This window comes from Allorhizobium pseudoryzae (assembly GCF_011046245.1).
In the GTDB taxonomy this organism is placed as follows: Bacteria; Pseudomonadota; Alphaproteobacteria; order Rhizobiales; family Rhizobiaceae; genus Neorhizobium; species Neorhizobium pseudoryzae.
The window spans coordinates 3439321-3550921 of sequence record NZ_CP049241.1; the positions used below are offsets into that span (position 1 = coordinate 3439321).

At 63.0% G+C, this 111601-nt stretch carries 114 protein-coding genes and 1 other annotated feature (2 of these 115 running past the window's edge); of the genes, 66 read left to right on the forward strand and 48 right to left on the reverse strand.

Annotated features, from left to right (window positions below; genetic code table 11):
- From G6N78_RS16770 to G6N78_RS16790, 5 genes are all read right to left on the reverse strand, one after another.
- Nucleotides 1-141, reverse strand: the 5' end (the start) of a protein-coding gene (locus G6N78_RS16770; RefSeq protein ID WP_165220531.1) for a DUF3772 domain-containing protein. 2283 nt of this gene lie to the left of the window's left edge; only the first 141 of its 2424 coding nucleotides appear in the window; the start codon lies at nt 139-141; the stop codon falls past the left edge of the window.
- A 298-nt stretch (nt 142-439) separates the two neighbouring features.
- Nucleotides 440-1003: an NUDIX hydrolase gene (locus G6N78_RS16775; RefSeq protein WP_165220534.1), complete on the reverse strand. Its 564-nt coding sequence runs from the start codon at nt 1001-1003 to the stop codon at nt 440-442.
- Between the two features lie 121 nt (nt 1004-1124).
- Nucleotides 1125-2459, reverse strand: a complete 1335-nt coding sequence (locus G6N78_RS16780) for a L,D-transpeptidase family protein (protein ID WP_165220537.1) — start codon at nt 2457-2459, stop codon at nt 1125-1127.
- A 355-nt stretch (nt 2460-2814) separates the two neighbouring features.
- Entirely contained in the window at nt 2815-3324 is a 510-nt protein-coding gene (gene ldtR / locus G6N78_RS16785; protein ID WP_206531657.1) for a transcriptional regulator LdtR, read from the reverse strand.
- A gap of 232 nt (nt 3325-3556) precedes the next feature.
- Nucleotides 3557-3997, reverse strand: coding sequence for a DUF6163 family protein (locus tag G6N78_RS16790; protein WP_165220542.1), 441 nt, complete (start codon nt 3995-3997; stop codon nt 3557-3559).
- A gap of 114 nt (nt 3998-4111) precedes the next feature.
- On the opposite strand from G6N78_RS16790, the gene hemB reads away from it, so the two are divergent.
- From hemB to G6N78_RS16815, 5 genes are all read left to right on the forward strand, one after another.
- Complete coding sequence (gene hemB, locus G6N78_RS16795; protein ID WP_165220545.1) at nt 4112-5125, forward strand: porphobilinogen synthase; 1014 nt, start codon at nt 4112-4114, stop codon at nt 5123-5125.
- A 116-nt stretch (nt 5126-5241) separates the two neighbouring features.
- Nucleotides 5242-5700, forward strand: a complete 459-nt coding sequence (locus tag G6N78_RS16800; protein ID WP_165220548.1) for an RDD family protein — start codon at nt 5242-5244, stop codon at nt 5698-5700.
- Nucleotides 5701-5829: 129 nt separating this feature from the next.
- The gene (locus tag G6N78_RS16805; protein ID WP_165220551.1) at nt 5830-6594 is read left to right on the forward strand and encodes an arginyltransferase; all 765 of its coding nucleotides are present in this window, start codon (nt 5830-5832) and stop codon (nt 6592-6594) included.
- Between the two features lie 58 nt (nt 6595-6652).
- On the forward strand, nt 6653-6874 hold the full coding sequence (locus G6N78_RS16810) for an AbrB/MazE/SpoVT family DNA-binding domain-containing protein (protein ID WP_165220554.1): 222 nt from the start codon (nt 6653-6655) through the stop codon (nt 6872-6874).
- A complete protein-coding gene (locus tag G6N78_RS16815) occupies nt 6871-7269 on the forward strand; it encodes a type II toxin-antitoxin system death-on-curing family toxin (protein WP_165220557.1) in 399 nt (132 codons plus the stop codon). Before G6N78_RS16810 ends, G6N78_RS16815 begins: the two co-directional genes overlap by 4 nt.
- A 22-nt stretch (nt 7270-7291) precedes the next feature.
- On the opposite strand, the gene parC is transcribed toward G6N78_RS16815, so the two are convergent.
- Nucleotides 7292-9550 carry a DNA topoisomerase IV subunit A gene (parC, locus tag G6N78_RS16820; RefSeq protein ID WP_165220560.1) on the reverse strand — a complete coding sequence of 753 codons (2259 nt, stop codon included), beginning with the start codon at nt 9548-9550 and terminating at the stop codon, nt 7292-7294.
- A gap of 188 nt (nt 9551-9738) precedes the next feature.
- Here parC and G6N78_RS16825 point away from each other — a divergent pair, with 188 nt between their 5' ends.
- Nucleotides 9739-10929 (forward strand): aq_1923 C-terminal domain, encoded by a 1191-nt coding sequence (locus G6N78_RS16825; RefSeq protein ID WP_165220563.1) that lies wholly within the window; start codon nt 9739-9741, stop codon nt 10927-10929.
- Between the two features lie 83 nt (nt 10930-11012).
- On the opposite strand, the gene G6N78_RS16830 is transcribed toward G6N78_RS16825, so the two are convergent.
- On the reverse strand, nt 11013-12491 hold the full coding sequence (locus tag G6N78_RS16830) for a SulP family inorganic anion transporter (RefSeq protein WP_165220566.1): 1479 nt from the start codon (nt 12489-12491) through the stop codon (nt 11013-11015).
- 71 nt (nt 12492-12562) lie between these two features.
- Nucleotides 12563-12620: a sequence feature (sul1 is cis-regulatory element that is thought to sense ions involved in sulfur or methionine metabolism; They are found in Alphaproteobacteria), on the reverse strand.
- A 126-nt stretch (nt 12621-12746) separates the two neighbouring features.
- Here G6N78_RS16830 and G6N78_RS16835 point away from each other — a divergent pair.
- Both G6N78_RS16835 and G6N78_RS16840 read left to right on the forward strand, forming a co-directional pair.
- Complete coding sequence (locus tag G6N78_RS16835; RefSeq protein WP_165220568.1) at nt 12747-14177, forward strand: cytochrome P450; 1431 nt, start codon at nt 12747-12749, stop codon at nt 14175-14177.
- Nucleotides 14174-15169, forward strand: coding sequence for a lysophospholipid acyltransferase family protein (locus G6N78_RS16840; protein ID WP_165220571.1), 996 nt, complete (start codon nt 14174-14176; stop codon nt 15167-15169). The genes G6N78_RS16835 and G6N78_RS16840 overlap by 4 nt, the downstream gene beginning before the upstream one ends.
- A 93-nt stretch (nt 15170-15262) precedes the next feature.
- On the opposite strand, the gene G6N78_RS16845 is transcribed toward G6N78_RS16840, so the two are convergent.
- The 4 genes from G6N78_RS16845 to G6N78_RS16860 all read right to left on the reverse strand — a co-directional run bounded on the left by G6N78_RS16845 (nt 15263) and on the right by G6N78_RS16860 (nt 19073).
- Complete coding sequence (locus tag G6N78_RS16845) at nt 15263-15592, reverse strand: DUF1236 domain-containing protein (protein WP_165221914.1); 330 nt, start codon at nt 15590-15592, stop codon at nt 15263-15265.
- 132 nt (nt 15593-15724) lie between these two features.
- Nucleotides 15725-16384: a hypothetical protein gene (locus G6N78_RS16850; protein ID WP_165220574.1), complete on the reverse strand. Its 660-nt coding sequence runs from the start codon at nt 16382-16384 to the stop codon at nt 15725-15727.
- A 221-nt stretch (nt 16385-16605) separates the two neighbouring features.
- Complete coding sequence (gene aspS, locus G6N78_RS16855; protein WP_165220587.1) at nt 16606-18396, reverse strand: aspartate--tRNA ligase; 1791 nt, start codon at nt 18394-18396, stop codon at nt 16606-16608.
- A 152-nt stretch (nt 18397-18548) separates the two neighbouring features.
- Entirely contained in the window at nt 18549-19073 is a 525-nt protein-coding gene (locus G6N78_RS16860; RefSeq protein WP_165220589.1) for an isoprenylcysteine carboxyl methyltransferase family protein, read from the reverse strand.
- A gap of 321 nt (nt 19074-19394) precedes the next feature.
- On the opposite strand from G6N78_RS16860, the gene G6N78_RS16865 reads away from it, so the two are divergent.
- The 6 genes from G6N78_RS16865 (at nt 19395) to G6N78_RS16890 (ending at nt 26531) form a co-directional block, all read left to right on the forward strand.
- A complete protein-coding gene (locus G6N78_RS16865) occupies nt 19395-20669 on the forward strand; it encodes an MFS transporter (RefSeq protein ID WP_165220591.1) in 1275 nt (424 codons plus the stop codon).
- A gap of 88 nt (nt 20670-20757) precedes the next feature.
- A complete protein-coding gene (locus tag G6N78_RS16870; RefSeq protein WP_165220593.1) occupies nt 20758-22161 on the forward strand; it encodes a multicopper oxidase family protein in 1404 nt (467 codons plus the stop codon).
- 25 nt (nt 22162-22186) lie between these two features.
- Complete coding sequence (locus tag G6N78_RS16875; protein ID WP_206531579.1) at nt 22187-23125, forward strand: MBL fold metallo-hydrolase; 939 nt, start codon at nt 22187-22189, stop codon at nt 23123-23125.
- An 82-nt stretch (nt 23126-23207) separates the two neighbouring features.
- Nucleotides 23208-24353 (forward strand): ribonuclease D, encoded by a 1146-nt coding sequence (gene rnd, locus G6N78_RS16880; protein ID WP_165221917.1) that lies wholly within the window; start codon nt 23208-23210, stop codon nt 24351-24353.
- Nucleotides 24350-25351 carry a DUF2891 domain-containing protein gene (locus G6N78_RS16885; RefSeq protein ID WP_165220597.1) on the forward strand — a complete coding sequence of 334 codons (1002 nt, stop codon included), beginning with the start codon at nt 24350-24352 and terminating at the stop codon, nt 25349-25351. Before rnd ends, G6N78_RS16885 begins: the two co-directional genes overlap by 4 nt.
- 100 nt (nt 25352-25451) lie before the next feature.
- On the forward strand, nt 25452-26531 hold the full coding sequence (locus G6N78_RS16890; protein WP_165220599.1) for an adenylate/guanylate cyclase domain-containing protein: 1080 nt from the start codon (nt 25452-25454) through the stop codon (nt 26529-26531).
- Nucleotides 26532-26557: 26 nt separating this feature from the next.
- Here G6N78_RS16890 and ppx read toward each other — a convergent pair whose 3' ends face one another.
- From ppx to G6N78_RS16910, 4 genes are all read right to left on the reverse strand, one after another.
- Nucleotides 26558-28078 (reverse strand): exopolyphosphatase, encoded by a 1521-nt coding sequence (gene ppx, locus G6N78_RS16895; protein ID WP_165220601.1) that lies wholly within the window; start codon nt 28076-28078, stop codon nt 26558-26560.
- Between the two features lie 6 nt (nt 28079-28084).
- A complete protein-coding gene (locus tag G6N78_RS16900) occupies nt 28085-30271 on the reverse strand; it encodes an RNA degradosome polyphosphate kinase (RefSeq protein WP_370691528.1) in 2187 nt (728 codons plus the stop codon).
- A 103-nt stretch (nt 30272-30374) separates the two neighbouring features.
- Nucleotides 30375-31085: a DnaA regulatory inactivator HdaA gene (hdaA, locus tag G6N78_RS16905; protein WP_165220603.1), complete on the reverse strand. Its 711-nt coding sequence runs from the start codon at nt 31083-31085 to the stop codon at nt 30375-30377.
- Nucleotides 31086-32237, reverse strand: coding sequence for an AI-2E family transporter (locus G6N78_RS16910; RefSeq protein WP_165220605.1), 1152 nt, complete (start codon nt 32235-32237; stop codon nt 31086-31088).
- A gap of 204 nt (nt 32238-32441) precedes the next feature.
- On the opposite strand from G6N78_RS16910, the gene purM reads away from it, so the two are divergent.
- Nucleotides 32442-33515, forward strand: coding sequence for a phosphoribosylformylglycinamidine cyclo-ligase (gene purM / locus G6N78_RS16915; RefSeq protein WP_165220607.1), 1074 nt, complete (start codon nt 32442-32444; stop codon nt 33513-33515).
- Entirely contained in the window at nt 33512-34168 is a 657-nt protein-coding gene (gene purN, locus G6N78_RS16920) for a phosphoribosylglycinamide formyltransferase (protein WP_165220609.1), read from the forward strand. Before purM ends, purN begins: the two co-directional genes overlap by 4 nt.
- A gap of 11 nt (nt 34169-34179) precedes the next feature.
- Here purN and G6N78_RS16925 read toward each other — a convergent pair whose 3' ends face one another.
- The 5 genes from G6N78_RS16925 to G6N78_RS16945 form a co-directional block, all read right to left on the reverse strand.
- Entirely contained in the window at nt 34180-34608 is a 429-nt protein-coding gene (locus tag G6N78_RS16925; RefSeq protein WP_165220611.1) for a YeeE/YedE family protein, read from the reverse strand.
- Nucleotides 34608-35015, reverse strand: coding sequence for a YeeE/YedE family protein (locus G6N78_RS16930; RefSeq protein WP_165220614.1), 408 nt, complete (start codon nt 35013-35015; stop codon nt 34608-34610). The genes G6N78_RS16925 and G6N78_RS16930 overlap by 1 nt, the downstream gene beginning before the upstream one ends.
- The gene (bigR, locus tag G6N78_RS16935; RefSeq protein WP_165220617.1) at nt 35012-35353 is read right to left on the reverse strand and encodes a sulfite-sensing transcriptional repressor BigR; all 342 of its coding nucleotides are present in this window, start codon (nt 35351-35353) and stop codon (nt 35012-35014) included. The genes G6N78_RS16930 and bigR overlap by 4 nt, the downstream gene beginning before the upstream one ends.
- Nucleotides 35354-35466: 113 nt before the next feature.
- A complete protein-coding gene (locus G6N78_RS16940; protein ID WP_165220619.1) occupies nt 35467-36060 on the reverse strand; it encodes an NUDIX domain-containing protein in 594 nt (197 codons plus the stop codon).
- Complete coding sequence (locus tag G6N78_RS16945) at nt 36057-38192, reverse strand: molybdopterin-containing oxidoreductase family protein (protein ID WP_165220621.1); 2136 nt, start codon at nt 38190-38192, stop codon at nt 36057-36059. The genes G6N78_RS16940 and G6N78_RS16945 overlap by 4 nt, the downstream gene beginning before the upstream one ends.
- Nucleotides 38193-38278: 86 nt before the next feature.
- On the opposite strand from G6N78_RS16945, the gene G6N78_RS16950 reads away from it, so the two are divergent.
- From G6N78_RS16950 to G6N78_RS16970, 5 genes are all read left to right on the forward strand, one after another.
- Entirely contained in the window at nt 38279-39145 is an 867-nt protein-coding gene (locus G6N78_RS16950) for a 23S rRNA (adenine(2030)-N(6))-methyltransferase RlmJ (protein WP_165220623.1), read from the forward strand.
- 100 nt (nt 39146-39245) lie between these two features.
- Nucleotides 39246-39908, forward strand: a complete 663-nt coding sequence (locus G6N78_RS16955; protein WP_206531580.1) for a ribonuclease T2 family protein — start codon at nt 39246-39248, stop codon at nt 39906-39908.
- Between the two features lie 29 nt (nt 39909-39937).
- A complete protein-coding gene (locus tag G6N78_RS16960) occupies nt 39938-40534 on the forward strand; it encodes a glutathione S-transferase (RefSeq protein WP_165220627.1) in 597 nt (198 codons plus the stop codon).
- A gap of 47 nt (nt 40535-40581) precedes the next feature.
- Nucleotides 40582-40899 carry a type II toxin-antitoxin system RelE/ParE family toxin gene (locus G6N78_RS16965; RefSeq protein WP_165220629.1) on the forward strand — a complete coding sequence of 106 codons (318 nt, stop codon included), beginning with the start codon at nt 40582-40584 and terminating at the stop codon, nt 40897-40899.
- Nucleotides 40880-41170 (forward strand): addiction module antidote protein, encoded by a 291-nt coding sequence (locus G6N78_RS16970; protein ID WP_165220631.1) that lies wholly within the window; start codon nt 40880-40882, stop codon nt 41168-41170. Before G6N78_RS16965 ends, G6N78_RS16970 begins: the two co-directional genes overlap by 20 nt.
- Nucleotides 41171-41242: 72 nt before the next feature.
- Here the strand turns inward: G6N78_RS16970 and G6N78_RS16975 are convergent, their stop codons facing one another.
- Nucleotides 41243-41881, reverse strand: a complete 639-nt coding sequence (locus G6N78_RS16975) for an outer membrane protein (RefSeq protein WP_165220633.1) — start codon at nt 41879-41881, stop codon at nt 41243-41245.
- Between the two features lie 2 nt (nt 41882-41883).
- Nucleotides 41884-42201, reverse strand: coding sequence for a hypothetical protein (locus G6N78_RS16980; protein ID WP_165220636.1), 318 nt, complete (start codon nt 42199-42201; stop codon nt 41884-41886).
- Nucleotides 42202-42289: 88 nt separating this feature from the next.
- On the opposite strand from G6N78_RS16980, the gene G6N78_RS16985 reads away from it, so the two are divergent.
- The 5 genes from G6N78_RS16985 (at nt 42290) to G6N78_RS17005 (ending at nt 46455) form a co-directional block, all read left to right on the forward strand.
- Complete coding sequence (locus G6N78_RS16985; protein ID WP_165221922.1) at nt 42290-43006, forward strand: SDR family oxidoreductase; 717 nt, start codon at nt 42290-42292, stop codon at nt 43004-43006.
- Nucleotides 43003-45051, forward strand: a complete 2049-nt coding sequence (gene uvrC, locus G6N78_RS16990; protein WP_165220639.1) for an excinuclease ABC subunit UvrC — start codon at nt 43003-43005, stop codon at nt 45049-45051. Before G6N78_RS16985 ends, uvrC begins: the two co-directional genes overlap by 4 nt.
- 92 nt (nt 45052-45143) lie before the next feature.
- Nucleotides 45144-45731, forward strand: a complete 588-nt coding sequence (gene pgsA, locus G6N78_RS16995) for a CDP-diacylglycerol--glycerol-3-phosphate 3-phosphatidyltransferase (protein WP_165220642.1) — start codon at nt 45144-45146, stop codon at nt 45729-45731.
- Entirely contained in the window at nt 45728-45985 is a 258-nt protein-coding gene (moaD, locus tag G6N78_RS17000; protein WP_165220645.1) for a molybdopterin converting factor subunit 1, read from the forward strand. The genes pgsA and moaD overlap by 4 nt, the downstream gene beginning before the upstream one ends.
- A 2-nt stretch (nt 45986-45987) precedes the next feature.
- Nucleotides 45988-46455 (forward strand): molybdenum cofactor biosynthesis protein MoaE, encoded by a 468-nt coding sequence (locus tag G6N78_RS17005; protein WP_165220648.1) that lies wholly within the window; start codon nt 45988-45990, stop codon nt 46453-46455.
- A gap of 6 nt (nt 46456-46461) precedes the next feature.
- Here G6N78_RS17005 and G6N78_RS17010 read toward each other — a convergent pair whose 3' ends face one another.
- Nucleotides 46462-47352 carry a branched-chain amino acid ABC transporter permease gene (locus G6N78_RS17010; RefSeq protein WP_165220651.1) on the reverse strand — a complete coding sequence of 297 codons (891 nt, stop codon included), beginning with the start codon at nt 47350-47352 and terminating at the stop codon, nt 46462-46464.
- Nucleotides 47353-47410: 58 nt separating this feature from the next.
- Between G6N78_RS17010 and G6N78_RS17015 the strand changes: the two genes are divergently transcribed.
- From G6N78_RS17015 to G6N78_RS17025, 3 genes are all read left to right on the forward strand, one after another.
- Entirely contained in the window at nt 47411-47959 is a 549-nt protein-coding gene (locus G6N78_RS17015; RefSeq protein ID WP_165220654.1) for a CGNR zinc finger domain-containing protein, read from the forward strand.
- Nucleotides 47956-48453: a hypothetical protein gene (locus G6N78_RS17020; RefSeq protein WP_165220657.1), complete on the forward strand. Its 498-nt coding sequence runs from the start codon at nt 47956-47958 to the stop codon at nt 48451-48453. Before G6N78_RS17015 ends, G6N78_RS17020 begins: the two co-directional genes overlap by 4 nt.
- A 66-nt stretch (nt 48454-48519) precedes the next feature.
- A complete protein-coding gene (locus G6N78_RS17025) occupies nt 48520-49404 on the forward strand; it encodes a dihydrodipicolinate synthase family protein (RefSeq protein WP_165220659.1) in 885 nt (294 codons plus the stop codon).
- Between the two features lie 309 nt (nt 49405-49713).
- Here G6N78_RS17025 and G6N78_RS17030 read toward each other — a convergent pair whose 3' ends face one another.
- A complete protein-coding gene (locus G6N78_RS17030) occupies nt 49714-50727 on the reverse strand; it encodes a zinc-binding alcohol dehydrogenase family protein (RefSeq protein ID WP_165220661.1) in 1014 nt (337 codons plus the stop codon).
- Between the two features lie 104 nt (nt 50728-50831).
- Here G6N78_RS17030 and G6N78_RS17035 point away from each other — a divergent pair, with 104 nt between their 5' ends.
- Complete coding sequence (locus G6N78_RS17035) at nt 50832-51212, forward strand: winged helix-turn-helix transcriptional regulator (RefSeq protein WP_165220663.1); 381 nt, start codon at nt 50832-50834, stop codon at nt 51210-51212.
- A gap of 2 nt (nt 51213-51214) precedes the next feature.
- Here G6N78_RS17035 and G6N78_RS17040 read toward each other — a convergent pair whose 3' ends face one another.
- The 3 genes from G6N78_RS17040 to G6N78_RS17050 all read right to left on the reverse strand — a co-directional run bounded on the left by G6N78_RS17040 (nt 51215) and on the right by G6N78_RS17050 (nt 53214).
- Nucleotides 51215-51889: a spermidine synthase gene (locus G6N78_RS17040; protein ID WP_165220665.1), complete on the reverse strand. Its 675-nt coding sequence runs from the start codon at nt 51887-51889 to the stop codon at nt 51215-51217.
- Nucleotides 51890-51989: 100 nt separating this feature from the next.
- Entirely contained in the window at nt 51990-52412 is a 423-nt protein-coding gene (gene ndk, locus G6N78_RS17045) for a nucleoside-diphosphate kinase (protein WP_165220667.1), read from the reverse strand.
- A 118-nt stretch (nt 52413-52530) separates the two neighbouring features.
- Complete coding sequence (locus G6N78_RS17050) at nt 52531-53214, reverse strand: glutathione S-transferase family protein (protein ID WP_165220669.1); 684 nt, start codon at nt 53212-53214, stop codon at nt 52531-52533.
- A gap of 149 nt (nt 53215-53363) precedes the next feature.
- Between G6N78_RS17050 and G6N78_RS17055 the strand changes: the two genes are divergently transcribed.
- From G6N78_RS17055 to G6N78_RS17070, 4 genes are all read left to right on the forward strand, one after another.
- Nucleotides 53364-53873, forward strand: a complete 510-nt coding sequence (locus G6N78_RS17055) for a DinB family protein (protein WP_165220671.1) — start codon at nt 53364-53366, stop codon at nt 53871-53873.
- 59 nt (nt 53874-53932) lie between these two features.
- The gene (gene abc-f / locus G6N78_RS17060) at nt 53933-55819 is read left to right on the forward strand and encodes a ribosomal protection-like ABC-F family protein (RefSeq protein WP_165220673.1); all 1887 of its coding nucleotides are present in this window, start codon (nt 53933-53935) and stop codon (nt 55817-55819) included.
- Nucleotides 55820-55910: 91 nt separating this feature from the next.
- A complete protein-coding gene (locus G6N78_RS17065) occupies nt 55911-57953 on the forward strand; it encodes a prolyl oligopeptidase family serine peptidase (protein WP_165220675.1) in 2043 nt (680 codons plus the stop codon).
- Between the two features lie 111 nt (nt 57954-58064).
- On the forward strand, nt 58065-58910 hold the full coding sequence (locus G6N78_RS17070) for a polysaccharide deacetylase family protein (protein ID WP_165220678.1): 846 nt from the start codon (nt 58065-58067) through the stop codon (nt 58908-58910).
- A 93-nt stretch (nt 58911-59003) separates the two neighbouring features.
- On the opposite strand, the gene G6N78_RS17075 is transcribed toward G6N78_RS17070, so the two are convergent.
- The 3 genes from G6N78_RS17075 to G6N78_RS17085 all read right to left on the reverse strand — a co-directional run bounded on the left by G6N78_RS17075 (nt 59004) and on the right by G6N78_RS17085 (nt 61664).
- Nucleotides 59004-59606: a nitroreductase family protein gene (locus G6N78_RS17075; protein WP_165220681.1), complete on the reverse strand. Its 603-nt coding sequence runs from the start codon at nt 59604-59606 to the stop codon at nt 59004-59006.
- Nucleotides 59607-59715: 109 nt separating this feature from the next.
- Nucleotides 59716-60165, reverse strand: coding sequence for a DNA polymerase III subunit chi (locus G6N78_RS17080; protein WP_165220684.1), 450 nt, complete (start codon nt 60163-60165; stop codon nt 59716-59718).
- Nucleotides 60166-60173: 8 nt separating this feature from the next.
- A complete protein-coding gene (locus G6N78_RS17085) occupies nt 60174-61664 on the reverse strand; it encodes a leucyl aminopeptidase (protein ID WP_165220687.1) in 1491 nt (496 codons plus the stop codon).
- A gap of 221 nt (nt 61665-61885) precedes the next feature.
- On the opposite strand from G6N78_RS17085, the gene G6N78_RS17090 reads away from it, so the two are divergent.
- The 7 genes from G6N78_RS17090 to rsmA all read left to right on the forward strand — a co-directional run bounded on the left by G6N78_RS17090 (nt 61886) and on the right by rsmA (nt 70216).
- Nucleotides 61886-62629: a phosphatase PAP2 family protein gene (locus tag G6N78_RS17090; protein WP_165220689.1), complete on the forward strand. Its 744-nt coding sequence runs from the start codon at nt 61886-61888 to the stop codon at nt 62627-62629.
- 81 nt (nt 62630-62710) lie between these two features.
- Nucleotides 62711-63892: an LPS export ABC transporter permease LptF gene (lptF, locus tag G6N78_RS17095; RefSeq protein ID WP_165220693.1), complete on the forward strand. Its 1182-nt coding sequence runs from the start codon at nt 62711-62713 to the stop codon at nt 63890-63892.
- On the forward strand, nt 63889-64977 hold the full coding sequence (lptG, locus tag G6N78_RS17100; RefSeq protein ID WP_165220696.1) for an LPS export ABC transporter permease LptG: 1089 nt from the start codon (nt 63889-63891) through the stop codon (nt 64975-64977). The genes lptF and lptG overlap by 4 nt, the downstream gene beginning before the upstream one ends.
- Nucleotides 64977-67307, forward strand: coding sequence for an LPS-assembly protein LptD (locus tag G6N78_RS17105; protein ID WP_234905824.1), 2331 nt, complete (start codon nt 64977-64979; stop codon nt 67305-67307). The genes lptG and G6N78_RS17105 overlap by 1 nt, the downstream gene beginning before the upstream one ends.
- A 139-nt stretch (nt 67308-67446) precedes the next feature.
- Nucleotides 67447-68361, forward strand: coding sequence for a SurA N-terminal domain-containing protein (locus G6N78_RS17110; protein WP_370691456.1), 915 nt, complete (start codon nt 67447-67449; stop codon nt 68359-68361).
- Between the two features lie 5 nt (nt 68362-68366).
- Nucleotides 68367-69389: a 4-hydroxythreonine-4-phosphate dehydrogenase PdxA gene (pdxA, locus tag G6N78_RS17115; protein ID WP_165221928.1), complete on the forward strand. Its 1023-nt coding sequence runs from the start codon at nt 68367-68369 to the stop codon at nt 69387-69389.
- A complete protein-coding gene (gene rsmA, locus G6N78_RS17120; RefSeq protein ID WP_165220702.1) occupies nt 69389-70216 on the forward strand; it encodes a 16S rRNA (adenine(1518)-N(6)/adenine(1519)-N(6))-dimethyltransferase RsmA in 828 nt (275 codons plus the stop codon). The genes pdxA and rsmA overlap by 1 nt, the downstream gene beginning before the upstream one ends.
- 21 nt (nt 70217-70237) lie before the next feature.
- Here rsmA and gmk read toward each other — a convergent pair whose 3' ends face one another.
- From gmk to fabD, 7 genes are all read right to left on the reverse strand, one after another.
- Complete coding sequence (gmk, locus tag G6N78_RS17125; protein WP_165220705.1) at nt 70238-70906, reverse strand: guanylate kinase; 669 nt, start codon at nt 70904-70906, stop codon at nt 70238-70240.
- A gap of 5 nt (nt 70907-70911) precedes the next feature.
- Nucleotides 70912-71799, reverse strand: coding sequence for a YicC/YloC family endoribonuclease (locus G6N78_RS17130; RefSeq protein ID WP_165220708.1), 888 nt, complete (start codon nt 71797-71799; stop codon nt 70912-70914).
- A 56-nt stretch (nt 71800-71855) separates the two neighbouring features.
- Complete coding sequence (gene mltG, locus G6N78_RS17135) at nt 71856-73055, reverse strand: endolytic transglycosylase MltG (RefSeq protein ID WP_165220711.1); 1200 nt, start codon at nt 73053-73055, stop codon at nt 71856-71858.
- A 110-nt stretch (nt 73056-73165) separates the two neighbouring features.
- Complete coding sequence (gene fabF / locus G6N78_RS17140) at nt 73166-74428, reverse strand: beta-ketoacyl-ACP synthase II (protein WP_165220714.1); 1263 nt, start codon at nt 74426-74428, stop codon at nt 73166-73168.
- A 114-nt stretch (nt 74429-74542) separates the two neighbouring features.
- Nucleotides 74543-74779, reverse strand: a complete 237-nt coding sequence (locus G6N78_RS17145) for an acyl carrier protein (protein WP_003502080.1) — start codon at nt 74777-74779, stop codon at nt 74543-74545.
- Nucleotides 74780-75070: 291 nt separating this feature from the next.
- Complete coding sequence (gene fabG / locus G6N78_RS17150) at nt 75071-75808, reverse strand: 3-oxoacyl-[acyl-carrier-protein] reductase (protein WP_165220717.1); 738 nt, start codon at nt 75806-75808, stop codon at nt 75071-75073.
- A 19-nt stretch (nt 75809-75827) separates the two neighbouring features.
- A complete protein-coding gene (gene fabD, locus G6N78_RS17155; RefSeq protein WP_165220720.1) occupies nt 75828-76772 on the reverse strand; it encodes an ACP S-malonyltransferase in 945 nt (314 codons plus the stop codon).
- 267 nt (nt 76773-77039) lie between these two features.
- On the opposite strand from fabD, the gene G6N78_RS17160 reads away from it, so the two are divergent.
- From G6N78_RS17160 to rplI, 7 genes are all read left to right on the forward strand, one after another.
- Nucleotides 77040-78083: an aldo/keto reductase gene (locus G6N78_RS17160; protein WP_165220723.1), complete on the forward strand. Its 1044-nt coding sequence runs from the start codon at nt 77040-77042 to the stop codon at nt 78081-78083.
- 187 nt (nt 78084-78270) lie between these two features.
- Nucleotides 78271-79221 (forward strand): calcium/sodium antiporter, encoded by a 951-nt coding sequence (locus G6N78_RS17165; RefSeq protein ID WP_234905825.1) that lies wholly within the window; start codon nt 78271-78273, stop codon nt 79219-79221.
- 169 nt (nt 79222-79390) lie between these two features.
- Nucleotides 79391-80284 (forward strand): calcium-binding protein, encoded by an 894-nt coding sequence (locus G6N78_RS17170; RefSeq protein ID WP_165220726.1) that lies wholly within the window; start codon nt 79391-79393, stop codon nt 80282-80284.
- 291 nt (nt 80285-80575) lie between these two features.
- The gene (rpsF, locus tag G6N78_RS17175) at nt 80576-81049 is read left to right on the forward strand and encodes a 30S ribosomal protein S6 (protein ID WP_165220729.1); all 474 of its coding nucleotides are present in this window, start codon (nt 80576-80578) and stop codon (nt 81047-81049) included.
- A gap of 26 nt (nt 81050-81075) precedes the next feature.
- The gene (rpsR, locus tag G6N78_RS17180) at nt 81076-81324 is read left to right on the forward strand and encodes a 30S ribosomal protein S18 (protein WP_143125589.1); all 249 of its coding nucleotides are present in this window, start codon (nt 81076-81078) and stop codon (nt 81322-81324) included.
- A gap of 156 nt (nt 81325-81480) precedes the next feature.
- A complete protein-coding gene (locus tag G6N78_RS17185) occupies nt 81481-82467 on the forward strand; it encodes a DUF2232 domain-containing protein (RefSeq protein ID WP_165220732.1) in 987 nt (328 codons plus the stop codon).
- 18 nt (nt 82468-82485) lie between these two features.
- Nucleotides 82486-83058 carry a 50S ribosomal protein L9 gene (gene rplI, locus G6N78_RS17190; RefSeq protein ID WP_165220735.1) on the forward strand — a complete coding sequence of 191 codons (573 nt, stop codon included), beginning with the start codon at nt 82486-82488 and terminating at the stop codon, nt 83056-83058.
- Between the two features lie 84 nt (nt 83059-83142).
- Here the strand turns inward: rplI and G6N78_RS17195 are convergent, their stop codons facing one another.
- The 3 genes from G6N78_RS17195 to G6N78_RS17205 are packed head-to-tail and all read right to left on the reverse strand — an operon-like array spanning nt 83143 to nt 86316.
- Nucleotides 83143-84198, reverse strand: a complete 1056-nt coding sequence (locus tag G6N78_RS17195; protein ID WP_165220738.1) for an HlyD family secretion protein — start codon at nt 84196-84198, stop codon at nt 83143-83145.
- 4 nt (nt 84199-84202) lie between these two features.
- Nucleotides 84203-85867 carry an MFS transporter gene (locus G6N78_RS17200; protein WP_165220741.1) on the reverse strand — a complete coding sequence of 555 codons (1665 nt, stop codon included), beginning with the start codon at nt 85865-85867 and terminating at the stop codon, nt 84203-84205.
- Nucleotides 85864-86316: a MarR family winged helix-turn-helix transcriptional regulator gene (locus G6N78_RS17205; RefSeq protein WP_165220744.1), complete on the reverse strand. Its 453-nt coding sequence runs from the start codon at nt 86314-86316 to the stop codon at nt 85864-85866. Before G6N78_RS17205 ends, G6N78_RS17200 begins: the two co-directional genes overlap by 4 nt.
- A gap of 341 nt (nt 86317-86657) precedes the next feature.
- On the opposite strand from G6N78_RS17205, the gene G6N78_RS17210 reads away from it, so the two are divergent.
- Nucleotides 86658-88154: a replicative DNA helicase gene (locus tag G6N78_RS17210; RefSeq protein WP_165220747.1), complete on the forward strand. Its 1497-nt coding sequence runs from the start codon at nt 86658-86660 to the stop codon at nt 88152-88154.
- Between the two features lie 245 nt (nt 88155-88399).
- Here the strand turns inward: G6N78_RS17210 and G6N78_RS17215 are convergent, their stop codons facing one another.
- The 4 genes from G6N78_RS17215 to G6N78_RS17230 form a co-directional block, all read right to left on the reverse strand.
- On the reverse strand, nt 88400-88702 hold the full coding sequence (locus tag G6N78_RS17215) for an AzlD family protein (RefSeq protein ID WP_165220750.1): 303 nt from the start codon (nt 88700-88702) through the stop codon (nt 88400-88402).
- Nucleotides 88699-89400, reverse strand: coding sequence for an AzlC family ABC transporter permease (locus tag G6N78_RS17220; protein WP_165220753.1), 702 nt, complete (start codon nt 89398-89400; stop codon nt 88699-88701). The genes G6N78_RS17215 and G6N78_RS17220 overlap by 4 nt, the downstream gene beginning before the upstream one ends.
- A 63-nt stretch (nt 89401-89463) precedes the next feature.
- Entirely contained in the window at nt 89464-90321 is an 858-nt protein-coding gene (locus G6N78_RS17225; protein WP_165220756.1) for an AraC family transcriptional regulator, read from the reverse strand.
- Between the two features lie 70 nt (nt 90322-90391).
- Nucleotides 90392-91618, reverse strand: coding sequence for an alpha-D-ribose 1-methylphosphonate 5-triphosphate diphosphatase (locus G6N78_RS17230; protein ID WP_165220759.1), 1227 nt, complete (start codon nt 91616-91618; stop codon nt 90392-90394).
- A 257-nt stretch (nt 91619-91875) separates the two neighbouring features.
- Here G6N78_RS17230 and alr point away from each other — a divergent pair, with 257 nt between their 5' ends.
- The 14 genes from alr (at nt 91876) to cimA (ending at nt 106066) form a co-directional block, all read left to right on the forward strand.
- The gene (gene alr / locus G6N78_RS17235; protein WP_165220762.1) at nt 91876-93045 is read left to right on the forward strand and encodes an alanine racemase; all 1170 of its coding nucleotides are present in this window, start codon (nt 91876-91878) and stop codon (nt 93043-93045) included.
- A gap of 66 nt (nt 93046-93111) precedes the next feature.
- Complete coding sequence (locus tag G6N78_RS17240) at nt 93112-93369, forward strand: type II toxin-antitoxin system ParD family antitoxin (RefSeq protein ID WP_165220765.1); 258 nt, start codon at nt 93112-93114, stop codon at nt 93367-93369.
- A 47-nt stretch (nt 93370-93416) separates the two neighbouring features.
- A complete protein-coding gene (locus tag G6N78_RS17245) occupies nt 93417-93668 on the forward strand; it encodes a type II toxin-antitoxin system RelE/ParE family toxin (protein WP_234905972.1) in 252 nt (83 codons plus the stop codon).
- 9 nt (nt 93669-93677) lie between these two features.
- Entirely contained in the window at nt 93678-95081 is a 1404-nt protein-coding gene (gene radA / locus G6N78_RS17250) for a DNA repair protein RadA (RefSeq protein ID WP_165220768.1), read from the forward strand.
- Nucleotides 95082-95208: 127 nt separating this feature from the next.
- A complete protein-coding gene (locus G6N78_RS17255) occupies nt 95209-95799 on the forward strand; it encodes a CvpA family protein (protein ID WP_165220771.1) in 591 nt (196 codons plus the stop codon).
- Between the two features lie 138 nt (nt 95800-95937).
- Nucleotides 95938-97428: an amidophosphoribosyltransferase gene (gene purF / locus G6N78_RS17260; protein WP_165220774.1), complete on the forward strand. Its 1491-nt coding sequence runs from the start codon at nt 95938-95940 to the stop codon at nt 97426-97428.
- A gap of 209 nt (nt 97429-97637) precedes the next feature.
- Entirely contained in the window at nt 97638-98378 is a 741-nt protein-coding gene (locus tag G6N78_RS17265; RefSeq protein WP_165220777.1) for an SDR family NAD(P)-dependent oxidoreductase, read from the forward strand.
- A gap of 28 nt (nt 98379-98406) precedes the next feature.
- Nucleotides 98407-99294 carry a DMT family transporter gene (locus G6N78_RS17270; RefSeq protein WP_165220780.1) on the forward strand — a complete coding sequence of 296 codons (888 nt, stop codon included), beginning with the start codon at nt 98407-98409 and terminating at the stop codon, nt 99292-99294.
- Between the two features lie 257 nt (nt 99295-99551).
- Nucleotides 99552-101129, forward strand: a complete 1578-nt coding sequence (cysS, locus tag G6N78_RS17275) for a cysteine--tRNA ligase (RefSeq protein WP_165220783.1) — start codon at nt 99552-99554, stop codon at nt 101127-101129.
- A gap of 406 nt (nt 101130-101535) precedes the next feature.
- Nucleotides 101536-101901 (forward strand): endonuclease domain-containing protein, encoded by a 366-nt coding sequence (locus G6N78_RS17280; protein WP_165220786.1) that lies wholly within the window; start codon nt 101536-101538, stop codon nt 101899-101901.
- A 340-nt stretch (nt 101902-102241) separates the two neighbouring features.
- On the forward strand, nt 102242-102721 hold the full coding sequence (locus tag G6N78_RS17285) for a GFA family protein (RefSeq protein ID WP_165220789.1): 480 nt from the start codon (nt 102242-102244) through the stop codon (nt 102719-102721).
- A gap of 124 nt (nt 102722-102845) precedes the next feature.
- Nucleotides 102846-103310, forward strand: coding sequence for a GFA family protein (locus tag G6N78_RS17290; RefSeq protein ID WP_165220792.1), 465 nt, complete (start codon nt 102846-102848; stop codon nt 103308-103310).
- Nucleotide 103311: 1 nt separating this feature from the next.
- On the forward strand, nt 103312-104268 hold the full coding sequence (gene pip / locus G6N78_RS17295; protein ID WP_165220795.1) for a prolyl aminopeptidase: 957 nt from the start codon (nt 103312-103314) through the stop codon (nt 104266-104268).
- A gap of 181 nt (nt 104269-104449) precedes the next feature.
- Nucleotides 104450-106066: a citramalate synthase gene (gene cimA / locus G6N78_RS17300; RefSeq protein WP_165220798.1), complete on the forward strand. Its 1617-nt coding sequence runs from the start codon at nt 104450-104452 to the stop codon at nt 106064-106066.
- 15 nt (nt 106067-106081) lie between these two features.
- On the opposite strand, the gene G6N78_RS17305 is transcribed toward cimA, so the two are convergent.
- The 3 genes from G6N78_RS17305 to G6N78_RS17315 form a co-directional block, all read right to left on the reverse strand.
- Complete coding sequence (locus G6N78_RS17305; protein WP_165220801.1) at nt 106082-106960, reverse strand: protein-L-isoaspartate O-methyltransferase family protein; 879 nt, start codon at nt 106958-106960, stop codon at nt 106082-106084.
- A gap of 72 nt (nt 106961-107032) precedes the next feature.
- Nucleotides 107033-107671, reverse strand: coding sequence for a hypothetical protein (locus G6N78_RS17310; RefSeq protein ID WP_165220804.1), 639 nt, complete (start codon nt 107669-107671; stop codon nt 107033-107035).
- On the reverse strand, nt 107671-108012 hold the full coding sequence (locus G6N78_RS17315; protein WP_165220807.1) for a type II toxin-antitoxin system Phd/YefM family antitoxin: 342 nt from the start codon (nt 108010-108012) through the stop codon (nt 107671-107673). Before G6N78_RS17315 ends, G6N78_RS17310 begins: the two co-directional genes overlap by 1 nt.
- Nucleotides 108013-108189: 177 nt before the next feature.
- Between G6N78_RS17315 and rarD the strand changes: the two genes are divergently transcribed.
- A complete protein-coding gene (gene rarD / locus G6N78_RS17320) occupies nt 108190-109101 on the forward strand; it encodes an EamA family transporter RarD (RefSeq protein ID WP_165220810.1) in 912 nt (303 codons plus the stop codon).
- A gap of 27 nt (nt 109102-109128) precedes the next feature.
- Nucleotides 109129-109458 carry a DHCW motif cupin fold protein gene (locus tag G6N78_RS17325; protein WP_165220813.1) on the forward strand — a complete coding sequence of 110 codons (330 nt, stop codon included), beginning with the start codon at nt 109129-109131 and terminating at the stop codon, nt 109456-109458.
- Here G6N78_RS17325 and G6N78_RS17330 read toward each other — a convergent pair.
- Nucleotides 109455-110060 carry an LOG family protein gene (locus G6N78_RS17330; protein WP_165220816.1) on the reverse strand — a complete coding sequence of 202 codons (606 nt, stop codon included), beginning with the start codon at nt 110058-110060 and terminating at the stop codon, nt 109455-109457. The two genes, G6N78_RS17325 and G6N78_RS17330, sit on opposite strands and share 4 nt — an antisense overlap.
- 169 nt (nt 110061-110229) lie before the next feature.
- Between G6N78_RS17330 and G6N78_RS17335 the strand changes: the two genes are divergently transcribed.
- Nucleotides 110230-111601: the 5' portion of a LysM peptidoglycan-binding domain-containing protein gene (locus G6N78_RS17335; RefSeq protein WP_165220819.1), read on the forward strand. Its footprint extends 410 nt past the window's final position; only the first 1372 of its 1782 coding nucleotides appear in the window; its start codon is at nt 110230-110232; the stop codon falls past the right edge of the window.

Consider the following 111601-nt stretch of genomic DNA (forward strand, 5'->3'; position numbering starts at 1 on the left):
CCAGCCGGCGGTCGCATCCAGCCTGTCCGCCTTTTGCGCCTGGGCTGCGGCCGGATGTGCCAGCACACACAGGATGACCGGCAGGATCGCCGCCCACCGAAACAGCCGCCAGACAGGCAGGAAAAGAGAAAAGACGGTCATCATTCATCGGCCAACGTGAAAATGCCTTCGGCCGGCGCTGAGACGGTGGACATCCGCGCCGCCGACAGAAGGTTGCCGCGGCACTCAAGCAAAACCCGCATGAAACCGCAACGGGAATGCAGAAGCGGTCAAAGGATAGCAACAACTTCCGCGGCACGAACAAAATGCTGCAAGAAAAAGTGCCGTCGCAGGCCGGCGCGCGGCAGGCATCGAAAGTCTTGCCCCCAAGTCCTTACTTGTCCGGACCGTCCGGTGCGCGCATTTCGTATGGAATGCCTGCCAAACGACAAGTCTCGTTTCAGGCGCGAAGATAACCGGCCTCAAGCAGCGCCAGCGACAGGCCTGCCACATGCATCGCCTGGCCGATCTCGCCGCGCCGCAGCGCGTCCGCCACCTGGTCCATCGGCATCAGCAGGACGCTCAGGCCCTCCTCGCCGGCCTCCAAAGCGGGCGGACGCTCAAGCGTGACGCCCAGCGCCAGAAAGGTGTGGACGCGGTTGGTGTGGGTTGCAGGATTTGCGTCGAGCGAGGCGATGAGACGCGGCGTTTCGGCGGCGCGGTAGCCGGTTTCCTCGAGAAGTTCGCGTGCCGCCGATTCAGCAAGCGACGGATCACCCGGATCGGCCATGCCGCCCGGAAGTTCGGTCACCCATCCGCCGACGCCGTGGCGATACTGACGCACCAGCACAAGCTCGTCATCGGTGGTGATCGCCACGATGTGTACCCAGTCGGAATAAGACAGCACGTAATAGGGCGCGATCTCCGCACCCGACGGCGTGCGGCAGACATCGGCGCGCAGATCGATCCAGCGATCCTTGAGGATCTGGTCCGAAGCCACCACCGTCCACGTCTTTTCCGTCATGACACCCGTCCCTCGCCTGCCGTCCCTGTTGTCGGTCAAGGCTCTCTCTATCCGTCCACCGCCAACATGAAAATGGCCGCCTTTTGCAAGGCGGCCATAGTCAGCAATACTGTTGCGAAGGTTATTGTGCCGGCAGCATGTCGTCATCGATCGAACCGGCGCTCTGCTCCACGCCGTATTTCGTCTGCAGTGCCAGTTCGGTGGCACCGTCACGCTGGTAGATGTCGTCACGGAACTGCACGACGCCATCCTTGGCCGACCAGGCGGTGATGTAGACGATGTAGACCGGCACTTCCTGCGCCAGCTTGATCGGCGTGTTGACGCGCGAGGCGATGACCCGCTCGATGTCCTGGCGAGACCAGCCGGGCGTGTCGCGCAGCAGCCAGGTCACCAGGTCGCGCACGTTCTGGACGCGCATGCAGCCGGATGATTCGAAGCGCATCAGCTTGTTGAACAGGCCCTGCTGGGGCGTGTCGTGCATGTATTCGTTGTTCGGATTGTGGAAGTTGATCTTGGTGGACGCCATGGCGTTGATCTTGCCCGGGTCCTGACGGAACATCAGGTTGGGTGCCTTCGGCGCAAACCAGTCGACCGTTTCCGGTGCCACCTCGTTGCCCTTGCCGTCGATCAGGCGGATGTTGTTGCGCGTGAGGTACGTCGGGTCCTTGCGCATCAAGGGCACGATATCCTTTTCGATGATCGAGCGCGGCGCGGTCCAGTACGGGTTGAGGATGACCTCGTAGACCTTGGAATTGATCGTGTGCGTCGGACGGTCGATGCGGCCGACGACGGCGGTGTTGCGCAGCGCCACGCGCTCGTTTTCCACAGCCTCGACATAGGCGGCCGGAATGTTGACCATCATGTAGCGCGGGCCGAGATCGCCGGCCATGGACTGCAGGCGGACAAGGTTTGTGTTCAGCTGGTTGAGGCGCACATCGGCCGGAATATTCATCGCCTTCAGCGTGAACTCGCCCAGCACGCCGTCCGTCGGCAGGCCGTGACGCGCCTGGAAACGCTTCACCGCGCCATCGACGTAGGAATCATAGGAGTTCGACATGCCGACCGATTGCGGCATGTCGCCGGAAATCATCAGGCGGCGGCGCAATTGCTGCACGGACGGTTCCGCCGCACCCAGGCGAAGGCCCTGCTGGGCCGGCGTGACATTTGGCCAGCCGCCAGCCGACACGATCTGCTGGTACTGCAGGATCGCCTGCTGGATGTTGGCCGGCCCCATCGGACCGAGCACCGGATTGTTCGACGTGACGCTGGCTGCCGTGCGCGATGCCGCGGTCGCATCGAACTGGTCGTCCCAGGTGCCGCGGCGCGGCGACGAGATGATGTCCTGCAGTGTATCCTGCGCCAGCACGGGTGCGGCAAGGGAGGCAGCTCCCAGGGAAACGGCGGACCGCAGCAGGGTGCGGCGGGAAATCATTTCGGCTTCGCTTTTCTTCGACATCATTCGATCCAGTTTATCCGCAGACACGCAATATACGTGCCTACAGGGATATGGTTAACAAAGGGTCGTTTGCCCGCACACGTGGGCTGCAAAGATCCGGCGCACACGCCCCGTTTACCCCACTCTCGCGCGCTGACTTGGTTGGCTTCTGCGCTCCCATAGCAATATGGCCAATTGTTGTCAGTTGTAACCTTCTCACATCCCTGTGTTGAAGCGTGACCCGTTCGCCGGCGCGCCGCAACACAAAAACCGGATGCGCAGGGGACGCATCCGGTTTTGATCGCGACTGGAGGTTTTGTCTTGTCAGCGGCGATGGGAGACTGGTGGATCAGATCCCGGCCGTCCGAGCTTACGCTCAGAGACGGTACATGATCTGGTCGTTCCAGAAGCGGTCGAGGCGCTGCAGCAGCTTGTTCATCTGGTTGAACTCGCTTTCGCCGATGCCGCCGACCTTTTCGATCGAACCGATGTGGCGCTCGTAGAGCTTGGCGACCACTTCGGCGATTTCCTGGCCGGTCTTGGTCAGGCTGATGCGGACCGAACGGCGGTCGATGCGCGACCGCTGGTGGTTGATGAGACCGAGGTCGACCAGCTTCTTGACGTTGTAGGAGACGTTGGAGCCGAGATAGTAACCGCGGGAGCGCAGTTCACCGGCAGTCAGTTCGGAATTGCCGATGTTGAAGAGAAGGAGTGCCTGGACGGCGTTGACGTCGTCGCGGCCCTGGCGGTCGAATTCGTCCTTGATGACGTCGAGCAGGCGGCGATGGAGACGTTCGACCAGGTGGAGCGACTCCAGGTAGAGGTTATGCAGGGCTTCTTCATGGGCGTCGGCTACAGTTGCCTGCGGCTTGATCTTGGTGTTCAACATGTCTGCCTCACTGTTTTGTTTGGCGGTGTTTGTTTCTTCCCGCCTTGTGAGTGACACTATCGAAAGCGCATAAAATTCGACTTAAAACACACGGCTAACAGCCCCTTAACGGCGGATCGCACCCTGCGCAGCCGGTTTGATCGGGGCGCAGGCGAAAATAATTAACCGTGGACGGTCAATGGCTTAAGCCATGATCTGTGGAAAAAACCAAGCCTTCAAAGCTTGAGAATCAGGGTAAATCAACCCTTACCCGCTCTTCCATCTTGCGGCGTTCTTCGAGGAAAAGCGCCAGCCGGAAGACCAGATAAAGCGCCGCCACCAGCCCGTGGAGCAGCGGCAGGACCAGATTGCGACCAAAAATCTCCGGCCAGACCTGAAACATCAGAACCTGGGTCCCGGCAGCAATCACCCAGAGCACCGCCCCCCAGGAGGCCGACATCCAGAGGCCGAGCGACACCACCGGGTAGGCGACCGCGAGCGCCGAGGCGGCGGCTCGCCAGGGAAGGCTCAAGAGGTCGAACCGCGCCCGGCCATCATAGGTGTAGCCGACGAGCATGGCCCAGTACTGCAGGCCGAACCAGAAACACACGACCGCAATCAGCCGGAGGAAGACCACGAAGAGGATCTCGGTCAGGCTGCGTTTCGGGGTTGCGGGTGAATCAGCGTCCATGCGGGGCAAGATAGCGTCGTTTGGCTCTTCCCGCCAGCATGCGGCAGAGCGGCGCTTCGCAATTGTGTAAAAGGCATGGTAAGCCCCTCATACGTATTGAAGAACGAGGCTGCCATGAACGACAAGACCCACCTTGTGGACGAGATCACCGGTCACCGCCGCATGCGGCGCAATCGCAAGGCCGACTGGACGCGCCGTCTCGTGCAGGAAAACCGCCTGACAGTGGACGACCTGATCTGGCCGATCTTCATCGTGCCGGGCGACAACATCGTCGATCCGATCCGCGCCATGCCGGGCGTCAACCGCATGAGCATCGACAAGGCGGTGGACGCGATCCGCGAGGCCGCCGATCTCGGCATTCCGGCGATTGCCCCCTTCCCGGACGTGGAGATGGAAAAGCGCGATCCGACCGGTTCTCAGATCCTCGAGCGCGACAACCTGATCAACCAGTTCACCCGGGCGGTGAAGAAGGCCGTGCCGAACATCGGCCTCATCACCGACGTGGCGCTCGACCCCTTCACCAGCCATGGCCATGACGGCATTTTGCGCGACGGCGTCATCGTCAACGACGAGACGGTGGACCAGGTGGCACGCGCCGCGGTGATGCAGGCGGAGGCCGGTGCCGATATCATCGCGCCCTCGGAAATGATGGATGGCCGCATCGGCGCGATCCGCCGGGCCCTTGATGCGGCAGGCCACCAGGATGTCGGCATCATGTCCTACGCGACGAAATTCTCCTCCGGCTTCTACGGTCCGTACCGCGAGGCGATCAACACCGGCGGTCTCTTAAAGGGCGACAAGAACAGCTATTACATCAGCCCGGCGAACGGCACCGAAGCGCTGCGCGATGCAGCGATGGATGTGGAGGAAGGCGCCGACATGCTGATGGTGAAACCCGGCATCGCCTATCTCGACATCTGTTGGCGCATGAAGGAAGCCTTCGGCCTGCCGACCTTCGCCTACCAGGTGTCGGGCGAATACACGCAGATCAAGGCCGCCGCGATGAACGGCTGGATCGACGGCGAGCGGATCATGATGGAGACCCTGCTCTGCTTCAAACGCGCCGGCTGCGACGGCATCCTCACCTATTTCGCCATGGATGTGGCGCGCAAGCTGAAGGGCGGCTGAGCTCAGCTTCCGCTGAAACTGCTGCGGGCGGCGCTTTTCGGCACCGCCCGATCGCGCTATTGTGGAGCGATGGGCCGAACCCCATATCCTCTCCAGTCCACAAGGAGACCTGACAGATGTCATTCGAGAACCAGCCCGTCGTTGCCGCACCGGACGATTGGCGCGCCTACAGTGGCGTGTTGTCGCGGCGCATCTTCGCCTTTGTGATCGATTACCTGCTGGTGCTGCTGCTGTGCATACCGGCGGCGGTCGTTGTCTTCTTTCTCGGCGTCATCACGCTCGGCCTTGGCTGGTTTCTCTATCCGGCGCTCTTTGTCATTGTCGCGCTGCTGTATTTTGGCATGACGGTGGGCGGACGGGCGCAGGCAAGCCCCGGCATGCGGGCGGTCGGGATTGCCATGATGCGGCTCGACGGGCGGCGAATCGATTTTCTCACCGCCGTCGTGCACATGGTGCTGTTCTGGATCCTCAATTCGGTGCTGACGCCGCTCATCCTGCTCGCCGGCCTCTTCATCGAGCGGTCGCGGCTCGTGCACGACCTGCTGCTCGGCACCGTGATGGTGCGCACCGACTGATCCTTTAAGAGTTCCCGTCGGCTGTGCCACACCGGCGGTTGACGTTTCCCAAACTTGCGCCATGCTATTCTGATTGACGGTGGCAGACACGCCGCCACCTCGGTCAGCAGCAAGGGTCGATTGGCTCGAATGAATACACAGGCGACGCCCTCACCGCAGTTCTACCTGACGGCTCCGGCAGCGTGCCCCTACCTTTCCGGCGAGATGGAGCGGAAGGTTTTCACCCATCTTGTCGGTCCGCGGGCGGGCGAAATGAACGATCTGCTCACCCAGGGCGGGTTCCGACGGTCGCAGAACATCGCCTACCGCCCGGCCTGCGAGGGCTGTCGTGCCTGCGTGTCGGTCCGTATCCTGGCCGGCGAATTTGCGCTGAGCCGCAACATGCGCCGCGTGTTGTCAGAAAACGATGATCTCGTCGGCACGATGAGTGCTGCCCAGCCGACCACCGAACAATTCGTCCTCTTCCGCAAATATCTCGACGATCGCCATCAGCGCGGCGGCATGTCGGACATGTCGGCGCTCGATTATGCGATCATGGTGGAAGACACGCATGTCAACACGCGGCTCATCGAATACCGCAAGCGGGTGCCGGGTGCCGGCATCGGCGACCAGCCGAAGGGCGAACTGATTGCAGTGGCGCTGACCGACCTGATGAGCGACGGCGTGTCGATGGTCTATTCCTTCTTCAACCCGGCGCTGGAACGCCGCTCGCTCGGCACCTTCATGATCCTCGACCACATCCTGCGCACGCAACAGCTCGGCCTGCCGCATGTCTATCTCGGTTACTGGGTGAAGGGCTCGGCCAAGATGAACTACAAGACACGCTACCAGCCGCAGGAACACCTGACCCCGCGCGGCTGGGAACGGTATGCCGAGGATGGCAGCGAAGGGTGAGCGGATTGCTGCGGGCAGCGCGCCATGTTATAACCACGTTAGAACATGGAGCATCCTTATGAACGTGACCGTGCGCAAGATTGGCAATTCCGAAGGCATCATCATTCCGAAAGAGGTTCTTGATCGCTTGGGTGTACGAGCCGGCGATACGCTTGAGCTGAAGGAAGAGTCGGGTGTCGTGACCATGCGACCGAGCGACGATGATTTTCAGCGTCAACTGGCTGCTGCAGAGTTCCTGATGGAAAAGTACAAGGTCGCTCTGAAAAAGCTCGCAGAATGAGCGCCGTCCGTTTTCTTTCGGCTCCTCTCGTCATCGAACTCCAGAAGCGGCAAATTCTTCGCTTCGGCGGTGCAGACGGTCTACGTGATGTCGGGGCGCTGGAATCGGCCCTGGCGCGAGCAGTCAATCGTCATGCGTATGGCTGCGAAGATCTCATCGAGTTGGCAGCAGCCTATCTGTTCGGCCTGGCAAAAAACCACGCCTTCGTCGATGGCAACAAACGTATCGCCATCGTTGCTGCTGGTGTCTTCCTGATGGAAAATGGTCTGCTGGTGGAAACCAGCGATGGAGCCTTGTTCTCCTTCGTCCTGTCTGTTGCGGCAGGCGAAATCGATGAAGAGGGGGCGGCGCGCTTCCTGCGCGACCACACCGTGCCATATCCCTCAGAGGGCTGAGCAAGGACCGGTCTTCCCACCCTCACCCGCTGAACTTGCCGCTGCGCGGAAAACCCTTCGGGACGGCGCGGCCGGCGGTGGCGCGGTCGCCCATCCATTCCAGAAGTTCGTCCTTGTTCTTGCTGAAGACGCGGCCGGCGGAATCTTCCCAGGTCAGACCGTCGGCCAGCGCAAAACATTTCGCGTCCGAAATGCCGCCATCCTTGTAGCGCTGCAGGCGGACACCCTTGCCGCGGCTCATTTCCGGCACCTGCGACAGCGGGAAAACCACCAGCTTGCGGTTTTCGCCGACGACGGCCAGATGATCGCCCGAGACGGGCACCACGAGCTTTGCCTCGTCCGGCATCGCCACGTTCATCACCTGCTTGCCCTTGCGGGTATTGGCGACGAGTTCCGTCTCCGGCACGATGAAGCCGTTGCCGGCGGTGGACGACATCAGCAGCTTGCGCGACGGATCATGGACAAAGGCGGTCAGCACGTCCTGGTCGTTTTCCATATCGACCATGATGCGGATCGGTTCGCCATGGCCGCGCCCGCCCGGCAGTTTGTCGGCGCCGAGCGTATAGGCCTTGCCGCCAGTGGTCAGCAGCAGAAGCTTGTCGGTGGTCTGCGCCGGGAAAGCGAGCTTCAGCGCATCGCCTTCCTTGAAGGTCAGGCTCGCGGTATCGGCGATGTGGCCCTTCAGCGCGCGGATCCAGCCCTTCTGGGAAATCACGACGGTGATCGGTTCCTTTTCGATCATCGCCTGCTGGATCGCCTCGACATCGGCATCAGGCGCTTCGGCAAACTGCGTCAGGCGGGCAAACGGTTTGCCGCGGCCCTTGGCGAAGTTTTTGCGGACATCCTGGATCTCGTGCTCGATGACCTTCCACTGCTTGTCATCGGAGGCGAGCAGCGCCTCGATATCGGCCTTTTCCTGGCTCAGCTCATCGAATTCCTTGCGGATCTCGAACTCTTCCAGCTTGCGCAGGTTGCGCAGGCGCATGTTGAGGATGGCTTCGACCTGGATGTCAGTCAGATCCCACTTGGCGACCATCACCGGCTTCGGCTCGTCCTCTTCGCGGATGATGCGGATCACCTCATCGAGGTTGAGATAGGCGATCAGCAGGCCACCGAGGATTTCCAGGCGCCGGTCGATCGCCGCCAGCCGGAAGCGCGAACGGCGGATCAGCACCTCCTTGCGGTGCTGCAGCCATTCCAGCAGAACCTCGTTCAGCGCCATCACCTTGGGCACGCGGCCCATGGAGAGCACGTTCATGTTCAGCGGAAAACGGCTTTCCAGCTCCGTCAGGCGGAACAGCGATTCCATCAGGAGCGTCGCATCGACGGTGCGGCTCTTCGGCACCAGCACGACGCGGATGTCTTCGGCCGATTCGTCGCGGACATCTTCCAGCAGCGGCAGCTTGCGGGCGACGAGAAGCTCGGCGATCTTTTCGATCAGCCGCGACTTCTGCACCTGGTAGGGAATTTCGGAGATGACGATCTGGTAACCGCCGCGGCCGAGATCCTCCGTCTCCCACTTGGCGCGCACGCGAAAACCGCCGCGGCCGGTCTTGTAGGCTTCGATGATCTGCTCGCGGCTGTCGATGATGATGCCGCCGGTCGGCATGTCGGGGCCGGGAACGAATTCGACCAGCTTTTCGACGGGCGCATCCGGATGGCGGATCAGGTGCAGCGCGGCATCGCAAAGTTCATGGGCATTGTGCGGCGGGATAGACGTGGCCATGCCGACCGCGATGCCCGACGCGCCGTTGGCGAGCAGGTTCGGGAAGGCGCCCGGCAGAACCGTCGGCTCCTCGTCTTCCTCGTTGTAGGTCGGGCGGAAATCGACCGCATCCTGATCGACGCCTTCGAGCAGCAGCGCCGCCACATCGGTCATGCGCGCTTCGGTGTATCGATAGGCGGCGGCGCTATCGCCATCGATGTTGCCGAAATTCCCCTGACCATCGACGACCGGATAGCGCTGCGAGAAATCCTGGGCGAGACGCACCAGCGCATCATAGACCGACTGGTCGCCATGCGGATGGAACTTACCGATCACGTCACCGACGATACGGGCGCACTTCTTGAATGCGGAATTCGGGCGGATGCCCATCTCGCTCATGGCGTGGATGATGCGCCGATGCACCGGCTTTAACCCGTCGCGCACGTCGGGCAGCGCCCGGTGCATGATGGTCGACAGCGCGTAGGCGAGGTAACGCTCTTCCAGCGCCGCCTTCAGATCGACCGGCAGAATATTGTCGTCGCCGTCACCGGGCGGAGGTGTCACAGTCTGTCCCATGGGGCTTGACTACCGGAAAGCCTGATTCCCGGCAACAAAGCGGGCGAAACGGCCTGTGGATGAGCGGCATTCACGCCATGCTTCGCTCACATTTCTTCCATGGATCTCCCATAGACGTTTTTTAATCCGCGCATATAACATGCAGATCAGTTGATAACAGCGGCCGAGGCGGCTGCAGGAGGACCCCGATGTTCCGTACCCGATCCAGCCGGCTTCTGTGGGCCGGCGTCACCCTTGCTCTCGTTTCGTCGCCCGCCTTTGCGCTCGACGGACAGGATCTCCTGCGCAAGATCACCGCGGCCGCCAATCTGCAGCCCGGCAACCTGGAGGCAGCCAGTGTCGATGTGACCGGCGCAAATGTTGTGCTGAAGGGCGTGTCGCTCGGCGATGCCAAGGGCGGAGAACGCGTCACCGTCGGCGACATCCTGCTGGAGGACGTTCAGGAGGAAAGTGACGGCGGGTATTCGATCACCCGCGTGACCTTCCCGAACGTCAATTTCAGCGAGAAGGAAACGACGATCACCGCGAGCGACATGAAGCTGACGAATGTCCTCGTGCCGGGCGATGCCACCAAGGGCACAATCGATTCGCTGCTGTTTTATGAAGAGGCGAGCACCGGTCCGGTTTCGGTGACCGTCGCCGGCAAGCAGGTGGCCGGCATCAGCCGCACCACATTTACCATGGAACGGGCGGACGACAATTCCGGCATCGGTTTCGACGGCGCCGTGGAAGGCATTTCGGCGGACCTGAGCTCGATCGACGATCCGAAATCCCGCGAGGCCATCGACAGCCTCGGCCTCACCAAGCTCGACGGCAAGATGACCATGCAGGGCAGCTGGGACCTGGAGCCCGGCACCATCAATGTCGATGAATACGCCTTCGATTTCACCAATGTCGGCCGCCTGAACCTGTCGTTCAGCCTCTCCGGCTACACGATGTCCTTCATCAAGTCGCTGCAGGAAACCGCCAAGGCGGCGGAGGCCAATCCGAACAAGGAAGCGGCCCAGCAGGCGGCGGGGCTTGCCATGCTCGGCCTTCTGCAGCAGCTGACCTTCAACAGCGCCGAAATCAGCTTCGAGGACTCCGGCCTCACCAATCGCGGCCTTTCCTATGCGGGCAAGACGCAAGGGGTCTCCGGCGACCAGATGGCGATGATGGTGAAGGGCATGGCGCCGCTGATGCTGGCGCAACTCAACATTCCCTCCCTGCAGAACAGCCTGTCGGCGGCGATCAACACCTTCATCGACAATCCGAAGAATTTCACCATCTCCGCCGAACCGGCAAACCCGATCCCGCTGCCGATGATCATCGGCACGGCGCAGGCGGCCCCCAACACGCTGCCGGAGATGCTCGGCGTGACGGTCACGGCCAACCAGTAATCCAAATACCTCTTCGAACAGAAAGGCCGGAGCATTGCGAGTGCTCCGGCCTTTTGTTTGTTTCTCTGATGATGCCTGCCGGTTCAATGCGCCGATGCGGAAAGCGCGGCATGCTCCTTGTCGTGCAGGGCATAACGGTCGATCATGCGGCTGCTCGCTTCGTTCAGCCCCTTCACATGCACCTCCACCCCGTGACGGCGGAATTTCAAGACCACCTGGTCGAGCGCGCCGACGGCGGAAATGTCCCAGAGATGGGCTTCCGACACATCGATGGTGACGGCCTCGAGGCTTTCGGCAAAATCGAAGGCGGCAACCAAACCTTCCGTCGAGGCAAAGAAGATCTCGCCATCCACGCGGTACGTGCGGTGACGGCCATCGAGGGTCGAGCGAACATGGAAGAGGTTCGCCACCTTGCCGGCAAAAAATATGCCGGAGAGCAGCACGCCGGCAAGAACACCGAGCGAGAGGTCATGGGTCGCAACCACCGTGACCACCGTGGCCAGCATCACGATGGACGAGGAGAGCGGATTGCTCTTCAGTTCCGGGATCGAGCGCCAGGAGAAGGTGCCGATCGACACCATGATCATGATCGCAACGAGGGCCGCCATCGGGATGATCTTCACGATGTCATCCAGCACCAGGATCAGGAACAGCAGGAAGGCGCCGGCGACGAAGGTCGAGAGCCGCCCCCTGCCGCCCGACGAGATGTTGATGACGGACTGACCGATCATCGCGCAACCGCCCATGCCGCCGATCAGGCCAGACGCAATGTTGCTGGCACCCTGGCCGATGCATTCCTGGCTCTTGGAACTCGTCGTATCCGTCATGTCATCGACGATGCGGGCCGTCAGCAGCGATTCGAGCAGGCCGACGGCGGCAAGCGCTGCCGAATAGGGAAAGATGATCTGAAGCGTTTCCCAGGTGAACGGCAGCTGCGGCAGGGCAAAAATCGGCAGGCTGGAGGGCAGTTCGCCGAGATCGCCGACGGTGCGCAGATCAAGCCCGCCATAGAGCGAGACGAGCGTCAGCACGACGATCGCAACGAGAGGCGACGGGATCACCTTCGTGACATAGGGAAACAGGTAGATGATCGCGAGGCCGGCGGCGATCATCACATAGGTCACGACGGGAACGCCGATCAGTTCCGGCAACTGCGCCATGAAGATCAGGATCGCCAGCGCGTTGACGAAGCCGGTCATCACCGATTTCGACACGAAGCGCATGACGCGGCCGAGCTTGGCAAGGCCCGCCAGGATCTGCAGAAGCCCCATCAGAAGCGTGGCGGCAAACAGATATTGCAGGCCGTGTTCCTTGACGAGGGTCACCATCAGGACGGCGGTGGCGGCAGTGGCCGCCGAGATCATGCCGGGACGCCCGCCGGTAAAGGCGGAGACGCAGGCAATCGCAAAGGAGGCGAACAGGCCCACCTTGGGATCGACACCGGCAATGACCGAAAAGCCGATCGCTTCCGGAATGAGCGCCAGCGCAACGACGATACCGGACAGGACATCGCCCCGAATGTTGGAAAACCATTCGCGGCGGTAGGTAGAAAAAGACATCATAGGAGTTCAATTCGCAAAAGAAATGCATCGGCCGGGAGGACAAATCCAGGTCAGATGGGGCAGATGCTTTGCGTTATCCGGCGGATCGGCGGCCGGAAGAGCCACCCGGGGATCGCACCCGGGTCCAGGTGATGTCTTGCTCTTAGCCAAAAAATTGCTGCAGCGCAATTGACGTGCGGACTATTGACCGGGCAAGCGCATAAGTTAAACCTCGGCTCACTTGCAGGCTCCACTACACAGAGGACAATGGACGCGATGCTCCAATGGCTTTCCAGGCCCGTTTCCTACACGGAGCATCTTGGCGATCATCATTTCGAACCGGCCCATGCGGATTTCTATTCAGGTCCGCCCGGCAAGCCGATCCGTCAATTGCTGCAGGCGCGCTCCGATTTCCTGTCGATCTGGCGACAAGGCGATTTTTCCGAGCATATCAGCACGGTGAAGATCCTCGGACGGCAGGTCGTCGTCGTCAACTCGCCGGAATGGATCCGCTATGTCGTGGCCAAACGGCATGACAATTACGAGCGCAAGTCGCCGCAGATGCGCCGTGCGCTCGAATATCTACTGGGTGACGGCCTCTTCATTTCCGACAAGGAGACCTGGAAACAGCGCCGCCCGCTGGTGTCCGACATCGTCCACAAGAACCGGGTGCCGGCCTTCGGGCCGATCATGACGGGAACCACCGGCGAACTCGTGCAGCGCTGGACGAGCCTGGGAGACGGCGCCGAGGTCAATGTGCTCTTCGAAATGGCGGGGCTGACGGCGGAGATCATTTCGCGCAGCGTGTTCGGCAACGATCTCGGCCACGAGAGCGCGCAGGCGGTGACCGACGGGTTCAGCAGCTACCAGTCGCTGATCGATTCAGTGAATATCGGCTATTTTCTCGGCGCCGACGACGGGCTTCCCGTGCTGCGCACCCCCTCGCTGCGCCGGTCGGTCAAAAAGATCCACCGGATCATCGACAAGGTGATCGAGGACCATCTCGCTGGCCACGGCGACAACAATTCGATGGTGGACCTCTTGATCCGCCGGCAGCAGAAGAGCCCGGAACTCGGCCTGGATGTCGTGGCATTGCGTAACGAAGCCGCAACGATCTTCATGGCTGGCCACGAAACCACCGCAGCGACGCTGACCTGGGCCTGGTATCTCCTGTCGTCAGCGCGCTGGGTGGAGGACGCGGTGCATCAGGAAATCCAAACCGTCTGCGGCACGCGCGCGCCGACGGTCGAGGACGTGCCGAACCTCAACTGGTGCCGCGCTGTCATCGAAGAGACGCTGCGGCTTTATCCGCCGGTGCCGATCCTGGCACGCCAGGCGACGGCGGCCGATCAGGTGGGGCATGTGGCGGTGGAACGGGCAGCCCTGATCATGATCGTGCCCTGGCTTTTGCACCGCACCGAAAGCCTGTTTGCCGACCCGCATCTCTTCAAGCCGGAACGCTTCCTCGGCAGCGAACGGCCGACGCCTTACAGCTACATTCCCTTCGCCGCCGGTCCGCGTGTCTGCCCCGGCCTACAGTTCGGCCTGTCGGAGGCGATCCTGTGCCTTGCGACACTGGCGCAGCATTTTCGCGTGCGGGTCAAACCGGGTCATACGGTAGAGCCGCAGTGCCGCCTGACGCTGAGGCCGCGCGGGGGACTGCCGGTCATCCTGCACCGCCGCACCACCGGAGCCTCTGGCCCATGACGAAGGCCGATCCGCCCCCTGTTCTGCCGAAACGAAAGGCGTGGCGGTTCGTCTCTCCGTCCGCCCCTCGCCTCTCGGCACTTTTGGGCGATGCTCCGGAACGCAAAGCCTTCCTCCGCTACTGGCTCACCGACAACATCTGGAACGGCCTGCATCTTTCAACCTTCTATGCGCTGCGGCTGATGCCGATGGATCTGGTGTCGCGCTTCGGGGCCGCTCTCGGTCGCTTTGCCATTCCGAGATTCCACAAGGTGGCCGCCGGTCGGGCGCGGGACACGATGGAAGCCTTGCGCCCAGCCCGGGATGCCGCCGAGCGGGAAGCACGCTTCGATGCCTATTGCGCGGCACAGGGACGGCTGATGACCGAATTTGCTGTCGTCACCCGCATCGCCCGGCACCCGGACCGGCTGATCGTCAACAATGTCGAACGGGTCGTGGATGCAGCCAAACGTGGACCGCTGATCATGGTCGGCATGCATCTCGGAAACTGGGAGATCGGTCCGATCGTGATGCGCCGGATCGGGCTGCAGCCCTATGCGATGTATGTACCACCCGCCGGGCGGGCCAAGGCCTGGATTGCGGAGCGGGTCCGGCAGAAGGCGGGTCTGCGTTTCATCCCGCCTGGCATGCAGGGCGTTCGCCCCGCGCTCAGCATTTTGAAGAGCGGCGGCGTCGTTTCGATCTTCTGCGACGAAGCTTTTGGCGGGCGTATTCGAGGCCCGTTCTTCGGTCGTCCGCCGCATCTGGAGGGTAACCTGGCGCTTGCGGTGCGGCTGGCGCGGATGACCGGAGCAACGCTGTGTCCATGGTACACGCGGCGGGGTGAGGATTTCCGCTTCACGCTGCAATTCCTCGATCCCGTCTGCCTGCCGAAGGAACCGCCCGGACCGGATGACCTGATGCGGGATGTGACACGGCTGAGCGCGGTGTTGGAACCGGTGATTGCCGAAAACGCTGTCCAGTGGTTTTTCGTGGACAGCATGCTTCAATGATCTGGCGACCGCGTATCAAACGCGGCCCGGACGCGATGCTTGAACCTATGCGGGAGAAGGCAGGTTTGCCCCTCCCGCAAAGAGACTATAGGATCAATCCAGAACCTGGATCACTTCGCGGGTCTGCGGATCGACGACGACGCGGCGTTCGTTGACGATGGTGTAGGCGTAGTTGCCGTAACCGTCGATGACGTGGGTTTCGACGTTCTGCGGCAGGACGCGGCCGACGAGGACATCGCCCTCATAGCTGACGGAGGGGACCTGCTGCTTCATCACATAGGTGCGCACTTCGGCGGGGGCTTCGCGCACGACGACGGCGCCCGGTGGTGGCGGGGCGGGTTCGGTGACGATCACGGTGGATTGGGCAAAGGCGGCGGTCGAGATGAAAAGGGCCGCCGATGCGGCCGCGACGCGCTTGAACATGAGGGTCTTCAGCATTGTGCTCTCCTCGGGCGTTGATGCTGGCGTGACAATGCCCTGCCCTGGAGATGGTTCCGCGGAACGCGCGCTGACGCTCCGCGGAGAGGTGTGGTTTAGGAGCCTCGACAGAGGGCCTCAGAAGCTCCGCAGCATGCGGGCCTGAGCGGACGAGGAGATATCGGCAGCGTGCGCACTGGCCTCAATGATATCGCCATTGCGACCGTTCGTCGGCACGGGCGCCGGCGCGGCGGGGACAGCGGGCGTAACCGGCGCAAGGCGGACGGTCCGCGGTGCGGCCTGCGGCGCGAGCGTCTCACAACTGCCGGACGAGGCCTGTTGCAGTGTCGGCGTGCCATGGCCGTCGCTCATGTAGCGGATCGCCTGGCTGCAGGTCTTGCCGCCGGAGGTGACCGAATAGACGGAATAGCCCTGAACGCCGGGCGGCAGCCGGCCGATGTCGACATTCAACATGCCTGGCGCGGCAACCGGCGGGCCGATCCGGTCGAACACCTGCATCATCTCCGCCGCCTGGCGGTCCATGGCGGCCGAGATGCGTTCGAGGTCTGCGAAGGGACCGGCGCTGAAGAGATCATCGGCCACCGGCAGCCGCACGCGCTGTGCCGGATTGTCGAGGCGGATGGTGGGCGGCGTGTCGCCGACATAACGGATCTGTTCGACGGAACCGTCCGGCAGGCGGACCGTCATGTCGTGCATCATCTCACGGGCAAAAGCGGATCCGGCGGTCACAGTCACGATACCGGCGCCGATCATCAGGAGGGTACGAAGGCTACGCATGGCATTTCTCCATTGTTGTCATGAAGAACGTCGTTTCTCCGCGCTCCCGGATCGCGGGGAAGCGGCGCCCTGCATCGCCCATGATCGCCCCCTGCCCGGCCATTTTGTGGCGATGCAATGCGTATTTCGAACGTGCACGCGAATGTGAAAAAGCCGCCGGCGAAAGTCTCACCGACGGCTTTTGATCAGTCAGGTTGAAGCGACGCGCCGGGCGCCTTCGCTCAGTCCTTCTTCTGCGGCGGGATCACCCGCAGCGACAGTTCCATCAGTTGCTTCGGCATGGCCGGCGCCGGAGCGTTCATCAAAAGATCCTGCGCCTGCTGGTTCATCGGGAACAGCGTGATTTCGCGCAGGTTCTTCGCACCGACCAGCAGCATCACGATACGGTCGATGCCGAAGGCGCAGCCGCCATGCGGAGGCGCGCCGTATTGGAACGCGCGGTACATGCCGCCGAACCGCTCTTCGACATCCGCCTTGGAGAGGCCGACCAGTTCGAAGGCCTTCACCATCAGTTCCGGCGACTGGTTACGGATTGAGCCCGAGGCGATCTCGAAACCGTTGCAGACGGCGTCATACTGGAACGCCTTGATGGTGAGCGGGTCCTGGCTCTCCAGCGCTTCCAGACCACCCTGCGGCATCGAGAAGGGGTTGTGGGCGAAATCGACCTTCTTGTCTTCCTCGTTCCATTCGAAGAAGGGGAAATCGACGATCCAGCAGAACTCGAAGCGGTCGCGATCGACGAGGTTCAGGTCCTCGCCGACGCGGGTGCGGGCTTCGCCGGCAAACTTGTAGAATTTCGCGGGTTCGCCAGCCACGAAGAAGCAGGCGTCGCCCGCCTCGAGGCCAAGCTGGGTGCGCACGGCTTCGGTGCGTTCCTCACCGATGTTCTTGGCGAGCGGGCCGGAGCCGCCGATCTTGCCGTCTTCTTCCTTCCAGAAGATGTAGCCGAGGCCGGGCTGACCCTGAGCCTGAGCCCAGGCGTTCATGCGGTCGCAGAAGGCACGCGAGCCGCCGGTCTTCGCCGGGATCGCCCAGACCTGAACCTTCGGGTTGGACGCGATCATGTTCGCAAAAACCTTGAAGCCGGAGCCGTCGAAATGCTCGGTGACGTTCTGCATCTCGATCGGGTTGCGCAGGTCGGGCTTATCGGAGCCGTACTTGCGGATCGCCTCATCGTACGGGATGCGCGGCCACTCTTTGGTCACCGGCTTGCCTTCGGCGAACTGCTCGAAGACTCGTGTCATCATCGGCTCCATCGTGCCCCAGACATCTTCCTGGGTAACGAAGCTCATTTCGACGTCGAGCTGATAGAATTCGCCCGGCAGGCGGTCGGCGCGCGGGTCTTCGTCACGGAAGCAGGGCGCGATCTGGAAGTAGCGGTCGAAACCGGCAACCATCAGCAGCTGCTTGTACTGCTGCGGCGCCTGCGGCAGGGCGAAGAACTGGCCGGGATGAATGCGGCTCGGCACGAGAAAGTCGCGCGCGCCTTCCGGCGAAGAGGCCGTCAGGATCGGCGTCGAATATTCGGCGAAACCGGCACCGTTCATGCCGGCGCGCATGGAGGCGATGATCTGCGTGCGGCGCACGATGTTCTTGTGCAGGGTCTCGCGCCGCAGGTCGAGGAAGCGGTACTTCAGGCGCACGTCTTCCGGATAGTCCGGCTCGCCGAAGACCGGCAGCGGCAGTTCCTTGGCCGCCGACAGAACCTCGATCTCCTTGGCATAGAGCTCGATCTCGCCGGTCGCCATCTGCTTGTTGACGGTTTCCTCGGCGCGGGCCTTCACCACGCCGTCGATCCGGATCACCCATTCGCCCCGCACGGTCTCGGCCATCTTGAAGGCCGGGCTGTCCGGGTCGGCCACGACCTGGGTCAGGCCGTAATGGTCACGAAGGTCGATGAAGAGAACGCCGCCATGGTCGCGGACGCGGTGAACCCAGCCGGACAGGCGAACGGTTTCGCCGACGTCGGACTTTCTGAGGGCTGCACAGGTGTGGCTGCGGTAACGATGCATTGCGAGATCCTGGAATCACTTGTGCCGGCACACTGCAACAAGGCCGGGCCGGCAGGGGAAAATCGGGCGGAAAAGCGCATGGGACGCCCGGTTTGTCAAGCAAGAAGCGGTCAGCAACGGCAACGACAACCCGCGAGATTGCGTATGCCGGCTCAAGTTTCGGCGGAAAACAGGTGCTGCATGGCCGCCTCTTCCTGGCGGATGCGGATCACCAGAAAGACCAGATAGATCGGCAGGCCCACGACCAGCGTCAGATAGGCATGGAACAACAGGGCGAAACCAACGAGTTCGGGCAGGATGTTGAGAAAGTAGTTCGGATGCCTGACCTTGCGGAACAGCCAGTGCCGGTTGAGCACGTGCTTGCGGGCAATCATGAGCTTGACCGTCCAGAGCGGCCCGAGCAGCTGCACGATCCACACCAGCATGCCGATCGCTCCCGCATAGATGACAAGGCCCGCCAGCGACACCTTATCGAACTGGGCATGCCGCGCGATCCCCTCCCCCAGACAGGCGAGATAGAAGAGGCCATGCGCCAAAGCGAGAAGCTTGGTGTTCAGCGCGCCGTGTTCCACGGCGCCACCGCGCCGCAGCACGGCCTCATGCCGCCTGGAGATGAGAACGCTCGACAGCCGTATGGCAAGACCGATGACGAAAAACAGGACCAGTACAAATTCCATGGCACCTTGCCGCCCCCCGCGGCATGTTCTTGATATCGCGGGCACCGATTCTTGCAGCGCCTCTGCGTCCGGCTTCTCCATCACCGTCCTCCGACGTGGTAGAATTGCGCCGGTAAAGATTCAAGCCAATCCTCAGGCAAAACCGCCGGATCAGGGCGGACGGTCCCCGATTGCGAGGAGAAGACCGTCGCGATTGATCGATTTGCGTGATCGATCAATTCATCCTGTGAACTATCTTCACCCCGGAGGCAGGGGTAGAAGACTAGCAGACGGTACGGCAGACTGTACCGCGCAGCGCCCCTCCTTTCTCGTCCGGTCCCGATGTCAACCATACGCCCGCTTGTTCCCCTTCTCGTCACGGCGGGCATTCTGATCGGCGGCAACGGACTACAGGGGACCTACATTGCCCTTCGCGGTTCGGCGGAGGGCTTCTCGCCCTCGACCATCGGCCTGATCGGCGCCGGCTACAGCATCGGCTTTGCCGTCGGCTGCCTTTACGTGACGCGTATCCTGCGCTCCATCGGCCATATCCGCACCTTTGCGGCGATGGCGGCGATTGCCGCCTGCTGCTGCATCCTGATGCCGCTGATCATTTCGCCGGCCTTCTGGGCGCTGATGCGTTTCGTGATCGGCCTGTCGGTCGCCAGCCTGTTTGCCGTCGTCGAAAGCTGGATCAACGCCAAGGTCACGAATGCCAACCGGGCGCGGACGCTGTCCGTCTACCGTCTCGTCGATCTCTCCTCGGTCACCGTGGCGCAATATCTGATCCCGACCTTCGGCGTCGAAGGCCCCATCGTCTTCTCGCTGATCGCGATTGCCATGGCCCTGTCGCTGGTGCCGATCTCGGTCGCCGACCGTTCGAGCCCGACACCGCCCGAGGCGATCAATTACGATATCCGCGCGGTCTGGCGAATCTCGCCCCTCTCCGTCGTCGGCGCCATCGCGGTCGGGCTCAGCATGGCGGCCTTTCGCAATATCGGGCCGATCTACGCGCAGGACATCGGCATGAACGTGACCGAGATCGCCACCTTCATGAGTGCCGGCATCATCGGCGGCGTGGTGCTGCAATATCCTCTCGGCATCTTTTCCGACCGGCTGGACCGACGGCAGGTGATCATCTGGGCGACGATCGGCACGATCCTGACCGGCGGCTACCTGTCCTTCTTCGCCGGCACCGATGAGACGGCCAATATCATCGGCATCTTCATCTACGGCGCCTTTGCCATGCCGCTCTATTCGTTGTGTTCGGCGCATGGCAATGATTTTGCCAAGCCCGGCGAACATGCGCTGGTCTCCGCCGGACTTCTGTTCTTCTGGTCGATCGGCGCCACCATCGGCCCGCTGCTCGCCTCGCTTCTCCTGCAGTTCATCGGGCCGCAGGTGTTTTTCATCTACACCTCGTTCATCTTCACCGGCTTTCTCTTTTACACGCTGGTGCGGATGCGCACGCGGGCCGCCATCCCGCCGGAAGAGCGTCCCGGCCGGTTCCGGGCGCTGCTGCGCACATCCGCCTATTTCAACAGGCTGGCCGGTGCGCCGAGCGACGACCGGCGCGACCATCGCCCGGGCGACCGGACAAAAGGCCCGCGCCGGTAGCAGCCTGCGGCATCATCGCACCCTCCGGCATATTGCTGATACCCGCTCTCAGGTTTAAGCAGGCCTGCAAGAAGCTGGAGGTTCCGCCATGCCCGCCCTGTCCCGCCGCACATTCCTCACCGGTAGCGCCGCGCTTGGCGCCTACGGGCTTGGCCTCGGTGGCGCAAGTCTCTATGCAACGGCATCCGCCGCAACGCCGATCACGCTGGAAGCAAAGACGGCGAATGCGCTGCTTGACGGTCAGCATCTGACGAAGGGCGTGATGACCTACGGGCTCGAGAGCGCATCCGCTGACCCCATGCCGCCGACGCTTCGGGTGAAGCGGGGCGAACCGTTTGCGGCGAAACTCGTCAACCGGCTGGACGAACCGACGACGATCCACTGGCACGGGCTGCGCATCGACAACCGCATGGACGGCGTGCCCTTCCTCACCCAGCCTTACGTCTATACCGGCGACAGCTTCGACTATGCCTTCACGCCCCCCGATGCCGGCACCTACTGGTACCACCCGCACTGCAACACGCTGACCCAGATGGGCCGCGGCATGACCGGGCTCTTCATCGTCGAGAACCCGGACGATCCGGTTTTCGACGCCGAGATCGACATCAACCTGCGCGACTGGCGGCTTGGCAGCGACGGGCAGTTCATCGAACAGTTCAAGCCGCGTGATGCGGCGAAGAATGGCACCTTCGGCACCGTGCGTGGCGCGAACTGGCAGGTGCAGCCGGCCTTTGACGCGCCGGCGGGCGGGCTGGTGCGCGTGCGGCTGGCCGCAACCGACGTCACCCGCATCTACATCCTGAAGCTGGACGGGGCCGAGGCGAAGATCGTTGCCCTCGACGGCCAGCCGCTTGCTGCCCCGCTTGCCCTCGACCAGGTGACGATCGGCCCCGGCCAACGGCTCGACCTCGTGATCCGCATGCCGGAGAGTGAGGACCAGACGGTGTCGCTATCCGACATCCGGCCTTCCACGGCCAAGGTCGTTGCGACGTTCCGTGCGACGGGAGCCTCGCTGAAGCGGGATCTCGGCGAGGTGCGGCCTCTGCCTGCCAATCCCTGGATGCCGCCGGACCTGAAAAATGCCGAAACCATCCCGCTTATCCTGAGTGCGACGGCGGAGAATGCGGCAAAGGAAAGCTTCTGCGGTTCGCTTGGGTATTCCTTCTGGGCGATCAACAAGGTGCCGTGGCCAGGCGACACGTCGGACCCGATGGCGCCGCTTGCCGAACTGAAGCGCGGACGAAGCTACATCCTCAACCTGGAAAACCCGACGCCGCACCTGCATCCGATCCACCTGCACGGCATGAATTTCCAGGTGATCGCCTCGAATGCGAGGGCGGTGGCGCCCCTGATTTCCGACACCTATCTTGTCCTTCCGGACGAAAAGGTTCAGCTTGCTCTGGTTGCCGACAATCCGGGAGACTGGGTGCTGCATTGCCATATCATCGAACACCAGAAAACGGGCATGACCTCCTACATCCGGGTCACCTGAAGGCACGGTGCCACGCGAGGTGCCTGTGACTTCGACCACGCTGACGGACACACTTCGCATCCTGGAGCCGGCACCCGGGATCTTTGCCTATTATGACGGCCGCATTCCGGGCAAACGCCTGCATTCGCCGGAGCGGAACTGGCTGGACGACGGCGCCTATTCGCTCGGCATTGCGAGCTACGCGATCGTCTGCGGGCGCCAGGCGCTGGTCTACGATACGCATATCAGCCTCGACCACGCGCGCTTCATCCGCGCCCATCTCGCCGCGATCGGGGTCAGCGACATCGAGGTGGTGCTCAGCCACTGGCATACCGACCACATCGCCGGCAATGCGGTGTTTTCCGATTGCATGATCATCGCCAATCCGCAGACGGCGCTCGTCATGGTGGAGAATGACCGGCTGCTTGCGCAGAAGAGCCCGCCGATCCATCCGCTCGTGCTGCCCAACCGGCTGTTTGACGGGCGGCTATCGATTGCCTACGGCACCCGGCGTATCGAGCTTTTGCAGTTCAACATCCACAGCGCCGACGGGACGGTCGTCTGGCTGCCCGGCGAAGGCCTGCTTCTGGCGGGCGATACGCTGGAGGACACGATCACCTACGTCTCGGAGCCGGAGAATATCGGGGTCCACATCCAGGAACTCGGGCGGCTGTCCGAACTGCCGATCCGGCGCATCCTGCCCAATCATGGTGCCGACGATCGCATTGCCGGCGGCGGCTACGATGTTGGCCTCATCGAAGCGAACCGTCGCTATCTGCACCGGCTCTCGCGGCAGATTGATGAGCCCGACCTGCCGGAGCGGCCGCTCTCCGCTTTCCTGTGGGAGGAACTTTCGGAAGGCTGGATCTCCTATTTCGAACCCTATGAGCGGGTCCACCGGGACAACATCGCCGCCCTTCGTGGAGCGCGCACGAGACAGGGTGCGGACAACAATAAATCGGAGAATATCCCGCCGAACGCGTAATCGGTGCCGCGTTTGTGTTGACATCCGCAGGTGAAAGGGAAAGGAAGGTTGAACGATCTTTTTTGCCGAACGACCGATGCTGATCATTCAAACGACTGCCGCTCTCGCGGATGCCTGTGCCAAACTCGCCCAATCCGACTTCGTGACCGTCGATACCGAATTTCTTCGGGAAACGACCTTCTGGCCGGAACTCTGCCTCATCCAGATGGCAAGCCCGGACCTTGAAGTCATTGTCGACCCCATGGCCAAGGGCCTGGATCTCCAGCCTTTCTTTGCGCTGATGGCGGATAGCTCCGTCCTCAAGGTGTTCCACGCCGCGCGCCAGGATCTGGAAATCATCTACCATCTCGGCAAGCTGATCCCGCACCCGATCTTCGACACGCAGGTGGCTGCGATGGTCTGCGGCTTCGGCGATTCGATCTCCTATGACCAGCTCGTCCAGCGCACGAAGAACGTGCAGATCGACAAGTCCTCGCGCTTCACCGACTGGAGCCGCCGTCCCTTGTCGGACAAGCAGCTGGATTATGCGATGGCCGACGTCACGCATCTGCGCGACGTCTATCTCAGCCTCAAGGAGAAGCTGGAAAGCGAAGGTCGGACGACCTGGGTTGCTGAGGAAATGGCGATCCTGGAAAGCCCGGAAACCTATGACATGCATCCGGACGATGCCTGGCTGAGGTTGAAATCGCGCCTGCGCAAGCCGCAGGAACTTGCGGTGCTGAAATTCCTCGCCGCCTGGCGCGAGCGGGAAGCCCGCAGCCGCAACGTGCCGCGTTCGCGTGTGCTGAAGGACGATGCGATCTTCGAAATCGCCCAGCAGCAGCCGAAGGATTCCGAAGCGCTCGGCCGCCTGCGCACCATTCCGAAGGGCTGGGAGCGCTCCTCGTCGGCTTCGGCGATCCTTGACACCGTGAACGCCGCGCTCGCTCTGCCGAAGGCCGAGATGCCGCATGCGCCGAAACACGTGCATACGCCCGAAGGCGCTCAGTCCGCCGTCGAACTCCTCAAGGTGCTGCTGCGGCTGATTTCCGAAAAACATGGGGTTGCCGCCAAGGTGATCGCCAACAGCGACGACCTCGACAAGATCGCCGTCGATGGAGAGGCAGCCGAAGTGCCGGCGCTTTCCGGCTGGCGACGTGAATTGTTCGGCGAACCGGCCCTGAAGCTGATTTCCGGCACGGTGGCGCTGCGCTTCATCGACAAGAAGGTGGAGACGGTGGAGCTGTGAGCCTCGGCCCCGCGCTTGCCGACCAGTTTGCCGCCATCGCGCTTGGCCACGTTACCCGCGAATATCCCAATCACCTCGCGCACGGCTTTGCCGGTCCCGGGGATCGCGGCACGCCGCGTGAGCTGCATCCGATCTTCTACGGCAGCTTCGACTGGCATTCCTGCGTGCATGGCTATTGGCTTCTGGCGCGTATCCTGAGGCGGTATCCGGACGGTCAGCACGCGGCAGAGATTCGCGCTCTGTTCGACGCTCAACTGACCGCCGAGGCCGTGGCCGGCGAATGTGCCTATTTCGCCCGCCCTCTCGCCCGCGGCTATGAGCGCCCCTATGGCTGGGGGTGGCTGCTGAAGCTTGCCGCCGAACTGCACGGGCTGGAGGATGGCCGGTTTGCGACGGTGCTGCAGCCACTGACAGACGTGATTGCCGACCGCTTCAGCCAGTTCCTGCCGATTGCCACCTATCCGGTCCGGGTCGGCACGCATTTCAACACCGCCTTTGCGCTGCGGCTGGCGGCCGATTATGCCGAGACGACGGGCGATGCGGCCCTGATGGCACTGCTGCGGGACACCGCGCTGCGCTGGTATGGCGACGACATGGATTGCCCGGCCTGGGGCGAGCCGTCCGGCGATGAGTTTCTCTCTTCGGCGCTGATCGAGGCGGAATGCATGCGTCGCCTGCTGAAGGCTGACGATTTCGCCCCCTGGTTCCGGTGCTTCCTACCCCGCCTGGCAGATGCGCAGCCGGCAACTCTCTTTTCCCCCGCCACCGTCTCCGACCGGTCGGACGGCAAGATCGCCCATCTGGACGGCCTGAACCTCAGCCGGGCCTGGTGCTTCCGGGCGCTTGCGGCATCGCTTTCGCCGGACGATCCGCTGCGTGCGGCTCTCGAGGCGGCAGCGGCCACGCATCTTCAGTCCGCCCTGCCCCACGTCGCCGGTGATTACATGGGCGAACACTGGCTGGCGAGCTTTGCAGCGCTCGCGCTCGATGACGCCTGATCGCTACCGGCTCCTCTTGCACGGCGCCTGAGAGATCGTATGGTTGCAATACGCTGCGAATGCCGATGATCCTCAACGCGGGGAGCCTTAACGGAAGATCATGGCCCTGACCCAGAGGATCGCCCTCAGAAGCCGACCTGTCTATTCCGGTTTGCGCTGGACGTTGCTGTGCGGCTTCATCGCCTTTACCGGCGTGCTCTACATGCTTGTCTTCGAGGCGGAAGGCGCCTTCTACATCGGCTCCATCTATGCGCTCGCCTGCAGTCTGCCGCTGATCCTGTTCGAAAGCGGCAAGTTGATGCCCGATCTTCTGGAACGGGTCCGGCGGTTTTCGACGCCCGCCTATTTCCTGACCAGCCTTGCCATCTATTTCGTTCTCTCCGGTCTCGGTTTTGCCGCGGCAGGGGTGTTCATCAAGCTCACCGGGCTCGTCGATGCCGGATGGAAGCAGTTGCTCGTGCTGCGGCCGCCGGCCTTTCTCTATACGCTCGTTTTCTTCCTGGCCGGCATCACCATCATCCGCGTTCGTCAGCTTCTGGGGCGGCGCGCCTTCCTCAGCCTGGTGACCGGACGTTACCGCCGTCCGATCGAGGAGGAACGGGTTTTCCTGTTCATGGACGTGGTGGGCTCCACCGCCTTCGCCCGCCGATACGGCGACCTGCGCGCCCAGGAATTCCTTGGGGAAGTCTTTGCCAGCCTTGCGCCGCATGTGCGCAAGCATCATGGCGAGATCGATGATTATGTCGGCGACTGCGTCATCGTCACCTGGCCGATGAAGGAAGGGATCGACCGGGGGCGCTGCATCCGCTGCCTCTACGATGTCCTGGACGACATCGAACGGGACCGCGACTGGTGGCAGAAACAGTTCGGCATCGTGCCACAGCTTTCGGCGGCGCTGCATGGCGGACCGATCGTGACTGCCGAGATCGGCGTCTTCCATCACAAAATCACCTATTTCGGCGATGTGGTGAACACCACCGCCCGCATCGAGACCCTGTGCAAGAGCCTCAAGCAGCCGCATCTGATTTCGCAGGACCTGTTTGCCCGTCTGACATTGCCGGAGGGAGTCGAGGCCGAACCGCAGGGTGCGCATGCGGTGAAGGGACGCGACGAACCGCTGAGCGTGCTGTCGCTGCGGCGAACGGCATCGGAGAAACCGTCGCTGCCTCTGGCGTCGTGACGCTCTGCCACGACGCGCGCTTCCCATTATTCGAACACGAAAGCGAGCCGCTTGCCGGTCAGTTTCGAAAGCTGCTGCAGGCGCCCGTCCAGCCGCTCGCCCGAAAAATTCGCATATTCATGCGGCACGACGAGATCGAGATCCAGATCCGGATTGTTCGAGCGCCGGAAGTAGAGGTGGTTCACGACACCCGGCATCGAGGCCGAGAACAGGTAGACGACGCGCAGCAGCCCGCCGAGCAGCTTGGCGAGCGACAGGAGGCGCGGCGTGGCAATCTGCGACAGCGGTCCCGTCGCGCCATCGTCATGCAGCCCCTCGAAGCGGTAGTAATTGGCAAGCGCCAGATAGGCGCGGCCCGGATGGGTGATGCCGACGAGCGACGAGTGGGCGATCAGGTTCAGCGCCTGCAGCCCGCGGTAATCCGGATGGGCGCGCCAGCTGATATCGGCCAGCAGGCAGGCGGCGCGCCGATAGCGGCCCTCTTCGTCGGTCTCGTCGATACCGAACATCGGCACCATGCGACCGGTCCATTCCGCCAGTTCGCGCGCATGTTCCGGCGAGCGGGCGCGGAGGATCGCCAGCTGGTCTGCGGCGAGAAGCAGCGGGTCCTTCTGCTGTTCCTCCGGCGGAAGCTGCGAGTAGAGATAGCCTTCCCGCACGCCCTGGGCAGAAAACACCACGCGCGCCGGCTTCATGACCGACAGCACTTCCTGCATGGCCACGGCGCCGAAGGGCAGCAGCGCGCGGCGGTTCTTGGAGACCGACTGCCAGGCCGGGTCCTTGGAATCCTTCGAGAGAACCACCTGTTCGAGGAAGTTCAGCATCTCGTTGAGCTGCAGTTCGTACCCTTGCATCATGTGCAGCGGATACTGGGTGATTTCCATGTGCAGCTTGGCAATGTTGCGCCAGGTGCCGCCGACCGCATAAAAGACGCGCCCCTCCCCCTTTTCGAGGAAACCGACATTCTTCACCTGCGCACGGGCGAAACTGCGCGCCTTCTGCAGCGAATTGCCGGAAATTTCTGAGAGCCGCAGACCGCCGAGCGGCAGCGTGATGCCCTTGCCGAAATCCTCGTCGCGGATATCGATGAGTTCCAGCGATCCGCCACCCAGGTCACCAGCAATGCCGTTCACGCCATTGAAGCCGCTGATCACGCCGAGCGCAGAATAATAGGCTTCCTGTTCGCCGGACAGAACCTGCACCGGCTGGCCGAGGATCTCTTCAGCGGCCTCAATGAAGGCCGGACCGTTCGAGGCTTCGCGGGCCGCCGCCGTGGCGAGCACGAAGATGCGGGTGGCGCGCGCCTGGTCGGAGAGCGCGCGGAAGCGGCGCAGTGCGCTCAAGGCACGGTTGACCGCCTCTTCGTCCATCCGTCCGCTGGAGCCCAGGCCCTTGCCCAGACCGCACAGGACCTTCTCGTTGAACAGAATTGTCGGCGAGCGGGAGAGATCCTCGTAGATCACCACGCGAACGGAGTTCGAACCGATGTCCACTACGGAAACAGGAGCGCTTCCGGGGAGACGCCCCTGAGCTTCAGATCGTACCATACGTCACTATTTCTTGCGTGCGGAGATCAGACCCGCAATCAGTTTCGGCGCACTCGACTTCAACGCTTCCCCGCGACCGGACAGGCTGGGGTTTGTCATGAAATACTGCTGCGCATTGAAAGGTTCCTCACCGGGGCGAACTTCCAAGCGGCGCGACGTTCCATCGGGCAATATCTCGTAGCTCTGCTGGTTGTCAATCAGGTTGCCCAGCATGATCTGCGACAGCACCTGTTCATGCACCGTCGGGTTCAGGAGCGGCACCAGCGTTTCGACACGCCGGTCGAGATTGCGCGGCATCATGTCGGCGGAACCGATATAGACCAGCGCCTTTTCCGAGGGCAGGCCCTGGCCGTTGCCGAAGCAGAAGATGCGGCTGTGTTCGAGGAAGCGGCCGACGATCGACTTGACGCGGATATTGTCGGAAAGACCCGGAACCTGCGGGCGCAGGCAGCAGATGCCACGCACCACGAGATCGATCTCCACCCCTGCCCGGCTGGCGCGGTAGAGCGCATCGATGATCTCCGGATCGACCAGCGAGTTCATCTTCATCCAGATGGCCGCCAGCCGCCCGGCCTTGGCGTGTCCGAGCTCTTCCTCGATGTGGCGCAGGATGCGTGAGCGCAGCGTATAGGGAGACACCGCAAGCTTCATGCTGGCTTCCGGCTCGCCATAACCGGTGATGAAGTTGAAGACATTCGCCATGTCGTGGGCGATGGTCGGGTTGCAGGTGAAGAAGGAGAGATCGGTATAGATCTTCGCCGTCACCGGGTGGTAGTTGCCGGTGCCGAGGTGGCAGTAGGTGCGAAGCTTGCCATCCTCGCGGCGCACCACCATCGACATCTTGGCGTGGGTCTTGAGCTCGATGAAGCCGAAGACGACCTGCACGCCGGCGCGTTCCAGGTCGCGGGCCCAGCGGATGTTCGCCTCTTCATCGAAGCGGGCCTTGAGTTCGACGAGGGCCGTCACCGACTTGCCCATCTCCGCCGCATCGATCAGCGCCCGGACGATCGGGCTGTCGTTCGAGGTGCGGTAGAGCGTCTGCTTGATCGCCAGAACATCCGGATCGCGTGCCGCCTGGAGCAGGAACTGCACCACCACGTCAAAGCTCTCATAGGGGTGATGAACCACCATGTCCTTTTCGCGGATCGCGGCAAGACAATCGCCGGCGTGTTCGCGGACGCGCTCCGGAAATCGGGCGTTGTAGGGTTCGAAACGCAGGTCGTCGCGCGGCGCCTTGGCGATTTCGGACAGCGTGTTGAGGGCCAGAAGACCCGGCAGAACCGCGACGCGATTGTCCGGCACGCCGAGTTCCTGCACGACGAACTGGCGCAGCGACGCCGGCATTTCGGAGTCGGTCTCGATGCGGATGACCTTGCCGCGGCGGCGGCGCTTCAGCGCCGTCTCGAAGAAGCGCACCAGATCTTCGGCCTCTTCCTCGACTTCGATATCGCTGTCGCGGATGATGCGGAAGGTGCCCGCCCCCTTCACCTCGTAACCGGGAAACAGGCGGTCGATGAACATCGACACCACGTCTTCCAGCGTGATGTAGCGGATGATCGCACCTTCATCCGGCAGGCGGATGAAGCGGTCGAGCGTCGGCGGCAGGCGCAGAAGCCCGGTCATCGGCTCGCGGCCGCTCTTGCTGTCGAGCTGCAGGCCCATCGAAAAGCCGAGGTTCGGAATGAACGGGAACGGATGGGCCGGATCGATGGAGAGCGGCGTCAGGATCGGGAACAGGTTGTCCTCGAAGTCGCTCGCCAGCCAGTTGCGGTCCTCGTCCGACAAAGCCGACGGGCGCACGATCAGGATATCCTCGCGTGCGAGATACTGCTGCAGCACGGCAAGCGAGGCCTGCTGTTCCATCTGCAGGTTGTCGATCTCCTTGAGGATCTCGTCCAATTGTTCGGCCGGCGTCTTGCCGTCCGGGCTGCGCACGACGATGCCCTGGCGGACCTGGCCTTCGAGCCCCGCGACGCGCACCATGAAGAATTCGTCGAGATTGGCCGCCGAGATGGACAGGAAGCGCACGCGCTCCAGAAGCGGATGATCCGTGTTCAGCGTTTCTTCCAGAACGCGGCGATTGAACTGCAACCAGGAAAATTCACGATTGATGAAACGATCCGGGCTCTCCAGAAGGTCGATGGCATCCTGATGGGCGGCAGCCTCCACCGGCCTATCCTGCGCTTCCGACATCTGATCCATCGTCATCCCCCATTGTTCGACGGGAACCGGCAATCGAAGCGACGCCGGCCATCCCGTTGGCCCGTAACCTTTTTCAACGACGCAACTGTGACAGTCAATCGCCGCCCGCCTCGCCGGCAAAGCTTTGCAGCACCTCGGCGGCGAGCGCGCGCGTGATGCGCGTGCCCCGCGCCAGCGCCAGCCGGTCGAGCTGCTCGACCACGCCCTGCGCCGCTTCCATCGATCGCTCCATACGGGCGACGATATAGGCAACAATACGGTCATCGATATGAAGCTGGCGATCGGCAAACAGCTTGATGATCACCTGGCCGAGCAGATCCTCGTCCGGTTCGCCGATTTCGATGACGGTCGCCGCCTTCAGGCGCGAACGCAGATCGGGCAGCGTGACCGGCCAGGACATCGGCCAGAGCCTCGCCGTCATCAGGAAGGTATGCCCGTTTTCGCGCACGCTGTTGATGACGTGGAAAAGCGCGTTTTCGTCAAAGCCGGCGCGATCGGCATCCTCGAACAGCACGGGACCCGCAGCGGCAGCGGTGGCAGCCGCCGCGCCTGCCAGGGGATGGATCGGGGTGGCGCCGGCCTTGTCCTGCCAGATATGGGCGAGATGCGATTTTCCACAGCCCGCCGGCCCGGTCAGGATCACCACGGGCGCCCGCCAGGCCGGCCAGGCATCGATCATGGCAACGGCCGCGCTCAGTTGCGGCGCGACGAGCAGGTCGTCGCGGCCGGTCGCGGCATCATGAGTCAGCGCGAGCGGCAATTGCTCGGCACGCTGACGCTTCTGTCTGTCTAGCGTCTCAGTCATTCAATCTTGCGTCGGAGGTTGATTGAGAGCCTTCGCCTCGACATCCGCCCTGTCATCCCAAGGCAGCGCGGCGGAATGGCCGTAATAAATATCGCTCTGAAGATACCGCGAGATGGCGAAACGGACAAGCACGCCGACGACGGCTGCCGCCGGAACGGCGATCAGCAGCCCGACGAAACCGAACATCGCGCCAAACGCCAGCAGCGCAAACATCAGCCAGACCGGGTGCAGGCCGACGCTGGAGCCGACGAGCTTCGGCTGCAGGATGTTGCCCTCGATGAACTGGCCAGAAAAGAACACGCACATCACCGCAATGATCCAGGGATATTCCGGCCAGAACTGCATCAAGGCGACACCGACGGCGAGCACCAGCCCGACCAGCGATCCGATATAGGGAATGAAGCTGATCATGCCGGCGACGAAACCGATCAACAGGCCAAAATTCAGCCCCACAATGGACAGGCCCACCGCGTAATAAATGCCGAGGATCAGGCAGAGCGAGCCCTGGCCGCGGATGAAGCCGGAGACCGCATCGTCCATCTCCCGCGCCAGCTGGCGGATCGTCGTGACCTGGTCGCGTGGGATCCAGCTGTCGACCTTGGCGACCATACGGTCCCAGTCGAGCAGGATATAAAAGGCGACGACCGGGGTAATGATGAGGAGCGAGATGACATCGACGATGGTTTTTCCCGAATTCCACAGCTGGTTCAGCAGCCCGCCGAGGAAGCCGGCGCCCTCGCTCATCAGGCTTGAGAAATTCTCCTTGGCCGTCTGGATCTGAGTGACGATCCAGTGCGGCAGGAAGGAGTTTTCCGGGCTTGCGATCAGTTGCTGCAACTGCGTGATATATTGCGGCAGGATCTGCGCAAAATCGGCGAACTGGCTGATGATCAGCGGGATGACGATCATCAGCGCGATCGCAAACATCAGCACGAAGCCGACCAGGATGACGACGGTCGCCATGAGCCGCGACAGGCCGCGCCGCTCCAGCCAGTCGGCCACCGGATCCAGGAAATAGGCGAGCGCCATGCCGGCCACAAAGGGCAGAAGAATGGTGCGGAAGGCGAGCAGAAACGCGATGAACAAAGCGAGCGCGCCGAGCCAGAAGAGCACGTAGCGCCTGAGCCGTGCACCGCTGATGTGATAGGCCATCCCGCTTCCCCGTTCTCTGTGGCAGTGCAAACAGGGATGGCGTAGCTTCACGACAAGGTCAAGGCAGAGCCGCATTTTGCCGAAATTCACCGGATGACCTTGGAAAACCGGGGCTCGTGACGCTCGACCCTTGCATCCGGCGACACTCCGTGCAATGGCGACGCTTCTTCCAGGACATGCTTCCAGCACATGCGGAGACGGGCAATGAGCGATACGGGCAAGAACGGTCTCACCTACAGCGATGCGGGCGTCGATATCGACGCCGGGAACCTGATGGTGGAAAAGATCAAGCCCGCCGTGCGCTCCACCCGCCGCCCCGGCGCCGATGGCGAGATCGGCGGCTTCGGCGGCCTGTTCGACCTGAAGGCGGCCGGTTTCACCGATCCGGTGCTGGTGGCGGCCAATGACGGCGTCGGCACCAAGCTCAAGATCGCCATCGACGCCAACCGGCACGACACCGTCGGCATCGACCTCGTCGCCATGTGCGTCAACGACCTCGTGGTGCAGGGCGCCGAGCCCTTGTTCTTCCTCGACTATTTCGCCACCGGCAAGCTCGATCCGGAACAGGGTGCGGCGATCGTTCTCGGCATTGCCGATGGCTGCCGCCAGGCCGGCTGCGCGCTGATCGGCGGCGAGACCGCCGAAATGCCCGGCATGTATTCCGATGGCGACTACGACCTCGCGGGCTTTGCCGTGGGTGCCGCCGAACGCGGCCAATTGCTGCCGACCGGCGACCTGATGGATGGCGACGTCATCCTCGGCCTCACCTCCTCCGGCGTGCATTCCAACGGCTTTTCGCTGGTGCGCAAGATCGTAACACTCTCCGGGCTCGACTGGGACGCCCCTGCCCCGTTCGCCGAGGGCAAGACGCTCGGCGAAGCCCTGCTCACCCCGACCCGCATCTATGTGAAGCCGCTGCTGAAGGCGATCCGCGCCACCGGCGGCATCAAGGCGCTCGCCCACATCACCGGCGGCGGCTTCCCGGACAACATTCCGCGCGTGCTGCCGGACAATCTGGCCGCCGAAATCGATCTCGACAGCATTCCCGTCCCGCCCGTCTTCTCCTGGCTTGCCAAGACCGGCGGCGTCGCAGCCCATGAAATGCTGCGCACCTTCAACTGCGGTGTCGGCATGATCGCCGTCGTCTCCGCTGCCAATGTTGCTGCAGTGACCGAGATTCTCTCGGCGGAAGGCGAAGTCGTGGTGCCGCTCGGCCGGATCGTTACCCGTGCCGAAGGCGCGGCCGGCACCGTCTACAAGGGCACGCTGGCTCTATGATCACGGCCCGGAAGCGCGTCGTCGTTCTGATTTCCGGCAGCGGCTCCAATATGGTGGCGCTGGCGGATGCCTGCGCCTCCCCGGAATTTCCGGCCGAGATCGTCGGCGTGCTCTCCGACAAGGCGACCGCCGGCGGCCTTGCGAAGGCTGCGGCGCGCGGCATTCCGACCGTCGCCCTGGAGCGCAAGGCGTTTGCCAGCAAAGCCGAGCATGAGGCGGCGGTTCTTTCCGCCCTTGCCGAGTGGAAGCCGGATCTCGTCTGCCTTGCCGGCTACATGCGGCTCCTGTCGGCAGAGTTCATCCGGCCCTACGAGGGGCGCATCCTCAACATCCATCCGTCGCTGCTGCCGCTGTTTCCCGGCCTGCACACGCATCAGCGGGCGCTCGATGCCGGCGTGCGGGTGGCCGGCTGCACCGTGCATTTCGTCACCGAAGGCATGGATGAAGGCCCCTCGATCGCCCAGTCCGTCGTTCCGGTCCTGCCCGGCGATACCGCAGACAGCCTTGCCGCGCGGGTACTGACGGTGGAGCACAAGAGCTATCCGCTGGCCCTCAAGCTGGTGGCCGAAGGCCGCGTGCGCATGGGCGCCGATGGCAAGGTCGAGCGGGACGCAGCCGTGGTCGGCGCCGACGAGATGCTCATCAGCGCCTGACCCTTTTCCCGTCAGATCCGACCGGCCAGCACGCGGTCATGGAAGACCATGCCGGCGACCATGGCGATGACGAAGACCAAAGGCGTCAGATACCCCATGGAGAGCGCCGACAGCGCCGGACCGGGGCAGAAACCGCCGAGCCCCCAGCCGATGCCGAAGACCGCCGAGCCCAGCACCAGCGGCAGATCGATGCGGCGGTTCGTCGGGATGTGGAAGACCTCACCGAAGACCGGTTGTCTCATTCGCTTCACCAGCAGCATGCCGGCCATGGCGACCATGACGGCACCGCCGAGGACGAAGATCAGGCTCGGGTCCCATGCGCCGAAGAGATCGAGAAACCCCTGCACACGGGCCGGATCGAGCATGCCGGACAAGGCGAGGCCAAAGCCGAACAGGGTGCCGCAGACGAGTGCGGCGAGCGGTTGCGCGAAACGGTTCATCAGAGGCTCCCTCTCAGGATGGTGACGGTGACGATGCCGGCCGTCAGGAAGGTGACGACGGCGACCATGGACCGCGGCGACAGACGTGCGAGGCCGAGCACGCCGTGGCCACTGGTGCAGCCCGACCCCATGCGAGAGCCAATGCCGACCAGCAGCCCGGCGACGACGGCGAGCGGCAGGCTGGCGGTGATCGTCACTTGAGGCCAGGCGCCGGTGACGGCCAGGTAAACGAGCGGCCCGAGAACGAGCCCGAGCACGAAGGCGCCGTTCAGCCACGGCAGAGAACCCTCGGCAAGACGCCCTACAATGCCGCTGATGCCGGCGATGCGTCCGGTCAGGATCAGGTAGGAAATAGCCGAGAGGCCAATCAGCAGGCCGCCGGCAAGGGATGGCAGGTAGGTACTCATAAGGATTTGTCCTCGGAACAGAAGATGGCGAACAGCGCGCCGATCAGTTGTGCGGTCTTGGCCTCGGTCAGGGCATAGAAGATCTGCTTGCCCTCGCGGCGGGTATCGACGATGCCCGCCTCGCGCAGCACCGTGAGCTGCTGCGACAGCGTCGGCTGGTGCACGTCGAGCTTTTCCTCCAGTTCACCGACCGAAAATTCGCCTTCGACCAGCGTGCAGGCGAGCATCAGACGGACCGGATGCGCCAGAACCTTGAGGTGTCCGGCCACTTCGGTGGCGCGCTCCTCCATGGCTTTCGGGCTCATCCCGTGTGCCGGTTCCATCTCAGACAGGTCCATGCGCGCATCGTCTCCGCGATCAATATATATTATATGATAATGTATATTGACGAGACATTCAAGGGCGATCTGCGGGAAGATCGCGAGACTCGGTTAGCGCTTGGAATGAAGGATCAGCCGAGCGTCGCCCGGTTCAGCGCCGCCCATTGCAGCAGCATGATCGTCTTGCCGTCGCAGATCTCGCCGCTTTCAATCATCGCGAGGGCTTGTGGCAAGGCAACTTCGAGAACCTCGATATCCTCGTGTTCCTCCTCTAGCCCGCCGCCTTCGGCAACACGGTCGGAGGTATCGATGACCGCCGCAAAGAAGTGGATGATCTCGGTAACGGCACCCGGCGACATGAAGCACTTGAACAGGAAGCGCACGTCACGCACCTGATAGCCGGTTTCTTCGATCGCCTCGCGGCGGATCGCCTCTTCCGGCTGGTTGCCGTCGAGCAGGCCGGCCGGCGTCTCGATGAGATAGCCGTGATGGCCGTTCTTGTAGGCCGGCATGCGGAACTGGCGCACCAGCACCACGACATCGCGCTTCGGATCATAGAGCAGGATGGTCGCGCCATTGCCGCGATCATAGACCTCGCGGTGCATGCGCTCAGTATGGCCCTTGCTGTCGGTGTAGTCGAAGGTGACCCGGTGCAGGTGGTACCAGTTGTCGGAAAGAAGCTTCTCCTCAACGATGGCAATGTTGGCCCGCTTTTCCGCACTCATGCTTCTGCTTTCTTCATCCAGACCCGGTTGTCGTGCACGGCGGCCCCGCCATAGGGCGCCACCGGATCGGCACCGGTCAGAACATTGATGCCCTCGCCATCGAGATGCGCGCCGTTTGGCCAGAGCCCTTCTGCGATCAGCACGCCCCGTCGTGCGGTGGCCGCGATCTTGACGTGAATGCGCAAGTTCCCTCGCCGGTTGCCGATCTGCACGACCGCTCCATCTTCAAGACCGTAGGCCACAGAATCGTCCGGATGCACCATCACCTCGGGCCGCCCTTCCTTTTCCCGCGAGGTTTTTGTCTCGGCAAAGGTGGAGTTCAGAAAATTGCGCGCCGGCGAGGTCGCCAGCCGGAATGGGTGTTCCTCATCCGCCAGCTCGATGACATCCACCTGATCCGGGAAAGTCGGAAGTTCCGCATGCGGGCCGAGCGGGCCGATGCTGGCGGGCGTCTTGTTGGGGGACGGGCCGTTTGCCCAATCAGGCTTGAAGCGGAATTTGCCGTCCGGATAGCCAAAACCGTTCAGGTAATGCGAGTCTTCGAAGCCGGGCTGGCAGTCGATCCATTTGTCGATTCGCAGTTGCTCGTAGCCGGGGTAACCGTTCGGCAGCAGCATGCGGTCGATATGTTCGCGCTCCGAAAGACCGAAGCCCGGGTAATGATCGACGCCGAGACGCTTTGCCAGTTCCTCGACGACGAAGAGATTGGTGCGCACGGTGTCCGGTGGCTCGACCAGTTTCGGGCCGAGCAGGATGTGGTTCTGCCCGCCGGCGCGGTAGAGATCGTCATGCTCAACGAACATGGTGGCCGGCAGAACGATATCGGCGACCTTCGCCGTATCGGTCATGAAATGCTCGTGCACCGCGACGAACAGGTCATCGCGCAGAAAGCCCTTCCGCACCAGCCGCTGTTCCGGCGCAATGTTCATCGGATTGGTGTTCTGGATGAGAAGCGCCGTCACCGGGCCGCGCTGGCGCAGCGCCACCGGATCGCCGGTCAGCACGCGACCGATCTGCGACTGGTCGAGCATGCGCACGTCGGGATCCATGTAGGCGGTGCCCATCAGTTCGCGCTTGTCGAGCCGGAAGAGTTCGCCATTGTTGTGGAAGGCGCCGCCGCCTTCATACTGCCAGGAGCCAAGCACGGTGGCGATGGAGAGCGCCGCATGCATGGCGACCGTGCCGTTGCGCTGGCGGGTAAAGCCGTAACCCAACCGGAAGAAGGTCTTCTTCGTCGTGCCGACGAGGCGTGCGAGCGTCTCGATCTCTTCGACGGAGAGGCCGGTGATGGCGGACGCCCAGTCCGGCGTCTTCGTTTTCAGATGCGCCTCGAGACCTGCCGGATCATCGGCGAATTTTGCCATATAGGCCCGGTCGGCATACCCGTCGCGGAAGGCGATATGCATGATGGCGCAGGCAAGGGCTGCATCGGTGCCGGGCTTCAGGATCACCTTGATATCGGCCTGCTTCATCGTCGGGCTGTCGTAGATGTCGACGACGACGATCTTGGCGCCCCGCTCCTTGCGCGCCTTCACCGCATGGGTCATCACGTTGACCTGGGTGGCGACCGGGTTCGTGCCCCAGATGACGATGCAATCGGACTTCGCCATCTCGCGCGGATCGGGGCCACGCAGCGCGCCGGTGCCCAGCACGTAGCCGGTCCAGGCCATGTTGGTGCAGATGGACCCGAAGAAGCCGGAATAGCGCTTGGCGTGGCGCAGGCGCTCGATCGAATCGCGCTGCACCTGCCCCATGGTGCCGGCGTAGAAATACGGCCAGATCGCCTCGGCGCCATGTGCGGCTTCGGCCTTGACGAAGGCGTTCGCGATCTCGTCGAGGGCGGCGTCCCAGGAGATCTCCTGCCAGGCGCCCTCGCCTTTCGCTCCGATCCGCCGCTTCGGCGTCAGAAGACGCTCAGGATGGTAGAGCCGCTCGGCATAGCGGGCGACCTTGGCGCAGATGACGCCGGCGGTATAGGTGTTGGCATTGGCGCCGCGGACACGGCCAATCTTTCCGTCCGCCGTCAGGTCCACATCCAGCGCGCAGGCGGAGGGACAGTCATGCGGGCAGACCGTGTGGCCGGTGGTGACGCCAGAGGCGTTTTTCAGGGAGATCGGGGTCGCAAGGTTCATGGCTTTCCTATAGGACATGCGAGACGTCGCAGAAAGACGCTTTCGCGATGCATCACATCAATTCAAGAGAGCCAGAAGTCCCGTTCATGAACTATCGGCACATCTACCATGCCGGCAATTTTGCCGATGTCCTGAAGCACGCCGTGCTCTGCCTGCTGATCCGCTACATGCAGAAGAAGGACAAGGCGTTCCGGGTGCTTGATACCCATGCCGGCATCGGGCTCTACGACCTCTCCTCCGAGGAGGCGCAGAAGACCGGCGAATGGCGCGACGGGATCGGACGCCTTCTGTCTGCCGATCTCGACCCGCAGTCTGCTGCCATTCTGGCGCCCTATCTCGATGCCGTGCGCGAACTGAACCCCAAGGGCGACGTCACCCGCTATCCCGGCTCGCCAAAGCTTGCCCGCATGCTGTTTCGTCCGCAGGACCGGCTGGCGGCGATGGAACTGCATCCGGACGATTACCTTCGCCTGTCGCGGCTGTTCGAGGGCGATTTCCAGGTGCGCGTCACCGAACTCGATGGCTGGCTGTCGCTCGGCGCGCATCTGCCGCCGAAGGAAAAGCGCGGCATCGTGCTGGTCGATCCGCCTTTCGAGATCGAGGGCGAATACGAGCGGCTGGTGAAGGGGCTCGTCACAGCCTGGCGGCGTTTTCCGGGCGGCACTTATTGTCTCTGGTATCCGATCAAAAAGGGCGCGCCGATCAAGGAGTTCCATGAGGCGCTGCAGGAGGCGGAGATCCCGAAAATGCTGTGCACGGAACTGTCGGTGAAGAGCGACCGGGATGCGACGGGCCTCTCTGGCTCCGGCCTCATCATCGTCAACCCGCCCTTCACGCTGAAGGACGAGTTGCACCGCGTTCTCCCGGTTCTCAAGGATGTGCTGGCGCAGGACCGGTTTGCCTCCACCCGCACCTTCTGGCTGCGCGGCGAAATGACCGGCAGCGACCTCTGAAGGCTTGCATGGTCGTCCTATGGGGCCGACCGCTGGCTGCCCGCTTGACCGGTTCAAGCACCTGCGCCATGGTCTCATCCGATTTGGAGGAGGCCCTTTCATGACCCTGCGTCCGCTTCGTGCCGGCCTTGCCCTGGGCCTTTTGACGGCTTCGCTCATCGGCAGCCCTGTCTCTGCGCAGGAGAAGACGCCCGGGCGGTTCGATTTCTACGTCCTCTCGCTGTCCTGGTCGCCCACCTTCTGTGCCAGCAGCCGGGGCAAGGATAGCCCGGAGCAGTGCGGCACGGAGAAGAAATTCTCCTTCATCGTGCACGGCCTCTGGCCGCAGAACGACAAGGGGTATCCGGAATTCTGCACCACGAAGGAACCGCGCCGGGTGCCGGACTCGCTCGGTCGGAATTATTTCGACATCATGCCCTCGATGGGCCTGATCGGCCACCAGTGGCGCAAACACGGCAGCTGCTCCGGCCTCAGCCAGGCCGAATACCTCGCCAAAACCCGCGAGGCGGCGGCCAAGATCACCCTGCCGCCGGACTTTTCCCATGTCGCCCAGCCGCAGACGCTCTCCGCTGAGGCGATCGAACAGAGTTTCATCCGCGCCAATCCCGCCATGCCGGAAACGGCGATTGCCGTCAGTTGCGAGGGCAGCCGGCTGGAGGAGGTGCGGATCTGCCTGACGAAGGACCTTTCCTTTCGCCCTTGCGCCGAGGTGGACCGCAAGGGCTGCACGATCAACCGCGTGACGGTACCGCCGCCACGCTGACCTTTTTGAAGACCACAGGACATGACCCGATGAAACTGCTCTATTCCCCCGCCTCGCCCTATTCCGCCAAGTGCCGCATGGCCGCCCGCCATCTCGGCATCGCCATTGACGAGGTAAAGACCGACACCAATGCCGAACCGGCGGAACTCGTCGACAACAACCCGCTCGGCAAGATCCCGGTGCTGATCCGCGACGGCGAAGCGCCGATCTATGACAGTGTCGCGATCATGCATTTCCTCGACCGGGAATCCGGCGGCAAGCTCTATCCGAAGAAGGACGACAAGCGCACCGAGGCGGAAGTCATGGAGGCGCTCTGCGACGGCATCACCGATTGCCTGCTCGCCATCATGTATGAGCGCCGCTTCCGCCCGGCAGAGATCGTCCACCAGCCGTGGATCGACAAGCAGTGGTCGAAAGTGGTGCGCGGCCTCGACTATCTCGAAAACAACCTGCCGAAGACCGAAAAGAAGCTGAACGGCGGCCACTTCGCGCTCGCAGCCCTCATCGGCTACCTGGACCTGCGCTTTGCCGGCCAGTGGGCCGATGGCCGCCCCAAGCTTGCCGCCTGGCCGGAGACATTCTCCCGCCTTTTTCCCGAGTTTGAGGCGATGAAATCGAGCGCATGATAGCCAGGCCCTTGCCGAAATGTGATTTTTAAACTACATCTACACCAATGCCACAACTGAAGCAGTCAGCTACGTTCGAGAAGTGGCTCCGCAAGCGCGGTGACGAGCGAGCCAAGGCGATCATTGCCGCGCGACTGCAACGGTTGGTGTCGGGGTTGATGGGAGACATTGCCCCTATTGGAGACGGGATCAGCGAACTCCGTATTCACTATGGCCCCGGCTACAGGATCTATCTCAAGCAGCAGGGTGATGTTTACATCATCCTGCTCTGCGCCGGCGACAAGGGATTCCAGCAGCGCGACATTGAAACGGCAAAACGCATCGCCGCCGATTGGAGAACGCAAGATGACCGAACGCTTCAGTGATTTTGATCTGGCAGATCTGCTGAAGGCAGATGCAGCGATTGAAGTCTTTCTCGCCGACGCTTTCGAGACCGGCGATTCGGCTCATATTGCAAGCGCCATCGGTACCGTTGCGCGCGCGAAGGGCATGACAAAGGTCGCAAAAGAGACCGGTCTTGCACGCGAACAGCTTTATCGCTCGCTGAGCGAGAATGGCAATCCAACGCTGGAGACGACTTTGGCGGTGCTAAAATCTCTGGGTTTCCAGTTGACCGCAAAACAGTCTGTGGCCTGACCGTCCCTCACGATCCAAACAGAAAGGGCCGGAGGTTTCCCCCCGGCCCTTGTCCGATCCAGAATACGCGGATCAGAACTTGACGCCGATACCGACCTTGACGGAGTGATCGTCGAAGCCGCGCGATACGTTGGTACCGCCGAGATTGAAGTTCTTGTCCTGATAATCGCTGTAGCGATATTCGACGCGGGCGGTGATGTTGTTGGTGACGAAGGTTTCGACACCGGCACCGACCGTGTAGCCGAGAGCGGTCTTGCTGTCGGAGCCGGCAGCGTTCGACAGTTCCTGGTCAGCGATCGCGAGACCGGCCGTGCCGTAGATCATGAAGGGGTTCAGGTCGTAGCCGACGCGGCCACGGATCGAGCCGTTGAGCTTCTGCTCGCCGGTGATGCCGTTGGCGGTGCCCTTCTGGTCGTTGTAGCCGAGGTCTGCTTCACCACCGTAGACGATCTGGCCGCTCTGGAAGTTGTAACCACCATAGACGCCACCGCCCCAACCGTCAGCGCTCGGCTTCGACGGGCCCTTGGTGATCTGACCCCAGTCGTGGGAGCCGTAACCACCGAGATAGAAGCCGGACCAGTTGCCGACCGGAGCGGCCGTTTCAACAGCAGCCGGAGCTTCCGGGATCTGGGTGACGGCGTCTGCAGCGTGAGCCGAGACAGCGGCGAGAGAAGCGGTCGAAACCAAGAGGCTCGCAATGAGAGTACGCATACTTATTCTCCTTTCAGGGCCGTGCGGGAGGTCTGTTGCCGACAACGCCGTCGGCTTGATCCCTGCGCGTTGAGAGGAAATCTGGTGGGCAATTGAGGAATTGAAAGTACCGAATTGTGAATTGATTGTGGCACGGCGACGGCTAAATTTTGATGTTGCTTTGCGGCAACATGGATTTTATTAACCTTACCAAATAGTTTCCCGCGTATATTTCGAGTAATATTAGTCAACAATCCGTGAAAACTCAATACTTCGCCGTGATGGCAGAAGATAATGTCCAGGCAATCCACAGGCTTGATCCCGCCGTAGTGGATGATCATGTAGTTGCCTGATGTTTATCCCGTTCAAAGGATTCAGAAAATCGTGTCTTCTCCCCCCACCGTACTGGTCACGGGCGGCGCGCGCCGGATGGGCCGCGCCATCACGGAAGATCTAGCTCGCCATGGTTATGCCGTTGCCATTCATGCCGGTCGTTCGATGGAGGAGGCGGAAACCCTCGCTGAGTCGCTGACCCGGGAAGGCCTGACGGCCGCGGCATTCCAGGCCGATCTTCTCGATCCGGAACAGGTGGGCAGTCTCGTGGACCGGGCGGCGGCAAAGCTCGGCCCGCTGATCGGTCTCGTCAACAATGCCTCGATCTTCGAGAAGGACACGGCAGACGCCTTCGCGCCGGACCTCTTCGACCGGCATTTCGGCATCCATGTGCGGGCGCCTTCCATTCTCTCGGCGGCCCTGCTCCGGCAACTGCCTGCCGATCGCGAGGGTCTGATCGTCAACATCATCGACCAGCGCGTCTGGAAACTGACGCCCTCCTTCTATTCCTACACGCTGTCAAAGGCGGCCCTTTGGACGGCGACGCAGACGCTGGCGCAGGCCTATGCGCCGCGCGTTCGTGTCAACGCGATCGGCCCCGGCCCCTCCTTCAAGAGCGAGCGGCAGGCGCAGGCGGATTTCGACCGGCAGGTAGCCGGCGTGCCCCTGAAGCGCGGCCCCGCCCCTTGTGAATTCGGCCGGACGATCCGATTTCTTTTTGACACTCCATCCATCACGGGCCAAATGATTGCGCTCGATGGAGGCCAGCACCTGGCCTGGGAAACGCCGGATGTGGCGGAGATTATTGAATGAATGGAACGAAACTGCCTGATGGCGGCGTTCTTTTTGACGAATCGGACGACGATGACGACGACATCCTCCAGGTGGAGAGCGATGTCGCGCGCGCGGTTGCCGGTATCGAATGGAATCACGGACTGACCAACGAGAACGGCCTGAAGGGGGCCGATCTCATCGCCGAATTCGTCAAGCACCTGCCGAATGCGCCGGGTGTCTACCGCATGTTCAACGAAGCGGGAGACGTGCTCTATGTCGGCAAGGCGCGCAGTTTAAAGAAGCGCGTCTCGAACTATGCGCAAGGCCGCGTCCACTCCAACCGCCTGTCGAAGATGGTGCGCGAGACGACGCAGATGGAATTCGTCACGACGCGGACGGAGACCGAGGCGCTGCTGCTGGAAGCGAACCTCATCAAGCGGCTGCGGCCGCGCTACAACGTGCTGCTGCGTGACGACAAGAGCTTTCCCTATATCATGGTGACGGGTGACCACCGCGCGCCGGCCATCTACAAGCATCGCGGCGCGCGCGCCCGCAAGGGCGATTATTTCGGCCCCTTCGCCTCGGCGAGTGCCGTCGGCCGCACGATCAACTCGCTACAGCGCGCCTTCCTGCTGCGCACCTGCACCGACAGCGTGTTCGAGGCGCGCACGCGGCCCTGCCTGCTCTACCAGATCAAGCGCTGTTCCGGGCCCTGCACGCACGAGATTTCCGATGCGGATTATGCGGGGCTGGTCAACGAAGCGAAGGATTTCCTCTCCGGCCGCAGCCAGAACGTCAAGGCGGCGATTGCGCGTCAGATGGCGGAAGCCTCCGAGGATCTCGATTTCGAGCGCGCCGCCGTCTATCGCGACCGGCTGTCGGCGCTGTCCCATGTGCAGAGCCACCAGGGCATCAACCCGGCCGGCGTCGAGGAGGCGGATGTTTTCGCCATCCATCACGAGGGTGGGCTGACCTGCATCCAGGTCTTCTTCTTCCGCGCCGGGCAGAACTGGGGCAACCAGGCTTACTTTCCGAAGGCTGATCCGCAGCTGACGGGTTCGGAGGTGCTGAACGCCTTCCTCGCGCAGTTTTACGACGACAAGCCGGTGCCGCGGCAGATCCTGCTGTCGGAGACCGTCGAGGAACAGGACCTGCTCGCCCAGGCGCTTTCCGAAAAGGCCGGACACAAAGTGGCGATCCAGGTGCCGCAGCGGGGCGAAAAGCGCGATCTGGTCGATCACGTGCTTGCCAATGCCCGCGAGGCGCATGGCCGCAAGCTGGCGGAAACCGCCTCGCAGGAACGCCTGCTGAAGGGCTTTGCCGAGACCTTTGGGCTTGCCTATGTGCCCCGCCGCATCGAGATCTACGACAATTCGCACATCATGGGCACCAATGCGGTGGGCGGCATGGTGGTGGCGGGGCCGGAAGGCTTCGTGAAGGGGCAGTACCGCAAGTTCAACATCAAATCGACCGACATCACCCCCGGCGACGACTTTGGCATGATGCGCGAGGTGATGACGCGCCGTTTCTCGCGCCTCTTGAAGGAAGAAGGCCTGCCGGACCGCAGCGCTCAGGCCAATACCGAAGCGAGCCCGGACGATGCCACCGACCAGCCCTTCCCCGCCTGGCCGGACGTGATTCTGATCGATGGCGGCCAGGGGCAGATGACGGCGGTGCGGGCCATCCTCGACGAACTCGGCATTCGCGACGTGGTGACCGCCATCGGCGTTGCCAAGGGCGTCGACCGCGATGCGGGCCGCGAGCGATTCTTTGCCGATGGCCGCAGCGATTTTTCGCTGCCGCCGCGCGATCCGGTTCTCTATTTCATCCAGCGCCTGCGCGACGAGGCGCACCGCTTTGCGATCGGCTCACACCGGGCACGGCGCAAGAAGGAGATGGTGAAAAACCCGCTCGACGAGATTTCCGGAATCGGTCCGAGCCGCAAGCGGGCGCTGTTGCAGCATTTCGGCACCGCCAAGGCGGTGTCACGTGCCGGGGTCACCGATCTGATGGCCGTCGAGGGCATTTCGGAAGCGGTGGCAAAACAAATCTACAATCATTTTCACGAGAACCGGGCCGGATGAGCCTGGTCGCGGGACAAATTCGGTCACAATTGGAGTTGACGCTTCCGCCTCGACACATCAACTAAGGGCACAGATCAGGTAGCAGGTATCTCATGGCGTCGCGCGCATACAACATTCCCAACCTTCTGACCTACGCGCGAATCGTGGCCGTCCCGGTCGTGGTCGCCTGCTTTTTTGTCGAGGGTCGGCTGCAGAGTTCCGATTTCGCCCGGTGGACCGCGCTCGGCATCTTCATCGTCGCCTCGCTCACCGACTATCTCGACGGTTACCTGGCGCGTATCTGGAACCAGACCTCGAATATCGGCCGGATGCTCGATCCGATCGCCGACAAGCTGCTGGTCGCCTCCGTGCTGCTGCTGATGGCCGCCGATGGTACGATTGCCGGCTGGTCGCTCTGGGCCGCCATCACCATTCTCTGCCGGGAAATCCTCGTTTCGGGGCTTCGCGAATACCTGGCGGCGCTGAAGGTGGCGGTGCCGGTGACGCGCATCGCCAAGTGGAAGACGACGATCCAGATGGTGTCCATCGCCTTCCTTCTGGCCGGCCCCGCGGGTGACAAGTTCGGCCTCTACACGACGGCGCTCGGCATCACGCTTCTCTGGCTCGCGGCAATCCTGACCATCTACACCGGCTACGACTACTTCAAGGCCGGCCTCAAACACGTGGTGGACGCAGAATGAAGGTGAAGCTCGTCTATTTCGCCTGGGTGCGCGAGAGGATCGACAAGCCGGAGGAAGAGATCGACCTCCCCGCACATGTCGTGACCGCGCGCGACCTGCTCAACCACCTGAAGACGCTCGGCGACGGCTATGAGGCCGCGCTGCAGTATCCCGAGGTGATCCGGGTTGCGGTGAACCAGGAGCATGTCGATCAAGACGAGCCGATTGCCGGCGCCCGCGAGATCGGCATTTTTCCGCCGATGACGGGCGGATAGCCGTGACAGCCTCCCCCACCATCCGCGTCCAGCGCGAGGATTTCGACCTGCAGGCGGAGATCGACTGGCTAGTGGCGGGCCGGACGGATATCGGCGCGGTCGTCACCTTCAGCGGTCTCTGCCGTGACGAAGGCGGAAGCTTAAATGCGCTGGAACTCGAACATTATCCCGGTATGGCGGAAGCGGAAATGCGGCGCATCGCAGAGCTTGCGGTCGAGCGCTTCGCGCTGCAGGGCCTGACCGCCATTCACCGCTTTGGCAAAATCGCGCCGGGCGAAAACATCGTGCTCGTCATTGCCGCCTCGCCGCACCGCCAGGCAGCCTTCGACGGTGCCAATTTCGTCATGGATTTTCTGAAGACCGCTGCCCCCTTCTGGAAAAAGGAACATCCGAAGGACGGCTCCTCCGGCGGCTGGGTGCCGGCGAAGGACGCGGACGACAGCGCCCGCGACCGGTGGATCCCGCGCTAGCGCCGCTCAGCCGACACCCCGCGCCTGCTGCCTCATGACCAGCAGAGCCACCAACCCGCCAAGAACGGCGACGTCGCGCCAGACGACAGGGCCGAAGCCGCTCCAGAGCGTTTCTGCAAGCCCGATCGCCGCGGCACCAAGGGCTGCCTTCAATGGGTGGTAATGACCGCCGACGGCGGAAATCAGGATGACCTTGAGGCCGAAGACGAGGCCGGCGCCGAAATCCATGGTGCCGTAATAGGCCGTGGCGAGAATGCCGGACAGGGCGGCAAACAGGGCTGCCAGCCCATAGGCCGAGGCCGCGATGCCCGCCGCATGCACGCCGCAGAATTCCGCCGCCAGCCGATCCTCACAGACCGCCCGCCAGTATCGGCCCCAGCGGCTTCTGCGCAGGAACAGTGCGCCGGACGCGACCATCGTGGTGAGCACGGCCGCGTTTACCAGTTGCAGGACGGTCAGCGTCACCGCCACACCCGGCACGAGGCCCACCGGTCCGTTCCAGAACGGCGGCAGCCAGAGCTCCCGCGTCTCGGCGGCGAGCCGCGCCCCTTCCATCAGCACCAGCAGCAGGCCAAGGGAAGCGACCGTCAGCGCGTTGGGCGAGATCTTCGCCAGCGGTGCGACAATCCTCCACCCGATGAGGACACCAAGACCAGACACGAGACAGATTGCGGCACCGGCACCGAGGCCGAGCGCTGCGGGAAAGGTCAGGAACAGAGTGTTCCAAGCCATGTGGGACACGAGAAGAAAGACATGCCCGGAGCAGGCGAAGAGAGCGCCATAGGTGATGTCCGCCCGCTTGGTGATGGCAAAGGCGATCGCATAACCAAACGCAAGCGCCGCATAGAGCGCGGCGAGCGGCAGCGCGTTGACGAGCAGTTGAACCGTGTAGGCCATGGCACTTCCTGCGCCATTTATAACTGGCAAAACCACTTTTACCAGTTATATTCGACCCATGAGCTTTTCATGGACCCCTCACCGTTTTGCCGGCGGCGCGCTGGCGCTAGATGTCGCCAACAGCGTGATCCTGCGCTTCGATGTCGCGCGCAGCATCGATCGTTTTGCCGAGCCGGCCCAGTTTGCCGCCTTTCCCCAGGCGGCAACCGCGTTTTCCGCAGAACGGGCGCTGTTTGGTGCCCTGACGCCGGTTGAGGACGAGAACCAGGCGGCCTTTCTGGCGCTGCGCGAGGCGATCGACCGCCATTTCCGTGCCGAAGCGGAGGGACAACCGTCCGCTGGTCTGCTGGCCGAACTTCTGGAGGCCGCCGCGGTATTGTTGCGGCAGGCTCGGAGCCCGCAGTCACTTGAGGCACAGACCGTCCACTCGGCGCTGCGGCTGCTCGCCCTGCCGGAGCCGGAGCGGCTGAAGATCTGCGGCCATTGCGGCTGGCTGTTTCTCGACCGCAGCAAGAACAAGAGCCGCTTCTGGTGCGACATGGCCGTCTGCGGCAATCGCGCCAAGGCGGCCCGTCACTATCGACGCAAGAAAGGGGAACCGGAATGAAGAAGCTCGCCGTCGCAGGCCTGTGCCTGCTCGCGCTCACCGCCTGCCAACGGGAAGTGGAAAAACTGGCGGAGTTTTCCGGCCATATCTTCGTCTTCAACTACCGCCTGTCCAAGGCGAACTACGTCGTGACGCTCCGGCCAACCGCACCTTTGCCGGAGGGCGGCATGGCGATCGCCCGTTTCGAGAATCCTCGCGGTGGCGAGCCGCTGGTCACCGAAACAAAGCTCTATGCGAAGATGGAGAAGATCGTGCTGCAAAGCCCGAACCTGCAATGCGTGCGCGAAGGCCGGTCTTACGCAGTGACGATCGATCTCGCCGATGCCAAGGGCAAGCTGCTCCAGACGCTCGACACGAAGGTGCTGGCCACCATCGACCAGAGTATCCTGCCGGCCAACTCCATCGTCGTCGGCCCCGCCTATGACATGAACCCGAAAGTGTTCAAGGCCGGCGGACAGATCGACCTGACGCCGGTGCAGGATTGCCCGGCGTGAGGCTGTTCAGCCGTGCCGCCGGATGTTAGATCACCAGGATCGATCACTCACCCGGACACCATCACCATGCTTGAAGGATTATCCGCCTTTCCGCCGACGCCCACCGATGCCGAGGGAACCGTTCAGGCCGAGGCGCTGGCGCGCCTGATCGACCGTCTTGCCACCGCGGGCGTCGATTCGATCGGCCTGCTCGGCAGCACCGGCGGTTACGCCTTCCTGTCGCGTGAGGAGCGCCGACGGGCGGTAGAGATTGCGCGGGAGGCCGTGGCCGGCCGCACGCCGCTCATCGTCAGCGTGGGTGCCTTGCGCACGGATGCCGCCGAGGCGCTGGCACGCGATGCACAGCAGGCCGGCGCCGATGGTCTGCTTCTGGCGCCGGTCTCCTATACGCCGCTCAACGAGGAGGAAGTCTTTCAGCATTTTGTCGCCGTGGCGGGGGCAAGCGACCTGCCGCTCGTCATCTACAACAATCCGAGCACGACAAAATTCACCTTCAGCCTCGACCTTATCGAACGACTGTCGCAACTGCCGACAGTGGCGGCCGTGAAGATGCCGCTTCCCGCCGCGGGCGATTTCGCCGGCGAAATCGCCAATCTGCGCCGGCGCACGCCGCCGGGTTTCTCCATCGGCTACAGCGGCGACTGGGGCGCGGCCGACGCGCTGCTGTCCGGCGCCGATGCCTTCTACAGCGTTGTCGCGGGGCTTCTGCCGACACCGGCACTGGCGCTGACCCGTGCGGCGATGGCCGGAGATGCCGAGGAGGCCAGGCGCCTCGATACCGCTTTCGAACCGCTCTGGGTGCTGTTCAAGCAATTCGGCAGTTTCCGGGTAATGTATGCGATTGCCGCGGAACTCGGCCTCTTCCATGCCGCCCCGCCCCGCCCGGTTCTGCCGATCCCGGATGAGGCGCTGCCGCGGATGGCGGCAGCACTTGAGGCGTTGCAGGGGTAGCCGGAGGCCACACCGTCTCGGGTGGCGCACGGTCGCCCCCCTCTGCCCTGCCGGGCATCTCCCCCACATGGGGGGAGATCGGCAGAGCGATGCTCGCCTCACCAATTGCCGAAACCTGACGCAGGCGACGACGAGGCTCAGCCATTCTGTCAGCAATGGCGGTCAGCATCATGTGCAACATCTTGAGGTGGGATGCGCTTGCCACTGGCCGATCTCCCCCCTTGTGGCGGAGATGGCCGGCAGGCCAGAGGGGGGCTGGCCAGGCTCATACTGAACCGCAGGCCATTCTCCCCGCCGGCGCGGCGCCACTCAAAACCCTTCCAGCACCAGCTTGCCGCGCGCCTTGCCGCTTTCCAGCACGGCATGCGCGGCCTTCAAGGTCTCGGCATTGATCGGGCGCATCACCTCGGTCAGCGTCGTTCGGATCTTGCCCGCTTCGATGAGCGCCGAGACGTCGTTCAACAGGCGGCCCTGCTCTGCAATATCCGCCGTCTGGAACATCGAGCGGGTGAACATGAACTCCCAGTGGACCGAGACGGACTTGCGCTTGAAGGGCATGATATCGGCCACCGCCGGATCGTCGATCAGGCCGAAGCGGCCCTGCGGGGCGATGAGGTCGGCGATGTCGGCGAGATGCAGGGCGGTCTCGGTGGTCGAGAAGACGAAACCGGGCTGGCCAAGCCCAAGCTCCGCCACCTGCGGCGCGAGCGGCTTGCTGTGATCCACGACATGATGGGCGCCGAGTTCGCGCACCCAGGCTTGCGTCTCGGGACGCGAGGCGGTGGCGATCACCGTGAGATCCGTCAGCGCGCGCAGAAGCTGGATAGCGATTGAGCCGACGCCGCCTGCCCCGCCGATGACGAGCACCGCGGGCGCCGCACCGGGAACGGGCTTTTCCACCTGAAGCCGGTCGAACAGCATTTCCCAGGCGGTGATCGCCGTCAGCGGCAGGGCCGCGGCCTCCGGATGGGTGAGCGAAGCCGGCTTGCGCCCGACGATGCGCTCATCCACCAGATGATATTCGCTGTTGGCGCCCGGCCGGTCCAGCGCGCCGGCATAGAAGACCTTATCGCCGACAGAAAAATGCGTCGCCTCGTCGCCGACCGCAACGACCTCGCCCGAGACGTCCCAGCCCAGCACCTTCCAGGCGCCCGGCTCGGCAGACGCGCGCGTGCGCACCTTCGTATCGACCGGGTTCACCGAAACCGCCTCGACCCTCACCAGGAGGTCACGCCCCTTTGCGGTAGGCGTTTCGAGGTCGACATCCACCAGGGCGTCGGGACGATCGAGGGATCCGGCAGTCTGATAGGCCACGGCTTTCATTGGTCAGCTCCATGCGGTTTGTTGTGCTGAGAGCTATATGTGCCTACAATCGCCAAAGTGGAATACGCACAAATATCGACCATAGTGTCGAAAAGGATACCGTCATGGGCAAGGCACGCCATTCCCGCTTCGACTGTAGCCCCGGCTGTTCGGTGGAGGCCGCCATTGCGCTGATCGACGGCAAGTGGAAATCGGTGATCCTGTTTCACCTGATGGAGCACACCCTGCGTTTCAACGAGATCCGCCGGCAGATCCCCAATGTGACGCAGCGGATGCTGACCAACCAGCTGCGGGAGCTGGAAGAGGACGGGCTGATCAGCCGAAAGGTTTATGCGCAGGTGCCGCCGAAGGTGGAATACAGCCTGTCTGATCTCGGCCGCAGCATGGCGCCGGTCCTGATGGCGTTGAAGGCCTGGGGCGACGCCCATATCGGCCTCTATGGCAAGCCGGTCGTGGTTTCGGACGAAAGCTCGGAGGCCGCCTGACCTTACGGTTTCACGGCCATCCAGATGACGTGGCGCGCGCCGCTGCGCTTGGTGCTGGCGCGCACGGTGAGCGCCTCGGCGGCAAAGCCGCACTCCCGCAATCGCCGGGTAAAGCGGTCGTCCGGTCCCGATGACCAGACCCCCAGCACGCCCTTTGGCCGCAGCGCCAGGGAGGCCGCGTGCAAGCCAGCGTGATCGTAGAGGCTGTCATTGCTGGTGCGGGTCAGCCCGTCAGGACCGTTATCGACATCCAACAGGATGGCGTCGAAGCGCGTCTTTGATTCCCGGATCAGGGCGCCGACATCACCCAGATGCACGCTGACGCGCGGATCGTCGAGCGAGCCCTTGAACACCTCGGCCATTGGGCCGCGTGCCCAGGCGACCACCTCCGGCACCAGTTCCGCCACGATGATCTCGGCCCCCGCCGGCAGCACGGCAAGCGCTGCCCGAAGGGTAAAGCCCATGCCGAGACCGCCGATCAGCACGACGGGCCTCTGTTGATGGGTCAGGCGCTCTGCCGCCAGCGTCGCCAGCGCCTCTTCCGAACCGCTGAGGCGGCTGTTCATCAACTCATTGGCGCCGAGCATGATGGAGAATTCCTGTCCGCGCTGCTTCAGGCGCAGTTCGGCGGTATCGCCTGGCACTTTGGCGCTGTCGAGCTGGATCCAGGGCAGCATTGAAAACTCTCCGGAAGGGATGAAACGAAAACCGCCCGCAAGCGGGGCCTGCGGGCGGCTGAATATTACTCTTCTGCGTTCACGCAGAGGGGCGGCTTGATCAGCCGACGATTTCGGTTTCAGCGAACCAGTAGGCGATTTCCTGGGCAGCGGTTTCCGGAGCATCCGAACCGTGAACCGAGTTTTCGCCGATCGAGAGGGCGAACATCTTGCGGATGGTGCCTTCGTCGGCATTGGCCGGGTTGGTGGCGCCCATGATTTCGCGGTTCTTCAGGATGGCGTTTTCGCCTTCGAGAACCTGAACGACCGTCGGGCCGGAGGTCATGCCTTCGACCAGTTCGCCGAAGAAGGGACGCTCCTTGTGCACGGCGTAGAAGCCTTCGGCTTCGCGCTTGCTCATCCAGACGCGCTTGGAGGCGATGATGCGCAGGCCATTGTCTTCGAAGACCTTGGTGATGGCGCCGGTCAGATTGCGCTTCGTTGCATCGGGCTTGATCATGGAGAAGGTGCGTTCGATCGCCATAGCGGAAAGTCCTTGTTCTTCAGGGATAAGTGGGCGGTGTTTAGCCGCCCCGAATCACGAAGACAAGGGGGAAAGGCGAATTTCACGCAGGCTTCATGAAGAGCGCGCGTTGCCGCTTTCAGGCAACCGCCCGGCCCATGCCCTGATGCAGGTCGAGGCAGCGCTCGAACCAGTCCGCAACCGGATGATCGGCCGGCAGAAGCGACAATCCGGTGGTGACACGCGCCCATTGCAGCGCGCCGAACAGGATGTAATCGGCAAAGAGCGGCGTGTCGCCGCCGAGATAGGGGTGGAATTTCAGCGCGAACCGAACCGGCTCCAGCTGCGACACCAGATGGACAAGCGCCTCGTCGCGGCCGGCAGAAAATTCCTCCAGCGACCGGCCAAGGCGAGCCTCGCGGCTTTCGCGGAAATAGCGCTGGTCGGTTTCGGCGAGCATGTCATGAATGTCCTTCACCGCAACCCGGGTCAGCAGCGGGTGGACCACCATCTGCGAAAACCCTTCGACGAAGCGCGCCAGCACCTTGCCGCCCTCCCCGCCGAACAGCGTCGGGCGATCCGGATAGGTCTCCTCCAGGTAAAGGGCAATGTCAAAGCTGTCGCGCACCAGATGGTCGCCATCCTTCAGGATCGGCACCGTCTTGGAGAAGCCGTTTTCGAGCTTCGGGATTTCGGTGAAGGCCACCGGCTTTTCGATGAAGTCGAGCCCCTTGTGGGCCAGCGCCATTGAGACCTTCCAGCAATGCGGCGAAAACGGGCGGCTCTCGTCGCGGCCGCACAGGGAATAAAGAATGCGTGTCATGGTGTCCGGCTCCCGTGGCAGGTGATGGCTTGCCCGCACTTTGTAGACAAACCGGTCGCGCGATCAAATCAGGAAATTTCATCGGTCACATCACACCCGGTGTCAGGTTTTGCATCTAGACTGGCCATCAACGTTTCAAGGAGACTGCCATGCTTCGCCATTTCCAGATGTTTGCCGATTACAATCGCTGGGCCAATGCCCGTGTCTATGATGCCTGCGCCCAGCTCAGCGATGCCGAGTTTCGCGCCGACAAGGGCGCCTTCTTCGGCTCGGCACAGCGTACGCTGAACCATCTGCTCGCCGCCGACCGGATCTGGCTGAAGCGCTTTACCGGCAGGGGAGAAGCGCCGGCCTCCCTCGACGCGGTCCTGTTCGAGGATTTCGCCGACATGCGTGCCGCCCGCGAGGCCGAGGACCGGCGGATCATCGACTGGGTGAACAGCCTGACGAACGACGATCTCGGTCGCATCGTTTCCTATTCCCCGATCACCATGCCGACGAAGATCGAGCAGCCGCTCGGCCCGGTGCTCACGCATATCTTCAATCACCAGACCCATCACCGCGGCCAGGTGCATACGATCCTGACCAGTCTCGGCAAGCCGAGCCTCGTGCTGGATCTCATCTATTTCCTGCGCGACGAGGGCGAACGCTGGCAATAGCGTCAGCGCGGCGGGTCCCTCTCTTGCATCGCTGAAAAACTTCAGCCAAAACCCGCCGCATGATCACGATTACCGACCTTTCCGCGCGCATCGCGGGCCGCCTTCTTCTCGACCATGCCAGCGTCAGCCTGCCGACCGGCACCAAGGCTGGCCTCGTGGGGCGCAACGGCGCGGGCAAATCCACCCTGTTTCGCGTCATCACAGGCGACATGGCGTCCGAGAGCGGCTCGGTCTCGCTGCCGAAGAATGCCCGCATCGGCCAGGTGGCGCAGGAAGCACCCGGCACCGAGGATGCGCTGATCGAAATCGTGCTGGCCGCCGACAAGGAGCGCACGGCGCTTCTTGCCGAAGCCGAGACGGCGAGCGATCCCAACCGTATCGCCGAAATCCAGATGCGGCTCGTCGATATCGACGCCCATTCGGCGGAAGCCCGGGCCGCGAGCATCCTCGCCGGGCTCGGTTTCGATGCGGAGGCGCAGCGCCGCCCCGCCTCGTCCTTTTCCGGCGGATGGCGCATGCGCGTGGCGCTCGCTGCCGTTCTCTTCTCCGAGCCGGACCTGCTGCTGCTCGACGAGCCGACCAACTATCTCGATCTCGAAGGCACGCTGTGGCTGGAAGATTATGTGCGGCGTTATCCGCACACCGTCATCATCATCAGCCATGACCGCGACCTTCTGAACAATGCCGTCAATGCCATCGTGCATCTCGACCAGAAGAAGCTCACTTTCTATCGCGGCGGTTACGACAGTTTCGAGCGGCAGAAGGCGGAAGCCGACGAATTGCAGATGAAGGCGAAGGCGAAGAACGACGCCGCGCGCAAGCACCTGCAGAGCTTCATCGACCGGTTCCGCGCCAAGGCCACCAAGGCCCGCCAGGCGCAGAGCCGCATCAAGGCGCTGGAGCGCATGGGCACGGTGGCAGCCGTGATCGAGGATCACGTCCAGCCGATCAGTTTCCCCGAGCCGGACAAGCAGCCCTCCTCTCCGATCATCGCGATCGACAAGGGTGCCGTCGGTTACGAACCGGGCAAGCCGATTCTCAAAAACATCACCCTGCGCATCGACAATGACGACCGCATCGCGCTGCTCGGATCGAACGGCAACGGCAAGTCCACCTTCGCCAAGTTCATCTCCGGGCGCCTGGAGGCTGAGGGCGGCAATCTGAAGGTGGCGCCGAACCTGAAGATCGGTTTCTTTGCCCAGCACCAGCTGGACGATCTCATCCAGACCCAATCCGCCGTCGATCACGTGCGCCGGCTGATGCCGGAGCAGCCGGAAGCCAAGGTGCGTGCCCGCGTCGCGCAGATGGGGCTTGCGACGGAAAAGATGGATACCGCGGCCAAGGATCTGTCGGGCGGCGAAAAGGCGCGCCTGCTGATGGGCCTTGCCGCCTTCCACGCACCGAACCTGCTGATCCTCGACGAGCCGACCAACCACCTCGACATCGACAGCCGCCGGGCGCTCATCGAGGCGCTCAATGATTACAACGGCGCCGTGATCCTGATCAGCCACGACCGCCACCTGATCGAGGCGACGGTCGACCGGCTGTGGCTCGTCAACAACGGCACCGTCGCGCCCTTCGACGGCGACCTCGAAGACTATCGCTCGATCATCGTTGCCTCATCGCGCAAGAAGGACGACAAAACCCCGTCCGGCGCGGAAGAACCGGCGTCGAAATCCGACCAGCGCAAGGCCAATGCGGAAAAGCGCGCCTCGCTTGCGCCGCTGAAGAAAAAGATCACCGAAACGGAAGCCATGACGGCGAAGCTCGAAAAGCTGATCCAGGCGCTCGATAAGGACCTGGCCGATCCGGCGCTTTACGAAAAATCGCCGGCCAAGGCCGCGGAGAAAGCAAAACAGCGCAGCGATGCGGCAGAAAAGCTCGGCGAATGCGAAGAACTCTGGCTGGAGTTGTCAGCCCAGTATGAAGAGGCGATGAGCGCTTAGAGCGCCGATGCGGCCCGTCGATTTCCGGTCGACGGGTTGCCATGGCCGTCTGCCGTCCTTACCTGCAACCTTCATGGCAATGGAGGCAGGCATGGATCTCTTTCTCGAGACGGACACCGACCCGGCAACCCTCGAATTCGTCGCGGCGCGCAACGCGGCCTCAAGAGCGTCATTCGAGACGCCGGAATTTGCGGCGGACCGGGACGCGATCCGTGCCATGCTGGAGCGCGAAGACCGGCTGATCGTGCCCTCCAGGCGCGGCGACTGGCTGTTCGACTTCCACCGGACGCGCGACAATCCGCTCGGCATCTGGCGCCGCCTGCCCGCCACGCAGCAAGCCACGCCCGATGCTGCCTGGGAGACGGTGTTTGACGTGGACGCCTTCTGCGCCGCGGAAGGCAAGCGCTGGATCTTCAACGGTGCAAAGTCCTGCCCCTGGGAACCGACACGCGTGCTCCTGATGCTCTCCGATGGCGGCTCCGATCTGGTGCGGCTGCTGGAGTTCGACGCGGAGGCGAAACAGGTCGTTCCCGGCGGCTTCGACACACCGGCGGTGCGGGCGCATGCAAGTTGGCTGAGCCCGGACGAAATCTGCTATTTCGGCTCCATCGATGCCGCCTCCGCCACGCAATCCGGATGGCCGCGGGTGGGACGCCGCCTTAGGCGCGGTAAGCGGCCCGAAGAGGCCGAGATCCTCTACGAGGCGGCCATGACCGATGTGACGGGGTACCTTATCACGGAGGATGCCGGCCTTTTGGAAGGCGGTGCGTCACGGCCGGTGCATGTTTTCGTCGCCGTCCACGAGATCGGCAAGATGGCGCTCAGCGTCGACGACGGAAATGGGGCCCTGCGGCGCCTCGAGCTGCCCGTCGATATCGATTTCGACATCGGCGCCAACTACATCCTGTGGCACGCCAAGTCCGATGCCGCCGTTGCGACGGGAAGCCTTGTCCTGCAACGCTTCACGCCATCTGGCGCCGAGCCGCTCGATCCCGACCGGCGCATTCTCGTCTCGCCTTTGCCAGGCCAGTCGATCCGCCAGTTCACGCTTCTCAGGGAATGGGCGGTCTACACGGTGGAGGACAGGCTGCGCCCAAGCCTCTTCGTGCTCGACCTGACCAGGCCCGATGCCGAACCGGTCGCGATCCGGCTGCCGGACGGGATCGAGTCGCTGTCCTTCACGCCGCTTTATTCCGATCTCATGCTGGGCGACGACACACTGAACGTGATCGGCCAAGGGTTCCTGAAGCCGCCGACCCGCTACGAGTTGCGGCTGCAGGATCGCGACCGGTCACCGGACCTCGTTGCGCTGCAATCCTCGCCCGCGTTTTTCGATGCCGAGGGCATGCAGAGCACGCTGCTGGAGGCGGTATCCGAGGACGGCACCCGCGTTCCCTATCGCCTCGTTTTGCCGAAAAGCTGGACGGAAGGTGAACTGCCGGTGCTGCTCTACGGTTACGGCGGCTTTTCCGTGTCTCTCGGCGCCAGCTATTCCGGCGTGACCGGGCGGTTTCTCGAACAGGGCGGCGCCTATGTGCAGGCCCATATTCGTGGCGGATCCGAACTGGGTCCCGACTGGCACACGCAGGCCAAGCGACATGGCCGCCACCGTGCCTTCCAGGATTTCGTGGCGATTGCGCGCGACCTGGTGCAGCGCGGTTTTACCAAACCGAACCGAATCGCCTGCACCGGCGGCAGCAATGGCGGACTTTTGACCGGCGTCATGCTGACGCGTTACCCAGAGGATTTCGGCGCCGTGTGGTGCCGCGTGCCGGTGCTCGACATGACACGTTTCCACCTGTTTCCGGCCGGCAAGGCCTGGATGGATGAATATGGCGATCCGGACAATGCCGACGACCGCGCTTACCTGCTCGGTTACTCGCCGCTGCATGGGATCCGGCCCGCCACCGACTGCACCTATCCGGCGCTTTACATCGAAAGCTCTTCGAATGACGACCGCGTGCATCCCTCGCATGCGCGCCGTTTCGCCAAGGCGCTGGAGGATGCCGGCCATCAGCCCTTCTTCCACGAATTCGGCTCCGGCGGTCATGGCGGGGCGGGCAATTCCGGTGAAATCGCGGAACGGACGGCGTTGGGTTACAGCTTCCTGCGGCAGAACATTATGCGCCCATAATATAAACGGCCACCGCCAAGTCGAAGGATCTTTAAACCGGGTCTTAACCATGATCGGTAAAAGTAAATCAACCATCCCGCGTTGATCCCCTTTTGCCAGAGTTACTGCCCCATGTCCTCTCGCGTCGCCTGCGTCGCTGCCGCCCTTGCCTGCCTGCTTGCCTCCTGCGCAGGCCGTCCCTCCACAGAAGGCGGCACGCTGATGTCCGCCTTTGCCGCCGCGCCCGCCGTCAAGGCGCGCCCTCAACTCGACGCCGATGATCCGGTGCCCCTGACGCCCGCCGCCTGGGGCCGCCTGCGCAATCCGGCAGGCCTTGCCGGCCGCACGATCGAGGTAGCCTCGATCTCGGACATCAAGCTGCGCGACAAGGAAGTGGTGCTGACCTTCGACGATGGTCCGATGCCGAAGAAGACGGAACGCATTCTGGCGACGCTGGACGAATTCGGCGTCAAGGCGACCTTCCTGATGGTCGGCGAGATGGCAAAGGCCCATCCGGCGATTGCCCAGGATGTCGCCGCGCGCGGCCACACGATCGGCAGCCATACCTACCGCCACCCGAACCTGCGCACGCTCTCCTTCGAGGCTGCCATCGAGGACATCGAAAAGGGCCGCCTCGCCGTTTTCTCCGCCACGCACCAGGATGTCGGCTTCTTCCGCTTCCCTTACCTCTCCGATTCGTCGAAGCTGCGGCAGTGGGTGACGCATGACGGCATGGTGGTGCTGGATGTGCAGATCGATTCGAAGGACTATTTCACGTCCTCGCCTGCCGCTGTCGCCACCCGCACGATGACGGCGCTGCGGGCACACGGCAAGGGCATCATCCTGCTGCACGACATTCACAACCGGACCGGCGCCATGCTGCCGGCGCTTCTGACCCAGATGAAGGCCGAGGGTTACAAGGTCGTCGCTCTCAGGCACCGCTCACCCAGCCTGATGATGGCCTCCCTCGCCGATTGACCAGAAGTTCGGCTGACATTCTGATCCGCACAACAGAAAACGGCCTCCCGCGCGGAAGGCCGTTTTTTTTGTGATCTTCAGCGGTGCGAATGCTTATTTGAACGCGCCGTGGACGGCGGTTGCCGTCACCGGATGGCGCGGGCTCGGCACTTCACGGGCCTGCAGGGCCTCCGGCAGATCGGCAATGTTGCCCGGCTTGCCGATGGCAATGGCGGCGTGCAGCACGTGGTGTTCCGGCAGGGAAATGGCGGTCGCCATCGCGGCCTTGTCGAAACCGGCCATGGCATGCGCGGCCCAGCCGGCCATATGCGCCTGCAGCGCCAGATAGGCCCAGGCGGCGCCGGCATCGAAGGCGTGGCTGCCGTTGTCGCTGGCTTCCGTCTTGCCGGGGGCGGTAAACTTCGTGTCCGATGCCAGGATCACCAGGGCCGATGCCTTCTCAGCCCAGGTCCGGTTGAAGGGCATCAGCGCACCCAAAATCCCGTCCCAGGCCTGATCGCCGCGCAGCGTGTAGACAAAACGCCAGGGCTGCGCGTTGAACGCGGAGGGCGCCCAGCGGGCGGCTTCCAGCAGACCGTGCAGTTCCTGCTCGGTGATCGTCGCATCGCTGAAGGCGCGCGGCGACCAGCGGCCGAGAAAGGCATCGTTGATCGGATGGTCTGCGACGCGGGTTTGGATCGGGGTATTGGCGTTCATGAGATGTGGACTCCGGTGAGTAACTGCCCCAGAGCTAACAAGTCATGCTGCGCCGCACAAGCACCCTTCCGGGACAGGCGGTTCGCGGCTCATGCACCGGGCGTTTGTCTCACGCCTTCTTGATCCACCGGCCTTCGGGCGACTGCTGCCAGTAGGTCAGTTGATGCCCGTCGCCCTTTAAGCGTTTCCACTGCGCCCGCGCGCCGTCGAGCTGTTCGGTATCGAACCCGTCGAACATGAAGACGACACGGTCATACGCGGTGAGGTCCGGCGGATCGGCCCCGTCCACGATGAAGCGGACGGTGGCGCCATTGCGGTTGTCGCCGGAGACCGTCAGAAGCACCGGCTGGTCTTCGGCAAAATCCGAGGTTTCGGTTCCGTGTGGCAGAAAACTGTCCTCGCGGAAGGTCCAGAGGTGCTGGTCCAGAAAATCGCGACGCTCCTCGCCCACGGTCTGGAGCGCCACGCGCCATCCCCGTTCGACGCTCTTTTCGAGGAGCGCCGGCAGCGCATCCTCGAGCTTCGATTCCGTCAGATGGTAAAACAGCACCTCGGTCATCAGGCCACTCAGGCTTCGTAGCGGTTGCGCACAAGCTGATCGAGCAGCCGCACGCCATAGCCGGACGCCCAGCTCTGGCTGATCTCGGTGGTCGGCGAGTTCATCGCGGTTCCCGCCACATCGAGATGCGCCCAGGGGGTTTCGCCGACGAAGCGCTGGAGGAACTGGGCTGCGGTGATGGCACCGCCATTGCGCCCGCCGCTGTTCTTCATGTCGGCAAACTTCGAATCGATGATCTTGTCGTATTCCTTGCCGAGCGGCATGCGCCACAGTCTTTCGCCGGTTTCCAGGCCCGCCTTCAGCAGGTCGTCTGCCAGCGGATCGTCATTGGAAAAGAGGCCGGCGTGGTGCGTGCCGAGTGCAACCATGATCGCACCGGTCAGCGTTGCGAGATTGATCATGAACTGCGGCTTGAAGCGCTCCTTGCAGTACCAGAGCGCATCGGCGAGCACGAGACGGCCTTCGGCATCGGTGTTGATGATCTCGATCGTCTGGCCCGACATTGAGGTGACGATGTCTCCGGGGCGCTGGGCATTGCCGTCCGGCATGTTTTCCACGAGGCCGAGAATGCCAACAGCATTCACCTTTGCCTTGCGGGCGGCAAGCGTGTGCATGAGGCCGATGACGGCGGCCGCGCCGCCCATGTCGCCCTTCATGTCTTCCATGTTGCCGGCCGGCTTGATCGAGATGCCGCCGGTATCGAAGACGACACCCTTGCCGACGAAGGAGAGCGGTGCCTCGTCCGGCTTGCCGCCCTTCCACTGGATGACGGCGAGACGCGGCGGACGCGCCGAGCCCTGGGCGACCCCGAGAAGGGCGTTCATGCCGAGGCCCTGCATCTCGGTTTCGGTGAGGATTTCCACCTCGACGCCGAGCGCTTCCAGCTCCGTGGCACGGGCGGCGAACTCGACGGGACCGAGCACGTTCGGCGGCAGGTTGACGAGTTCGCGCGCCAGGTTGACGCCACCGGCGACCGCCTGTGCGGTCGCAAAGGCGGCTGCAGCCTCGGCATGCGCGGCGGTGATGATGGTCACACGGATGTTTTCGGCAGGCTTGTCCTCGTCGTCCTTCTTCTTCGTCTTGAAGCTGTCGAAGGTATAGGCCTGCAGGATCATGCCGAGCGCAAAATCGGCAGCCTTGTCGGCATCGACCTCCACGCCGTCCGCATCGAGGAACACGGTGACGCTCTTTGCCCGCTTGACCGTGCTCGCCGCCTTGCCGCCGGCGCGCAGCCAGTCATAGGCGGTCAGCTTTTCCGGCTTGCCGAGCCCAAGCACCACGAGGCGGTCGAAGGGCGACCGTTCCGGGGCAACGATATCCAGAACCGTCATCTGTTTGTCGGAGAAGCCCGCTATCTCCGCCGCGCGGGCCACGACGCCGGCCGGGTCTGCAAAGGCGAGACCGGCGGCCGATCCCGCGCCCTTCGATTTCAACAGAACGGCGAGATCGCCTTTTTCGGGGGTGGATGAAGCAAAGCTGATATCAAATTTGGTGGACATTTCGTCTCCGGATGCAGAAGAAAAAGACGGTGGAACGTCGAACAGATCTGGGACGCTTGGCCGTCCATGACAAGACAGCAGCACGATCTCAGTTTCGGCAGGGGAGCATCTTGCCAGGCCTGTATCAACATCGCTAATTTAACGCCGCTGACCAACGAGGCATATCTGTTTTGGCCGAGATCTTCCAGTCATACCGTCCCATTTCCACGCGGCGCATCAGAGTGTTGTTCAACAAGCCGCATGTGTGGCTGGTGACGCTGACGGTTGCCTGGTGGCTGCTGCTGGCGCTGTTTTATTTCAACCCGCAATTCGATGTCTTCGTGGCACGCGCCTTCTTCCAGCAGGTCGCCTGCGCCGAGGGATCGCCGATCTCGAAAATCTGCGGCCTGTTTCCCTATGCCGGCGACAGCGAACTCGTCCTGCTGCGCAAGTTTCTCTTTTATCTCCCCGGCGTCATCGCCCTCTGCATCCTGGCAAGGCTCATCCAGAACCTGCAGCACCACGGGGCAACCTACAATGCCGCCCAGACGCGGCGCTACGCGATCGCGCTCACGTCGTTCGCGCTCGGCCCTTACGTTCTGGTCAACCTGATCCTGAAGACGATCTCCGGTCGTCCGCGCCCTTACGAGACGGATCTCTTCGGCGGACTGCAACCGTTCACGGCGGCCGGCACGCTGGACGGCAGCTGCCTGAAGAACTGCTCCTTCATCTCCGGTGAAGCGGCCGGCGCCGGCTGGATCGTCTGTCTCATCGTGCTTCTGCCGCCGCGTCTGAGGCTCGCCGTTGCTCCGCCGGTCATCGCCATCTGTCTCGTCTCACCGATCCTGCGCGTCGCCTTCGGCGGACATTACATTTCCGACGTGCTCCTCGGCTTCCTGTCATCCTGTGTCGTCTATGCGGCGGTCGCCACCTATTTCCAAATGACACAGTGCGTGAAAAAACGTGTGCCCAATACGGCTTTGTGACTTCAGCGCGGTCGCCTTCGCCTCACAAATTGCATAGAAGCCGCATAAGGCCGCATTCCCTTGAGACGGCAACGGACCAGGATGAAGATACTCGAAGTCTACATATTGCGGCGCGCCTTCCAGATGTTTCTGGTCACACTGCTTCCGGTGTTGACCATCATCTGGACGATCCAGGTGCTGGGCCGCATCAACCTGGTGACCGATACGGGCCAGTCGATCGGCTCGTTCGCCACGCTGGCGACCTTCATTCTGCCGACGATCATCCCCGTGGTTCTGCCGTTTGCCGTCGTCATCGGCGTGACGCAGACGCTGAATGCAATGAACAACGACAGCGAACTGGCCGTCATCGATGCGGCCGGCGCGTCGCGGCTGACGATCTATCGTCCGATGATGGTCCTTGCGATTGCGATGGCTGCCTTCTCCTTCATGGTGACGAATTTCGTCGAGCCGGCATCGCGCGTCAAAGCCCGCGAAATGGTGGCGGAAGCCTATGCCGATCTTCTGTCCTCGGTGATCGAGGAAAAGACGTTCCGCAGCATCGAGGACGGCCTTTATGTGCAGATCTCGGAGCGCCATTCCGGCCGCATCCTGACCGGGATCTTCATGGTGGATTACCGCGACCCGAACTGGGACCTGATCTACTATGCCCGCGAGGGATCGATTGCCGAAGACGGCAAGACGCTGACGATGCGCGACGGCGAAGTGCACCGCAAATCCAAGGACGGACGCATCTCGATCGTCAAGTTCCTGTCCTATGCCTTCGACCTGTCGTCGATGGCCGAATCGACTGGTGAGGCACCGGTCTTTGCCAGCGACCGGGGTCTCGACTTCCTGCTGAACCCCGATCCGACCGACAAGACGTTCCTCGCCTCGCCCGGCAGTTTCCGCTCGGAACTGCACCGGCGGCTGTCCGACTGGATGCTGCCGATCGTCTTCACGCTGATCTCCCTCGTCGTCATCGGCGGCGCGCGGTCGAGCCGCCGGGCAAGGCTTCACCCGATGGTCGCGGCACTCGGCATCTCGTTCGGGCTGAAGTGGCTGACTTTCTACGTCACCAATCTCAGCAAGAACAATCCAAGCGTCGTGCCCCTCGTCTATGGCGTCCCCATCGCCTTTGCGGTGCTGGCCATCCTGATGCTGGCGACGAATCGTCAACTCACGCTGCCGGCCTTCGTCTCCACCTTCATCAGCCGCGTCTTTGATCACGTGCAGCGCAGGTTCAAACGCGTTCGCGGCGTGGAAAACAACGGGGGCGCGGCATGATTCCGAGAACGCTCAGCCGCTATTTCTTCAAGCGCTACGTGATCACTGCCATCTGGTTCCTGATTGGCGTGTCGGGCATCATCTTCCTCGCCGATTTCAGCGAGACCAGCCGGCGCATGTCCGGTTTCGTCGGCTATACGGTGACGGGCGGCCTGCTGATGAGCCTGCTCCGGCTGCCGCAGATCCTGCAGCAGACCATCCCGACGCTGACACTGTTCATCGGCATGACCACGCTGATCGCCCTCAACCGCCGCTCGGAACTGGTCGTGACGCGCGCCGCCGGGCTGTCGGTCTGGCAGTTCATCATGCCGTTCGTGTTCGGCGCCTTCCTGATCGGCATTTTTTCCACCTTTGCGCTGAACCCGATCGGCGCCTGGGGCCAGAGCCTTGCCAGCAACATGGAGACGAACTGGCGCAAGGCCAGCAATGCCTCCAAGCCCTCGAACTTCCTGCCGTGGATCCGCCAGATCAGCGGCGACAACGATACGGTGATCGGCGCCAAGAGCTATGAAGACGGCGGCACCGAGCTCGTGGATGTCGCGCTGTTCCACTTCGACGCGAACGGCCGCATCTTTTTGAGACAGGATGCAGCGACCGCGACCTTGGAAGATGGTTACTGGCAGCTTAACAATGTTCTTGAAACGCGCACCGATGCGCCGCCCACCCGCAAGGCCACGGCACAGGTGCGCACCAACTTGAAACGCGAGTTTCTGCAGGAGTCGATTACAAAGCCGGAAAGTGTTGCTTTCTTTGACATTTTAAGAAAAGTGGAGGCAGCGCGCTCGTTTGGTATATCCACCAAGGCGCTCGAGACTCAGTTTCATTCGCTTCTGTCCTTGCCGCTGCTTCTGGTGGCCATGACACTCATCGCCGCAACCGTGTCCCTCAGATTCAGTCGGATGGCCCAGTCCCGGTCCGTGATTCTGGGTGGAATCGTCAGCGGCTTCGTGCTTTATGTCGTTACAGTGCTCGTCAGAGCATTCGGGAGCAGCGGGGTGGTCCCACCCATGGTGGCAGTCTGGATTCCAGTCGTCGTCGCCATGGCACTCGGGGCAACTATTCTGCTTCATCAGGAGGATGGCTAGTGGCGGTAAGTGACCGCGGGAATATCAGACGGCTTTTTGCAGCCCTGCTGACCAGCACGGCTGTGTGTGTTGTGGCCGTCAACCCGTCAACGGTTCTGGCACAGGGAACGCCCCTGGCGCCGGAAGTCGCGGATGGAGCAAAGATGCTCCTGCGTGCGAATGAACTCGTCTACAATCAGGACTCCGAGCGCGTGACCGCGATCGGCGGCGTCCAGATGTATTACAACCGCCACCGGATGGTGGCGCAGCGGGTCGAATACGACCAGAAGACCGGACGCGTCATGGCGACCGGCAACATCGAACTCGTCGAACCGGACGGCAATCGCATCTATGCCGATTCGCTGGATGTGACGGACGACTTCGCCCAGGGTTTCGTGAACTCACTGAGGGTCGAGACGACCGACAACACGCGTCTTGCCGCTGAAAGCGCCGAGCAGGTCTCCAAGGACGAGATGGTGCTCAACAACGGCGTCTACACCGCCTGCCTTCCCTGCGCCCAGAGGCCCGACAAGGCGCCCCTCTGGCAGGTCAAGGCACAGCGCGTCATCCGCGACGGCAAAAACCACACGATCCGCCTGGAGCACGCCCGGTTCGAATTGTTCGGGCTGCCGATCGGTTACCTGCCCTTCGTGACGGTTCCGGACGAAACGGTCGAACGCAAATCCGGCTTCCTGTTTCCGCGCATGACGCTGACCGACAAGCTCGGTTTCGGCATGACGGTTCCCTATTACCATGTCTTCTCGCCCAGCATGGATGCTACGATCAGCCCGACCTATTACACGCGTCAGGGTCTTTTGCTGGCGGGCGAAATCCGCAACCGGTTCGAAACGGGTGAACACACCTTGAGGTTCGCCGGCATCAGCCAGAAGGATCGCGATGCCTTCGACACCGGCACGAGCGACCAGCGCGCCACGCAGCGCGGCATGGTGGCCTCCAAGGGCAAGTTCGAGATCAATCCGCGCTGGACGTTCGGCTGGAACGTCATGGTTCAGTCGGACAACAATTTCTCCAAGACCTATAAGCTGGCCGGATACAGCGAGACGCCGTTCACCAATGACGTCTACCTGACCGGCATCGGCACCCGCAACTATTTCGACCTGCACAACTATTACTTCAACGTGCAGGATACGGATGCCAAGCGGAATGCGGAAAAGCAGCAGGCGATCGTCTATCCCTCGCTGGACTATACCTATTACGCGCCGGAGCCGGTGGCTGGCGGCGAGTTGAAGATCACCAGCAATTTCACCAACCTGTCCCGTCGCGAGGATGATTTCATCAGCTCCGGGAATTCGACACGCTTCCGCGGCCTGGAGGGCAGCTATACGCGCTTCACCACTGAAGCTGAGTGGGAGCGGACCTTTACCACCGATCAAGGCCTTCTGCTGACGCCGCTTCTGGCCGCACGCGGCGATGCGCTTCGCACCACCGCCTCGTCGGGACCGAGCTTTAACGGCGTCAGCTATACGGGCGATTTCGAAGGCTCCGGCGGCAATACCCGCTACATGCTGACTGCGGGCCTTGAAGCGCGTTACCCGATCCTGATGACGACGGCGAACAGCAGCCATGTGCTGGAGCCGATCGCCCAGATCTACGCTCGTCCTGACGAACAGATGGCGGGCGGCTTCCCGAACGAAGACGCCCAAAGCTTCGTCTTCGATGCGACCTCGCTCTTCGAGCGGGACAAGTTCTCCGGCTATGACCGGATCGAAGGCGGCACGCGCGCCAATATCGGCCTGCGCTACACCGGGTCGTTCGGCAACAATATCGGCCTTCGCGGTCTCTTCGGCCAGTCCTACCAGATCGCCGGCCAGAATTCGTTTGCGCAGACGGACCTCGTCAATGCGGGCGCGGATTCCGGTCTGGAATCGGATGTCTCGGATTTCGTCGGCCTTGCCGCCATCGATCTGCCGAACGGTTTCAGCGTCCAGGGCCAGGGCCGCTTTGACGAGAAGAACCTGGACCTGCGCCGTGCAGACGCATCGGTCAGCTACAATGTGGCGCGCGTCAGCGGCTCCTTGATCTACACCAATATTCAGGCACAGCCCGAATACGGCTATCCGGACAAGGGTGAATTCCTGAAGTCGGCCTCCTCGATCAAGGTCAACGAGAACTGGTCGGTGAGCGGCACGGCGACGTGGGACATGAACAAGGGAGAAGTCATTCGCCGTGGCGTCGGCTTCACCTATGCGGATGAGTGCACGATCTTCACCGTCGCCTACACCGACAAGCCGGCCAATACCGACCCGAACGACTGGACGGTCACGGCACGCCTCAGCTTCCGGACGCTCGGCGAGATCGCGCTTGGCACGGATGGTTCCGAGGACGAATGATCTGCCGCGGCGGATCACAGGAAGGTCATTGTTTCGCCGCACGGACTGTGCAAAGGAGCAGACGAGCCCATAGTATTCGGCTCGTTTGCTAAAGAATTGGAAGGAACGAATGATGTTTGCACGCGCAGCATGTCGTCGCATGGCTATCGCCGCAACGGCAATCGCGATTTCCTTCGTGGTTGAGCCGATTCAGGCACCTGCTTTTGCGGCAAGCGAGGTCGTGGCGGTCGTCAACAAGACGCCGATCACCAGTACCGACGTTTCCAAACGCGTTGCCTTCCTGAAGTTGCAGCGCCGCACCGGCAATCTGCAGAAACTTGCGCGCGAGGAGTTGATCGACGAGGCCCTGAAGCGCGAGGAAATCGCGCGCGTGCGCATGTCGGTCAGCACCGAGGACGTTGACCGTTCCTTCGAACGCTTTTCCGCCAGCAACAAACTCTCCGTTGCGCAGATGTCGTCGATCCTCAACCAGGCCGGCGTCGGTGTCGAACACTTCAAGGCCTTCATCGCCGTGCAGATGAGCTGGCCCCGCCTCGTCAACGCGCGGTACGGCACCGGCAAGATGTCGTCGGAAGAGCTCGTCAAGCGCATGATGGAGAACAAGGAAAAGCCGGTCACCACCGAATATTTCCTGCAGCAGATCATCTTCGTGGTGCCGGAATCGCGCCGGAATGCGATTCTCGGCAAGCGTAAGGCCGAAGCGGAAAAGTCCCGCGCGCGCTTTCCGGGCTGCGACCAGTCGAAGGAATTCGCCAAGACCATGCTGGACGTCTCGGTGCGCAATCTCGGTCGCGTGATGAAGCCGGAACTGCCCGACGACTGGAAGCCGCTGATCGAAAAGGCCGGCACCAACGGTACGACGGGGACGCGCGTGACGGAGCGTGGCGTCGAGTTCCTCGCCATCTGCAACCAGCGTCAGGTTTCCGATGATACGGCCGCCGAGGTGGTGTTCCGCGCCGAGGATCTTGGCAAGGCGAAGAAGGGCGGCGACAACCCGAACGACGCGAAATATCTGGAGGAACTGCGCAAGAAGGCGCAGATCGTATATCCTTGAGCAGCATTACACGACTGGATCACCTTCTGGCGCTGACCCAGGGTGATCCCGCCGGCATCGGTCCGGATATCGCACTTGCCGCCTGGCTGAAGCGCCGTGATCTCGGCCTTCAGCCATTTCTCTATGTCGGCGACCCTTCCACGCTTGCCATTCGCGCCCGCATGCTGGGCCATGATGTGCCGTTGCACGAATGCGATCCGGACGATGCGGCTGCGGCCTTCGCAACCGCCCTTCCCGTTCTTCCCGTCGAGATCGGCAGCGAGATCGAGGTGGGACGCCCGCACGTGGCGACCGCCAAAAGCACGATTGCAGCGATCGAAACCGCCGTTGCGCTGGCGATGGATGAGCGCGTTGCCGCGGTGGTGACCAATCCGATTGCAAAGTCGGTGCTCTATGAGGCCGGCTTCGGCTTTCCAGGCCATACCGAGTTTCTGGCCGATCTCGCCGAAAAGGCAACGGGGCTGCCCTGCCGGCCGGTGATGATGCTGGCCGGGCCGAAGCTGCGCGCCATTCCGGTCACCATCCACATCCCCTTAAAGGACGTGCCGTCGGTTCTGTCGCAGGACCTCATCGTCGAGACCTGCCGCATTGCGGCGCATGACCTGAAGACCCGTTTCGGCTTCGACCACCCGCGGCTGGCCGTGGCCGGCCTCAATCCGCATGCGGGTGAAGAGGGCAGCATCGGCCGCGAGGATCTGGAGATCATCGAACCGGCGATCGAGGCACTGCGCGGCGAAGGCATCAACGCCATCGGCCCGTTGCCGGCAGACACGATGTTCCATGACGAGGCCCGCAGTCGGTACGACGTGGCTGTCTGCATGTATCACGACCAGGCGCTGATCCCGGCCAAGGCGCTCGGCTTCGACGATTCGGTGAATGTCACGCTTGGCCTACCCTTCATCCGCACCTCGCCGGATCACGGCACCGCGTTCAGCCTGGCTGGAACCGGCATTGCCCGCGAGACCAGCCTGATTGCGGCGCTGAAGCTTGCCGCAGAGCTTGCCCACCACGCCGGCAGGGCCGGCTGATGGCGACGCTTGATGGTTTGCCGCCGCTTCGCGAGGTGATCGCGGAGCATGGACTGGACGCCCGCAAGGCGCTCGGCCAGAACTTTCTCTTCGACCTCAACCTGACCCAGAAGATTGCCCGCACCGCGGGGCCGCTGGAGGATGTGACGGTTTTCGAAGTGGGGCCCGGCCCCGGCGGCCTGACACGCGCCATCCTGTCGCTCGGCGCCAAGAAGGTGATTGCCGTCGAGCGCGACAGCCGTTGCCTGCCGGTGCTGGCCGACATTGAGCGGCATTATCCGGGCCGCCTGGAGGTGATCGAGGGTGATGCACTCAAGACGGATTTCGAGGCGCTGGCGCCTGCGGGACCGGTCAAGATCATTGCCAACCTGCCCTACAATGTCGGCACCCAGCTTTTGATCAACTGGCTGCTGCCGAAGCAATGGCCGCCCTTCTGGCAGTCGATGATACTGATGTTCCAGAAGGAAGTCGGGCAGCGCATCGTTGCCGATCAGGATGACGATCATTATGGCCGGCTGGGCGTGCTGTGTGGATGGCGCACAGAGGCGCGCATGGCTTTCGACGTGCCGCCGCAGGCCTTTTCGCCGCCGCCGAAGGTGACATCGACCGTCGTGCACCTGACGCCGCGGGATACGCCCCTGCCCTGCGATGTGGGCAAGCTTGAGCGCGTGACGCAGGCAGCCTTCGGCCAGCGCCGCAAGATGCTGCGCCAGAGCCTCAAATCGGTGGGCGGTGAAGCGTTGCTGGTGAGAGCCGGCATCGACCCGTCACGGCGGGCTGAAACGCTGTCGGTCGAGGAATTCGTCGCTCTCGCCAACGCCCTCTGATGCGCGTCGCCGGTGGCGCCGTCAGCTCGGCAGCACCGGCTCTTCTTCCAGGAGATTGCGGACGAAATCGAACAGTCCATGCCGGCGGTCGCGACGGATGCGCTCGGCGTTGACGATGCAGCTCACATGGCCGAAGGCTTCGTCCAGATCATCATTGACGATGACATAGTCGTATTCCCGCCAGTGTTCGATCTCCGCCCTCGAGTTCAGGAGACGCGTGCGGATCACCTCTTCGGTGTCTTCCGCGCGGCGGTGCAGGCGCGACTGCAGTTCCGTCATGCTGGGCGGCAAGACGAAGATCGACACGATATCCGCCTTCATCTTTTCCTGCAGTTGCAGGGCGCCCTGCCAGTCGATGTCGAACAGCATGTCGCGGCCCTCGGCCATGGCAAGCTCGACCGGTTCGCGCGGCGTGCCATAGAAGTTGCCGTGCACCTCCGCCCATTCCAGCAATTCGCCATTGTCGCGCATGCGCTCGAACTGCGGGATGGAGATGAAGTGATAATGTTTTCCGGCAATCTCGCTCGGCCGCTTGGCCCGCGTCGTCACGCTCACCGAGATTTCGAGGCTGTGATCATCACGCAGAAGATTGCCGGCGATCGTCGATTTTCCCGCTCCGGATGGCGAGGACAAAACCAGCATCAGGCCGCGGCGGGCAATCTTGACGTGCGAGGACGGCGCCGGTTTCATAGGGGTCACTCCAAGTTCTGAACCTGTTCACGGAACTGATCGATCACGACCTTCAATTCCAACCCTGCCGCGGTTACCGCAGCGGCGTTCGATTTGGAACAGATGGTATTCGACTCCCGGTTAAATTCCTGTGCAAGAAAGTCGAGCTTGCGCCCGATCGGCCCGCCTTTGGCCAGCAGATCGTCGGCGGCTGCCACATGCGCCTTCAGCCGGTCGATCTCTTCGCGCAGGTCCGCCTTGGTGGCCAGCAGGGCGGCCTCGGCATAGAGACGGTCCCGGTCGAGCCCCGTCGTCGCCTCCGTCAGCAGCGCGATCTGCTGGCCGAGACGCCGGGCAATCTCCTCCGTGCTGCGCGACGGATCGCTTTCCACACGCTGCGTCAGGTCGGCGATGGTGCGCACATGGCCGGACAGGATGGCAGCCAGCGCCACGCCTTCGGAAAGACGCATGGCCACCAGTTCATCAAGCGCCTGTTCGAGCCCCTCCAGGATGGCCCGGTCGCGCGCCTCTGCAGCCGCCTCGTTCTCTTCCACCTCGCGAAAATCCACGAGGCCGCGAATGGCGAGCAGGCTGTCGAGCTTCAAGGGTGCCGGATCGACCAGATCGCCCAACTCGGTCCGCAGCGCCTGCACGGCGGCCAGCGCCTCGCGGTTCAGCACGGCCTCGACCCTCGCCTCCGCGACCGAGACGTTGAGCGAGACCTGCAGGTTGCCGCGGTTGAGGCGGGACGAGATGAGCTTGCGCACCTCGACCTCAAGGCCTTCGAAGCCCGACGGCAGACGCAGCCTCAGATCCAGTCCCTTGCCGTTGACGGAGCGCAGTTCCCAGACCCAGCGGTGGCGCCCCGTCGTTCCTTCACGCCGGGCAAACCCGGTCATGGATTGAACGTTCATGCGGCAAACCCTTCCTGATGGAGAAAGGCCGCCAGAACGGCGGCCAGTGAGATGGTTCAATTGCCTTGCGGCGGCTTTTCGGCCTCGTTGCCGCCGGGCAGGCCGTCCATCGGCTGCTCGGTCGCGCCGGTTGTCTTGGCGCGTTCGGCTTCCAGCTTGCGCCAGCGACGCACATTGGCGTTGTGTTCGTCCAGCGTTGCGGCAAAGACGTGACCACCGGTGCCGTCCGCCACGAAGTACAGGTCCTTCGTCCGCCAGGGATTGGCGACGGCCTCCAGAGCGGCACGGCCGGGATTGGCGATCGGTGCGGGTGGCAGGCCCTTGATCTGGTAGGTGTTGTACGGCGTCGTCTTTTCGAGATCCGACTGGTAGATGGGCCGATCTGACGGTTTGCCGGCGCCGCCGAAGATGCCGTAGATCACCGTCGGATCCGATTGCAGGCGCATGCCCTTGTTCAGACGGTTGATGAAGACGGAGGCGACGTGCGCCCGCTCATCGTCCTTGCCGGTTTCCTTCTCGACGATCGAGGCGAGCGTGACGAATTCCTGTTTCGTCTTCACCGGCAGGTCGGCATCGCGGCGTTCCCAGATCTGGTCGATCAACCGCTCCTGGGCAACCCGCATCTGGGTCAGGATTTCCTCGCGCTTGGTGCCGCGGGAGAACTTGTAGGTGTCCGGGCGCAGGCTGCCTTCCGGCGGCAGTTCGTTTGGCAGATCGCCTTCCAGAACGGGGTCGGCGGCGAGGCGCGCCATCATCTGCTGTACCGTCAGGCCTTCCGGCAGCGAGACGGAGTACAGGATGGACTTGCCGGATTCGAGAAGCCCGGCAATCTCCTTCATCGAGGTCCCGGCCTTGATCTCGTACTCGCCGGCCTTCAGCGTCTCGCCGTCGCGCATGTAGGTGGCGGTGACATAACGGAAGATGCGCGCATCAGACACGATGCCGCTGCGCTCCAGGCTCTGGGCGATCTGCGCAAGACCCGCGCCGCTTGGAACGACGAAGTGGGTATTGACCTCGAGCGGTCCCGGGTTCTGGTATTCGCGGATGACATAATAGAACCCGGCGACGGCGATGACGCAGGCAAACACGATCATCGTCATCACGAAGTTCAGGAAGATGATGACCTGGCTGCGGGCCTTCTTGGAACGGCGTGGGGGCTCCGGAACCCGTTCGGGTTTCAGAGCCTCGTTCGGCGACTTCGGGATGAATGGCCCACTGCCATTGCCCGTATCGCTGCTGCTGTTCGTGTCTGTCACCGGCACTCCTTCTGATACTCTAACACTGCCGTTCTTGGCCAAGCAATGCGGCGAAAACAGGGTTCAGAAGACGACAGCCCGGCCATCAGCCCGGCAGACCCGTCTCGTCATCAGCCTTCGTAACGGCGTAGAACGAGAGACGCGTTGGTGCCGCCAAAACCGAAGGAATTGGACAGGGCAACGTTGATCTCCCGCTTGCGCGCCACGTGCGGCACCAGGTCGATCGCCGTCTCGACATCGGGATTGTCGAGGTTCAGCGTCGGCGGGGCGACATTATCGCGGATCGCAAGAGCCGTGAAGATGGCCTCCACCGCACCGGCGGCACCCAGCAGGTGACCGATGGCCGACTTCGTGGACGACATGGAGATCTTCGAGGCGGCATTGCCGACGAGACGCTCGACCGCACCGAGTTCGATGGTATCGGCCATCGTGGAGGTGCCGTGCGCGTTGATATAGTCGAGATCCGACGGATTGAGGCCGGCCCGCTTCAGCGCCGCCGTCATGCAGCGGAAGGCGCCATCGCCATCTTCAGACGGAGCGGTGATATGATAGGCGTCGCCGGACAGACCATAACCGACCACTTCGGCATAGATCTTGGCGCCGCGCGCCTTGGCGTGCTCCAGCTCTTCGAGCACGACGATGCCGGCGCCCTCCCCCATGACGAAACCGTCGCGGTCGCGGTCATAGGGGCGCGAGGCCTTCTCCGGATGATCGTTGTTCTGGGTGGAGAGCGCCTTGCAGGCGGAGAACCCGGCCAGCGACATGCGGCAGATCGGCGATTCGGCGCCACCGGCCACCATCACGTCTGCATCGCCGAGCGCGATCAGGCGGCTTGCGTCACCGATGGCGTGAGCGCCCGTGGAGCAGGCCGTCACGACGGAATGATTGGGGCCGCGCAGCTTGTGCTTGATCGAGACGTGCCCGGAGACGAGGTTGATCAGACGGCCCGGAATGAAGAAGGGCGAGATGCGGCGCGGACCCTTGTCGCGCAGCGTGTAACCGGCTTCGACGATGCCATCGAGACCGCCGATGCCGGAGCCGATCAGCACGCCGGTGGCGCACTGGTCCTCATCCGTCTGAGGTGCCCAGCCGGCATCGGCAAGCGCCATGTCGGCGGCCGCCATGCCATAGACGATGAAGGGGTCAACCTTGCGCTGTTCCTTCGGCTCCATCCAGTCGTCGGCATTGAAGGTGCCGTCGGAGCCGTCGCCGAAGGGAATGCGACAGGCGATCTTGGCGGGGATATCGTCAACTTCGAAGTCGGTGACGCGGCGCGCCGCGTTCTGGCCGGCGAGCAAGCGCGACCAGGTGACTTCCGTGCCACAGCCAAGAGGAGATACCATTCCGGTACCGGTGATAACGACACGCCTCATGCCAGCGCCCCACCCCGCATGTCTAATGTACTGTCACATTACGGAAACGGCCCGAACATGCCGGGCCGCTGATGAACCTGCCCTGACGGGCGGTTCTTCCACAATCGATCGAAATCAGGCCTGGGCCTTCTCGATGAACTTGACGGCATCGCCGACGGTCAGGATCGAGTCGGCAGCGTCGTCCGGAATTTCAACGCCGAATTCTTCTTCGAATGCCATGACGAGTTCGACGGTGTCGAGCGAGTCGGCGCCCAGGTCATCGATGAAGCTCGCGCCTTCGACGACTTTGTCGGCGTCAACGCCGAGATGATCAATGACAATTTTCTTAACGCGCTCTGCGATATCGCTCATGTCGGTTTCCTCGACCTTTATCTTGATCGGATGGACGAATTGCCATCCGCACCCTGTTGGAACCCCCTACCGCCTTTTTCAGGCCGATGCGAGGGCAAACTCGCTCACCCGAGACAAGCCGCCGACATGATTGCTGCAGAAAAAACTGCAGCCAGAAGGTCAGCCTTCGGGGTGACTGTTCACAGTCATGGCCCGCTTAACACGGTTTCACCGCGCCGCAAAGCCAGAAAATCACTCGCTAATCCACCGCCAACAGGCAATATCGGCGGCGGCATCAGCGGGTGCAATCCCTCAGATCATGGCCATGCCACCGTTGACGTGGAGCGTCTGTCCCGTCACGTAGCCGGCTTCGTTCGATGCCAGATACACGACGGCGCTCGCAATGTCAGCACCGGCCCCCATGCGCTTCATCGGAATGGCACCCAGAATGCCTTCCTTCTGCTTGTCGTTCAGCTTGCCGGTCATCGCGCTTTCGATGAAGCCCGGCGCGATGCAGTTGACGGTTACGTTGCGGGTGGCGATTTCCTGCGCCAGCGACTTTGAAAAACCGATCATGCCGGCCTTCGAGGCGCAGTAGTTCGCCTGGCCCGGATTGCCGGTGACGCCGACGACGGAGGTGATGTTGATGATGCGGCCAAAACGGCGGCGCATCATCGGATGGGTCAGTTCGCGCGTCAGGCGGAAGGTGGCCGTCAGGTTCACTTCGAGGACCGCATCCCAATCCGCGTCGCTCATGCGCACGAAGAGGCCGTCCTTTGTAATGCCGGCATTGTTGACGAGAATATCGACGCCGCCAAGCTCGGCTTCGGCCTTTTCGCCGAGCGCCTTGACCTGGTCACGGTCGGAGAGGTTGGCCGGGAACACATGCGCGCGCTCGCCGAGTTCGGCGGCCAGCGCTTCCAGCTTTTCGGCGCGCGTGCCGTGCAGGCCCACCGTCGCGCCCTGCGCATGCAGCATGCGGGCGATTTCCTCGCCGATGCCACCCGTGGCACCGGTTACCAGCGCCTTGCGGCCGGTCAAGTCAAACATGGTCTAGATCCCTTCGTTCTCAACCGAGAAGAGTTTTGAGAGCGGCTTCGATATCCGCCGGCGTGTTGACCGCAATGCCGGTCACGGTCTTGTCGATGCGGCGTGCAAGCCCGGTCAGGACCTTGCCGGAACCGATTTCATAGAGCGTCGTCACGCCGTTGGCGCCGAACCATTCCACCGTCTCGCGCCAGCGCACCTGGCCGGTCACCTGGGTGACAAGCAGGGTCGCGATCTCGTCGGCGTCGATGACGGGTGCGGCACGCACATTGGCCACGACCGGAACGACCGGATTGCGCTTGGCAACCTGGTCGAGCGCATGGCGCATGGCATGGGCCGCGGGCGCCATCAGGTCGGAATGGAAGGGTGCCGACACCGGCAGCATGATGGCGCGCTTGGCGCCCTTTTCCGTTGCCAGTGCGGCGGCCTGTTCGACAGCGGCCTTGGAACCGGAAATCACCAGCTGGCCGCCGCCATTGTCATTGGCGATCTGGCAGACGCCGGCGGCTTTCGCCTCGGCACAGACGGCCTCGACATCGGCATGTTCCAGCCCGATGATCGCCGCCATCGCGCCTTCGCCGACCGGTACGGCCGACTGCATGGCATTGCCGCGGATTCGCAAAAGACGGGCGGTATCGGCAATCGTGAAGGTGCCGGCAGCGCAGAGCGCCGAATATTCGCCCAGCGAATGGCCGGCGACATAGGAAACCTTGTCGGCCAGCTTCAGGCCACCGGCTTCCAGCACACGCATGACGGCCATGGAGACGGCCATCAGGGCCGGCTGGGCGTTTGCCGTCAGCGTCAGATCCGCTTCCGGGCCATTCCACATGATGTCGGACAGTTTCTGGCCGAGCGCCTCGTCAACCTCGTCGAAAACCGCACGGGCTTCCGGAAAGGCCTCGGCGAGATCCTTGCCCATGCCGACGGCCTGGCTGCCCTGACCGGGGAACGTGAATGCAATGCTCATGGGATCATCCTTCCCTTTTTTTGCCTCTCCATTCACATTCTAACCGGCCAAGTCAAGGCCGAGGGCCGTTTGGGGCCGCGAGAAGGCCCGCCGGAGCCGGGTCTTGAACAGAAGAATGCGCACCTGAGCGGGACATTCCCTGCCATGCGCGCGCCCCGCTTTTCCATGCCGACGCTCTTGCGTCGCAGCGAAAGGGGCCTACATTGCCAGCGCCTTCAAGGCCACCCATCCGTTTCTCCCCGCATCCTTCCACGACGGGACATCCTCATGAAGTACAAGACACTGGGCCGCACCGACATCAGCGTGTCCGAAATCTGCCTCGGCACCATGACCTGGGGCTCGCAGAACACTGAAGACGAAGCCTTTCAACAGATGGACTACGCGCTCGATCACGGCGTGAACTTCTTCGATACGGCAGAACTTTATCCCACCACGCCGCTTTCGCCGGATACCTATGCCGACACCGAGCGGCTCATCGGCAACTGGTTCGAAAAGACCGGCAAACGCGACAAGGTGGTGCTCGCCACCAAGGTTGCCGGTGCCGGCCGCCCTTATATCCGCGGCGGCGCGCCGATTACCGCAGACACCATCCGCGAGGCGGTCGATGCCAGCCTCAGCCGCCTGAAGACCGATTACATCGATCTCTACCAGATCCACTGGCCGAACCGTGGCCATTTCCATTTCCGCGGCGCCTGGGGCTACAATCCCTTCAATCAGGACAAGGCCCAGACGAGAGCGGAGATCACCGAGAAGCTGGAAGCGCTGGGCGACTGCGTGAAAGCCGGAAAGATCCGCGCGATCGGCCTGTCGAACGAGACGACCTGGGGCACGCAGACGTTCCTCACGATCGCCGAGCAGCTCGGCCTGCCGCGGGTGGCGACCGTGCAGAACGAATACAGCCTGCTCTATCGCCACTTCGATCTCGACATGGCGGAGCTGTCGCATCACGAGGATGTCGGACTGCTCGCCTATTCGCCGCTCGCCGGCGGCATTCTGTCCGGCAAGTATCTGTCGGGCGACAAGCCGGCTGGCTCGCGCGGTTCGATCAACGGCGATATCGGCGGCCGTCTGGTCTCGCACCAGGAGCCGGCGACGCGCGCCTATGTGGAGCTTGCCGCGGCCCATGGGCTCGATCCCTCGCAGATGGCGCTCGCCTTCTGCCTGACGCGGCCGTTCATGGCATCCGCCATCATCGGCGCCACCTCCATGGACCAGCTGAAGGTCAATATCGGCGCCGCCGACATCACGCTCTCGGACGATGTCATGAAGGGGATCGCCGACATCCATCGTCGTTACCCGATGCCGATCTAAGGGAATATGCGATGCACCGCCGGCACCCTCACCGGGTCCGGCGGTGCGTTGTTCTTCCGTATTGTGCGGCAGCCCGACAGAAAGTTGAAAGCCAGACGAAGTTTGAAGACCCCGTGATCTTTAAAGAAGAAGATCCGCTTCCCATTTGCGGCAGGCTTCTTCATGCTTTCAACACTCGGGGGATCTTTTGCTGCTGGACATCGTGTTTGTTGCCTGCGGGCTTGTGGGACTTTATTTCGGGGCCGAATGGCTTTTGCGCGGCAGCGTCGCGCTCGCCTGGCGCCTTGCCATCCCCACCCTCATCGTGTCCCTCGTCATTGTCGGCTTCGGCACCTCCATGCCGGAACTGCTCGTCTCCGTTCGGGCAGCGCTCTCCGGCTCCTCGGACATTGCGCTTGGCAATGTCGTCGGATCGAATGCGGCCAATATCCTTCTGATCATCGGCGTCTGCGCGCTGATCTCGCCCATCACACACTGGGACAAAAGCGTGAGACGCGACGTGTGGATGATGCTGGCGGCCTCGGCGCTCCTGCTCGTTCTCGTGCAGTTCTCCGTCATCGGCCGGCTGGCGGGCCTTGGGATGGCCGTCATCCTCTTCGCCTACCTCGCCTATACCTACTGGCAGGGCAAGCAGCGTGTGGAGGAGCTCAATGCGGATCTCGAACCGGATGACATCAAACACGAGAGCCTGACGCCCGGGTTTACCGCCCTCCTCATCCTCGGCGGTCTGGCGACGCTCTTCATCGGCGCGGAACTGCTGGTGCGCGGTTCGACCAGTCTCGCCCGTGATTTCGGCGTCTCCGAAGCGGTGATCGGCCTCACCGTCGTTGCCATCGGCACCTCGCTGCCGGAACTGGCGACCGGCATCATGTCGGCGATGAAGCGCCATTCCGACATCATGATCGGCAACATCATCGGATCCAATATCTTCAACATCCTGTTCATCCTCGGCGTCACGGCGATGTTGCAGCCGATCAGTGTCGATCCGCGCTTCGGCTCGTTTGACGTTCCGATCATGCTGGCGGTGACGGTTGCCTTTGCGGCCCTGCTGCTCGGCAATCTGGGCGTCCGGCGGATCGTGGCGGGTCTGATGCTGATCGTCTATGCCGGCTATACGGTGATGCTCGTGCAGGTCTGACGGGTGACGGCGGACATGGCCGGTCCGCCCTTCACCGAATGCTAACCGTCCTGCGGGAAACGGCTGGCTGGCTTCGCCGCAAAGCTTTAAGAGTTTCTTCGGGTTCGCGAGCATAAGATCAAGGTGATGCCGGTGGGATGATCCGCCGGGTCACCCGGGACGTTCCTTCATGAGCTCGATCAACAGCTTCTTCACGAGTGCGAATGCATCGCTTTACGTCGATACGCTGTTTTCCGCGGCAAAACCGTCCAACCCGTCTTTCTCTTCTTCCTCCGCATCTGGCCCCCGCATGCCCTACGGCGTCGATGAGAACGGCCAGACGGCCGGGCAGCGTGCCCTCTCCCGCATCATCGACATCCTGACGCTCGGCGGCGACGACGCCTCTCGCTCGGCCGATATCGACGAACAGATCGGTTACGTGACCGGTGGCACGGGCACCGAAGGCGACGACAAGCTGACGGTGACGGGCCGCGGCATCTACAATCTCGATACCGGCGAAGGAAACGACACGCTCACCCTCAAAAGCGCCCTCATTTCCGGCGTCACGACCGGCAACGGCGATGACACGATAAAGGCTGCCGGCAGCTTCATCGGCTCCATCGATGGCGGCGACGGGAACGACGACATCCAGCTGAAGGCGGAGCTTGCACTCGACATCAAGGGCGGCGCGGGCGACGACACGCTGAAGGTCTCTGCCGACACGATCGTCGGGCTGGACGGTGGCGAGGGCAATGACAGCCTGACGCTCGAGGGCAACCGCATCTTCGCGACCGGCGGTGCCGGCAACGATACCGTCAGAATCACGACCTCCGGCACGGATGCGCTAGCCGAATACGGTTTCACCACCGGTGGCGGGAAGGACACCGTAACTTCCAATGGCCCGCTGTCGCTTTCGCTCGGCGGCCTGAGCGAGGCCGATCTGGCGATTTCGGTGAAGGACGGTACGCTGACGGCCGCCATCAACGGTTCGGGCGACACGATCTCCGTTACCATCGACGAAGCGTCGTCGCTCACCTACAGCTTCACCGTCAAGAATGGACAGACGATGCTCTCGATCCGCTGATCGACGGGTGTTTTTCGCCTTTTCCAGCCGCCACGACTTGCTTTTGGGGGAAATGCGCGTATAAGCGCGCCTGTTCGAAATGCCCGGTCTTCTGGCTGGTGGCTGAACGGAGGGCCGGTTCCGCATGCGGAGCCGCAGGAACAAGAAGTGTTCCGGCCTCCCGTGTCTCCGCTCTCGACCGTCTCGATCGTAACGCTTTTCTTGCCGGAGTGAAAACTCCTTCCAAGACCAGTCGTTGAGGCTTAGCCGCCGATTACCGGGCCAAGACAACCGCAAGAAAGGCAAGCTGTAATGGCTCTTTATGAACATGTATTCCTTGCCCGGCAGGATATGTCCGCTCAGCAGGTTGATGCCCTCGTCGAACAGTACAAGGGTGTCCTCGAAGCTAATGGCGGCAAGGTCGGGCGCGTTGAAAACTGGGGCCTCAAGTCCCTGACGTACCGCATCAAGAAGAACCGCAAGGCTCACTACGCGCTCATGGACATCGACGCACCGGCCGCTGCCGTGCACGAGATGGAGCGCCAGATGCGCATCAACGAAGACGTTCTTCGCTACATGACGATCGCCGTCGAGAAGCACGAAGAAGGCGCGTCTGCCATGATGCAGAAGCGCGACCGTGACGACCGTCCGCGCCGTGATGGCGACGACCGTGGCCCGCGCCGTGACTTCGGCGATCGTGGTCCGCGTCCGGACCGTGGTCCCCGCGAAGACCGCGGCCCGCGTGAAGGCGGCTTCGAGCGTCGTCCGCGCGAAGATCGTGCATAATCCGAGAGCTTCAAGGAGAATTACCCATGGCTGACGCATCCTCTGCTCCGGCACGCCGTCCGTTCCACCGTCGTCGCAAGACCTGCCCCTTCTCGGGCGCAAACGCACCGAAGATCGACTACAAGGACGTTCGTCTCCTGCAGCGCTACATTTCCGAGCGCGGCAAGATCGTTCCGTCCCGCATCACGGCCGTTTCCCAGAAGAAGCAGCGCGAACTGGCCCAGGCCATCAAGCGCGCCCGCTTCCTCGGCCTGCTGCCCTACGTCGTATCCTGATCGACTGCTTGCCGCCGGTGTTTGTCATCGGCGGCATCTCCCCTTCCGCGGTGGGCGCGGATCGGAACCCTTGAAAACCCCATGTTGGGGATGAAGCGCCTGAGATCTTCATTCAGGCTTCTCCCCTAACTGCTTGACCTGGCAGGACAGCGAGACGTGTACGGATTGAACCAGACAGTGCTGATCACCGGCATTCTTGCCGGCATTGCCGCGACCCTGCTTGTGCTGGGCGCGAATGCACAGCCGTCGTTCGCCTTCGTCCTCTATGCCTCTTCCGCCCTTCCCGTTCTCGTCGCCGGCCTTGGCTGGGGCAATCGCGCCGCGATCGTTGCGATCGTGACCGCCGCGCTGCTCGGCGCTGTTCTCGGCTCGCCGATGTTTGCGCTGGCGATGGCGATCTTCACGCTGATCCCGGCCGGCTGGCTCTCGCATCTCGCCAACCTCGCCCGTCCGGCCTCCGAACTCGGCGGTCCGGACGATCTGATGGCCTGGTATCCGATCTCCGACATCCTTCTGCATCTGTGCGGGCTGGTGACGATCGCCGTGATCATCCTCGGCGCGATCATCGGTTATGGCCCCGATCTCACCAATGCGCTCGTCGATGCCATGGTCGAGAACCTCAACGTCCAGAACCCGTCGATGGTGCCGGATGCCGCGTCGCTGGCCCAGACCAAGGCGATGATCGTGCTGATGCTGCCGCTGATCCAGGGCGGCCTCTGGGTTCTCCTGCTGTTTGCAGCCTTCTATTTCGCCGTGCGGATCGTGTCGCGCAGCGGCCGCGCACTTCGCCCCCGCGAGGACATGCCGTCGGCGCTGCGCATGAACCGCAATGCGATCTTCATTTTCCTCGCCGGCATTCTTCTGACCTTTGCGGGCGGCGTGCCGGCCATGATCGGCGCCACGCTCTGCGGCACCTTCGGCGCCGGTTTCCTGATGGCGGGTTACGCCGCGCTGCACTTCAACCTGAAGGGCAAGGACTGGCGTTTTCCGGCTCTCGTGCTGGTCTATCTCTCCAGCCTTCTCTTCCTGCCGATGCTCGCGATCATCGTCATCGGCCTCACCGACACCCGCCGGACGATCGCCCTGACGCCCGCCCGCGGACAGAAATCCAACGACACCAGTTCCAACGACACTCCGAATTGATCTGAAAGGACAAAGACAATGGACGTCATTCTTCTCGAGCGCATCGCCAAGCTTGGCCAGATGGGCGAAGTCGTCAAGGTTCGCGACGGTTACGCACGTAACTTCCTGCTGCCGCAGGGCAAGGCACTGCGCGCCAACGCTGCCAACAAGACCCGTTTCGAAGCCGAGCGCGCCACGCTCGAAGCCCGGAACCTGGAGCGCAAGTCGGAAGCCCAGAAGGTTGCCGAAGCCCTCGAAGGCAAGTCCTTCATCGTGGTTCGCGCTGCCGGCGAAACCGGCCAGCTCTACGGTTCGGTTGCTGCTCGCGACATCATGGAAGCTCTGGCTGCCGAAGGCTTCAACATCAGCCGCAACCAGGTTGACCTGAACAACCCGATCAAGTCGATCGGTCTGCACAACGTCACCCTGCACCTGCATGCCGAAGTCGAAATCGAAATCGCTCTCAACGTTGCCCGTTCTGCTGAAGAAGCCGAGCGTCAGGCCAAGGGTGAAAACCTCAACTCCGTCGATGCCATCTACGGCGTGGACGAAGATGCCCTGCGTCCGGAAGACTTCTTCAACCCGGACGACGAAGACGGCGACGACGCATAATTCTTGCGTTCTGCGCGTACCGCATGAAAAACCCGGATCGGCCACGCCGATCCGGGTTTTTTAGTTCTCATGATGACATGAAAGTCAGCCGACCGGCCGCACCGCCGCATCCTTATCGACGCGCACCTCCACCGACAGGCCGGGCTGCAGAAGATCGGCAGCATCCTTCGGCACGACGAGCCGGATGCGCACACCGACGCGCTGGGCGATCTTGACGAAGTTGCCCGTGGCATTGTCGGAGCGGATCACCGCGAATTCCGACGCCGCCGCCGGCGAGAAGCGCTCGATGTGGCCCTGCAGTTCGCGACCGCCCAGCGCATCCACGCGCACCGTCACGGGCTGGCCGACCCGCATGCCCTGCAGCTGGGTTTCCTTGAAGTTGGCGATCACCCAGACATCATCCGGCACCACCGCCATCAGCTGGGTTCCGGTTGTCACGTATTGGCCGAGCCGCACGCCGACCTCGCCCAGACGGCCGCTGCGGGGCGCGTGGATTTCCGTATTGGCAAGATCGATCCGGGCGAGTTCGACCGAGGCCTCGGCGCTTGCGACCGCCGCTTCCAGCGAACCGCGGTTGACGATGATGGTCTGCAACTGCTGGCGGGAGACTTCCAGCGCGGCCTGTGCCTGGCGAAGGGCTGCGCGCGACTTCTCCAGCTCGGCGGCGGCCTGTTCCTGAAGACTGGTGGTGCCGACGCCGCTGCGGGTAAGGTTCATCTGGCGCTCCGAGGCAAGCTGCGCCTGCGTGAGGGCCGCCTCGGCACTGCTGACCTCAGCCTCGCTGGAGGCGATGTTGGCCTTGCCGGAGACTTCCTGCTGATGCGAATTGGCAAGCGCCGCCTTCTGGCTGTCGAGCGTTGCCTCGGCCTGGGCGAGCTTCTGCCGGTAGATGCGGTCGTCGATGCGGACAAGCACGTCGCCCTGGCTGACCTTCTGGTAATCCTTGACCGGGACTTCGACCACATAACCGCTGACCTGCGGGCTCAGCGTCGTGACGTATCCGCGCACATAGGCGTTGTCGGTCATCTCGACGCTGCTGGTAAAGGGCGGCAGGCGCCAGGCATAAAGGACGAAACCGAGGCCGAGCAGACCGACCAGAAGCACGATGAGGGTGGCGGGGGAAAAAAGCTTTCTGAACATGATGTCAAACCTGATTGTGTTCGGTGGCCGCGTCAGCGGAGGCGCGCTCAGCAAGACGTGCGCGCAGGCGGTCAAAGGAGAGGTGAAGAAGGAGGCCGAGAAGGGCGAGGCTGGTGCCGATGCCGATCAGCAGGAAGGTGTCGTTATAGGCCAGCACATAAGCTTCGCGGGACACCTGCTGGGCGAGCAGCGCCAGCCCCTCGGCATTCAGCAGCACCTTGTCGGTCATGACCTTGGCATAGGCGCCGGACAGCTGCGCCACCCGGTTTGCCACATCCGGATCGGTCAGCAGGATGTTTTCCACCAGCACGCTCGAATGAAACTTTTCACGGATCGTCACGAAAGTGCCGAGCAGGCCGGTGGCGATCACCGAGCCGCTGATCTGGGTGAAAAGGAAGATGGCGATGAAGTTGACGAGGTAGGGTGGGCCCTTCTGGATGGCCGCACCGAAACCCCGCGCCATCACCGGCGGCAGGAAGAGCGCAGCACCGAAGGCGATCAGCGACTGGCTGAGATAGAACTGTTCGGGACGGCTGAGATTGGTGGACTGGCTGTCCAGGAAGGCCCCGGTTGCAATGAGAAGAAGCGCCAGGATGTGCGCCGTGCCCGGGCGCTGATGGACCATCATCACCGCACAGACGGCACCGCCGGCGATCGAGGCCAGCAGGATCAGGCCGAAGAGCAGCCCCATCTGGTCGTTCTGCATGCCCATCTGCTGCAGGAAGCCCACCATGGTGCTGGACTGTTCTGCCGTCACCGCACGAAAGATGATCAGCACGCCGGCCAGATGCAGGTTCGGCCAGGAAAAGATCCAGCGCAGGTCGAGCAGCGGATTGCTGCGGCGCAGTTCGATCATGACGAACAGCGTCAGGAACACGACGGAGGTGGCCAGAAGCAGGCCGAGCCATTCCGTTTCGAACCACCAGTAGAAGCGGCCGAGCGTGAAGAAGACGGCAAAACAGCCAAGACCGACGGCGAGCAGCAGATAGGTGAAGACATCCGTGCGCTCGATCACCTTGACCCGCGGCGGGGCGGTGAGCGGCAGGACGTAGATCAGCGGAAGGGCAAGGAGCGCCAGCCCCAGTTCCATCGTATAAAGCGCTGTGTAACCGTCGAGATCCATCAGGCCGGGCGAGATGATCCGGGCAACGGGCGCGGCGAGCAGCGTTCCGGTGAGCGCGATGCTGAGGCCGATCGTCAGCTTCTTCTGAACGGGAAAGGCTTCCAGAATGTAGAGGAATCCGAGCGACGACAGCGGTGCCGCCGCCATGCCGCTGACGAAGCGCACGACGAGCGCGGAATGAAAATCGGTGACGAAGAGGTTGAGGCAGGAGGCGAGCACGAAGGCGGCGATGCTGAGTTCGGCAAAGGGACGCAGGCCGTATTGCACGCGGATCTTGAAGAGGGCGAGCGACAGGCTGGCATAGGGCGCCATATAGGCGGCCGAAAGTGCTGCGACCTCCGCCAGTGTGGCGGAGAAGGTGCCCTGCAGCTGATAGATATTCGCCGACACGATGTTCATGCCGAGCCCCTGCGTCAAAAACATCAAGAGGCCGGAGGCGATATAGGCGAGCGTCAGCCAGAGCGGCCGTTCTTCCACCGGGATAGGCTGCGGCAGCACCTTTGGCTTCGGTGCGGATGCCGTTTCTGTTTCGTCCACCGTGCTCATTCAGGGTCCCCCTTCCCGCCTGCAACGAACAAGTTCCGGTTCAGTTGCAGCAGAACCCGCAAGGCGACATCCAGATCCTGCGGCGGGATGCCCTCGACGATCCGGCTGCGCAGGTGAATGGCAAGCGCCTGCACCTCGGCCCCCACCGCCTGCCCCGCCTCCGTCATGTGGATTTCCTTGACGCGCCGGTCCGCCGCGGCCCGCCGTTCGATCAGCCCCTGCTGCTCCATGCCGTCGAGGATGCGCACCAGCGTCGGTGTCTCGATGTCCAACTCCTGGGCAAGATCCTTCTGCGACAGGCAACCGCGGCGGGTGAGCGCAAACAACGCCCTCGCCCGCGTGAGCGTCAGGCCGGTTTCGCTGGCATAGACCTCGAAGACGGACCGCAGGCGCCGGGTGAAGGACGAGATTTCGTCAAACAGCCGCTCATCCAGGGATTGGCGTGACATGATAACTCCGACTGATAATTAGTAACCTAATCGTTGTGAGGCTATCTAGTTCGCCAGCCGTCTCCCTTCAACCGCGCAACGACGGCACCTGCCATGCGCTGAACGCATTTCTCGCCGCAACCAGGTCTCGCAGCGCTTGCCAGCCTTGGCTATACTCAGGACGCGGTTTCCCCGATTCGGGCTGGAACGCCGTCAACGGAATTCTCAAAATCCGTGCAGTTTTTTAATCAGAGAGCCTTGGGCCTGTGAATCGGTGTGAGTTGCGGCTGCGCGTCTAGCCTTCGAGCGCCGCATCGCTAGAGTGGGCCACACAAAATGAAGAGCATGATTGGATCGATACGATGAATGAAGCAGCGCGCAAGCTGGGCCATGCCGGACCGGCAGAGCCGCATTACCGCGAGGCCCCCAACAACCTCGAGGCCGAACAGGCTCTTTTAGGTGCGATCCTGGTCAACAACGATGCCTATTACCGGGTGTCGGACTTCCTGAAGCCGACGCATTTCCACGAACCGCTGCACCGCAAGATCTTCGAGGTGGCGGGCGATATCATCCGCATGGGCAAGATCGCCAATCCGGTGACGATCAAGAACTTTCTGCCGGCGGATACGAAGGTCGGCGAGCTCAGCATTCCGCAATATCTGGGCCGCCTGGCCGCCGAAGCCGTGACCATCATCAATGCGGAAGACTATGGCCGGGCGATCTACGATCTGGCACTGCGCCGCGCGTTGATCACCATCGGCGAGGACATGGTCAACATCGCCTATGATGCGCCGCTCGACATGCCGCCGCAGACGCAGATCGAGGATACCGAACGGCGCCTGTTCGAACTCGCCGAAACCGGTCGTTACGACGGCGGTTTCCAGTCGTTTGCCGATGCGGTCGCCCAGGCGATCGACATGGCGGGCGCTGCCTTCGAACGCGACGGGCATCTGTCGGGCATTTCGACCGGCATCATGTCGCTCGACGCCAAGATGGGCGGCCTGCAGCGGTCCGACTTGATCGTGCTCGCCGGTCGCCCGGGTATGGGCAAGACCTCGCTTGCCACAAACATCGCCTACAATATCGCCGCATCCTACGAGCCGGAAGTGCTGCCCGACGGCTCCTTCAAGGCGAAGAACGGCGGCGTCGTCGGTTTTTATTCGCTCGAAATGTCGTCCGAACAGCTGGCAACCCGTATCATCTCCGAGCAGACGGAAGTCTCGTCCTCCAAAATCCGCCGCGGTGACATCACCGAAGCCGATTTCGAAAAGCTCGTTGCCTGCAGCCAGATGATGCAGAAGGTGCCGCTGTTCATCGACCAGACCGGTGGTATCTCGATTGCGCAGCTCTCGGCACGCGCCCGGCGCCTGAAGCGCCAGCGCGGGCTCGATGTGCTGGTGGTGGACTATATCCAGCTGATGACCGGCTCCGGCAAGTCCGGCGAAAACCGCGTTCAGGAAGTCACCCAGATCACCACGGGCTTGAAGGCGCTCGGCAAGGAACTCAACGTTCCGATCATCGCGCTCTCGCAGCTCTCCCGTCAGGTGGAAAGCCGCGAAGACAAGCGCCCGCAGCTCTCCGACCTTCGCGAATCCGGCTCGATCGAGCAGGACGCCGACGTGGTGCTCTTCGTGTTCCGCGAGGAATACTACGTAAAGAACCTCGAGCCGCGCGATCCCGACGATCCGAAATATGGCGAGTGGGAAGCGCAGATGGACAAGGTGAAGGGTACGGCGGACGTGATCATCGCCAAGCAGCGTCACGGACCGACCGGCACCGTCAAACTCGCCTTCCAGTCGGAATACACCCGCTTTGCGGACCTCGCCGACCCGAGTTTTACGCAGTACGAGGAACATTGATTCTCAGACAGCGCCCCACGCTTCTGTGAGGCGGGAGTGCGCCACATCCCCCTTCTCCCCGTCAGAACGGGGAGAAGGTCGCGGCAGCGGGATGAGGGGCCAATGCGCTCATCATTTCAGCCGCTTGAGCCCCTCACCCCAGCCCTCTCCCCGCACGCGGGGAGAGGGGGCAAAGCGAGCGCCTGCCCTCACCCAGAGTGTCGGAATTCGCCGACCCGTGCGCACCGCGCCGAAGTAACCAGCCGCTATAGCCCCGCCCCTCTCAACACCGCGACCGTGACGACGCCTGCCGTGGCCGCAGGCAATAGCGAAAAACGCAGGGCAGCAAGAGCTGTCACGGCGCAGGCGATCGTTTCAGCAAGACCGGTGGCGATGGCGGTGGGGGTGACGACGGCCATCAGCACGGCCGGCGGCACCGCCGAGAGCGCCTTTTCCACGCGTGGCGAGAGGTCGAACCGGTTGACGAGCAGCGCGCCAACGAGGCGGGTGAAGACGGTGGCGGCCATCATGGCGAGGATGGCGGCGAGTGTCGCGGGATCGAGCGTCATGCCGCCTGCTCCTGTCTCCCGAGAGGAATGAAGGCGGCGGCGAGCCCCGCAAGCGCCCCGGCGGCGATGTACCAGGCGCCGGGCACGAGGCTGTGCACCGTCAGCGAAGCAACAGCGCTGGCGGCGAGGATGAGGCCGGTTTCGGTACCCTTCCAGAAGCCCATCAGGAGCACGATGAAGACCGCCGGAAAGGCGAAATCGAGCCCGTAGATCGCCACATCCCCGAGAAGCGCGCCGAACAGAGCGCCACAGAGGCTTGCGAGCACCCAGCCGCCATAAAAGGGCAGTGCCAGACCGAGATAGAAGGCGGGCGTCAGCGGTTGCTGGCGCGCGCGCGCTTCGGCCAGCGCCCAGTTCTCGTCTGCCATCACCAGAAGCGTCGGCAGTTTCTGCCAGGGGCGGAAGAGACCGAGGCTGCGCTCCAGCGAGGCGCCCATCAGGATGTGGCGCAGGTTGACGAGCAGGGCCGCGAGACCGAGCGCGCTCCAGGCGGCGGGATGGGTCCACAGGTCCATGGCGACGAATTGCGATCCGCCGGCAAAGACCAGCGCACTCATCAGCACGGTTTCGAGCGGCGACAGCCCGTTGCCGGCGGCCACCGTGCCGAAGACGAAACCGATCGGGAACGCGGCAAAGACGAGAGGGAGAATGGTGCGGTTTCCATCGAGGAATTCGCGGCGGGCAAGATCAGATGTCATGAAGGCCTCCTGTTGCCGGAGGCTCTACCCCTCACCGCCCCAGCGGGTCTTGAAGGAAAGTGATCAGCCGGCGCGGAAGACGGCGGGCGTCAGACCCGTGCGCGCCTTGAAATGCCGTGTCAGATGTGCCTGATCGGCAAAGCCGCAGGCGGCGGCCGTATCCGACGGCGTGGCACCCGCCCGCAGCAGGCACCGGGCATGACGGATGCGCAGATCCGTCTGATAGGCGTGCGGCGTGATGAAATAGTGTTTGCGGAAGGCGCGGATCATGTGGGCGCGGCTGAGGCCCGCCACCTTCGCCAGCGCCTGAAGCCCGATCTCCTCGTCGAAATGGCTGGCGATGTAATCCTTCACCCGGCGCATCGCGAGCGGCTCCTGGTAGTCGGGCGCGCGGATGATCTCGCTGCCGTGGCGGGCAAACATGGTGGCGAGCACGCCATACATGCTCTCCTCGCCCTCCAGCGCCGTGCCCTCCTCGATCGCCCGATGCGCCCGGTTGAAGGCGGCGGCGAGCGGCCGGTCGGTCAGCAACTGCCGGGCGAAACTCGGCGAACCGTGGAAGGCGCGTCCCGTCATCTCCTCGATGATCTCGGTCAGCACGGTCATGTCAGGATAAATCATCCGGTAGCGATAGCCGTCCGGCGCACCGGGCTGGCCGTCATGCACCTCGCCCGGATTGATGAGGTAGAGCGCGCCGGGGCCGGTGTGTTCCCGTTCGCCACGGATCATCGCCACCTGGCAGCCGTTCTCGATCGCGCCGATCGAAAACGTGTCATGTGAATGCGGGGAAAATTCGTGCGTGATGAACGAGGCCGTCAGGCATTCCATGTCGTGAAAACGCCTGTCGCGCCAGAACCGGGTCTTTTCCGTCATCGAAACAGGTGTCGCCTCGGCGGCCTGTTGCTGCGATACATTGTGCATGGCGCGAGGTTAGCCTGCCTCGCGGCCTGCGTCTTGAACAAAAGTGATCGCTGTCGCTCGCGTCTGCGCCTTAAGAGCCGGCGGAAACGGCGCGGTAGGCTTCGCGGCCTTCCACGAAGGTGCGGCGCACGGAGGGGACACCGCCCTCCGGCCACTCGACCAGCAGCAGATCGGCCCGCCGCCCAACCTCGATCACACCCCGATCGGTGAGGCCCGAGGCTCGCGCCGGATTGGCGGAGACGAGCGGCCAGAGATCCGTGAGCGGTGCCACGCCATCGGCCAGCAGCCGGGCGAGACCCAGCAGCATGGCGGGATAATAATAGTCGGAGGCAAGGATATCGCAGAGCCCTTCGCGGATCATATCGGCCGCCCCGATGGAGGCGAGATGGCTGCCGCCGCGCGTGGCATTCGGCGCACCGAAGACGATGAAATCGCCGGCTTCGCGCGCCGCCTGGGCAACACGCCGGTTCATCGGGAATTCGCTGATGCGGGCGCCCCGGGTGCGGTAGAAGTCGCGCGTCTCCACCTGGCTGTCGTCATGCGAGAGCATCGGCGCGCCAGCGGCGCGGCCAAGCGCTGCCACCTCGTCGATTGCGGCCTGCACTTGAGGCCGGCGTTCCCAGATCGAGCGGGTCAGCGACACCATCTCGGCCGCCGGGATTTTTGCCCGCTTGCCACGCTCGGCCATTTTGTCGGCGAAAACGGGATTGTCCGGAGAGAGCGCCGGATAGGCGGGATCAAGCTCGAAGGGCCGCTCCTGCAGCGTCACGGAGGGATCGAGCAGCAGCATGGAGGTATGGTCGTTGAAGGCGATCGAGGGCAGCCGCGGGCCGGCAAGGGCCTGGCGAATGAGATCGATCGCTTCGAAACAGAAGGTTTCCCAGCGTAGTTGCACGCGATTATCGACGGTGAGGCGCGGTGCCAATTGATCGAGCCCCGCCACGACGGCGCGGCCGTTGTCCACCGAGCGGAGCCCCGGCTCCCAGCTGAGCGTCAGCGCATGATAGGCGGTCGCAATGCCGTTGGCCGCCAGTTGTCGGTCCGTCTCGAGAAGCGCTGGTACCACCGGCAGCATGGTGCCCGGCCGCGGCATGATCTGCCGCTCGAAGGCATCGCCATGGATATCGACGAAGGCCGGCGCCAGAAGGTGGCCACGCCCGTCGATCACCTCGGCCCCGTCCCGCGCACCGTCGATCGCGGTGATTGCGCCGCCCTCGAACCGCACCGAGGCGGGCGCCAGGCGGTCCGCAAAAACCACGGTTGCGCCTTCGATGATGACTGCCGTCTGCTGCTGCATGATGTCGATTCCCTCGCCGCAAGAGCACGGCTCTTAGACAAACGATGTGACAGTTTTGCGAGCGCCGGAAAAGAGCAGATGGCGCAGAAGCATGGCCGTATTTACCTGGTAAAGACTGTGCATGCCGAAAGAATTCACCGGATCGTCGTTTTCGCGCGGGTCAAAAGTGATAGGGTCAGGGTGGGTGTGCCAAAGGTGTGATGACCCGATTCCGGACCCTCCCCGGCGCCGCCCGATCAACAAAAAAGGATAGGCTGATGACTGACGGACATGACGACCTGCTGGATATCGATCCCTTCGATTACGCCCCGCTGCGTCTCACCGTCGATCTCGCCGCCCTTGCCGACAATTGGCAGGATCTGGCGCGCCGCTCCGGAAGGGCCAGAACCGCCGCCGTCGTCAAGGCGGATGCCTATGGGCTGGGGATCGAGGATTGCGGGCTGACGCTCTACGAGGCGGGCGCGCGCGATTTCTTCGTCGCCGCCGCCAGCGAAGGCGAGACGCTGCGCGCCTATGCGCCGGATGCCCGCATCTTCGTGCTGTTCGGCATCTGGCCGGGTCAGGAGGAAACATTCTTTGCGAACGACCTGGTGCCGGTTCTGGCATCGGAGGAGCAGCTCGCCTTCTGGATGTCGGTTCTTTCCGAGCGCGGTCCTTACCCTTGCGCACTGCAGGTGGATACCGGCTTCAACCGCCTTGGCCTCTCGATGGAGGAGGCACTTTTGCTGGCTTCCGATGTCTCGCGCCCGACGAGTTTCGAGCCGGTGCTGGTGCTCTCGCATCTTCATAGCGGCGACACGCCGGAGGCCGAGAGCAACCGCCAGCAGCTCGACCGTTTCCGCGAGGTGAGTGCCGCCTATGAGGGGGTAGAGGCCAGCCTCTCCGCCTCGGCCGGCATCTTCCTCGGGCCGCAATATCATTTCGACCTCACCCGGCCGGGCATCTCGCTTTATGGCGGGCAGGCCACCTCCGGCATGGAGAACCCGATGCGGCCGGTGGCAAGCGCCGAGGCGCGCATCGTGCAGATCCGCGAGGCCAGGGCCGGTGAGACCGTCAGCTATGGCGGCACGCATCGCCTTGCCCGCGACAGCCGGCTGGCGGTGGCCGCGGTCGGCTATGCCGATGGCTATCTGCGCGCTCTGTCGGGCAGCGGCGTGCCGCTGCGCTCTGCCGTTTCCGCCGGCGCCTTCGGCTTCATCGCCGGGCACCGCGTGCCGGTCGTTGGTCGCATCACCATGGATCTGACCATCTTCGATGTGACCGACCTGCCGAAGAATGCTATCCGCGCCGGCGATTACATCGAACTCATCGGCCAGAATATCGCTCTCGACGAGATGGCAGCGGCTGCCGGCACAATCGGCTACGAGCTGCTCACCAGCCTCGGGCTTCGTTACGAGCGACGTTGGCTGGGCGAAGACGACGGCTGATGTCGTTTCGCTGCCCTCTGTTCAGCGCGGAACGAACGCGCTATAAGAGAACAAAAGGAGATCGAAATGCCCGAGATCCATCTGACGGACGAAGAGCAGGCCTTCATCGACACCAAGCTGCGCACCGGCGCCTACCGAAGCGCCGAGGATGTGGTGCGGGCGGGGCTGGCACTGCTGGACCAGCAGGAGGAACAGGTGCGGCGAATGATTGATGCCGCTGACGCCCAGGTCGCCGCCGGCGAGACCCTTCCGTTCGACAGCGCGGATGCCGTTGCTGACTCGGTCATCGAGCGGGGGATGCGGCGATTAAACCGAAAAAGCTGACCTACACCCGCCTCGCAGATCAGGACCTCGTCGATATCTTCGTTTATATCGGCGAGAAAGACATTATTGCCGCGAGCCGTTTTGTCCGCCAATTGGCGAGCAAAATTGGGTGGATCGCAGTCAGCGGCTTTCCCGGTGTGTCGCGTGATGATTTGCGGCCTGGACTGAAGGCACTGCCCTTTCGCAAGCGCTGTATCTATTTCCGCACGACGCCAGATGAGGTGATCATCCTTCGCGTCCTGCACGGCCACCAGGATCTTTCGGCCGACCTTTTCGACGAAGAACAACAAGAAGACTGATTTTTCCTCATGGCAAAAACCAAGACCCAATTTGTGTGCCAGAACTGCGGCACGGTGCATACCCGCTGGGCCGGCAAGTGTGATGGCTGCGGCGAATGGAACACGATTGTCGAAGACGATCCGATGGGCGGCATCGGCGGCGGCCCCGGCAAGACACCGAAGAAGGGCCGCGCCGTGGCCCTCACCACGCTCTCCGGCGAGACCGAGGAAGCACCCCGCGTGCAGACCGGCATCAGCGAACTTGACCGGGTGACCGGCGGCGGCTTCGTCCGCGGCTCGGCGGTCCTCGTCGGTGGCGATCCGGGCATTGGCAAATCGACGCTTTTGATGCAGGCGGCGGCGGCACTCTCGCGTGGAGGCCACCGCATCATCTATGTGTCCGGCGAAGAGGCGGTGGCGCAGGTGCGGCTGAGAGCCCAGCGGTTGGGGGCTGCCAATACCGACGTGCTGCTCGCGGCCGAAACCAATGTCGAGGATATTCTGGCAACGCTTGCCGAGGGCAAGCGGCCGGATTTGGTCATCATCGATTCGATCCAGACGCTGTGGAGCGACACGGCCGATTCCGCCCCCGGCACCGTGACGCAGGTGCGCACCGGCGTGCAGGCGATGATCCGCTTTGCCAAGCAGACGGGGGCCGCCATGGTGCTGGTCGGCCATGTGACGAAGGAGGGCCAGATCGCCGGCCCGCGCGTTGTCGAGCACATGGTCGATGCGGTGCTTTATTTCGAAGGCGACCGCGGCCACCACTACCGCATCCTGCGCACGGTGAAGAACCGCTTCGGACCGACCGACGAGATCGGCGTCTTCGAAATGTCCGACAAGGGCCTGCGCGAGGTCTCGAACCCCTCCGAGCTTTTCCTCGGCGAGCGCAACGCCAAGGCGCCGGGCGCCGCCGTCTTCGCCGGCATGGAGGGCACGCGCCCCGTTTTGGTGGAGGTGCAGGCGCTGGTCGCCCCCACCTCGCTCGGCACGCCGCGCCGCGCCGTGGTCGGCTGGGATTCGGCCCGGCTTTCGATGATTCTCGCGGTGCTGGAGGCCCATTGCGGCGTCAAGCTCGGCCAGCATGACGTCTATCTGAATGTCGCCGGTGGCTATCGCATCACCGAGCCGGCAGCGGATGTGGCGGTCGCCGCAGCACTTGTCTCGTCGCTCGCCAACGTGCCCCTCCCCTCCGAGCGGGTCTATTTCGGCGAAGTAAGCCTCTCCGGTGCTGTCCGCCCTGTTTCGCAGACGGCGCAGCGGCTGAAGGAGGCCGAAAAGCTCGGTTTTTCCTCTGCCATGCTGCCCGCCTCCTCGGCGGAAATTCCGAAAGGCGGCAAAAAAAGATCGAGCGAGATCGAGGGCCTGCCGGATCTGGTGGTGGAAATCGCCGGATCGGCGAGGAAACTGGGGAAAGGCCAAGAGGAGGATTGATCTTTCCCCCGCCGTTTCCCTGTTGTAAGAGGAGCGCCACGGACGGATCAGCGTTAACAGACGCTTGCCGTCCATCCACCACAGGTCCTCCCGGGTCAACCTGGGTCATCTTGGAGTTCTTTCATTCATGCCCATCACGATCTTCGACGGCATCGTCCTCGGCGTCACCCTGTTTTCGGCGGTGCTCGCCATGGTTCGCGGCTTTTCCCGCGAGGTGCTGTCGATCGCAAGCTGGGTGGGCTCGATTGCCGCGGCCTATTACCTCTATCCGCTGCTTTTGCCCTATGCCGAAAAATACACCGCCGACCACCGCATCGCGATTGCCGGTTCGGCGGGCGTGATCTTCCTCATCGCGCTGATCGTGATCACCTTCATCACGACGCGGATTGCCGATTTCATCATCGACAGCAGCATTGGCGCACTGGATCGCACGCTGGGCTTCCTGTTTGGCGCCGCGCGTGGCATCCTGCTGCTGGTCGTCGCAGTCGCCTTCTGGAACTGGCTCGTTGATATCCGCCAGCAGCCGGCCTGGATCACCCAGTCGAAGTCCAAGCCGTTCCTCGATACGCTTGTCGGGCGCCTGGAAGCCGTGCTTCCGACCGATATCGAACCGCAGATCCGGGCGCGCATCCTTGGCAAGCCAGATGCCGCGTCCACGCCTGGTACAGAACAGGCACCGTCCGATGACGCACCGGCGCCAGGTGTGACAAATAATTGACGCTTTGTTGCAATTCTAAGGGAAGCCAAGCAACGGCGTTCGTGCTATAGAGCGCCCGAGAACGGGCCGGATCGGGGATTTCCCTCCGGCCTCTTTACGTTTTCTGACATTGCCCCTGAGGCCCAAGGACCCGCGATGATGTATGAGCTGGTTTCGCAACACCTTTCCGACGATCTGGATGGCGACACGCTGCACGAAGAGTGTGGGGTGTTTGGCATTCTCGGCCACCCCGATGCGGCCACGCTGACGGCGCTTGGTCTGCACGCGCTCCAGCATCGCGGCCAGGAAGCGGCCGGCATCGTATCCTTCGACGGCAAGCAGTTCCACACCGAAAAGCACATGGGCCTGGTGGGCGACCACTACACCAATCCCGCGACGCTGGCGAAGCTGCCGGGCGCCATGGCGATCGGCCATACCCGCTATTCCACCACCGGCGAAGTGGCGCTGCGCAACGTGCAGCCGCTGTTTGCCGAACTGGAAGTCGGCGGCATCGCCGTGGCCCATAACGGCAACTTCACCAATGGCCTCACGCTGCGCCGCCAGCTGATTGCCGGGGGCGCCATCTGTCAGTCCACCTCCGATACGGAAGTGGTGCTGCACCTGATCGCCCGTTCGCGCTACACCAATACCAGCGACCGTTTCATTGATGCCATCCGCCAGATGGAAGGCGGTTATTCGATGCTCGGCATCACCCGCACCAAGCTGATCGCCGCGCGCGATCCCACCGGCATCCGTCCGCTGGTCATGGGTGAACTCGACGGCAAGCCGATCTTCTGCTCGGAAACCTGTGCGCTCGACATTATTGGCGCAAAGTATATCCGTGACGTCGAAAACGGCGAAGTGATCATCTGCGAAATCCAGCCGGACGGCTCGATCTCGATCGAGGAGCGCAAGGCGCCGAACGTGCAGCCGGAGCGCCTCTGCCTGTTCGAATATGTCTATTTCGCCCGCCCAGATTCGGTCGTCGGCGGCCGCTCGGTCTATGTGGCGCGCAAGAACATGGGCATCAACCTGGCAAAGGAATCGCCGGTCGAGGGCGATGTCGTGGTGCCGGTGCCGGATGGCGGCACGCCGGCGGCGCTGGGCTATGCGCAGGAAAGCGGCATTCCCTTCGAATACGGCATCATCCGCAACCATTATGTCGGCCGCACCTTCATCGAGCCGACGCAGCAGATCCGCGCCTTCGGCGTGAAGCTGAAGCATTCGGCCAACCGGGCGATGATCGAGGGCAAGCGCGTCATCCTGGTGGATGATTCGATCGTGCGCGGCACGACCTCGCTGAAGATCGTCCAGATGATCCGCGATGCGGGCGCCAAGGAAGTGCACCTGCGCGTCGCCTCGCCGATGATCTTCTTCCCCGACTTCTACGGCATCGACACGCCGGACGCGGAAAAGCTGCTCGCCAACCAGTATGACGGCGTGGAAGCCATGTGCCGCTATATCGGCGCGGATTCGCTGGCCTTCCTGACGATCAACGGGCTTTACCGCGCCGTCGGCGGCGAAGATCGCAACCCGGCCCGGCCGCAGTTCACCGACCATTATTTTACCGGCGACTACCCGACCCGCCTTCTCGACAAGGATGGCGAGGCGATGGGCCGCAAGATCTCGGTCATGGCCAGCAACGGCTGAGACCCCGTCTCTTCGAAAAAGCCCCTCTGCCCGACCGGCGGAGGGGCTTTTCGCGTTTCAGGGCCGGGCGATGTCGCTGCGTCATCCCGGCGCAACCCCTTGCGCCGGGCCATGCCCTGTGACAAGCACGAACAAACTTTGGAAGGGGCAACGAGCCTCTTGTCGGGAGAGTGGCGGACGAAGGTCTGCCGGGCAGAGGTGGAGAGTAGATGAGCATCGACCTGACGGGCAAAATCGCGCTGGTGACCGGCGCCTCGCGCGGCATCGGCTATTTCACGGCACTGGCGCTCGCCAAAGCCGGTGCGCATGTGATTGCCTGCGCCCGCACCGTCGGCGCTCTGGAAGAACTCGATGACCAGATCCAGGCGGCCGGCGGCACGGCAACGCTCGTTCCCTTCGACCTCACCGACATGACCGCCATCGACCGGCTGGGTGCCTCGATCTACGAGCGCTGGGGCAAGCTCGACATTCTGGTGGCCAATGCCAGTATTCTGGGTGTCATTTCGCCGGTCGGCCATATCGAGGCCAAAGTGTTCGACAAGGTGATGCTGACCAATGTGACGGCCACCTGGCGGCTGATCCGCTCGGTCGAACCGCTGCTTCTGAAGTCCGAGGCCGGGCGTGCGCTGCTGCTCTCCTCCGGCGTCGCCACCGATGCCCGCGCCTTCTGGGGCGCCTATGCGGCCTCCAAGGCGGCCGTCGAAATGCTGGGCCGCACCTGGGCTGCGGAAACCGAGCAGACGAAACTGCGGGTCATCAACGTCAACCCCGGCGCCACCCGCACCGCCATGCGGGCGCAGGCCATGCCCGGCGAAGATCCGGCCACCCTGCCCCACCCGTCCGAGGTCGCCGAGAAGCTGCTGCCGCTCTGTTCAGAGCAGATGACGGAGACCGGCCGGCTCTACGTCGTGCGCAAGGAAAAGTTCGTCGATTACCGCCTGCCGGAATAGAACCCGGCACCACCTAAAGCTTCCCCTCATGCGTCTTCGCGATCTTGCCGCCTACCTGTTCCTTGCCATTGCCTGGGGCTTTTCCTTCCTGCTGCTTCTGAAGGTAGTGGCGGCCTTCGGCTGGGTGGGTGCGGTCACCTTCCGCTGCTTTATCGCGGCCGCGATCCTGATCCTGATGGCGCGGCTGACGCGGCGCCGGCTTGTCTTTCCCGCCAGGTTCATGCCGCTCGTAGTCGTCGGCGCCACGACGGTGGCCGGGCAACTGATCGGGCTTTCCTATGCGACGCCGCGGATCGGCACGGCGATGGCGGCGATCTTTGTCGCGTCCATCCCGCTGTTTTCCATGGTGATTTCGAGGTTTTGGGGGCTTGAGGCAATCACGCCGGCGCGGGTGCTGGGCCTGACGCTCGGCACGATCGGGCTCCTGATGCTGGTCGGCTTTCCGGCCGTTCCGGTCACGCCGACCTTCCTGCTCGGCTGTGCGGCCATGCTGTTTTCCACCTTCTCCGCCGCCTTCGGCAGCAATTATGCCAGCCGCCACCTCGCCGGCACCGGGCCCTGGGAGGTCACGATCGGCGCCTTTCTCTCCGGCGGGCTCATCGCGCTCCCACTGATTGCGGTCGTTCCGGTACCGGGCGCGCCGCAGCCGATCGATTACCTTTATCTCGTGGCGCTGGCCGGGCTGATGAGCGCGCTGACCTATGTGCTCTATTTCGGCCTCGTCTCCTCGATCGGCGCGACACGGGCGATCAGCGTGGAATTTGCCGTGACGGTCGTTGCCGTGCTGGTCGGTGCGCTGGTGCTCGACGAACCGTTGAGCCTGATGCAGATCGCCGGCGGGGCGGTGATCATTGCCGGCTGCGCGCTGGTGCTGGGGCTGATGCCGGCCAAGGCAAAGATCCCGCTGCAGCCATAGGCCACCGCGGTGGTGCAAGATCTGCGGATGAATATTTCATCCGGCAGCCGATGGGCGAACATTTCCGCCTTGCCCTCCCCTTGACCGTATCCCGGTTCGGCGCCATAAGCTTTGGCCCATGAACACGGCCCTCTGCACCATCTGCGGGATCATTATTCGCTAGCATTTTGCTGGCCGGCCGTTCTCGTCTCTCGAAAGCCACAAGAAGACACAGAACCGGTCCGGCCGGTTCCAGTGCGTTTCGGGAGACGACATCGATGAGCCACACGCTCAAGCTCTATAATACGCTGACCCGTGACAAGGCGGTGTTCCAGCCGATCGACCCGAACAATGTGCGCATGTATGTCTGCGGCCCAACCGTCTACGACTATGCCCATATCGGCAATGCGCGGCCGGTGATCGTCTTCGACGTGCTCTACCGTCTGCTGCGGCACCTCCATGGCGAGGAGCACGTGACCTATGCCCGCAACATCACCGACGTGGACGACAAGATCAATGCGCGGGCGCTGCGGGATTTCGGGCCCAAGATCGCCGATGGCTCGATGAGCCTCAACGAGGCCATCCGGGCCGTGACCGGCAAGACGGAAAGCCAGTTCCAGGCGGATGTGAAGGCGCTCGGCTGCCTGGAGCCGACACATCAGCCGCGCGCGACCGACAACATTCCGCAAATGATCGAGATCATCCAGCGCCTGCTGACCCAGGGCCATGCCTATGTGGCCAAGGGTTCGGAGGGCCACGAGGTTCTGTTTGCCACCGCCTCCATGGCCGATTATGGCCAGCTCTCCAAGCGCCGGCTGGAAGACCAGCAGGCCGGCGCGCGCGTTGCCGTCGAAGCCCACAAAATGAACCCCGGCGATTTCGTGCTGTGGAAACAGTCTGCCGACACCGAACCCGGTTGGGCGGCCGACTTTGCTTTCGAGGGTCAACGCTTTGCGATCTATGGCCGCCCGGGCTGGCATATCGAATGCTCGGCCATGTCCAACCGCTATCTGTGGGAAGAGATCAAGGACAGGCTTTCGCCCCAGGGAAAAGCCCGCCCGCATGAATTCGACATCCACGGCGGCGGCCTTGACCTGATCTTCCCGCACCACGAAAACGAGATCGCCCAGTCCTGCTGCGCCTACGACACCGACGTGATGGCCAATGTGTGGATGCACAACGGCTTCGTGCAGGTCGAAGGCCGCAAGATGTCGAAATCGGACGGCAATTTCGTCACCATCCATGAGTTGCTGGAGACGGAGACGTTCGGCGGCCGCAAATGGCCGGGCGAAGTGCTGCGGCTGGCCATGCTGATGACGCATTACCGCGAGCCGATCGACTTTTCGGTGAAGCGGCTGGAAGAGGCCCTCGCAGTTCTCACGCGCTGGGAGCGTATTGCCAAGGAAACCGATGTAGTCGTTGGTGAACCAGATGAGGAGTTTTTGGCGCTGATTGCAGATGATCTTAAAACTGCTGAAGCGATCAAACGCATTCATGAGCTGATGAATCTCAGTCAGTTCTCCGACCCAGCTTTGCCAAAAGATGCTGCCGCCGGTAGTCTAGGTTTTGGTCCCGGTTTCACTGGTTTTTCATCTAAGGACGAAAGAAAGGCATCCATCGCAGCCGGCCTGGCATGTGCACAGATGCTGGGCATATCGGTTGTGCGAGAAACTTCGGACCACATCTCCGCCGCAGTGCAGGCTCGTGTCGATGTGCGCCTTGAACTCCTCAAAGCCAAAAACTTCGCCGAAGCCGACCGCATCCGCAACGAACTGGCGGAAAAGGGCATCCAGTTGAAGGATGGCAAGGATCCCGCAACAGGCGAACGCGTGACGACCTGGGAGGTGAAGCGGTAACATGCTTGCCCTGCTGCACGGCCATACCCCCCTCTGCCCTGCCGGGCATCTCCCCCACACGGGGGGAGATCGGGATGCCGTGCGCGCGCTGCCTCACTCGAAGCGGCATTTGACGGGCCGGGTCTCAGCAAGACGTGTTTGCCGCATTCTACTGGACAGGTTGGCCTGCAGGGCACCACTGTCACCAACCGCGGCTTGCGAGACGTCGGTTCCCCACTTCACGGACTCTCGCCACGCAGATTGGGGCAGAACGGCCGCCTCTCTGCCGATCTCCCCCCGTGTGGGGGAGATGGCCGGCAGGCCAGAGGGGGGTACCCCGCAGGACAACGCCAAGATAGCGCCCCTTGCAACTCTCCGCTGCAAAAGCCAGTCTACCGCACCGTCAACCTCGTTACCGGCACTCACCATGCCCCATACGCCGATTCCGCCTCTGCGTCGTGCCAATGCCAAGCGCATGCGCAAGGCAATGACAGACGCGGAGCTGAAACTCTGGAATGCGATACGCGCGCACCGGCTGGAGGGGCTCGGCTTCAGACGGCAGGTTCCGATTGCCGGTTACATCGTGGACTTCGCCTGCCCGGATGAGCGGCTGATTGTCGAGCTGGATGGTAGCCAGCATGCGGAAGATCAAGCCCTCCGTTATGATGCCGCCCGAACGGCACGGCTGGAGGCCGATGGCTGGATTGTGCTGCGCTTCTGGAATGATGACGTTCTGACGGATCTCGATCATGTGTGCCTCCACATCCTGACCGTCATCGGGAGGGGGCGCTGATGGGTGCGTGCGGCGGGCGTCAAACCCCCCTCTGCCCTGCCGGGCATCTCCCCCACACGGGGGGAGATCGGGATGCCGCGCGCGCGCTGCCTCACTCGAAGCGGCATTTGACGGGCCGGGTCTCAGCAAGACGTGTTTGCCGCATTCTACTGGACAGGTTGGCCTGCAGGGCACCACTGTCACCAACCGCGGCTTGCGAGACGTCGGTTCCCTACTTCACGGACTCTCGCCCCGCAGATTGGGGCAGAACGGTCGCCACTCTGCCGATCTCCCCCCGTGTGGGGGAGATGGCCGGCAGGCCAGAGGGGGGTGCCCCGCCCACCAACAGGAGGAGCGTTCCATGAGCGAGATCCACACCGGCGGGTGCCAGTGCGGCGCGGTCCGGTTCCGGATGGAGGGCGTGCCGAAGGATGTGTCGGTCTGTCACTGTCGCATGTGCCAGAAGGCGTTCGGCGCCTATTATGCGCCGCTGGTGGCTGTCGGCACCGCGAAGGTGACGTGGACGCGCGGTGCGCCAAAACGCTTTGCCTCCTCGAATTTCGTCCATCGCGGCTTCTGCGCGGACTGCGGCACGCCGCTGACCTATGAGGCGCCGGATGGGCTGTCGCTGGCAGCGGGCGCGTTCGATGACCCGGCCCGCCTGCCGCCGACCATTCAGTTCGGCATCGAATGCCGGCTCGCCTTTGCCGACGACATACCTTCGTTGCCGGCACGCGCGACGCTGGATGATCTCGACGACGCGCCCTTCCTGCCGAATGTCGTCTCCTACCAGCACCCGGACCACGACACCGACGACTGGCCACCCGAGGGGCGGTCATGACGGAGCCGAACCCCAATACGAAGATGCCGAAATGGCTGCTCTATGGCCTGATTGCCAAGGGCGTTCTGGTGGCCGCCATCACCATCGGCGTCGTTCTTTACGTCAGCCTGAGATAGGAGAGCAGATGGACAGCATCATGACCGGCGGATGCCAATGCGGCGCGGTGCGGTTTCGGGCGGAAAAGCTCGGAAGGCCGTCGATCTGCCATTGCCGCATGTGCCAGAAGGCGTTCGGCAGCTTCTTCGGCGCCTTCGTCTCCGCCGACCAGGCGCATCTTGCCTGGACGCGTGGCCAGCCGAGCCTCTTCCGCTCGTCGGCCAAGGTGAAGCGCGGCTTCTGCAGCAAATGCGGCACGCCGCTGACCTATCATCATCCAGGCGGCGTGGAACTGGCGATCGGCGCCTTCGACCATCCCGAACGTCTGGAGCCGCAGGTGCAGGTCAATCATCACCAGCGTCTGCCCTGGATCGACACGCTGTTTCAAAAACCCGCCTTTTCCAGCCCCGAGATGGAGGCCTTCTTCGCCTCCGTCGAAAGTTACCAGCATCCCGATCATGATACGGCGGAATGGCCGCCGAAGGACGACTGACATGAGCGAACTGCGCAGCTACTATCCCGAGATCGAGCCCTACGAGACGGGCATGCTCGATGTCGGCGATGGCCACAGCATCTACTGGGAGCGGGTCGGCACGAAGGGTGCCAAGCCCGTGGTCTTTCTGCATGGCGGCCCCGGCGGCGGCTGCAATCCGAACCAGCGCCGAGTCTTCGATCCGGCTCTCTATGATGTGCTGCTGTTCGACCAGCGCGGCTGTGGCCGCTCCACCCCGCATGCCTCGCTTGAGGCGAACACCACCTGGCATCTCGTGGATGACATCGAGCGGCTGCGGCAGATGATCGGCGTCGAGCGCTGGATGGTGTTCGGCGGCTCCTGGGGTTCGACGCTGGCGCTCGCCTATTCGGAAACCCATCCAGAGCGTGTCACCGAACTCGTCGTGCGCGGCATCTATACGCTGACGAAAGCGGAACTCGACTGGTACTATCAGTTCGGCGTCTCGGAAATGTACCCGGACCGCTGGGAAAGATTTATCGAGCCGGTGCCGGAGAATGAGCGTCACGAAATGATGGCCGCCTATCACCGCCGCCTGACCGGCAGCGACGAGGCGGAAAAACTGCGCTTCGCCAAGGCCTGGAGCCGTTGGGAGGGGGCGACCATTTCGCTCATCCCTAATCTCGAGCAGATCGACAGCTTTGGCGAGGATCATTACGCCATCGCCTTTGCCCGCATCGAAAACCACTATTTCATGCATGCCGGCTGGCTGGAGGACGGGCAACTGCTGCGCGATGCGCATAAGCTTCAAGGCATTCCGGGCGTCATCGTGCATGGTCGCTACGACATGCCGTGCCCGCTCAAACAGGCCTGGGAGCTATCGAAGCGCTGGACGGATGCGGAGCTGAAGATCGTCGAGGGCGCCGGCCACGCGCTGACCGACCCCGGCATTCTCGACCAGCTGATCCGGGCGACGGACCGGTTTGCGGGAAAGAACTGAGAGGGTGCCCCTCACCCTAACCCTCTCCCCGCAGGCGGGGAGAGGGAACGCGGCTCGCACCGGCGTTGCGGCAAACGGGCAACGGCGCGGCATGGCCCTTCTCCCCGCCTGCGGGGAGAAGGTGGCGGCAGCCGGATGAGGGGCATGGAAGGATGACAAGATGCCAGGGAGCGGCACGGACATGACACGCGAAAAAATCACCCTCTTCGACACCACGCTGCGTGACGGGCAGCAGACACCTGGCGTGGATTTTTCCGTCGAGGACAAGATTGCCATTTCCAGGCTGCTCGACGAGTTCGGCATCGATTACATCGAGGGCGGCTATCCGGGCGCCAACCCGACCGATACCGCCTTCTTCGGCCAGAAGCGCACGCGGGCTGCAAAATTCGTCGCCTTCGGCATGACGAAGCGGGCCGGCGTCTCGGCCGCCAATGATCCGGGGCTTGCGGCGCTTTTGCAGGCAAAGAGCGACGTCATCTGTCTCGTGGCGAAAAGCTGGGATTATCATGTGCGCGTTGCACTCGGCTGTTCGAACGAGGAGAACCTCGAATCGATCCGCGACAGCGTCGAAGCGGTGATTGCCGCCGGCCGCGAGGCGATGATCGATTGCGAGCATTTCTTCGATGGCTACAAGGCCAATCCGGAGTATGCGCTCTCCTGCGCCAGGACGGCCTACGAGGCCGGCGCGCGCTGGGTGGTGCTCTGCGACACCAATGGCGGCAGCCAGCCGGCGGAGGTGAGGGAGATCGTCTCCGCCGTGATGGCCGCCGGCATACCAGGCGATCATCTCGGCATCCATGCGCATGACGACACCGGCCAGGCGATCGCCAATTCGCTCGCCGCCGTGGAAGCGGGCGTCCGGCAGATCCAGGGCACGCTGAACGGCATCGGCGAGCGCTGCGGCAACGCCAATCTGGTGACGCTGATCCCGACGCTTGCGCTGAAACCCGCCTATAGCGAGCGGTTCGAGACCAGCATCGACCGCGACCGGCTGACCGGGCTGACCGGGCTGTCGCATGCCTTCGACGAGTTGTTGAACCGGTCGCCCAACCATCAGAGCCCTTACGTCGGGGCCTCCGCCTTTGCCACGAAAGCCGGCATCCATGCGTCCGCCCTGCTGAAAGACCCGCGCACCTACGAACATGTGGAGCCGGAATCGGTCGGCAACCTGCGCAAGGTGATGGTCTCCGATCAGGGCGGAAAGTCCAACTTCCTCAACGAGTTGAAGCGCCGCGGCATCGAGGTTTCCAAGGACGATCCGCGCCTCGACAAGCTGATCACCATCGTCAAGGAGCGCGAGGCGGAAGGCTATGCCTATGAGGGCGCCGATGCGAGCTTCGAACTTCTCGCCCGCCGCACGCTCGGCACCATTCCGACCTTCTTCGAGATCGACGGTTTCCGCGTGATGGTCGAGCGCCGTTTCGATGCGAACGGCCTGCTCAAAACCGTCTCGGAGGCCGTGGTGCGGCTCGTGATCGATGGCGAGCGGGTGATGTCGGTGGCGGAAGGCGATGGCCCGGTCAACGCGCTCGATCTGGCGCTGCGCAAGGATCTCGGCAAGTTCAACCGGGAGATCGAGGACCTCGAACTGGCCGACTTCAAGGTGCGGATCCTGAACGGCGGCACCGAGGCGGTGACCCGTGTTCTGATCGAATCCATGGATGGCGACGGCACCCGCTGGTGGACGGTGGGCGTCTCGGAAAACATCATCGACGCCTCGTTCCAGGCGCTGATCGATTCGATCGTCTACAAGCTGATGAAGAACCGCCACATGGCGGGGCGTCTGGCGGCGGAATAAGCAGAGCGCATCGGCTCACAGCATGGCGAAGGAGAGCCCCCAGCCCTCCTCGCCATACCATTCCTGAGTGCCGGGCGTGCCACCCCAGCGGAGACTGCGGACTTTTGCGTGCCCGCCGCTGCGGAAGGCGCGCATCAGGCCCTCGTGGCGACCTGGCACTTCGTCCAGCCCCTCGGCCCAGACGAAGCTGACGCCTTGCAGGAACCGCGCCTCGAAACCCGCCGTGCGGCGTTCGATCATCAGCATGCCGGCGCGGGCGGTCACGCCGGTGCGGGCGCCGGCGGCATCCGCGGCCGGGACACCGAAGGGAAAGATAAGCCGGCCGTTGAGATAGAGGTTTTCCACCCAGCGCGCCGGGGGATGATCGAGCGCGAAGTTGACATAGATGACATCCGCCTTCGCCTCAGATGTCTTCGGCGGCCAATCGAAGGCGCTGCCATGCACCACCTCAACCTGCGGATAAGATTTGAGCGCCACCCGGGCCATCTCGGCCAATGTCGCGTCATATTCGACCGCCGTCACCTGGCCGGAGGGGCCGACGAGTTCGGCCAGGATCGCCGAATAATAACCGCTGCCGGCGCCCAGATGCACGACATGCTCACCCTCTTCTATACTCGCCTTGTGCAGCAGACCGACATGCAGGGCCGGGCTGCCATTGTTGACGGCGCGTGCCCTGTCGAGCCCGATCAGAACGTCCTGGTAGAGAACCAGCGGATCGTTGGACGGCAACGCCCGATAGCCGTCCTGATCGCGGATAAACCAGGGCGGCGGCCCGGCAAAATCCTCGCGCGGCACCCGGGCAAAGGCCGTCATCAGCCGCTCGTCCCGTTCGACAAAGGCCCGCGCCAGCATCTGCTGGGCAAAGAGGCGGCGATGGATGGGGCTGTCGCTCATGCACTTCACTCCTGGCCTGGCTTGTCAAAAGATCTGCAAACCGTCCCCTCGCGCCTCTCCGGCGTGCTGGTGTCAGGATTTGCGAACGTAGATTGGATCCTCCGGCAATGGGTCGGGCACCTTGAGCTTGCCTTCGGCATTGCGTCCAGCGGCAATGTCGATGACGGTCCAGATAGCGCCGGCGTCCGCCACGCCAAACTCCGTCTCCAGCATGGCAATGAATGCGCGAGTGGATAGAATATCAAGATCGAGGTTTTCACTTTGCCGCAAGGCCGCGCGGGCACGGCGATCATCGACCAGCAGCACGACGGCCTCCCCCTCCTCGACAACCGTCTCGGCGATGCTGAGGATGTCCAGGAGACTATAGTCGCCGCGCCCGGTCCAGCGGGGCTTCAGCTCCGGACGTGATCCGCTCATCGACCAGCTTGTCATGGCTTTAGCATATTCCTCTCCGGTCGGCGTGCGCATGATCCGGATTCGGTGCCGGTTCCGGCCAAACCATTCTGCCAGCACGCGGCGCTGACCGAGACGCCGATCATCGCCGGAATCCGGCTCTCGGGTCACCTCCATCTCCACCATGTCGGTGACCCAGATTTCCACATCGGGAACAAAGAGGGTGTCGAGCCCGTCCGCGCCGGCCATCGACAGCAGGGAGAGCGGCGACGTGTCGGGGATGAGCAGCCTTGCCTTGCGGGTATAGGCTGCTTCCATCAGCGCATTCCCCAGCGCCGCAAGGCGGCCTGAACCTCGCTGCGGATCGCCTGCGCATGCCGTCCGGCAAGGGCGTCCTCCACAAGCTGTAAGACATAGTCGGGATCGCGCGTATCGTAAGCCAACGGATCGGCCGGAGACTGGTGGAGCGTCGGTCGGGAACGCCGTACCTCCTTCGGGACCGCTTCTCCCGCTGCCGTCTTCAGCCGGATGAACTCCTCGGCGGACATCATCACCGCGCGCGGTTGGTCACGGTTCATCACGACGACTGCTTCGAGATCGGCAGCCTTCAGTACGTCGCCGAGATTTTTCTGCAGGTGGATCGAACGAATGGTCTGCATACCGCTCTCCGGCTGTTTTACGTAAAATTACGTAAAACAGCCTCAAACACAAGACCTGAGCCATCCACAATTACGGACGCTCGGATGAACACCATTGATGCAAGTACCAAACGAATGAATTGGCAGCCGTCGCCATTCCGGCCTAAGGAGAGCTCAATCAGCAAAGGGTCATAGACAATGGCGACAGACACCGCAGCTTCCGTGCCGCAGAATGGCGATACGCCGCAGGGCTTTGCCTATGCGCTGGCCGCCTACGGCATCTGGGGCATCCTGCCGCTCTACCTGAAGGCGCTCGGCCACATCTCGCCGGTCGAGGTTCTGGCGCATCGCGTCGTCTGGTCGCTGCCGTTTGCCGCACTCATCCTTCTGGTGACCCGCCGGTTCGGCGACATCAAGGCCGCCCTTCGTTCCTGGCGTACCATGCTGATGGCGGCGGTGACGGCCACGCTGATCACCATCAACTGGGTCACGTACGTCTATGCCGTCGGCTCCGGCCACGCGATCGAGGGGGCACTCGGCTATTTCATCAACCCGCTGTTCAGCATCCTGCTCGGTGCGATCCTGTTGAAAGAACGGCTGGCGCCGGCGCAGATGGCGGCGATTGCGCTCGCCTTTGTCGCCGTCGGCATCCTCACCTGGGATGCCGGCCGGCTGCCCTGGATTTCGCTGACCCTGACCTTCAGCTGGGGCCTTTACGCGCTGTTGCGCAAGACATTGCCCGTCGGCCCCAATCAGGGGTTTTTCCTGGAGGTGGCCATCCTTAGCATTCCCGCCGCGCCCTACATTCTGTGGCTGGAGGCCAACGGCAGTGGCCACCTGACCCACGGCACGACCACCGACACCTGGCTTCTGGCCGCCGCAGGCCTTGCCACCGCCGTACCGCTGATGATCTATGCCAATGCGGCGAAGCTTTTGCGCCTCTCCACCATCGGCATCATGCAGTACATGACGCCGACGATCATCTTCCTGATCGCCGTCTTTGTGTTCCACGAGCCGATGACCCCGGTGAAACTCTTCGCTTTCGTGTTGATCTGGTCGGCGCTGGCGCTTTACACGCTGTCGATGCTGAGGGCCTATCGCGCCCGCTGAGGCCAAGCCCTGAAAGGATGATCCCCCATGCAGATGTCCGGCATTCCCTTCGGTACCACCGACTGGGAAACCATCGAGCGAACCGAACATGCCGGCGAGACCGGCACGGCCACCTGGCGCACGCAGCGCTTCGGTGAAATCCGTGTTCGCATGGTGGAGTATTCCGCAGGTTACCTGGCCGACCACTGGTGCGAGAAGGGACACATCCTGCTGTGCCTGGACGGGGAACTGCTGACGGAACTGGCCGACGGCCGCACCTTTCTTTTGACGCCCGGCATGAGCTATCAGGTGGCCGATGGCGCCGAACCGCACCGGTCCTCGACGAAGACCGGTGCGAGACTGTTCATCGTCGATTAGAGCTTGGCGATCACCGCTTCGTTGCCGTCATCGACCGCCTCTTCGCCCCAGGCATCCAGGATGGCGGGCACGATCTGCTCGATGTCATCAATGATCAGCGGCTGCACCAGGTTGGCGTGGTGGATGAAGCCCTGCGCCTTCATGTGATCGATCAGTTCCAGCATCGGGTTCCAGAAGCCGCCGATATTGGCAAACACCATCGGCTTTCCATGCCGGCCGAGCTGCGCCCAGGTCATGATCTCGACGATCTCCTCCAGCGTGCCGATGCCGCCCGGCAGGGTGACGAAGGCATCGGCGCGCTCGAACATCGCGTGTTTGCGCTCGTGCATGTCCTTGGTGATGATCAACTCGTTCAGCTGGCCGAGAGAATGGCGGGTTGCCTCCATATCGACAAGAAAGTCTGGAATGATTCCCGTCACCTGACCGCCGTTCGAGAGCACACCGGAAGCGACCGCGCCCATGATGCCCTTGGTACCGCCGCCGTAAACGAGTCGCAGGCCATGGGTGGCAATCGAGCGCCCCAGCGCACGACCGGCAGCCACATAGGCCGCATCACGGCCCGGTTGGGAACCGCAGTAAACACAGATGGATCGAATTGGCACAGGATTCTCCGTATTGCATCATGTCCGGCCCCGAAAAGAGTCGCCGGACGTGTAAAAGTGACGGGAAATCAAGCATCGGGCAAGCGCAAAAGCCCCGGGAAACCTTGTTAACGCAGCGTGAAGCCTGTAATTCCTGTTCTATCGACGGTGTTCCGTCTGGAGAGATCTGATGTTCAAGAATCGCGCCGGTTGGCTTGCCCTGTCCGTCCTCGCCATAGCGACCGTTCTCATGGTGTTCTTCATCATGCCGCGTCTGTCGCCCGAGACGCAGCCGGTTGGCGATGCGATCAACGCGGCCGGACGCCAGATCAAGGATGCGGTCACCCAGGGCGGCGATGCCGCCAAGCAGCTGGTCGATCCGACGCCGGAAAAGGCACCGGCGAGCGCTGCCAAGACGGATGCGAGCCCCTCTCCTGCCGCACCGGTACAGACGGCCGTGGCGCCTGAGGCGCCGCGCGCGCTGGTGATCCCGACCTTCGACGTGCTGCGCGTCGAGCCGGACGGTTCGACCGTGATTGCCGGACGCGCCGAACCGAAGGCCAAGCTCGAAGTGGCCGATCAGGTGCAGACGATCGCAATGACCAGCGTCGATCGCGCCGGCGAATTTGTCGCCATTCCGGACATGCCGCTCCCGCCGGGCGATCATCAGCTCGTCTTGAAGGCCACCGCCGAGGATGGCCGGACCATCATTTCCGAGGAGATCGCCACGGTTTCCGTTCCGAAAACCAAGGATGGCGAGCTTCTGGCCATGGTCAGCAAGCCCGGCCAACCGAGCCGCATTCTCGCTATGCCGAAGACCAACGACGCTGCCAAGACCGAACGGGTTGCCGTCAGCGCCAGCGAGGCGGCGACGGTTCCTGTCCTGCCTGAGGCTCCGAAGACCGAGGTAGCAGCACCGGCCGAGCCGGCGAAAACCGAAGCACCGGTCGAGACCGCGTCTGCTCCAGCCGCCGCGGCAACCGCACCCGTTGCGACCGTCCCCGTGACACAGGGCGAGAAGCCGGCCCTGCAGGTGACCGCCGTCGAAGTGGAAGGCGACCGCCTGTTCATTGCCGGCCTCAGCCGCTCCGGCGCGAGCCTCAAGGGCTATGCCAATAACACGCCGGTCGGCGAAGCCCGGGCCGGCGGCGATGGCCATTTCGTCATCGACGGCACGATCGCCCTTCCGATCGGGGAACACCGGATTGCCGTCGATCAGCTGGATGGCAACGGCAAGGTGGCGCTGCGCGTCGAGGTTCCGTTCAACCGGCCGGCGGGCGAACAGGTGGCCGCGGTCGCGACACCGCAAGCCGCAGGCTCGCTGAACCCGATCGATGCCGGCGCCTTCGACAAGCTGCGCAGCGATGTGTCGCGCGCCTTCCAGCTGCTGCAGACGCTGTTTGCCAATGGCGCGACACCCGATAACGAACGGGTTGCCGCCGCCCGCTCCGCCACATCCTTTGCGCTGCGGGCGCTCACCGAATATCGCCTGCCGGCCGATACCGATGCCAATACGCTGGCGATTGCCACCAACGTGATCACCGAGGCCGCCGCCGCGCTGA

Bases quoted from the DNA above. Each gene is read 5' to 3' on its own strand.
- G6N78_RS16775 (WP_165220534.1), bottom strand. From the start codon at position 1,003: ATGACGGAAAAGACGTGGACGGTGGTGGCTTCGGACCAGATCCTCAAG.
- G6N78_RS16780 (WP_165220537.1), bottom strand. From the start codon at position 2,459: ATGTCGAAGAAAAGCGAAGCCGAAATGATTTCCCGCCGCACCCTGCTG.
- G6N78_RS16790 (WP_165220542.1), bottom strand. From the start codon at position 3,997: ATGGACGCTGATTCACCCGCAACCCCGAAACGCAGCCTGACCGAGATC.
- hemB (WP_165220545.1), top strand. From the start codon at position 4,112: ATGAACGACAAGACCCACCTTGTGGACGAGATCACCGGTCACCGCCGC.
- G6N78_RS16800 (WP_165220548.1), top strand. From the start codon at position 5,242: ATGTCATTCGAGAACCAGCCCGTCGTTGCCGCACCGGACGATTGGCGC.
- G6N78_RS16805 (WP_165220551.1), top strand. From the start codon at position 5,830: ATGAATACACAGGCGACGCCCTCACCGCAGTTCTACCTGACGGCTCCG.
- G6N78_RS16810 (WP_165220554.1), top strand. From the start codon at position 6,653: ATGAACGTGACCGTGCGCAAGATTGGCAATTCCGAAGGCATCATCATT.
- G6N78_RS16815 (WP_165220557.1), top strand. From the start codon at position 6,871: ATGAGCGCCGTCCGTTTTCTTTCGGCTCCTCTCGTCATCGAACTCCAG.
- parC (WP_165220560.1), bottom strand. From the start codon at position 9,550: ATGGGACAGACTGTGACACCTCCGCCCGGTGACGGCGACGACAATATT.
- G6N78_RS16825 (WP_165220563.1), top strand. From the start codon at position 9,739: ATGTTCCGTACCCGATCCAGCCGGCTTCTGTGGGCCGGCGTCACCCTT.
- G6N78_RS16830 (WP_165220566.1), bottom strand. From the start codon at position 12,491: ATGATGTCTTTTTCTACCTACCGCCGCGAATGGTTTTCCAACATTCGG.
- G6N78_RS16835 (WP_165220568.1), top strand. From the start codon at position 12,747: ATGCTCCAATGGCTTTCCAGGCCCGTTTCCTACACGGAGCATCTTGGC.
- G6N78_RS16840 (WP_165220571.1), top strand. From the start codon at position 14,174: ATGACGAAGGCCGATCCGCCCCCTGTTCTGCCGAAACGAAAGGCGTGG.
- G6N78_RS16845 (WP_165221914.1), bottom strand. From the start codon at position 15,592: ATGTTCAAGCGCGTCGCGGCCGCATCGGCGGCCCTTTTCATCTCGACC.
- G6N78_RS16850 (WP_165220574.1), bottom strand. From the start codon at position 16,384: ATGCGTAGCCTTCGTACCCTCCTGATGATCGGCGCCGGTATCGTGACT.
- aspS (WP_165220587.1), bottom strand. From the start codon at position 18,396: ATGCATCGTTACCGCAGCCACACCTGTGCAGCCCTCAGAAAGTCCGAC.
- G6N78_RS16860 (WP_165220589.1), bottom strand. From the start codon at position 19,073: ATGGAATTTGTACTGGTCCTGTTTTTCGTCATCGGTCTTGCCATACGG.
- G6N78_RS16865 (WP_165220591.1), top strand. From the start codon at position 19,395: ATGTCAACCATACGCCCGCTTGTTCCCCTTCTCGTCACGGCGGGCATT.
- G6N78_RS16870 (WP_165220593.1), top strand. From the start codon at position 20,758: ATGCCCGCCCTGTCCCGCCGCACATTCCTCACCGGTAGCGCCGCGCTT.
- G6N78_RS16890 (WP_165220599.1), top strand. From the start codon at position 25,452: ATGGCCCTGACCCAGAGGATCGCCCTCAGAAGCCGACCTGTCTATTCC.
- ppx (WP_165220601.1), bottom strand. From the start codon at position 28,078: ATGGTACGATCTGAAGCTCAGGGGCGTCTCCCCGGAAGCGCTCCTGTT.
- G6N78_RS16900 (WP_370691528.1), bottom strand. From the start codon at position 30,271: ATGTCGGAAGCGCAGGATAGGCCGGTGGAGGCTGCCGCCCATCAGGAT.
- hdaA (WP_165220603.1), bottom strand. From the start codon at position 31,085: ATGACTGAGACGCTAGACAGACAGAAGCGTCAGCGTGCCGAGCAATTG.
- G6N78_RS16910 (WP_165220605.1), bottom strand. From the start codon at position 32,237: ATGGCCTATCACATCAGCGGTGCACGGCTCAGGCGCTACGTGCTCTTC.
- purM (WP_165220607.1), top strand. From the start codon at position 32,442: ATGAGCGATACGGGCAAGAACGGTCTCACCTACAGCGATGCGGGCGTC.
- purN (WP_165220609.1), top strand. From the start codon at position 33,512: ATGATCACGGCCCGGAAGCGCGTCGTCGTTCTGATTTCCGGCAGCGGC.
- G6N78_RS16925 (WP_165220611.1), bottom strand. From the start codon at position 34,608: ATGAACCGTTTCGCGCAACCGCTCGCCGCACTCGTCTGCGGCACCCTG.
- G6N78_RS16930 (WP_165220614.1), bottom strand. From the start codon at position 35,015: ATGAGTACCTACCTGCCATCCCTTGCCGGCGGCCTGCTGATTGGCCTC.
- bigR (WP_165220617.1), bottom strand. From the start codon at position 35,353: ATGGACCTGTCTGAGATGGAACCGGCACACGGGATGAGCCCGAAAGCC.
- G6N78_RS16940 (WP_165220619.1), bottom strand. From the start codon at position 36,060: ATGAGTGCGGAAAAGCGGGCCAACATTGCCATCGTTGAGGAGAAGCTT.
- G6N78_RS16945 (WP_165220621.1), bottom strand. From the start codon at position 38,192: ATGAACCTTGCGACCCCGATCTCCCTGAAAAACGCCTCTGGCGTCACC.
- G6N78_RS16950 (WP_165220623.1), top strand. From the start codon at position 38,279: ATGAACTATCGGCACATCTACCATGCCGGCAATTTTGCCGATGTCCTG.
- G6N78_RS16955 (WP_206531580.1), top strand. From the start codon at position 39,246: ATGACCCTGCGTCCGCTTCGTGCCGGCCTTGCCCTGGGCCTTTTGACG.
- G6N78_RS16960 (WP_165220627.1), top strand. From the start codon at position 39,938: ATGAAACTGCTCTATTCCCCCGCCTCGCCCTATTCCGCCAAGTGCCGC.
- G6N78_RS16965 (WP_165220629.1), top strand. From the start codon at position 40,582: ATGCCACAACTGAAGCAGTCAGCTACGTTCGAGAAGTGGCTCCGCAAG.
- G6N78_RS16970 (WP_165220631.1), top strand. From the start codon at position 40,880: ATGACCGAACGCTTCAGTGATTTTGATCTGGCAGATCTGCTGAAGGCA.
- G6N78_RS16975 (WP_165220633.1), bottom strand. From the start codon at position 41,881: ATGCGTACTCTCATTGCGAGCCTCTTGGTTTCGACCGCTTCTCTCGCC.
- G6N78_RS16980 (WP_165220636.1), bottom strand. From the start codon at position 42,201: ATGATCATCCACTACGGCGGGATCAAGCCTGTGGATTGCCTGGACATT.
- G6N78_RS16985 (WP_165221922.1), top strand. From the start codon at position 42,290: ATGGGCCGCGCCATCACGGAAGATCTAGCTCGCCATGGTTATGCCGTT.
- uvrC (WP_165220639.1), top strand. From the start codon at position 43,003: ATGAATGGAACGAAACTGCCTGATGGCGGCGTTCTTTTTGACGAATCG.
- pgsA (WP_165220642.1), top strand. From the start codon at position 45,144: ATGGCGTCGCGCGCATACAACATTCCCAACCTTCTGACCTACGCGCGA.
- moaD (WP_165220645.1), top strand. From the start codon at position 45,728: ATGAAGGTGAAGCTCGTCTATTTCGCCTGGGTGCGCGAGAGGATCGAC.
- G6N78_RS17010 (WP_165220651.1), bottom strand. From the start codon at position 47,352: ATGGCCTACACGGTTCAACTGCTCGTCAACGCGCTGCCGCTCGCCGCG.
- G6N78_RS17015 (WP_165220654.1), top strand. From the start codon at position 47,411: ATGAGCTTTTCATGGACCCCTCACCGTTTTGCCGGCGGCGCGCTGGCG.
- G6N78_RS17020 (WP_165220657.1), top strand. From the start codon at position 47,956: ATGAAGAAGCTCGCCGTCGCAGGCCTGTGCCTGCTCGCGCTCACCGCC.
- G6N78_RS17025 (WP_165220659.1), top strand. From the start codon at position 48,520: ATGCTTGAAGGATTATCCGCCTTTCCGCCGACGCCCACCGATGCCGAG.
- G6N78_RS17030 (WP_165220661.1), bottom strand. From the start codon at position 50,727: ATGAAAGCCGTGGCCTATCAGACTGCCGGATCCCTCGATCGTCCCGAC.
- G6N78_RS17035 (WP_165220663.1), top strand. From the start codon at position 50,832: ATGGGCAAGGCACGCCATTCCCGCTTCGACTGTAGCCCCGGCTGTTCG.
- G6N78_RS17040 (WP_165220665.1), bottom strand. From the start codon at position 51,889: ATGCTGCCCTGGATCCAGCTCGACAGCGCCAAAGTGCCAGGCGATACC.
- ndk (WP_165220667.1), bottom strand. From the start codon at position 52,412: ATGGCGATCGAACGCACCTTCTCCATGATCAAGCCCGATGCAACGAAG.
- G6N78_RS17050 (WP_165220669.1), bottom strand. From the start codon at position 53,214: ATGACACGCATTCTTTATTCCCTGTGCGGCCGCGACGAGAGCCGCCCG.
- G6N78_RS17055 (WP_165220671.1), top strand. From the start codon at position 53,364: ATGCTTCGCCATTTCCAGATGTTTGCCGATTACAATCGCTGGGCCAAT.
- abc-f (WP_165220673.1), top strand. From the start codon at position 53,933: ATGATCACGATTACCGACCTTTCCGCGCGCATCGCGGGCCGCCTTCTT.
- G6N78_RS17065 (WP_165220675.1), top strand. From the start codon at position 55,911: ATGGATCTCTTTCTCGAGACGGACACCGACCCGGCAACCCTCGAATTC.
- G6N78_RS17070 (WP_165220678.1), top strand. From the start codon at position 58,065: ATGTCCTCTCGCGTCGCCTGCGTCGCTGCCGCCCTTGCCTGCCTGCTT.
- G6N78_RS17075 (WP_165220681.1), bottom strand. From the start codon at position 59,606: ATGAACGCCAATACCCCGATCCAAACCCGCGTCGCAGACCATCCGATC.
- G6N78_RS17080 (WP_165220684.1), bottom strand. From the start codon at position 60,165: ATGACCGAGGTGCTGTTTTACCATCTGACGGAATCGAAGCTCGAGGAT.
- G6N78_RS17085 (WP_165220687.1), bottom strand. From the start codon at position 61,664: ATGTCCACCAAATTTGATATCAGCTTTGCTTCATCCACCCCCGAAAAA.
- lptF (WP_165220693.1), top strand. From the start codon at position 62,711: ATGAAGATACTCGAAGTCTACATATTGCGGCGCGCCTTCCAGATGTTT.
- lptG (WP_165220696.1), top strand. From the start codon at position 63,889: ATGATTCCGAGAACGCTCAGCCGCTATTTCTTCAAGCGCTACGTGATC.
- G6N78_RS17110 (WP_370691456.1), top strand. From the start codon at position 67,447: ATGGCTATCGCCGCAACGGCAATCGCGATTTCCTTCGTGGTTGAGCCG.
- rsmA (WP_165220702.1), top strand. From the start codon at position 69,389: ATGGCGACGCTTGATGGTTTGCCGCCGCTTCGCGAGGTGATCGCGGAG.
- gmk (WP_165220705.1), bottom strand. From the start codon at position 70,906: ATGAAACCGGCGCCGTCCTCGCACGTCAAGATTGCCCGCCGCGGCCTG.
- G6N78_RS17130 (WP_165220708.1), bottom strand. From the start codon at position 71,799: ATGAACGTTCAATCCATGACCGGGTTTGCCCGGCGTGAAGGAACGACG.
- fabF (WP_165220714.1), bottom strand. From the start codon at position 74,428: ATGAGGCGTGTCGTTATCACCGGTACCGGAATGGTATCTCCTCTTGGC.
- G6N78_RS17145 (WP_003502080.1), bottom strand. From the start codon at position 74,779: ATGAGCGATATCGCAGAGCGCGTTAAGAAAATTGTCATTGATCATCTC.
- fabG (WP_165220717.1), bottom strand. From the start codon at position 75,808: ATGTTTGACTTGACCGGCCGCAAGGCGCTGGTAACCGGTGCCACGGGT.
- fabD (WP_165220720.1), bottom strand. From the start codon at position 76,772: ATGAGCATTGCATTCACGTTCCCCGGTCAGGGCAGCCAGGCCGTCGGC.
- G6N78_RS17160 (WP_165220723.1), top strand. From the start codon at position 77,040: ATGAAGTACAAGACACTGGGCCGCACCGACATCAGCGTGTCCGAAATC.
- G6N78_RS17170 (WP_165220726.1), top strand. From the start codon at position 79,391: ATGAGCTCGATCAACAGCTTCTTCACGAGTGCGAATGCATCGCTTTAC.
- rpsF (WP_165220729.1), top strand. From the start codon at position 80,576: ATGGCTCTTTATGAACATGTATTCCTTGCCCGGCAGGATATGTCCGCT.
- rpsR (WP_143125589.1), top strand. From the start codon at position 81,076: ATGGCTGACGCATCCTCTGCTCCGGCACGCCGTCCGTTCCACCGTCGT.
- rplI (WP_165220735.1), top strand. From the start codon at position 82,486: ATGGACGTCATTCTTCTCGAGCGCATCGCCAAGCTTGGCCAGATGGGC.
- G6N78_RS17195 (WP_165220738.1), bottom strand. From the start codon at position 84,198: ATGTTCAGAAAGCTTTTTTCCCCCGCCACCCTCATCGTGCTTCTGGTC.
- G6N78_RS17200 (WP_165220741.1), bottom strand. From the start codon at position 85,867: ATGAGCACGGTGGACGAAACAGAAACGGCATCCGCACCGAAGCCAAAG.
- G6N78_RS17205 (WP_165220744.1), bottom strand. From the start codon at position 86,316: ATGTCACGCCAATCCCTGGATGAGCGGCTGTTTGACGAAATCTCGTCC.
- G6N78_RS17210 (WP_165220747.1), top strand. From the start codon at position 86,658: ATGAATGAAGCAGCGCGCAAGCTGGGCCATGCCGGACCGGCAGAGCCG.
- G6N78_RS17215 (WP_165220750.1), bottom strand. From the start codon at position 88,702: ATGACGCTCGATCCCGCGACACTCGCCGCCATCCTCGCCATGATGGCC.
- G6N78_RS17220 (WP_165220753.1), bottom strand. From the start codon at position 89,400: ATGACATCTGATCTTGCCCGCCGCGAATTCCTCGATGGAAACCGCACC.
- G6N78_RS17225 (WP_165220756.1), bottom strand. From the start codon at position 90,321: ATGCACAATGTATCGCAGCAACAGGCCGCCGAGGCGACACCTGTTTCG.
- G6N78_RS17230 (WP_165220759.1), bottom strand. From the start codon at position 91,618: ATGCAGCAGCAGACGGCAGTCATCATCGAAGGCGCAACCGTGGTTTTT.
- alr (WP_165220762.1), top strand. From the start codon at position 91,876: ATGACTGACGGACATGACGACCTGCTGGATATCGATCCCTTCGATTAC.
- G6N78_RS17240 (WP_165220765.1), top strand. From the start codon at position 93,112: ATGCCCGAGATCCATCTGACGGACGAAGAGCAGGCCTTCATCGACACC.
- radA (WP_165220768.1), top strand. From the start codon at position 93,678: ATGGCAAAAACCAAGACCCAATTTGTGTGCCAGAACTGCGGCACGGTG.
- G6N78_RS17255 (WP_165220771.1), top strand. From the start codon at position 95,209: ATGCCCATCACGATCTTCGACGGCATCGTCCTCGGCGTCACCCTGTTT.
- purF (WP_165220774.1), top strand. From the start codon at position 95,938: ATGTATGAGCTGGTTTCGCAACACCTTTCCGACGATCTGGATGGCGAC.
- G6N78_RS17265 (WP_165220777.1), top strand. From the start codon at position 97,638: ATGAGCATCGACCTGACGGGCAAAATCGCGCTGGTGACCGGCGCCTCG.
- G6N78_RS17270 (WP_165220780.1), top strand. From the start codon at position 98,407: ATGCGTCTTCGCGATCTTGCCGCCTACCTGTTCCTTGCCATTGCCTGG.
- cysS (WP_165220783.1), top strand. From the start codon at position 99,552: ATGAGCCACACGCTCAAGCTCTATAATACGCTGACCCGTGACAAGGCG.
- G6N78_RS17280 (WP_165220786.1), top strand. From the start codon at position 101,536: ATGCCCCATACGCCGATTCCGCCTCTGCGTCGTGCCAATGCCAAGCGC.
- G6N78_RS17285 (WP_165220789.1), top strand. From the start codon at position 102,242: ATGAGCGAGATCCACACCGGCGGGTGCCAGTGCGGCGCGGTCCGGTTC.
- G6N78_RS17290 (WP_165220792.1), top strand. From the start codon at position 102,846: ATGGACAGCATCATGACCGGCGGATGCCAATGCGGCGCGGTGCGGTTT.
- pip (WP_165220795.1), top strand. From the start codon at position 103,312: ATGAGCGAACTGCGCAGCTACTATCCCGAGATCGAGCCCTACGAGACG.
- cimA (WP_165220798.1), top strand. From the start codon at position 104,450: ATGACACGCGAAAAAATCACCCTCTTCGACACCACGCTGCGTGACGGG.
- G6N78_RS17305 (WP_165220801.1), bottom strand. From the start codon at position 106,960: ATGAGCGACAGCCCCATCCATCGCCGCCTCTTTGCCCAGCAGATGCTG.
- G6N78_RS17310 (WP_165220804.1), bottom strand. From the start codon at position 107,671: ATGGAAGCAGCCTATACCCGCAAGGCAAGGCTGCTCATCCCCGACACG.
- G6N78_RS17315 (WP_165220807.1), bottom strand. From the start codon at position 108,012: ATGCAGACCATTCGTTCGATCCACCTGCAGAAAAATCTCGGCGACGTA.
- rarD (WP_165220810.1), top strand. From the start codon at position 108,190: ATGGCGACAGACACCGCAGCTTCCGTGCCGCAGAATGGCGATACGCCG.
- G6N78_RS17325 (WP_165220813.1), top strand. From the start codon at position 109,129: ATGCAGATGTCCGGCATTCCCTTCGGTACCACCGACTGGGAAACCATC.